General features: G+C 51.7%; 109 protein-coding genes (2 of these 109 cut by a window edge). 78 read left to right on the top strand and 31 right to left on the bottom strand.

The window, feature by feature from the left end:
• Together uca and atzF are read right to left on the bottom strand one after the other, a co-directional pair.
• On the bottom strand, nucleotides 1-705 hold the beginning of the coding sequence (uca, locus tag ACSV5M_RS08650) for an urea carboxylase (RefSeq protein WP_439175754.1). Its footprint begins 2913 nt before the window's first position; the window shows 705 of its 3618 coding nt (coding positions 1-705); it begins with the start codon at nucleotides 703-705; its stop codon lies off the left edge, out of view.
• A 35-nt stretch (nucleotides 706-740) separates the two neighbouring features.
• Complete coding sequence (gene atzF / locus ACSV5M_RS08645; RefSeq protein ID WP_439175556.1) at nucleotides 741-2534, bottom strand: allophanate hydrolase; 1794 nt, start codon at nucleotides 2532-2534, stop codon at nucleotides 741-743.
• 355 nt (nucleotides 2535-2889) lie between these two features.
• On the opposite strand from atzF, the gene ACSV5M_RS08640 reads away from it, so the two are divergent.
• The 4 genes from ACSV5M_RS08640 (at nucleotide 2890) to ACSV5M_RS08625 (ending at nucleotide 9424) form a co-directional block, all read left to right on the top strand.
• Nucleotides 2890-4254 (top strand): Fic family protein, encoded by a 1365-nt coding sequence (locus ACSV5M_RS08640; RefSeq protein ID WP_439175553.1) that lies wholly within the window; start codon nucleotides 2890-2892, stop codon nucleotides 4252-4254.
• 9 nt (nucleotides 4255-4263) lie between these two features.
• On the top strand, nucleotides 4264-5628 hold the full coding sequence (locus ACSV5M_RS08635) for a deoxyguanosinetriphosphate triphosphohydrolase (protein ID WP_439175550.1): 1365 nt from the start codon (nucleotides 4264-4266) through the stop codon (nucleotides 5626-5628).
• A 273-nt stretch (nucleotides 5629-5901) separates the two neighbouring features.
• A complete protein-coding gene (locus ACSV5M_RS08630; RefSeq protein WP_439175548.1) occupies nucleotides 5902-7524 on the top strand; it encodes an autotransporter outer membrane beta-barrel domain-containing protein in 1623 nt (540 codons plus the stop codon).
• Entirely contained in the window at nucleotides 7514-9424 is a 1911-nt protein-coding gene (locus ACSV5M_RS08625; protein ID WP_439175546.1) for a Calx-beta domain-containing protein, read from the top strand. The genes ACSV5M_RS08630 and ACSV5M_RS08625 overlap by 11 nt, the downstream gene beginning before the upstream one ends.
• A gap of 67 nt (nucleotides 9425-9491) precedes the next feature.
• Here the strand turns inward: ACSV5M_RS08625 and ACSV5M_RS08620 are convergent, their stop codons facing one another.
• Nucleotides 9492-10283, bottom strand: a complete 792-nt coding sequence (locus ACSV5M_RS08620; protein WP_439175545.1) for a hypothetical protein — start codon at nucleotides 10281-10283, stop codon at nucleotides 9492-9494.
• 250 nt (nucleotides 10284-10533) lie between these two features.
• Here ACSV5M_RS08620 and ACSV5M_RS08615 point away from each other — a divergent pair, with 250 nt between their 5' ends.
• Nucleotides 10534-11241, top strand: coding sequence for a hypothetical protein (locus ACSV5M_RS08615; RefSeq protein WP_439175543.1), 708 nt, complete (start codon nucleotides 10534-10536; stop codon nucleotides 11239-11241).
• 18 nt (nucleotides 11242-11259) lie between these two features.
• Nucleotides 11260-12186, top strand: a complete 927-nt coding sequence (locus ACSV5M_RS08610) for a hypothetical protein (protein ID WP_439175542.1) — start codon at nucleotides 11260-11262, stop codon at nucleotides 12184-12186.
• 93 nt (nucleotides 12187-12279) lie between these two features.
• Here ACSV5M_RS08610 and ACSV5M_RS08605 read toward each other — a convergent pair whose 3' ends face one another.
• Nucleotides 12280-13026 carry a DUF6748 domain-containing protein gene (locus tag ACSV5M_RS08605; RefSeq protein ID WP_439175541.1) on the bottom strand — a complete coding sequence of 249 codons (747 nt, stop codon included), beginning with the start codon at nucleotides 13024-13026 and terminating at the stop codon, nucleotides 12280-12282.
• Between the two features lie 451 nt (nucleotides 13027-13477).
• On the opposite strand from ACSV5M_RS08605, the gene ACSV5M_RS08600 reads away from it, so the two are divergent.
• The 9 genes from ACSV5M_RS08600 to ACSV5M_RS08560 all read left to right on the top strand — a co-directional run bounded on the left by ACSV5M_RS08600 (nucleotide 13478) and on the right by ACSV5M_RS08560 (nucleotide 20908).
• Complete coding sequence (locus ACSV5M_RS08600; protein ID WP_439175540.1) at nucleotides 13478-14695, top strand: efflux RND transporter periplasmic adaptor subunit; 1218 nt, start codon at nucleotides 13478-13480, stop codon at nucleotides 14693-14695.
• 60 nt (nucleotides 14696-14755) lie between these two features.
• Nucleotides 14756-15454, top strand: a complete 699-nt coding sequence (locus ACSV5M_RS08595; RefSeq protein WP_439175538.1) for an ABC transporter ATP-binding protein — start codon at nucleotides 14756-14758, stop codon at nucleotides 15452-15454.
• A 2-nt stretch (nucleotides 15455-15456) separates the two neighbouring features.
• Nucleotides 15457-16617: an ABC transporter permease gene (locus ACSV5M_RS08590; RefSeq protein ID WP_439175535.1), complete on the top strand. Its 1161-nt coding sequence runs from the start codon at nucleotides 15457-15459 to the stop codon at nucleotides 16615-16617.
• A 2-nt stretch (nucleotides 16618-16619) separates the two neighbouring features.
• The gene (locus tag ACSV5M_RS08585) at nucleotides 16620-17810 is read left to right on the top strand and encodes an ABC transporter permease (RefSeq protein WP_439175532.1); all 1191 of its coding nucleotides are present in this window, start codon (nucleotides 16620-16622) and stop codon (nucleotides 17808-17810) included.
• 387 nt (nucleotides 17811-18197) lie between these two features.
• A complete protein-coding gene (locus ACSV5M_RS08580; protein ID WP_439175530.1) occupies nucleotides 18198-18896 on the top strand; it encodes a hypothetical protein in 699 nt (232 codons plus the stop codon).
• 141 nt (nucleotides 18897-19037) lie between these two features.
• Nucleotides 19038-19355, top strand: coding sequence for a hypothetical protein (locus tag ACSV5M_RS08575; protein ID WP_439175527.1), 318 nt, complete (start codon nucleotides 19038-19040; stop codon nucleotides 19353-19355).
• A 107-nt stretch (nucleotides 19356-19462) separates the two neighbouring features.
• Nucleotides 19463-19789: a hypothetical protein gene (locus tag ACSV5M_RS08570; RefSeq protein ID WP_439175525.1), complete on the top strand. Its 327-nt coding sequence runs from the start codon at nucleotides 19463-19465 to the stop codon at nucleotides 19787-19789.
• A 69-nt stretch (nucleotides 19790-19858) separates the two neighbouring features.
• Complete coding sequence (locus tag ACSV5M_RS08565; protein ID WP_439175522.1) at nucleotides 19859-20350, top strand: hypothetical protein; 492 nt, start codon at nucleotides 19859-19861, stop codon at nucleotides 20348-20350.
• Nucleotides 20351-20443: 93 nt separating this feature from the next.
• Nucleotides 20444-20908 (top strand): hypothetical protein, encoded by a 465-nt coding sequence (locus ACSV5M_RS08560; RefSeq protein ID WP_439175520.1) that lies wholly within the window; start codon nucleotides 20444-20446, stop codon nucleotides 20906-20908.
• Between the two features lie 258 nt (nucleotides 20909-21166).
• Here ACSV5M_RS08560 and ACSV5M_RS08555 read toward each other — a convergent pair whose 3' ends face one another.
• On the bottom strand, nucleotides 21167-21496 hold the full coding sequence (locus ACSV5M_RS08555) for a hypothetical protein (RefSeq protein WP_439175517.1): 330 nt from the start codon (nucleotides 21494-21496) through the stop codon (nucleotides 21167-21169).
• 62 nt (nucleotides 21497-21558) lie between these two features.
• On the opposite strand from ACSV5M_RS08555, the gene ACSV5M_RS08550 reads away from it, so the two are divergent.
• From ACSV5M_RS08550 to ACSV5M_RS08460, 19 genes are all read left to right on the top strand, one after another.
• Nucleotides 21559-21996 (top strand): DUF6756 family protein, encoded by a 438-nt coding sequence (locus ACSV5M_RS08550; protein ID WP_439175515.1) that lies wholly within the window; start codon nucleotides 21559-21561, stop codon nucleotides 21994-21996.
• A gap of 109 nt (nucleotides 21997-22105) precedes the next feature.
• Nucleotides 22106-22399: a hypothetical protein gene (locus ACSV5M_RS08545; RefSeq protein ID WP_439175513.1), complete on the top strand. Its 294-nt coding sequence runs from the start codon at nucleotides 22106-22108 to the stop codon at nucleotides 22397-22399.
• Nucleotides 22400-22813: a hypothetical protein gene (locus ACSV5M_RS08540; protein WP_439175511.1), complete on the top strand. Its 414-nt coding sequence runs from the start codon at nucleotides 22400-22402 to the stop codon at nucleotides 22811-22813.
• Between the two features lie 293 nt (nucleotides 22814-23106).
• On the top strand, nucleotides 23107-23472 hold the full coding sequence (locus tag ACSV5M_RS08535; RefSeq protein WP_439175509.1) for a hypothetical protein: 366 nt from the start codon (nucleotides 23107-23109) through the stop codon (nucleotides 23470-23472).
• 166 nt (nucleotides 23473-23638) lie between these two features.
• Nucleotides 23639-24331, top strand: a complete 693-nt coding sequence (locus tag ACSV5M_RS08530) for a phytanoyl-CoA dioxygenase family protein (RefSeq protein WP_439175507.1) — start codon at nucleotides 23639-23641, stop codon at nucleotides 24329-24331.
• A gap of 265 nt (nucleotides 24332-24596) precedes the next feature.
• A complete protein-coding gene (locus ACSV5M_RS08525; RefSeq protein ID WP_439175505.1) occupies nucleotides 24597-25148 on the top strand; it encodes a chlorite dismutase family protein in 552 nt (183 codons plus the stop codon).
• A gap of 110 nt (nucleotides 25149-25258) precedes the next feature.
• Nucleotides 25259-25477 (top strand): hypothetical protein, encoded by a 219-nt coding sequence (locus ACSV5M_RS08520; protein WP_439175504.1) that lies wholly within the window; start codon nucleotides 25259-25261, stop codon nucleotides 25475-25477.
• Nucleotides 25477-25854 (top strand): hypothetical protein, encoded by a 378-nt coding sequence (locus ACSV5M_RS08515; protein WP_439175503.1) that lies wholly within the window; start codon nucleotides 25477-25479, stop codon nucleotides 25852-25854. Before ACSV5M_RS08520 ends, ACSV5M_RS08515 begins: the two co-directional genes overlap by 1 nt.
• Before the next feature lie 97 nt (nucleotides 25855-25951).
• Nucleotides 25952-26404: an SRPBCC family protein gene (locus ACSV5M_RS08510; RefSeq protein ID WP_439175502.1), complete on the top strand. Its 453-nt coding sequence runs from the start codon at nucleotides 25952-25954 to the stop codon at nucleotides 26402-26404.
• Between the two features lie 62 nt (nucleotides 26405-26466).
• Entirely contained in the window at nucleotides 26467-26862 is a 396-nt protein-coding gene (locus tag ACSV5M_RS08505) for a VOC family protein (protein WP_439175500.1), read from the top strand.
• A 46-nt stretch (nucleotides 26863-26908) separates the two neighbouring features.
• On the top strand, nucleotides 26909-27142 hold the full coding sequence (locus ACSV5M_RS08500; protein WP_439175499.1) for a hypothetical protein: 234 nt from the start codon (nucleotides 26909-26911) through the stop codon (nucleotides 27140-27142).
• Complete coding sequence (locus ACSV5M_RS08495; protein ID WP_439175497.1) at nucleotides 27139-27705, top strand: L,D-transpeptidase family protein; 567 nt, start codon at nucleotides 27139-27141, stop codon at nucleotides 27703-27705. Before ACSV5M_RS08500 ends, ACSV5M_RS08495 begins: the two co-directional genes overlap by 4 nt.
• A 126-nt stretch (nucleotides 27706-27831) precedes the next feature.
• On the top strand, nucleotides 27832-28197 hold the full coding sequence (locus tag ACSV5M_RS08490; protein WP_439175495.1) for an MmcQ/YjbR family DNA-binding protein: 366 nt from the start codon (nucleotides 27832-27834) through the stop codon (nucleotides 28195-28197).
• A 45-nt stretch (nucleotides 28198-28242) separates the two neighbouring features.
• Nucleotides 28243-29772, top strand: coding sequence for an amidohydrolase family protein (locus ACSV5M_RS08485; protein ID WP_439175753.1), 1530 nt, complete (start codon nucleotides 28243-28245; stop codon nucleotides 29770-29772).
• 42 nt (nucleotides 29773-29814) lie between these two features.
• Nucleotides 29815-30282: a Cys-tRNA(Pro) deacylase gene (gene ybaK / locus ACSV5M_RS08480; protein ID WP_439175494.1), complete on the top strand. Its 468-nt coding sequence runs from the start codon at nucleotides 29815-29817 to the stop codon at nucleotides 30280-30282.
• Between the two features lie 67 nt (nucleotides 30283-30349).
• Complete coding sequence (locus tag ACSV5M_RS08475; protein WP_439175493.1) at nucleotides 30350-30700, top strand: DUF2200 domain-containing protein; 351 nt, start codon at nucleotides 30350-30352, stop codon at nucleotides 30698-30700.
• A gap of 51 nt (nucleotides 30701-30751) precedes the next feature.
• Nucleotides 30752-31549, top strand: a complete 798-nt coding sequence (locus ACSV5M_RS08470; protein WP_439175492.1) for a DODA-type extradiol aromatic ring-opening family dioxygenase — start codon at nucleotides 30752-30754, stop codon at nucleotides 31547-31549.
• A gap of 58 nt (nucleotides 31550-31607) precedes the next feature.
• Nucleotides 31608-32216 carry a trimeric intracellular cation channel family protein gene (locus tag ACSV5M_RS08465; protein ID WP_439175490.1) on the top strand — a complete coding sequence of 203 codons (609 nt, stop codon included), beginning with the start codon at nucleotides 31608-31610 and terminating at the stop codon, nucleotides 32214-32216.
• 105 nt (nucleotides 32217-32321) lie between these two features.
• On the top strand, nucleotides 32322-32954 hold the full coding sequence (locus ACSV5M_RS08460; protein ID WP_439175489.1) for a glycine-rich domain-containing protein: 633 nt from the start codon (nucleotides 32322-32324) through the stop codon (nucleotides 32952-32954).
• A 67-nt stretch (nucleotides 32955-33021) separates the two neighbouring features.
• Here ACSV5M_RS08460 and ACSV5M_RS08455 read toward each other — a convergent pair whose 3' ends face one another.
• From ACSV5M_RS08455 to ACSV5M_RS08435, 5 genes are all read right to left on the bottom strand, one after another.
• On the bottom strand, nucleotides 33022-34137 hold the full coding sequence (locus tag ACSV5M_RS08455) for a hypothetical protein (RefSeq protein WP_439175487.1): 1116 nt from the start codon (nucleotides 34135-34137) through the stop codon (nucleotides 33022-33024).
• 116 nt (nucleotides 34138-34253) lie between these two features.
• Nucleotides 34254-35876: a glycosyl hydrolase family 18 protein gene (locus ACSV5M_RS08450; RefSeq protein WP_439175485.1), complete on the bottom strand. Its 1623-nt coding sequence runs from the start codon at nucleotides 35874-35876 to the stop codon at nucleotides 34254-34256.
• 406 nt (nucleotides 35877-36282) lie between these two features.
• A complete protein-coding gene (locus tag ACSV5M_RS08445) occupies nucleotides 36283-38136 on the bottom strand; it encodes a hypothetical protein (protein ID WP_439175483.1) in 1854 nt (617 codons plus the stop codon).
• A 307-nt stretch (nucleotides 38137-38443) separates the two neighbouring features.
• Complete coding sequence (locus tag ACSV5M_RS08440) at nucleotides 38444-38947, bottom strand: DUF1993 domain-containing protein (protein WP_439175481.1); 504 nt, start codon at nucleotides 38945-38947, stop codon at nucleotides 38444-38446.
• A gap of 242 nt (nucleotides 38948-39189) precedes the next feature.
• The gene (locus ACSV5M_RS08435; protein WP_439175480.1) at nucleotides 39190-39903 is read right to left on the bottom strand and encodes a tellurite resistance TerB family protein; all 714 of its coding nucleotides are present in this window, start codon (nucleotides 39901-39903) and stop codon (nucleotides 39190-39192) included.
• A gap of 267 nt (nucleotides 39904-40170) precedes the next feature.
• Here ACSV5M_RS08435 and ACSV5M_RS08430 point away from each other — a divergent pair, with 267 nt between their 5' ends.
• Complete coding sequence (locus ACSV5M_RS08430) at nucleotides 40171-41217, top strand: LacI family DNA-binding transcriptional regulator (RefSeq protein ID WP_439175478.1); 1047 nt, start codon at nucleotides 40171-40173, stop codon at nucleotides 41215-41217.
• A 253-nt stretch (nucleotides 41218-41470) separates the two neighbouring features.
• Here the strand turns inward: ACSV5M_RS08430 and ACSV5M_RS08425 are convergent, their stop codons facing one another.
• Nucleotides 41471-42973, bottom strand: a complete 1503-nt coding sequence (locus ACSV5M_RS08425; RefSeq protein ID WP_439175477.1) for an MFS transporter — start codon at nucleotides 42971-42973, stop codon at nucleotides 41471-41473.
• 81 nt (nucleotides 42974-43054) lie between these two features.
• Complete coding sequence (locus tag ACSV5M_RS08420; protein ID WP_439175475.1) at nucleotides 43055-45508, bottom strand: glucan 1,4-alpha-glucosidase; 2454 nt, start codon at nucleotides 45506-45508, stop codon at nucleotides 43055-43057.
• 616 nt (nucleotides 45509-46124) lie between these two features.
• Between ACSV5M_RS08420 and ACSV5M_RS08415 the strand changes: the two genes are divergently transcribed.
• The 10 genes from ACSV5M_RS08415 to ACSV5M_RS08370 all read left to right on the top strand — a co-directional run bounded on the left by ACSV5M_RS08415 (nucleotide 46125) and on the right by ACSV5M_RS08370 (nucleotide 67346).
• Nucleotides 46125-47798, top strand: coding sequence for an alpha-glucosidase family protein (locus ACSV5M_RS08415; RefSeq protein WP_439175473.1), 1674 nt, complete (start codon nucleotides 46125-46127; stop codon nucleotides 47796-47798).
• A 448-nt stretch (nucleotides 47799-48246) separates the two neighbouring features.
• Entirely contained in the window at nucleotides 48247-52740 is a 4494-nt protein-coding gene (locus ACSV5M_RS08410) for an alpha-1,6-glucosidase domain-containing protein (RefSeq protein ID WP_439175472.1), read from the top strand.
• A gap of 79 nt (nucleotides 52741-52819) precedes the next feature.
• Nucleotides 52820-55798, top strand: coding sequence for a TonB-dependent receptor (locus ACSV5M_RS08405; RefSeq protein WP_439175470.1), 2979 nt, complete (start codon nucleotides 52820-52822; stop codon nucleotides 55796-55798).
• Between the two features lie 350 nt (nucleotides 55799-56148).
• Nucleotides 56149-58944, top strand: coding sequence for a TonB-dependent receptor (locus ACSV5M_RS08400; RefSeq protein WP_439175468.1), 2796 nt, complete (start codon nucleotides 56149-56151; stop codon nucleotides 58942-58944).
• Nucleotides 58945-59019: 75 nt separating this feature from the next.
• The gene (locus ACSV5M_RS08395; protein WP_439175751.1) at nucleotides 59020-60510 is read left to right on the top strand and encodes a tryptophan halogenase family protein; all 1491 of its coding nucleotides are present in this window, start codon (nucleotides 59020-59022) and stop codon (nucleotides 60508-60510) included.
• Between the two features lie 12 nt (nucleotides 60511-60522).
• Nucleotides 60523-62367: a glycoside hydrolase family 13 protein gene (locus ACSV5M_RS08390; protein ID WP_439175467.1), complete on the top strand. Its 1845-nt coding sequence runs from the start codon at nucleotides 60523-60525 to the stop codon at nucleotides 62365-62367.
• 29 nt (nucleotides 62368-62396) lie between these two features.
• The gene (locus ACSV5M_RS08385) at nucleotides 62397-64466 is read left to right on the top strand and encodes a glycoside hydrolase family 97 protein (RefSeq protein WP_439175464.1); all 2070 of its coding nucleotides are present in this window, start codon (nucleotides 62397-62399) and stop codon (nucleotides 64464-64466) included.
• A gap of 3 nt (nucleotides 64467-64469) precedes the next feature.
• Entirely contained in the window at nucleotides 64470-66356 is a 1887-nt protein-coding gene (locus tag ACSV5M_RS08380) for an alpha-amylase family protein (protein WP_439175462.1), read from the top strand.
• Between the two features lie 286 nt (nucleotides 66357-66642).
• Nucleotides 66643-67029 carry a hypothetical protein gene (locus ACSV5M_RS08375; protein WP_439175461.1) on the top strand — a complete coding sequence of 129 codons (387 nt, stop codon included), beginning with the start codon at nucleotides 66643-66645 and terminating at the stop codon, nucleotides 67027-67029.
• Between the two features lie 107 nt (nucleotides 67030-67136).
• Nucleotides 67137-67346, top strand: a complete 210-nt coding sequence (locus ACSV5M_RS08370) for a DUF2061 domain-containing protein (RefSeq protein WP_439175459.1) — start codon at nucleotides 67137-67139, stop codon at nucleotides 67344-67346.
• Between the two features lie 105 nt (nucleotides 67347-67451).
• On the opposite strand, the gene ACSV5M_RS08365 is transcribed toward ACSV5M_RS08370, so the two are convergent.
• The 8 genes from ACSV5M_RS08365 to ACSV5M_RS08330 form a co-directional block, all read right to left on the bottom strand.
• Nucleotides 67452-68090 (bottom strand): peroxiredoxin, encoded by a 639-nt coding sequence (locus ACSV5M_RS08365; RefSeq protein WP_439175456.1) that lies wholly within the window; start codon nucleotides 68088-68090, stop codon nucleotides 67452-67454.
• Nucleotides 68091-68195: 105 nt separating this feature from the next.
• On the bottom strand, nucleotides 68196-68948 hold the full coding sequence (gene tatC, locus ACSV5M_RS08360; protein WP_439175454.1) for a twin-arginine translocase subunit TatC: 753 nt from the start codon (nucleotides 68946-68948) through the stop codon (nucleotides 68196-68198).
• A gap of 5 nt (nucleotides 68949-68953) precedes the next feature.
• Complete coding sequence (gene tatB, locus ACSV5M_RS08355; protein ID WP_439175452.1) at nucleotides 68954-69370, bottom strand: Sec-independent protein translocase protein TatB; 417 nt, start codon at nucleotides 69368-69370, stop codon at nucleotides 68954-68956.
• 72 nt (nucleotides 69371-69442) lie between these two features.
• Entirely contained in the window at nucleotides 69443-69679 is a 237-nt protein-coding gene (gene tatA / locus ACSV5M_RS08350) for a twin-arginine translocase TatA/TatE family subunit (RefSeq protein ID WP_439175450.1), read from the bottom strand.
• Nucleotides 69680-69706: 27 nt separating this feature from the next.
• Complete coding sequence (locus ACSV5M_RS08345; protein ID WP_439175448.1) at nucleotides 69707-70045, bottom strand: phosphoribosyl-ATP diphosphatase; 339 nt, start codon at nucleotides 70043-70045, stop codon at nucleotides 69707-69709.
• Nucleotides 70046-70063: 18 nt separating this feature from the next.
• Nucleotides 70064-70465 (bottom strand): phosphoribosyl-AMP cyclohydrolase, encoded by a 402-nt coding sequence (hisI, locus tag ACSV5M_RS08340; protein WP_439175445.1) that lies wholly within the window; start codon nucleotides 70463-70465, stop codon nucleotides 70064-70066.
• An 8-nt stretch (nucleotides 70466-70473) separates the two neighbouring features.
• Entirely contained in the window at nucleotides 70474-71271 is a 798-nt protein-coding gene (locus ACSV5M_RS08335; RefSeq protein WP_439175442.1) for an aldo/keto reductase, read from the bottom strand.
• Nucleotides 71258-72526: an NAD(P)/FAD-dependent oxidoreductase gene (locus ACSV5M_RS08330; protein ID WP_439175439.1), complete on the bottom strand. Its 1269-nt coding sequence runs from the start codon at nucleotides 72524-72526 to the stop codon at nucleotides 71258-71260. Before ACSV5M_RS08330 ends, ACSV5M_RS08335 begins: the two co-directional genes overlap by 14 nt.
• 169 nt (nucleotides 72527-72695) lie before the next feature.
• On the opposite strand from ACSV5M_RS08330, the gene ACSV5M_RS08325 reads away from it, so the two are divergent.
• Both ACSV5M_RS08325 and waaA read left to right on the top strand, forming a co-directional pair.
• A complete protein-coding gene (locus ACSV5M_RS08325) occupies nucleotides 72696-73787 on the top strand; it encodes a GDSL-type esterase/lipase family protein (RefSeq protein WP_439175437.1) in 1092 nt (363 codons plus the stop codon).
• A gap of 29 nt (nucleotides 73788-73816) precedes the next feature.
• Nucleotides 73817-75091, top strand: a complete 1275-nt coding sequence (gene waaA / locus ACSV5M_RS08320; RefSeq protein WP_439175434.1) for a lipid IV(A) 3-deoxy-D-manno-octulosonic acid transferase — start codon at nucleotides 73817-73819, stop codon at nucleotides 75089-75091.
• Between the two features lie 40 nt (nucleotides 75092-75131).
• Here the strand turns inward: waaA and ACSV5M_RS08315 are convergent, their stop codons facing one another.
• The 4 genes from ACSV5M_RS08315 to ACSV5M_RS08300 all read right to left on the bottom strand — a co-directional run bounded on the left by ACSV5M_RS08315 (nucleotide 75132) and on the right by ACSV5M_RS08300 (nucleotide 78332).
• Entirely contained in the window at nucleotides 75132-75557 is a 426-nt protein-coding gene (locus tag ACSV5M_RS08315) for an OsmC family protein (protein WP_439175432.1), read from the bottom strand.
• Nucleotides 75558-75601: 44 nt separating this feature from the next.
• The gene (locus ACSV5M_RS08310; RefSeq protein ID WP_439175430.1) at nucleotides 75602-75844 is read right to left on the bottom strand and encodes a hypothetical protein; all 243 of its coding nucleotides are present in this window, start codon (nucleotides 75842-75844) and stop codon (nucleotides 75602-75604) included.
• A 64-nt stretch (nucleotides 75845-75908) separates the two neighbouring features.
• Nucleotides 75909-76130 (bottom strand): hypothetical protein, encoded by a 222-nt coding sequence (locus tag ACSV5M_RS08305; RefSeq protein WP_439175428.1) that lies wholly within the window; start codon nucleotides 76128-76130, stop codon nucleotides 75909-75911.
• A 660-nt stretch (nucleotides 76131-76790) separates the two neighbouring features.
• Nucleotides 76791-78332, bottom strand: coding sequence for a DUF3300 domain-containing protein (locus tag ACSV5M_RS08300; RefSeq protein ID WP_439175426.1), 1542 nt, complete (start codon nucleotides 78330-78332; stop codon nucleotides 76791-76793).
• A 292-nt stretch (nucleotides 78333-78624) separates the two neighbouring features.
• Here ACSV5M_RS08300 and minC point away from each other — a divergent pair, with 292 nt between their 5' ends.
• The 7 genes from minC to ACSV5M_RS08265 all read left to right on the top strand — a co-directional run bounded on the left by minC (nucleotide 78625) and on the right by ACSV5M_RS08265 (nucleotide 83977).
• The gene (gene minC, locus ACSV5M_RS08295; RefSeq protein WP_439175423.1) at nucleotides 78625-79347 is read left to right on the top strand and encodes a septum site-determining protein MinC; all 723 of its coding nucleotides are present in this window, start codon (nucleotides 78625-78627) and stop codon (nucleotides 79345-79347) included.
• A 249-nt stretch (nucleotides 79348-79596) separates the two neighbouring features.
• Nucleotides 79597-80409, top strand: coding sequence for a septum site-determining protein MinD (gene minD, locus ACSV5M_RS08290; RefSeq protein WP_439175421.1), 813 nt, complete (start codon nucleotides 79597-79599; stop codon nucleotides 80407-80409).
• Entirely contained in the window at nucleotides 80409-80666 is a 258-nt protein-coding gene (gene minE, locus ACSV5M_RS08285) for a cell division topological specificity factor MinE (protein WP_439175420.1), read from the top strand. Before minD ends, minE begins: the two co-directional genes overlap by 1 nt.
• A 42-nt stretch (nucleotides 80667-80708) precedes the next feature.
• On the top strand, nucleotides 80709-81335 hold the full coding sequence (locus tag ACSV5M_RS08280) for a 3'-5' exonuclease (protein ID WP_439175418.1): 627 nt from the start codon (nucleotides 80709-80711) through the stop codon (nucleotides 81333-81335).
• Between the two features lie 27 nt (nucleotides 81336-81362).
• Entirely contained in the window at nucleotides 81363-81983 is a 621-nt protein-coding gene (locus ACSV5M_RS08275) for a YceI family protein (protein ID WP_439175416.1), read from the top strand.
• A gap of 22 nt (nucleotides 81984-82005) precedes the next feature.
• A complete protein-coding gene (locus ACSV5M_RS08270) occupies nucleotides 82006-83511 on the top strand; it encodes a helicase HerA-like domain-containing protein (protein ID WP_439175413.1) in 1506 nt (501 codons plus the stop codon).
• A gap of 70 nt (nucleotides 83512-83581) precedes the next feature.
• The gene (locus ACSV5M_RS08265) at nucleotides 83582-83977 is read left to right on the top strand and encodes an MAPEG family protein (protein ID WP_439175411.1); all 396 of its coding nucleotides are present in this window, start codon (nucleotides 83582-83584) and stop codon (nucleotides 83975-83977) included.
• On the opposite strand, the gene ACSV5M_RS08260 is transcribed toward ACSV5M_RS08265, so the two are convergent.
• Nucleotides 83974-85701, bottom strand: a complete 1728-nt coding sequence (locus ACSV5M_RS08260; protein WP_439175408.1) for a diguanylate cyclase — start codon at nucleotides 85699-85701, stop codon at nucleotides 83974-83976. The genes ACSV5M_RS08265 and ACSV5M_RS08260 overlap by 4 nt on opposite strands.
• A gap of 381 nt (nucleotides 85702-86082) precedes the next feature.
• On the opposite strand from ACSV5M_RS08260, the gene glyA reads away from it, so the two are divergent.
• Nucleotides 86083-87348: a serine hydroxymethyltransferase gene (gene glyA / locus ACSV5M_RS08255; RefSeq protein WP_439175405.1), complete on the top strand. Its 1266-nt coding sequence runs from the start codon at nucleotides 86083-86085 to the stop codon at nucleotides 87346-87348.
• A 4-nt stretch (nucleotides 87349-87352) separates the two neighbouring features.
• On the opposite strand, the gene ACSV5M_RS08250 is transcribed toward glyA, so the two are convergent.
• Entirely contained in the window at nucleotides 87353-87571 is a 219-nt protein-coding gene (locus ACSV5M_RS08250) for a hypothetical protein (RefSeq protein ID WP_439175403.1), read from the bottom strand.
• Between the two features lie 71 nt (nucleotides 87572-87642).
• On the opposite strand from ACSV5M_RS08250, the gene ACSV5M_RS08245 reads away from it, so the two are divergent.
• Nucleotides 87643-88449, top strand: a complete 807-nt coding sequence (locus tag ACSV5M_RS08245; RefSeq protein ID WP_439175401.1) for a hypothetical protein — start codon at nucleotides 87643-87645, stop codon at nucleotides 88447-88449.
• A gap of 84 nt (nucleotides 88450-88533) precedes the next feature.
• Here the strand turns inward: ACSV5M_RS08245 and ACSV5M_RS08240 are convergent, their stop codons facing one another.
• A complete protein-coding gene (locus ACSV5M_RS08240; protein ID WP_439175399.1) occupies nucleotides 88534-89598 on the bottom strand; it encodes a Wzz/FepE/Etk N-terminal domain-containing protein in 1065 nt (354 codons plus the stop codon).
• A gap of 221 nt (nucleotides 89599-89819) precedes the next feature.
• Between ACSV5M_RS08240 and ACSV5M_RS08235 the strand changes: the two genes are divergently transcribed.
• The 17 genes from ACSV5M_RS08235 to ACSV5M_RS08155 all read left to right on the top strand — a co-directional run bounded on the left by ACSV5M_RS08235 (nucleotide 89820) and on the right by ACSV5M_RS08155 (nucleotide 105966).
• A complete protein-coding gene (locus tag ACSV5M_RS08235; protein ID WP_439175397.1) occupies nucleotides 89820-90365 on the top strand; it encodes a DinB family protein in 546 nt (181 codons plus the stop codon).
• Nucleotides 90366-90404: 39 nt separating this feature from the next.
• Nucleotides 90405-91190 (top strand): substrate-binding periplasmic protein, encoded by a 786-nt coding sequence (locus ACSV5M_RS08230; RefSeq protein WP_439175394.1) that lies wholly within the window; start codon nucleotides 90405-90407, stop codon nucleotides 91188-91190.
• Nucleotides 91191-91255: 65 nt separating this feature from the next.
• Nucleotides 91256-91720: a transcriptional regulator NrdR gene (gene nrdR / locus ACSV5M_RS08225; RefSeq protein WP_439175391.1), complete on the top strand. Its 465-nt coding sequence runs from the start codon at nucleotides 91256-91258 to the stop codon at nucleotides 91718-91720.
• Nucleotides 91721-91728: 8 nt separating this feature from the next.
• Nucleotides 91729-92856 (top strand): bifunctional diaminohydroxyphosphoribosylaminopyrimidine deaminase/5-amino-6-(5-phosphoribosylamino)uracil reductase RibD, encoded by a 1128-nt coding sequence (gene ribD / locus ACSV5M_RS08220; protein ID WP_439175389.1) that lies wholly within the window; start codon nucleotides 91729-91731, stop codon nucleotides 92854-92856.
• A gap of 32 nt (nucleotides 92857-92888) precedes the next feature.
• On the top strand, nucleotides 92889-93545 hold the full coding sequence (locus tag ACSV5M_RS08215) for a riboflavin synthase (protein WP_439175387.1): 657 nt from the start codon (nucleotides 92889-92891) through the stop codon (nucleotides 93543-93545).
• 45 nt (nucleotides 93546-93590) lie between these two features.
• Complete coding sequence (gene ribBA / locus ACSV5M_RS08210; RefSeq protein ID WP_439175384.1) at nucleotides 93591-94712, top strand: bifunctional 3,4-dihydroxy-2-butanone-4-phosphate synthase/GTP cyclohydrolase II; 1122 nt, start codon at nucleotides 93591-93593, stop codon at nucleotides 94710-94712.
• Nucleotides 94713-94813: 101 nt separating this feature from the next.
• Nucleotides 94814-95281 (top strand): 6,7-dimethyl-8-ribityllumazine synthase, encoded by a 468-nt coding sequence (gene ribH / locus ACSV5M_RS08205; protein ID WP_439175382.1) that lies wholly within the window; start codon nucleotides 94814-94816, stop codon nucleotides 95279-95281.
• 108 nt (nucleotides 95282-95389) lie between these two features.
• A complete protein-coding gene (gene nusB, locus ACSV5M_RS08200) occupies nucleotides 95390-95872 on the top strand; it encodes a transcription antitermination factor NusB (RefSeq protein WP_439175379.1) in 483 nt (160 codons plus the stop codon).
• Between the two features lie 9 nt (nucleotides 95873-95881).
• On the top strand, nucleotides 95882-96853 hold the full coding sequence (gene thiL, locus ACSV5M_RS08195; protein ID WP_439175376.1) for a thiamine-phosphate kinase: 972 nt from the start codon (nucleotides 95882-95884) through the stop codon (nucleotides 96851-96853).
• A complete protein-coding gene (locus tag ACSV5M_RS08190) occupies nucleotides 96846-97322 on the top strand; it encodes a phosphatidylglycerophosphatase A family protein (RefSeq protein ID WP_439175374.1) in 477 nt (158 codons plus the stop codon). Before thiL ends, ACSV5M_RS08190 begins: the two co-directional genes overlap by 8 nt.
• A gap of 21 nt (nucleotides 97323-97343) precedes the next feature.
• The gene (locus ACSV5M_RS08185) at nucleotides 97344-98018 is read left to right on the top strand and encodes a retropepsin-like aspartic protease family protein (RefSeq protein ID WP_439175372.1); all 675 of its coding nucleotides are present in this window, start codon (nucleotides 97344-97346) and stop codon (nucleotides 98016-98018) included.
• 44 nt (nucleotides 98019-98062) lie between these two features.
• Complete coding sequence (gene ribA / locus ACSV5M_RS08180) at nucleotides 98063-98692, top strand: GTP cyclohydrolase II (RefSeq protein ID WP_439175369.1); 630 nt, start codon at nucleotides 98063-98065, stop codon at nucleotides 98690-98692.
• A gap of 15 nt (nucleotides 98693-98707) precedes the next feature.
• Nucleotides 98708-99511 carry a 4-hydroxy-tetrahydrodipicolinate reductase gene (dapB, locus tag ACSV5M_RS08175; RefSeq protein ID WP_439175366.1) on the top strand — a complete coding sequence of 268 codons (804 nt, stop codon included), beginning with the start codon at nucleotides 98708-98710 and terminating at the stop codon, nucleotides 99509-99511.
• Nucleotides 99512-99846: 335 nt separating this feature from the next.
• Entirely contained in the window at nucleotides 99847-100986 is a 1140-nt protein-coding gene (carA, locus tag ACSV5M_RS08170) for a glutamine-hydrolyzing carbamoyl-phosphate synthase small subunit (RefSeq protein WP_439175364.1), read from the top strand.
• Nucleotides 100987-101145: 159 nt separating this feature from the next.
• Nucleotides 101146-104367, top strand: coding sequence for a carbamoyl-phosphate synthase large subunit (carB, locus tag ACSV5M_RS08165; RefSeq protein ID WP_439175361.1), 3222 nt, complete (start codon nucleotides 101146-101148; stop codon nucleotides 104365-104367).
• Nucleotides 104364-104843: a transcription elongation factor GreA gene (greA, locus tag ACSV5M_RS08160; RefSeq protein ID WP_439175359.1), complete on the top strand. Its 480-nt coding sequence runs from the start codon at nucleotides 104364-104366 to the stop codon at nucleotides 104841-104843. The genes carB and greA overlap by 4 nt, the downstream gene beginning before the upstream one ends.
• 250 nt (nucleotides 104844-105093) lie before the next feature.
• Nucleotides 105094-105966, top strand: coding sequence for a sugar nucleotide-binding protein (locus ACSV5M_RS08155; RefSeq protein ID WP_439175356.1), 873 nt, complete (start codon nucleotides 105094-105096; stop codon nucleotides 105964-105966).
• A 185-nt stretch (nucleotides 105967-106151) separates the two neighbouring features.
• On the opposite strand, the gene fabB is transcribed toward ACSV5M_RS08155, so the two are convergent.
• From fabB to ACSV5M_RS08135, 4 genes are all read right to left on the bottom strand, one after another.
• Nucleotides 106152-107366 (bottom strand): beta-ketoacyl-ACP synthase I, encoded by a 1215-nt coding sequence (gene fabB / locus ACSV5M_RS08150; protein ID WP_439175354.1) that lies wholly within the window; start codon nucleotides 107364-107366, stop codon nucleotides 106152-106154.
• Nucleotides 107367-107555: 189 nt separating this feature from the next.
• Complete coding sequence (gene fabA / locus ACSV5M_RS08145; RefSeq protein WP_087468259.1) at nucleotides 107556-108080, bottom strand: 3-hydroxyacyl-[acyl-carrier-protein] dehydratase FabA; 525 nt, start codon at nucleotides 108078-108080, stop codon at nucleotides 107556-107558.
• A gap of 134 nt (nucleotides 108081-108214) precedes the next feature.
• Nucleotides 108215-109177 (bottom strand): polyprenyl synthetase family protein, encoded by a 963-nt coding sequence (locus tag ACSV5M_RS08140; RefSeq protein WP_439175351.1) that lies wholly within the window; start codon nucleotides 109175-109177, stop codon nucleotides 108215-108217.
• A 78-nt stretch (nucleotides 109178-109255) separates the two neighbouring features.
• Nucleotides 109256-110062 carry a 4'-phosphopantetheinyl transferase family protein gene (locus tag ACSV5M_RS08135; RefSeq protein ID WP_439175349.1) on the bottom strand — a complete coding sequence of 269 codons (807 nt, stop codon included), beginning with the start codon at nucleotides 110060-110062 and terminating at the stop codon, nucleotides 109256-109258.
• Nucleotides 110063-110354: 292 nt separating this feature from the next.
• On the opposite strand from ACSV5M_RS08135, the gene ACSV5M_RS08130 reads away from it, so the two are divergent.
• The 5 genes from ACSV5M_RS08130 to ACSV5M_RS08110 all read left to right on the top strand — a co-directional run.
• Nucleotides 110355-111059, top strand: coding sequence for a response regulator transcription factor (locus ACSV5M_RS08130; protein ID WP_439175347.1), 705 nt, complete (start codon nucleotides 110355-110357; stop codon nucleotides 111057-111059).
• A complete protein-coding gene (locus ACSV5M_RS08125) occupies nucleotides 111056-112420 on the top strand; it encodes a histidine kinase sensor domain-containing protein (protein WP_439175345.1) in 1365 nt (454 codons plus the stop codon). Before ACSV5M_RS08130 ends, ACSV5M_RS08125 begins: the two co-directional genes overlap by 4 nt.
• A 75-nt stretch (nucleotides 112421-112495) precedes the next feature.
• On the top strand, nucleotides 112496-112777 hold the full coding sequence (locus ACSV5M_RS08120; RefSeq protein WP_439175343.1) for a DUF2218 domain-containing protein: 282 nt from the start codon (nucleotides 112496-112498) through the stop codon (nucleotides 112775-112777).
• Between the two features lie 12 nt (nucleotides 112778-112789).
• A complete protein-coding gene (locus ACSV5M_RS08115; RefSeq protein WP_439175341.1) occupies nucleotides 112790-114148 on the top strand; it encodes an MATE family efflux transporter in 1359 nt (452 codons plus the stop codon).
• 147 nt (nucleotides 114149-114295) lie between these two features.
• Nucleotides 114296-115343, top strand: the 5' portion of a protein-coding gene (locus tag ACSV5M_RS08110) for an IucA/IucC family protein (RefSeq protein ID WP_439175339.1). Its footprint extends 755 nt past the window's final position; only the first 1048 of its 1803 coding nucleotides appear in the window; its start codon is at nucleotides 114296-114298; the stop codon falls past the right edge of the window.

Genomic DNA, 115343 nt, shown 5'->3' with positions numbered 1-115343 from the left:
CTGGTTGCGCCGTTGCAATGAGCAATCGCGTTCGCCTAATGCCAACACATTGCCTTTGCCATCACCAAAGATTTGCACTTCCACGTGACGAGCGTTATCGACAAAGCGTTCAAGGAACACACCGCTGTCGCTGAAGAAATTTTGCCCGAGGCGTTTCACCGTTTCATAGGCTTCGATTAATGCCGCTTCATCGTTACAGCGTGTTAAACCGATACCACCACCGCCAGCGGTGCTTTTCAACATAACGGGGTAACCCAATGTGGCGGCAGCGCTGACGGCTTCTTCAACTGAACCTAATAAACCGGTGCCGGGTGTTAATGGCACGCCGGCTTTCTCGGCGATTTCACGGGAAGTATGTTTTAAACCGAATTCGCGAATCTGTTGCGGTGTCGGCCCACAAAAGGCGATGCCGGCTGCTTCGCATTGTTCGCAGAATTTTGCGTTTTCCGATAAAAAGCCGTAGCCAGGAATGATCGCCTGCGCACCGGTTTCTTTCGCGGCGGCGAGGATGCGGTCTACCTGCAGGTAACTTTCGGCAGCGGTGTTACCGCCGAGACACACGGCCACATCGCAAGCAGACACATGCGCGCTGTTGCGATCCGCTTCGGAATATACCGCGACCGATTTTACGCCCATTTTTTTCAGCGTTTTGGCGATACGCACGGCAATCTCGCCGCGGTTTGCAATCAGGACTGTATGAAACATCATGGTTCTCCGATGCGTGTTTAGTTGTGTTTTTGTTAAGCCGTCAACGACTTGATATACGCCCGCCATCCACCCAACGGCGTAATGTCTTTTGCACCCTCGACCGCCGCGCCTTCGCAAATAAAACCTTTCACCTCGCGCCCGTCTTTTAAGGTCAAGGTGCCGATGCCCAAAGGCGCGGGAATCAAGGCAACAAAGCTGCCGAAGTGGTGCGTCGGTACGTCCCATAACTCCACAATAATTTCCGCTCCTTTATCGTGGGTGCGAATCAATCCGGGTTTGGGCGGTGTGGTGTTGGGTAAAGCGAAGAGGCGATAACAATCGGCGGTAAACGTGCTTTCCACAAAGCGCGCCTTGCGCTCAGTCAATTGCGTATTCAGTGGCATACCAGTGAGATGCGCGCCGACCACTGCAAGCCGTACATAACCAGTGGGAACCTGTGATCTGATGTCGGTTTGTGGTGCAACTCGGCGCGTAGCGCCTAATGTCCAGGGTGCGGCTTTTGCCCAGTATTTTCCAAATTCCGCGAGCGCGGCGTCTTGCCAGGCCGGTGCAATCAAGGTGATGCCGAAGGGCAAACCGTCGTTGCGCAATCCGGCGGGTAAGGCGAGTGCGGAACAATCCGCAAGGTTGACAAAATTGGTCCAGGTGCCCAATTGGCTGTTGACGATCACCGGGTCAGCGTCGACCTCGGCAATGGTCGGCAAGCGCGGTGCGGTGGGAACTAACAGCGCGTCCACAGAAGCCATTTGGGTTTGAATCGCGCGGGCTAAATCGGCGCGGCTGTATTCAGCGTTGTAAGCATCCGTTGCCGTGAAATTTACGGCTTGTTTGATAATCCCGCGCACCACGGGATTCATTTGCTCCGCATGCTCGACCATAAATTCCGCGATGGCCGCATGACGCTCCGCCACCCAAGGGCCGCCGTAAAGTAATTGCGCCAGGGTTTGCATGGGTGTGAAATCGATAGGAATTAATTCAGCGCCCAATTCGATAAGCTGCGCGAGGGTTTTATGCCAGGCGAATTCGGATTCGCTATCACCAAACCACACCAGTTCGGCGGGAATACCAAAGCGCGGTTTGCTCGCAAAAAACGTGGCCGGTGCGGGTGCCGTGCGTGAATAACCATCGGCGGGATCAAAGCCTTCCATCACGCGCGCGACGTGCTCGGCATCATCCACCGTCAATGAAAAAATCGATACGCAATCCAGACTGCGGCACGCGGGCACCACGCCCAGGGTGCTGAAACGACCTTTGGTAGGTTTCAGGCCGACAATATTGTTGAACCCGGCAGGCACGCGACCGGAACCTGCGGTATCCGTGCCGAGACTGAAGGGAAATAAACCGGAGGCTACCGCAACGGCAGAACCGGAACTGGACCCGCCGGACACGTAATCCGGGTTAAAACTATTGGGCACAGCACCATAAGGCGAGCGTGTGCCGACAAGTCCGGTAGCGAACTGATCGAGATTGGTCTTGGCCAATACAATCGCACCGGCAGCACGCAGTTTGGCGACGCTGGTGGCATCGGCACTGGCGATGTAAGTAAAGGTAGGGCAGGCGGCGGTGGTGGGAATACCGGCAACATCAATATTGTCTTTCACCACAAAAGGCACACCGTATAGCGGCAGCTTCAAGGCATCGGCGCCGGCAGCGTCAAGCTGATCCAGTTGTGCATCCAACTCGGCGGCGGAAAGAATATAAATCCAGGCGGGGTCATCGTCCCGTAATTGTTGGCGCAATGCATGCAGCGCAGTGCGCGGGTCTACTGTTTGTTCGCGGTAGGCGCTCAGCCACTCGCCGATGGTCCAACCCAATTGGTCACTCATTATTGTTCCTGCCACTCATGCACGGGGTGGATGCCCCATTGAAATACCGTCTTGTATGCAAGATGGTATTCAGCAGAAACTGTGCCAAGGAAATTTTGATGGGTGGAAATTGCGCCTTGATGTTGGAAAAGTATTGATAATTCAATACGTTAAATGACGCAGGGAATTGGAACGATGCTGGTTTTTAAGAGAATTTCCGCGTGATTTCTTGCGCTGCATTTGTGCACCAAGATAAGGTTTCTGGGCCAGCGTGGTGCAATGCTAGACCGATTTCATATCTCAATTTTGGGAAATATTGAGATATCTTGGGGAAAGGACTATAGTCAACTCAAATTTCGTTGATTTTGAGATAGTGATGATTAAAGCCCCGCCTCCAGCGTCTGAACTGCCGCAGGACCCGCTTCGTTCCGTGGCGGAAGCAGGCTTGGAGAATTCATTGATATACGCGAATTACGTTTCGCCAGTGGACGAGCGGGGAAGGTACTTACCGTTTGACGAATTTCGCCATCGGGTTCCTAAATCGCTGCAAATCAATCTCGCATGGGCACTGTTGAAGCGCGCACGTAACACATCAAGTGAGTCGCTATTCGGTGTTATCCCATCCCTGCCCAAGTTGGATTTGCTTCTTATCAGCAATATTCAAAAGACCATCTCGCTCGTTGACCAAACCACGACATCAGCCGCCCTCGAATGGACAATAAAAAAACTGGGCGAAGCTGAACATTTGAGTTACCTCTTCAATGACCTGATTGAAGACGAAGCCATCAGCAGCAGCCAACTCGAAGGCGCAGCAACCACCACCCTGGTTGCCAAAGATATGCTCAAGCGACAACGCGAGCCGCGCAGCATGGATGAAAAAATGATCCTGGGGAATTTCAGGATGATGCGTTTTGCCTGGGAGCACCGCACAGCCGATATCAGCCCGGACTTTATCCGCGAATTACATGCCATGGGCGTGGAGGGCATCAACGATGAGCATTACCTGCCGGGCGTGTTCCGCACCCATGATGAGGTTGTTGTAGAAGATCGCGATGGCAATATTGTCCATCAGCCGCCACCGGCCCAAGGTATCGAGCAGCGCTTCCAAAAATTTTGCGAGTGGGTCAACAGCAATCACGATGAAATCGAAAGCAACACCTATCTGCATCCTTTGATCAAAGCCATCGTCATCCATTTTGTGATTGGCTACGAACATCCCTTTCAGGATGGCAACGGTCGTGTTGCCCGTGCATTATTTTATTGGTTTATGTTTAGAAAAGAGTACGGCGCGTTTCGCTATATTTCTATCAGCAACCTGTTGAAAGACGCGGCGACACAATACGGCAAGTCGTATCTGTACACCGAAACCGATGAGATGGATATGACCTATTTCATCGATTACCAGTGTTCCATCATCATGCGTGCCGTAATTACCTTTAAAAACCATTGCCAAAAAGCCATCGCTGATATTGAATCCTTCAATCAATGGTTGTGGAACACCGGCACGCTGAAAAAATTGAACGATAAGCAGAAGGTGGTGTTTCAAGTAGCAAGAAGCAAGGTGCAGCGTGAATTTACCGCGACCAACGTCAAGGAGAATCTTGGCTGTTCCTACAACACTGCGTCTGCCGTATTAAACGGTCTGGTTGATCTGAATTTATTTGGTAAGAAAAAAGAGGGGCGCGAGTGGGTATTTTATCTGCTCGATCAAAACGATATTCAACACCACTGGAAACCCTAAGGACATCCCATGACCATGAACTGGCACCAACTCCTCTGCGCCGAGCGGCTTGGTCATCGACCGGTTAAGGATGAAGAGGGGCGTTCGCCGTTTCATTCGGATCACGACAAGATTATTTTTTCCGGTGCCTTTCGGCGGCTGGCGCGCAAGACGCAGGTGCATCCGCTGGCCACTAACGATCACATCCATAATCGTATGACCCACAGCCTTGAAGTCGCTTGCGTGGGCCGCACCTTGGGAATTCGTGTCGGTGCTGCATTAAAAGCGGCGGGTGATTTGCCGGTACACATTGTGCCAACGGATATCGGCGATATTGTGCAGGCGAGTTGCCTGGCGCACGACATCGGTAACCCACCGTTTGGTCACACCGGTGAAGAAGCGATTCGCAACTGGTTTCAAAAAGAAGGTGCGTCCTATCTGGAACAACTGACGCCGGCAGAGCAAACGGATATCCGCGTCTTTGAAGGCAATGCCCAAGGCTTGCGTGTATTGACCACCTCCGAGTATTACCAGTATCAGGAAGGCATGCGGCTCACCTACGCCACCCTCGCGTCTTCGATTAAGTATCCCTGGTGTTCCGAAGCGACGGTCAAGCGCCAGCGCCCCAAGCACAACAAGTACGGCATCTTCCAGTCCGAGTTGAATTACTTGCATGAGATTGCCGACAAAACCGGCTTGATCCAGAAAGGTGAGGATTGGTATTGCCGCCATCCGCTGGTGTATTTGATGGAGGCGGCGGACGATTTCTGTTACGGCATTATTGATCTGGAAGATGGCCTGGAGATGGGCATCATCAGTTGGGATGAGATCTACGGCATCCTGCGCAACGTGATTGATCCGGCGCAAATTGCCGAACTGGAAAAAACCCTGAACAAAGTCAGTGATGGCCGCAAGCCGGCAATCCTGCGCGGCAAGGCGATTGATGCGTTTATCAACGCCGGTACCCAGGCATTTTTCAATCACCAGAAAGATTTTCTGAACGGCACGGTTGAGAGTGATTTGATTTCGTTGTGCGATAAAAATGTGATGGAGGCCGTGCAGGCGGCCAAGGATCTCGCCAAGCGCAAGATCTTCAACCACTCCAAACGCGTAGAACTGGAGATCGGTGCTTACGCCACCATCGCGACGCTGCTGAGTACGATTTGCAGTGCGGTGGATGCCTTCCTCCGTGATCCCCAGCAGATGACCTATAAAGACAACCGCGTCATGTCGCTGATCGGCGACAACAACTTCCATCCCCAGGTGCTGCATAAGCACGGCAATTATCGCTATCTCGCCATCATGGCGGTGATCGACTACATCAGCGGCATGACCGATAACTACGCCACCAACCTGGCCAAGCAGTTCAATGGCATGGGCGAGTCACGCTACTGACAGGGCGCGGTCCAGGCTGGCCGCCGGCGAATTTTTGACTGATTCTTCATTTCTGGCACGGGCTTGGCTGCAGGTGTCAAACAACCCCTTTTACTTGGCTGCGTTTTATGTTTTGATTTCCCGTCTTGTGCGCCGGCCGGTATGAATCAATAGGCTGGCCAATCTCCCCGACGTCGCTGTGAAGCGCCTTAGTGTTACGGCGCAGGCTATCGGGCAACCCTCTCCAATAACATCAATGATCAGCGTCTAAAAGTCTGAAAGGAATGTAAGCTCATGAATTTCCCGGATAAATGTTCCCGCTCCCCGGCGCCGTCACGGCACTGGCTATCCCTGGGGTGCGGCGCTTTGTTGCTGACTGCTGCTACCAGTGTGCTCGCCGACCCTCCCACCGCCGTCAGCGACAGCCGCACCATCCCGGTCAACAGCAATATTACGCTCAACGTCCTCGCTAACGATTTTGATGCAGATGGCGACCCGATTGTGGTTGTCAGTGTTAGCGCATCCAGTAATGCGTCCATCACCCTGAACCCTGACGGCAGTATTTTTTATTCCCCCAATCGCGGCTTTCAGGGCACCGATACCTTTACCTACACCATCCAGGAAGAAACCGAAGAGGCACAGACCGCTGTCGGTACCGTGACCATTAATGTAGTGGAAGGCAGCTACGTTGAAGTCTCGGAAGGCGAGAATAATCGCAGCCTGGCGGTGGTGATGAACCAGGCCTGTGCGGCCTTGCGGGAAGATTCCGACAGTGAACTAGGTGCGGGCCGCCGCAACCTGTTGGAACGTTGTAATGCGTTGGAAGAAATGGCCACCAACAATCCGGATTCAGTCAACACCGCGCTGAACCAGATTGCGCCGGAAGAAACCGTCGCGCTGATGCGGGTGTTATCCGAAGCTAATCGTTCACAAACTGCTGCTGTGTCGCAACGTATCGGACAATTACAAGCGGGCAATAATGCATTCACATTTAACGGCATGGCTTCGCGTCATCACGGGCAAATCAGTGGTGGCGGGGCAGGTGATGGCGACCCTATCTGGTCGGCCATTGGTTTTTTTATCAGTGCGCAATATGAAGCCGCCGAGCGGGATGGCAGCGAATATGAATCGGGCTACGACTCTGACGGTAGTACCTTTACAGCGGGTGTGGATTACCGTGTGAGCGAAAACCTGGTGATGGGTGCGGCAGTCGGTTATACCCAAAACGAACTGGATTACAGCTTCCAGGGCGGCAGCCTCGACAGCGAAATTACCTCGTTTATTTTCTTCGGGGCCTATAACTGGGATCGCCTGTCACTGGAAACGCAATTGGGTTACGCCAGCACAGAATTTGATTCGGTGCGTCACGTCGCCTATGGCGAAGGGGAGGCTTCGGTGGATGACACCATGTATGGTTATACCGAAGGAGAACAGCTGTTGGTGAATGCGCAACTGCAATGGGAATGGAATCGTAACGCGTTAACGGTGTATCCCTTTGCGCGGTTTGATTATTTGAAAAACGATGTGGATGGTTATGGTGAAACCGGTGAGACGGGTTTGCCGATGATTATCGGTTCGCAATCCACGGATCAATTAACCCTGGGCGCGGGTGTGCAAACGACTTATGTGTTGAATCAAAATTGGGGCGTGCTGATTCCCATGGCGCAAGTGACACTGCTTAGCGAAGTCAGCTCCGGTTTTGATCCGGTGGCGGCACGTTTTGCTTACGACCCGGACCCGAACAATACCTTTACCCTGCGCAATGATGGAGAGGACCGTGCTTACTCGCAAATCGCTGTCGGTTCCTCGGCCATCTTCAAAGGTGGTGTCTCCGGCTTCTTCCAATATCAACAAATAGTGGGTTACAACAACCTTTCCGCGTATCAGGTACAGGCAGGTATTCGCTATGAATTCTAATTTATCGAACGTCTGGTCAATGACGATAAAAAAATCCTGGTTAGTGCTGCTTTTTGTTGGACTTTTTGCGCTGGCCGGTTGTGGCGGCGGTGGCTCTTCCGAAGCGTCATTGAATAACGACTTGCCGTCTCCGGTACCGGGTGGTGTTGGCGATGGCGGTGTAACACCGGGCCAAAACGGCCAGCCGCCAGCACAAACCGATGAGCTTGCGCTCTTGCCGAAAGTGACCGTCAGCGAGCGGCAATTTGCCGACCCGAATGTGTTGCTCACTCTGGACGGCACCGTCGAAGCCGCCGAAGGTGCAGAGATAGTACGCACACTTTGGATTCAGGTGAGTGGACCCACAGTGGAAATTCCGTCGCCTTTATCGCTGCGGAATTTAATCCTGATGCCGGATGTGAATACCGCCGTGCAACTGGAGTTCCGTCTGGTAGCGCTGGATAATCAAAACCGCATTAATTCCGCAACCACCTCCGTGCTGGTTAAACCGGTACCGACCTTTGTGAAAGTCATTGGTGGTGTGTTTAACGAAGCGGAGGGTTTAGCGACTTTCACCATACGTTTGAATGCAGCGAGCACGTTACCAGTGAGCGTTTCCTATATCACCCGGGACGGAACCGCCGACAGTGAAACCGACTATGTGTTTACCTCCGGCGTTTTGGTGTTCGAACCGGGCGAGGTAATGAAAGACGTTTCGGTTGAATTGATTGATGACACAATCATGGAAGACGATGAAAGTTTCAGCTTGCGCGTTACCGCCATCAATGGCGAAGAAACCCATGCAAATGTGGGCATTGCCATTATTCGCAACGGCGCCGAACCGCAGCAAACACAGCAACTGGCGTTTACTGATCCCGGCCCGGTGACAATTTATCTGGATGATGAGTACACCAATCCCATGAGTACGGAGATTCCATCACCGGGTACTGGCGATATTATGTATTCCTCGTCCAATACCGAAGTGGCTACCGTGGACGCGAATGGCGTGGTCGTGGGTGTCGGGCTTGGTGAAGCGCAAATCACCGCAACCAAATTAGCGGATGATGTGTATTTGTCGGCGAGTGCGAGTTACAACATCCAAGTGATATCGCGCGGTACTGCACCGGAGATCAGTATTTTACTTCCCGATGAGGTATCTATTGAACCCGACGAGGCGGTGTCCATTGAGTTGGGGGCAACGTTGGAATTATTCGGTGTCGCCATTGACCAGGAAGAGGGCGATCTACCGACGCAAGCACAACGCGATGAAAGCTCTGCGACTGGTCAGCCGATCACATCCTTGACCTGGGAGTCCGATCTGGATGGCTTTCTCGGTTATGGTGATGCCCTTGATATTAATACCTTAAGTATGGGGACCCACCTCATTACTTATTCTGTGACGGACAGTGATGATAATACCGGCACCGATAGCGTTCGCGTACTGGTGGGCAATATTGCACCTTCTGCTGGTATTGAGGCCTCGCCAACCTATTGTCCTAGCGAAGATGATCCTGCCAATTGCTACAGTCCGGATAACGTCAATGATTCAAACTTGAGTACGGCTCTGGGGGGACAAACCAGTTGGACGCATGAGCAAAACCAATTCCCCGCTGAGATCAATTTTTACTGGTCATTAGTAACCGTTAATACTGTCGATATTTATTCAACGGAGGGATTCCCGGTAGCTGATTACGATATTCTGGATTCAGGTCAGGTGTTGTTGGAGTCTATCAGAGGCAATACCGAGGTTTACCGTTCTCACCCAATTCCGGAAACAATAACTTCACAATTAACAATCCGGGTTTTAGCTGGCCCGACAAACCAGCCGGGTTATGGTCGTATCAATGAGGTGGTGGTATTCGGAGAATCCCAATCATTTTCCTCGGCGGCAGCCGTAACGCCACCGGCAGTGACGGAATAAAACCGCAAGCATAAAAAATCCCTGGCAGACACAGACCTGCCGGGGATTTTTTATTGTTGCATGCCATTTACTGCACGGGACGAATACTCACGAAGTTGCTATACAACCCATCCACATCGAAAGTGGCAATTTCAAACTCATAATCACCTTGTAAATAATCAAAGTAATAAGTGTCGGTATAACCGCTGTCGATCGTGACTGTCTCAAAATCCGTTGCAGATTTTAATTTATACCTCACCTCATAGCCGCCGATTTCGCGGATATCCAGATACTCGCCATTCTCCCGCTGCGTCGGTATCGACCAATAAATAACGGCTGGGCCATCAAGCGGTCCAACATGTTGGGCGGCGGAAGACGCTTGGCTGGATGCGGCTGAAGATAACGCGGCGGAGGAAGAACTTACCGCAGCCGGTGCCGAAGACGTTTGCACCGGCGAAGGCAGCGATTGCTGGCTGGATGATGACGAAGAGTGCATACCGGGTTTGGGGGTGGAATCGGGCGATTGGATGGATTGTGAACTGACGGCGTTGGATTGGGTGTTGTTGTTATTGTTGGTCGATCCCGACGCGCCGCCACCACAGGCCGCCGTCAATAACGGCGCGATAAAGGCCATCACCAAGGTTGTCTTGCGCAATTTGCGTTGCCAGGTCAGGCCGCTGTCCAACTGGGAGCGGTTGATAAAGCCCAGCTCAATTAAAATTTCACCTAACTCCTTGTGGCTACCATCATCTTCACCATGCTGTGCGTTAAACAAACGCTCCTGTTGCGTTTCAATCGCGCGCATGAGTTGATGTCGCGTAAGCGTACCCCGCTCAACCAGCAGATCACCGAGCCGGGTGGACTTATGGATATCGGACATAAGTAACCTCCTGTTAATATACGCTGTCGTTTTTATAATCGTATGAATCTAAAAGCGGCCCATCGACCGATGGCGTGATTCATCAAGGCGAATAATAAAGATAGTTGGTGACTTGCCGTATAGAAAGCGCAGGCCCCACTATTTTTTACAGACGCTGAAAATGATTCGATGTAATTTGGGATTCTGGCGACAATGCAATCAGCCTTTTTTCCTATCTGTGTGATAACGTTTAACAGGAGGTAGTTCAGCCATGGGCTCAGGATATTTTCACGCTAGGGTTATTCGTCTTGCAGGTGTGTTGGCCGGTCTTCTGGTCAGTGTGTGGGCCAATGCGAATGTTTGGTACACCTCACCCTCGGTATTACCCAAGCGCTATGCGCAGTTATCGCTTGGTAGCCAGCCCCTGGATGATGCCTGGTATGTGCATGATGAAACCGGCAATCAATATATAGCCGAGGTGGATGCCATTCATCACCTGGGTTTGATGTTGCAATTCCCGCGCAAGAACGGCGTGATTGAGTACGGTTTTGAAGGTGGCGCACACGTCGGTTACAACAGCGACCGCCGTTTGTTTATCCGCTTGGGCAGCGAGAGCTCAGTGCTGGACATTGACAGCAGTTTATGGACCGGCGATGTTTCTGTGGGCACGTTTTTGAGTATCAAGCCGCAGCCTTGGCTACGGTTTTTTTATGCCGCAGGGCCCAGCCTGTATTGGGGCAAAATCAGTGGCGATGACGACAATCAAAACGATGACGGTTTTGTCATAGACACACGCTCCAATAACGGCTACATCGGTTTGAATATTTATCAGCGCCTCGGCATGGAGTTTACCTTTAGCAATGGCCTCTCCCTTGGTGCCAGTGTGCGGCATATCAACGCTTCACTGGATTTCGGACCCAACGGGCGTGTTGATATTAATGAGCCGCATTATTCCGTAATATTAGGCAGTCAATTCTGATTTTTGCAGGACGTTAATTTGTTGCCCTCCATTCGTTTACTCGCGCGTGACCCTTCGTTATCCATTCCCTTGTTGGCATTGATCCTGGCCCTGCCATTCTTTTTTATTGGCGGGCCTGACTGGATGTCCGGTCCCTTATACCGCGCTGTGTGGGATCTGGGGCATATCGGATTCTTTGCTGTGCTGCTGATGCTGATCCAGCGGCGTCATCCTTTGGATCATTGGCGCTGGTGGTTGTGGGTTACACTGATCGTTTTTGCGGTAGGCGGTGTGATTGAATTCCTGCAGACCAAAGTGGGCCGCGACGGCAATTGGGGTGATGTGCTGGGCAATCTTACCGGCGCCTGGCTGGGCTTATTCTGGTTTCAAAAACCAAAGCCCTGGGTGTGGCTGGGTCGAGCCGCTGCATGTTTCCTGTTAATTTTTCCTTTGCTGACGGTAGGGCGATTAGCCTTGCTGCAATACCAGACCGCGCAAATCTTTCCGCTGTTGTGTGGCTTCGAACATCCACGCGATATCAGCCGGTGGGACGGCAACATTGAGCGAACCACAGAACACATTACGCAAGGACAATTCGCAGCCAAGGTGCAGCTCGGCACAACCGGTTTTGCCAAAGCCGCATTGCGGCAATTCTTTGGTAACTGGATCGGTTATCAAACCCTCGCGTTTGAACTCTACAATCCGGATAGTGAACCACTGAACATGACCCTGCGCGTTCACGACGCGCGGCATGAGTTAGGCAACTATGCGCACACGGATCGATTCAATACGCGCATTGTCCTCGAACCCGGCTGGAATCATTATCGGTTTGATTTGCAAACCATTGCTGCTGCGCCCCAAGGTCGCACGATGGAATTATCGTTGATTCGTGGAGTGGAAATTTTTGCGTCGGGGTTAACCCGGCCGAAGACAATTTTTCTCGATAACCTGCGGCTCGAAAAATAAATTAAAAAAGTGGCGGCAAGGACTGGTCCTTGTCGCCACAAAGAAGTCACAGGATAGGTGACTTGGAATAAATGACAGCCTCAATTACCAGATCTATTTTTTCTCCGGATAACTGAAAAATACTTTGGTGGCCGCAATGCCAGTGCCTGGCCCGGTCATACCTTCTGATTCATATTTCACGCCGGTAATTACCAAACCTTCGCTGGCTACCGCTTGCCAGGCGCGGCTGGTTTGCTCGCGATCCAACTCTGCTTTCTCAAGATTCAGCTCATCAAATACCGTGGCATAGGCTGTGTTGATTAATTCTGCTTTGTAATAAGGGCAGGGTGTGGTGATGCACACAATACCGGTGCTGGAAATACGCAAATAGGGGCCGTAGGCGTCGCGCTTGTTAGCGCTTACCCAGGCGCCGTTTGCATGTAAGGTTGCCAGGCGCGCTGAATCCTGCGGTGTGATGCTATGGCGGCTGAGCAGGCCGCGCAACAATACCTGTTCGTTATGGATACGTGCTTCCAGTTCGCGAACCTGTTCATCCGTCAAGCCCAGGCGGCGATAATCAATGTAAGCGACATAGATAGATTTTGGTGGCAGGAGTGAGTGTTCATACGCAGTGTCGTCGTCTTCCAGTTGCTGTGAAAACTGATTCACTGGTGTCAAAAACCAACCGCCGCACATCGGGAATGCACATTTGCGGTAGTCCGGTTTCACCACGTAAGTGGAACCTTCGTTAGGCGCCGGGCTGATGACATCCTGCGCAACGAGCCAGGGCGAAAAAGCCAGTAAACTGAACAGGCCTATTTTTAACGAACGTGTTATCGACCAACGGAATAAAAATTTCATATTTCTGTCCCTCGTTATTGAAATGATGGGGTAAACCACCGCAGTGGTTGTCAGGCCCTTATGATGCTAGTCAATGAAAGCTGATAGCGCCCTCTGCTTATTTATTTGCACGACACTAATCTGTAAAAAAATGTAGAAGTGTGATGAGCGGCGCATGACATTTGTCATTGGCGATTCGTGACATTCGCAACTGTCGCGCGAATGGCATCTGTTGCATTCTGTCCATGAAGCCTGCCGTTGCTTGGAGACAGACTTCAGCCAACCTTTATCTTTGGCGGTTGCAGGCAACCGCCCTTTTCATCACCAGCGCTCTGCTGACAAAGGCTGTCAGTTGGTTAAGCCTATACTTGTCGCCGCCCTGAGGTTGGCAGCGGAAGACTTGGTTTTATCAGGTAAGGGTGTTTTAATCGGCGACGAGCACTTCTGGTAAACACTCGTTAGGGACCTATTTGTGAACGATAAAAGTGATCTGTTGGCGCAGTTGCGCATTGACCACAATGATAAAGATGTTAACAGCCATCATGGGCGCTGGATTGTCGGAGCACTGATTGCGGTACTGCTGGTGATCGGCATGATCTGGTTCTTCTCCAGGCCCGATCCGGTAGAAGTGCGTGTGCAAATGGCGCGCATGGCGGTGATTGATCCCGCTTCTGCAAGCGTGCTGGATGCTACCGGTTATGTGAAAGCACGTCGCTATGCCACGGTGTCATCCAAGGTGACCGGCAAGGTGATGGAAGTGCTGGTAGAAGAAGGGATGAGTGTCGAAAAAGATCAGGTAGTCGCGCGGTTGGATGATTCCAATACCCGCAAGACGCTGGCGCTTTACCAGGCGGAATTGGTATCTGCAAAAACCCAGGTTGCTGAAACCCGCGCGCGGTTAACCGAAGCAAAACTAACCTGGGAACGCAATGCCGAATTGGCCGCCAAGCAGTTGGTCAGCACCGCTGAACTGGATCGTGCCAAAGCCAATTATGAATCCTTGCAAGCGCAATTGGCCAATCGCGAAGCCGGTGTGGTGTTGGCGCAGCGCCGCATCGCGATTGAACAACAATTTCTGGACGACCTGGAATTACGCGCACCCTTCGCCGGTGTGGTGATCAGCAAAGATTCACAACCCGGTGAAATGATTTCGCCGGTATCCGCTGGCGGCGGTTTTACCCGCACCGGCATTTGTACACTGGTGGATATGGCGTCGCTGGAGATCGAAGTGGATGTCAACGAAGCCTACATCCAGCGCGTGCGCCCGGAGCAACCCGTGCAGGCAACGCTGGAAGCCTATCCGGATTGGAAAATTCCCGCGCGGGTGATTGCGATCATCCCCACAGCGGATCGACAAAAAGCCACGGTAAGGGTGCGCATTGCGTTTCAGGAACTCGACCCACGCATCCTGCCGGACATGGGCGTAAAAGTCGCGTTTATGAGTGGTGAACCGGCCGGGCAGGGCGTCGCGCAGCAACAAGGTATTCGTGTGCCGGCGTCAGCGGTAAGAACCCAGGACGGCGAGCGCATTATGTTTGTGGTGAAAGACAACATCGCCCAACAGCGTGTTGTGCAACTGGGCGGTAACTTCGGCAGCGAGATGTATATCACCAGCGGCCTTAATCCCGGTGAGGATTACGTGGTGGAGATGCCGATTGATTTAGAAGACGGTGACCAGGTTATTTTTTAACGCAGCCGTTTTTAACAATAACGATTTAACACACATCTAAAACAGTGGAGGTCATGGGCTATGTCCGCACCCGAATCATCGGAAGTACTGGTCAAGTTGCATCAGGTAGGCAAGGCCTACAAAAAGGGCAAGGAATTGGTGAAGGTGTTAGCCAATTTGAATCTCGAAATAAAGCGCGGCGATTTCCTTGCGCTGATGGGGCCATCCGGTTCCGGTAAAACCACCTTGCTTAATTTGTTGGGCGGACTGGACAGCCCCACCGAAGGCGAATTGAGTATTGCCGGGCAACGCATCGATAAATTTTCCTCCAGCCAGTTAACCCGCTGGCGTGCGCGCCACGTTGGTTTTATCTTTCAGTTCTACAACTTGATGCCGGTGTTGACCGCCGAGCGCAATGTAGAACTGCCGTTGCTGTTAACCAACCTCTCCAAAAAAAAACGTATGCAGCATGTGGCGGCGGCGCTGGAGCTGGTCGGCTTGAGCGAGCGCGCCAAACATTACCCTAGTGAATTGTCCGGTGGCCAGGAGCAGCGCGTCGCCATCGCCCGCGCCATCGTGTCGGACCCGGATTTATTATTGTGTGACGAACCCACCGGTGACCTGGATCGCGCTACAGCGGATGAAATTCTGTCATTGCTGCAAGAGCTGAACGAAAAGCAACAGAAAACCATCATCATGGTGACCCACGACCCGCGCGCTGCGGACCACGCCAAACAGACCTTGCATCTCGATAAAGGCTCTTTGATCACAGGAGCATAACGATGAAATATCTCTACTTTATCTGGAAGAACCTGGGCCGCAAAAAAATGCGTACCCTGCTGACGATTCTGTCGATCACTATCGCCTTTTTGTTGTTCGGTTTGCTGCGCACCCTGGGCAGCGCATTTGAAATGGGTACTGAATTATCCGGCGAAGATCGCCTGGCTACGATTCACAAAATTTCGCTGATTCAACCCTTGCCCTTCAGCCATGTCACCAAAATTCAGGCTGTCGACGGTGTTGAAGCTGTGACGCATGCCAGTTGGTTTGGCGGTTACTATCAAGACCCTAAAAATCAATTCGCGCAGTTTGCGGTAGAAGGCGATAAATATTTTTCTATCTATAGCGACTTGATGACTGTCCCGCCGGAGCAGATGGATGCCTGGATGAAAAATCGTATCGGTGCGGTAGTAGGGCGCGCGACAGCGGATCGTTTTGGCTGGAAGGTGGGTGACCGGGTGCCGATTATCTCGACGATCTTCCCGCAAAAAAATGGCAGCTACACCTGGGAATTCGAGATCGAAGGCATCTACGATGTAAAAGACAAGCGCGCCGACAGCACCGCATTTCTGTTCCATTACGACTACTACGACGAAGCCAAAAGTTTTGACAGCGGCACAGTCGGCTGGATTGTGGTGAAGGTAGAAAACCCGGCCGAATCCGCGCGCATTGCTACGGAGATCGACAGCCTGTTCGCCAACTCCTTTGCGGAAACCAAAACCAGCAGCGAAAAAGATTTTGCCGCATCCTTTGCCAAACAATTTGGCGATATCGGTTTGATCACCAGTTATATCCTCGGTGCAGTGTTCTTCACCATGTTACTCGTCGCGGGCAACACCATGGCGCAATCGGTACGGGAGCGCATTCCCGAATTGGCAATTTTAAAAACCCTGGGCTTCTCCGACCTCGCGGTGCTGAACATGGTGCTCGCCGAATCGCTATTGATTTCCTGCATCGGCGGCGCATTGGGATTAGGCGCCGCCTGGCTGGTCACCAGTGGAATGGCCGACCAGGTCGCCGCGTTTATGCCGGGATTTGTGATGAGTGCATCCGTGGTGACCCTGGGCATTGTGGTGATGTTATTACTGGGATTGCTCACCGGCATATTGCCCGCCTTGCAAGGCATGCGCCTGAGCATTGTTAACGCATTAGGGAGACGCTGATCATGTTTAACGGTTTATCACAAATTGCCATCATCACCGCCATGAATCTGCGCAACCTGCCTCAACGTATCGGCACCTCATCGGTTGCCGTGTTTGGTGTGGCCTGTGTGGTTGGTGTATTGATTGGTGTAATGTCCATGGCCAGCGGCTTCCAACGCACCATGACCAACGCCGGTTCACCCACCACCGCCATTGTCATGCGCACCGGTGCTACATCGGAATTAAACAGTGGCATCAGTTACGAACAAAGCCAGCTGATCGCCAACGCGCCGGGCATACAGCGCGCCGACGGCCAGCCGATTGCATCGGCAGAACTCTATGTGATCGTGGATTTAATCAAACGCGCCACACAAAGTTCAGCCAACGTGCCTTTGCGCGGCGTCAACGCCAATGCATTCAAGGTGCGTGACAGCGTAAAAATTATTGAAGGCAGAAACTTTGAAGAGGGGCGCAACGAATTGATTGTCGGGCGCGGTGCTCACACACAATTTGCCAACCTTGATGTTGGCTCCACCATTAAGTTCGGCCCAACAGAATGGACCGTGGTCGGTATCTTCAGCGCGGGTGGCGGCTTATCGGAATCAGAACTCTGGTGCGACGTACGCATTCTGCAAAACGCCTACCGGCGCGGCAACAGCTTTCAAAGTGTGCGCGTAAAACTCACCGACTCCGATGCCCTGAGCGAATTAAAAACTGAACTCGCCTCCAACCCGCAACTGGACATGGACGCACAATTGGAAACAGAATACCTCGCCGCACAAGCCGAACCGGTAAGCATGTTTATCAAAGCCGTCGGCTACCCGGTCGCCATCCTCATGGCACTCGGCGCCATCTTCGGCGCGATCAACACCATGTACGCATCCGTCTCCACCCGCACCCGTGAAATCGCCACGCTACGCGCATTGGGATTCGGATCATTCCCTGTCGCCTTCTCCACATTGTTCGAGTCCCTTGTGCTATCACTTATCGGCGGCGCCATCGGCTCGCTGGTCGTGTTCCTGCTATTCAACGGCTACTCCGTATCCACTCTCAACTTTTCCAGCTTTAGCCAGGTTGTATTCGACTTCGCCGTCACCGCCGACTTACTGATTCAAGGCGTCTTCTTCGCCGCGATCATCGGCATCATCGGCGGATTCTTTCCAGCCATACGCGCCGCGAAACTACCGGTGGCCACTGCGTTGCGAGAGACGTGATGTAAAAGGAAGTGTGGAATACGAGAAAGCGCCGGGTGAAAGCTCGGCGCTTTTTTGCTTTTGGTAATCATGGTTATCGAGGTTTTTATACAGTGTATTGAAAGCCTGCCTGAAACCTTGCGCGTTTAGCTGCTATTGAGTGCGCGTTAATCTCCTTGCGTTTTTGGGAAAGCTGATTATAGTCAATGGTTTAACGGCTTCGTTGAGAGAGATAACGCGCAAGTGGTGCGAGATTAACGCGCATGCGCGTTTTTGTTCCGGGGAAAGTTTTGGAAAATCGACATTTTCCTTTCAGTATTAGTGGGTTATTGGGCTTTCTTGAAGAAGGGTGTTAGGTGGGAAACGCGCATGCGCGATATACAAATGTTAAGCTCCCAAGGAAGTAGTATGGAATTTGATATCGGAAAATGGTTGGGGCGTATCCTATATGAACCTGGATACTATTCTGATCTATGCCAGTACGTAAAGAGCGACGAACACCTAAACTCTCATCTTGAGTCGAGAACTATATTCAGCTTTGAGGATGGAGAGAAGAAGATTTCAGATCTCAATCCTGAATTCAAAAAGCATCTTGTAGACGGGCTCGCGTCATCGGTTGTTTCTGCGGTGGATACATTGTCCACACAGATGATTGTTGTGGCTGTTACGTTGACCGAAGGAATAATGAGCGAGTTTTTAGAAAGCCTATTTTGCAAAAAACCAGAAAGAATGCATGATTTCCTAGCTCATGGAAACGTGCGGGGTGTTATCCCAATGTCAATAATTTTGGAATCTGATTCGAAGCAAGAGATAATCGCGAAACTAGCCAAGATTTGCTCCGCCAAAGCGATGGAAGGTAAATTTGAAAAGTCTATTTCGAGAATCGAGAGCTTATCAAATAGTCATTTGGGTCACGAAATCAAAAATAAACTTATAGAGTTGGCCAGAAAAAGAAATCAAATCATACACGAAGCCAAAATGCTTGGTATTGAAGAAAGTGATGTTAAGCAAGCTTATGATCTCATGTACAGTTTTTTACGCTGGCTGGGAATTGCAGCCGTAAAAAACGGTGTTCCCGTGTATGATCCTGGTGGATTGGTTAAATGATTAGCTTAACAATGCTGTCCAGTCGACGCTTTGGCCTACGCTCCGTTTTGGGGTGGCTCCGCCACTTTGCCCCAAAACTCCACTACAGCCAAAGCGCGCCTGACAGCGGCGTTATACATACACTCCGGTTAGGAAAGTTCAATGCTAGAAGAACAGGATTTTGACGAACTAGAAGGTGCATCTATCGCCGAAAAGCGACGGGCAATCAATCTCGCTTGCCGGCGGTACTCTTGGTACAAGGATCGACAGTATCTGAAAAAGTGCGCCATAGTACTTTTATCAGCTATCGTTGTAGCGTCAGCGGCGCTCGTTGTTTTGCCTGGTTCGGTCTGGCTAATCCCGGTTGTTGCATTCACTACGGTGATAGTAAGCTACCTATTGCGCTCGGATGAAGCGGAAAGAATTCGACCTCTCCTGAAACAATCGCTAAATGATGTGCGCCGGCATGCTCACATGTAAGTATAACCAATTGCTCAAGTACACTACGGGCCTAGCGGCCCTTCGTGGGACGGCCTACACTTCGTTTCGGCCGCCCCTTAGCAAAACGTTATGCAATCGGAGAAATTATGAAAATATTTTTAGCCGCACTATTAATCATGCTCTCCTTTTCCAGCTATGCCGACAACAAGGACTATGAGTATTGTCTAATTTGGGGGGTTGCGGGCGGCGCAGAAGATCAATTTATACAAAACCTCGTAGATAAGGTTTTGGAGAAAAAGGGAATAAGTCAATTTGATAAAGTATGCTCAACGCTCAAGCAAACGGCTTATGCACATGGGCGGCAGTTTTCGCAAGGCAGCACAACGAATACCGAAGCGCAAGAAAGCTGGACTTTGTATCAAAAATTTAGAGACAAAGTAATGACCAATTTGGTTGAACTATTAAAACTTTAAGCATGCATAACAAACGTATCATGCCGCCACTTCGTGGCTGGGGCGTTATGCACATAAGGAGTAAGCTGCTTGCTCAGTAATATTATCGCAATTCTAGCTATAGTAATTGCGCTGTTATCAGCTGTTTATGCCCGCCAATCTCGTCAGGCGGCAGAGAGGTCTAATGAAATAGCCATTCGGCAGAACCTCAGACCTAGCAGGCTGCGGGCTTTCGAACTTATAAAGAGCCACGCGAAGTTCTGTATGAAATACCGAACAGCTCAGGTGGTCGGCATATACAAAGGAACTACCGCTCTACTTGACCAGTGTGATGACTTCAAATGGGAAATTGAACGACTCGGCCCTATGGAAATGCCAGACATAGAAGCATTAATCCCACAGTTTCGAAGCAAAGGCGTTGAGCTTCAGCGTGCTTTGGATCGCCTAAATGCTAAACGCCACGATCCAAATAGCAAGGAGTATGAGTTGGCAGAGGATAGCGTGAACGCAATAGTTGATTGGTTCTCAGTCGAAGAAAAAGCCTTGAATTCTAAATTTGAGAAATATTTAACAAGCGCATAACAAGGCACACCATTACGCCGCCGCAAGCGTCGGCGGGACGCTCGTAAACTCGCGCCCATGTGTGCAACGTTATAGCTCAAGGAAGCTCCGACAATGAGGTTTACCTTTATTTTAATTCTGTTATTGATCGGTGGTTGCGCATCTACGTCAAATTATGAAGATAGAAACATTGCGAACTATGTTGTCGGTCAATGGGAGTGGGAAGAAGGTCCCGACAATTGCGATGCACTTGTGAATATGGCTTTTAAGAAAAATGGTACTTACACTCGCACAAGCGAAAGTTGTGATCTAGCCGATGACGGTTTTGGAATGTTTTACTATGGTTGGTATGTTGCCAACCAGCATATCTGCTTCATCTATATTAAAGCCGAGTTCAAAGAAGAAAAACCTAACAAAAAACTTCTCAAAGCCATATATCGTGAAAAGAAAGAGCAAGGTTTTACCAAAGAATCATGCAACTGGAAAGTTGAAAAAATCAAGAAAAATGCAATTACCATCCTTCAGACGTATGGAGAGGAATCGTTGCGTTTTACAATGCTGAGAAAGCGGTGGCTATAAAAAAGCCGTGCACAGCGGGAAATTTTCCGTCGTTTTTTGTGGCGGTCGCTACCCTGTCAGAACAAAAAAACTCCAAAATTGCCGCGTGACGGCGGCGTTGAAGTTGTAGAAAAACTCCGAATAGTCTCTTGGGCAAGACATAGCTCAAGTCTCAATCTACTCTATGCTTATGCTAAGCAATCTTGTTTAAATGTCTGGCAAACGTTTTAATTCAAAAGGCTGGGAATGGCGATATTCTTAATATCGTTTTCTATAGCCTCATTGTGACTGGTCATGATTGGAGTATACGGAAATGTTAATTGCGTTAATCCCATTCACATTTTTTGTGCTATTCGTATTTGCATTACTGTTGTTGCTCGCTGGTATTGGGCGATACGCTGTATTTCTACTCCAGCTTAATCGCCGTCCGGGTGGACAGGTCGCTACCACCTTTGGGTTCATCACCACTGAAGGAGTGATTGCTAAGGCGACTGTATTGAATTTATTTTTGATATCTTTTCTAATTTCTATCTTGGTTTTTGTGGTGATGGTGGCTTCCAAATTTTTCGGAGCGTAAATCTCATGTGCAAGGTTAAGCATTGCTGCCATAACAAGTCACATCAATCAACCGCCTGTAGCGGCATTTGCTCCCCGCGTTAGCTGAAGGCACTATGGAAGCACAGTGGATAAAATCGGCGGTTATTGCACTAAATCTTTCTCAAGAGGGTATTCGGCAGCTGCCTGTAGATGAATCGGAAAAATTGAAGGCTTCAATCAAGGGGACTTTTCTGGACCTAGCAGATCCCCAGTGGTGGTCAGAGCATTTGATAGGCCAGCAGTGGGCTCAGCAGGTTGAGGATGCCTGGAAGTACCTGCCAGTCCTTTGTCCCGATGAAAAGGTTTGGTTTATTCCTCTGGACGGGCGTTGCTCAGCTATCTATGAGAGTGCTCCCAGTCTTATATCGAGCGTGCTGGGTGAATGCCCTGCGTTCGAGTATGCTCTGGTAGGTAAGAGTCTGGACTGGATACTTATTGAAAATCATCATAATTGTCTCATCGGATGTGGTCATGCCATTACTCGCAGACTTGTTGATGAATTCGGAAGCTAACATGCAGCGCATGTACAACTCCCGGTCCGTCGGACTTATTGTGCTGAGCACAGCAAAAAACAACTGCACTCCGGCCATAGTCGGGCGTTATGGATACTTGGTGAATTGAATGGGCCGAAAACTGACACCAGAACAAAAAGCGTTATATAAACGTATAGACGAAATCATCTTCTACGATTGGGACCCTATTGGGATATCAAATACCGATTGGCCTCGTGATGAATATGAAACATATGTCCCTCGCATCTTTGGTGCGGTCATTAGAAATGATGATCCTGAACCGATTGCGGCCCTGCTTGGAGTACTTGAATATGACATCATGGGGCTTTCGCCAGCCGAGAGCCGTAATTTAACTACTGCGAAAAAGATGCTATCGGTAAAAGCCGAACTTTTGGGTGAGTAAATGAATTTCATGAATTCGAAATGTCCAGAGTGGGAAATACCGGAAGACTTGGAAGAAATTATTGCGGAAGAAGAATCATGGGAAAGTGAAGCATGGTTGCCAATTCTTCTTACTGTTATGGGCGGGACAATCTACAGAGGAAGAGAAATACCTCTTGCATGGCAAATTGAGTTTGAGCCTGGTAGTGAGGAGTTCGAAATTCCAAACAAAAAAATATCTGAGCTGGGCTTTGAGCCTGACGGATATGGCTGGGCAAGCGCAATACAATCCGTCGCTAATACACTTCACCCGGAAATCGTTAGCGAGCTTCATTTCGGGGACACGGAAGAGTCAACCTGCGTAGTTTGGGTTGAATCTGAAAGCGTTTGTAAAATTCTTACGCAAATAGCATGGAATTTAATTAACGTTAAATAAGTTCGGCTGATTGAGGCGTTATGAAAGAGGACGAGAGGGTGAAGGTTGGTCACGGGTGGCTCCACAAGTGAATGTCATGGCAGGACGGGCTAACGGTCCTGGAGTTGGGCTGCGGTGAAGGCATCGACTCTGCAATTCTCCGTGAGTGTGCAGGACTATTGGTGTCAAGCGATATTAAGCAATACGTAAGTTGGTCTGGAGGCGGAGCCTACGTGGTCCTTGATCAATAAGCCGCTATTTCTGCGCCTCCAAAATCGTCACAGAACTCGGTGTTAGCAATCAAGGCAGAGATTATGCGAATTTCTGTGATCAAAGGTGTTGCCAGAAATATTGCCCATTTCGCATTGAGCGGAAGTGCCTACGGTGCACCTGAAAGAACATTGGGTGAGCGTCGATCTGGCTTAGAGGTGAAGGTCGCTATATTGGCCGGAGAGCCGCCCGAGCTTCCCGGTAAAGCCGTGTTCATGCAATCTGCATCGGAGAAACTGCTTTCCATACTCCACTCGGTTGGTCTCAGTCACGGGGATGTTCAATATGCATTTGCCGAGTTTTATTTCAAGGGGCAATGTAGAGGAGCTGATAAGTGTGTCGTTACTATCAAACTCAAAGATGGCCGTAGCGTCAGCGGGTCTCATCTGAATAATACATTTGGCCGTTAACAATTAGCAGAATAGCGACACTTATACAAAGGCATTTGCACCCGGTGTGACGCACACAGGCTGAGAACTTCGCGAAGTAAGCTTGCGTACTTGAATCAGATTTTTAAAAAATCTTAAAGGGTTATTTCAGAGAGCTTTATGCCATAGAGGATCAGTAGGTTCAGACGTGACAACAGAACAAGAAAAAGCGTTTCGTGAAAAAGGTTGTATTTATATTCCCGGCGCGCTGGAGAAAAACGTGGTTCAGCCGGTGAAGGATCATGTGCTCAAAGAACTAAAGGGACTGAATATCTGGTCGACGGGGAGAGTTCTGTCCCAAAAATTAAAAGGCGTCCCGGTGTTTCAGCAAACTGGAAAACTGGGCCAGTTGATAAGCTATCCCGGCTTAAATGAGAAGCTTGTTTCACAAGAGCTGTATTCTGATATGTGCATATTGGCTGGCGCATCATTACAAGCCCAGACTGGCCAACTGCTCATTTCGTTACCGCATCAAATTGCTTGGACGCTTGAGGGATTAAACTGGCATCGTGATATTTCCAAATCTCCGTTGAGGGGGATTCCGGGGGTTCAAGTTTTCGTTCTATTGGATACTGTGGCAGTCAATGGAGGGGCAACCTTAGCCTTGGTCGGCTCACACAAGTTGAAAAACCAATCTCAAACAAAGGAGGTTATATCAGTGCTCACGAGTCATAGTGCAAACCATAGTGTCAATATTGGTGGGATCGAGCTATCGATTATGGAGATGTTGGGTCGACCGGGAGATGTTTACCTGATGGATATGCGGGTTCTGCATACGCCTTCAATCAATGCAACCAGAAACGTTCGATTAATGGCAACAGCACGGTACTTTGCAGAATAATGGCGATATTCAAGATAAGTTAGACGGTCAAAAATAGATCTGGCAATCATCCTTCAAATAGTTGACTTTAGAACGCGAGCTTGGCGTGGCAGTCAGCAGTACTCTGTGTCAGAGCCTGTGGTGGTAAAAGATGGCAAGTATTTCGCAAGATAGATCAGGCCTTCGCGGCGCTGCTCACATTATGCGGCTTTGCGGGCTTCGCTAAGCGCACCTTTGCGCAAAATGCGTGCAATATAAGCATTAAACACTCAGGACATCTCATCACATGAACAACCATTATTCATTTATCGGCGGCTCCGAAGGGGCTTGGCAGGTCGTCAGTTGTGAAACTGTCATTGGTGCGCCTCTTGAAACGGTACAGAGGGTCAATGTCGTTAATATGCCCTCAATTAATTTGGCCGAACGTGGCACCTGGGTGCTTCAAGGTTTTACAAGCAATGTTCGGTACGCCGAACGGCATGAAATAAACCAGCTTCGCGCAAAACAGGAAAACTTGAATCGCCCAGCCTCATCATGCGCTGCGCTCATTCCAATTAAAAAGACCGACGACTGGTGGGCCATGCCCCAGGATGAACGACGCAAAATTTTTGAAGAGCAGTCACATCACACAGAAATTGGCTTGGCATATCTTCCCGAAATCGCACGACAACTACATCATTCACGTGATCTCGGTGAGCCGTTCGATTTCTTAACGTGGTTCGAATTCGCACCAGAGCATACGGACTTGTTCAATAAGCTATTGGTACAGTTGCGCTCGTCAAAGGAGTGGGAATATGTCGAGCGCGAGATAGATATCCGGCTTGTGAAAAATGTTTAACAAAAGATTCAACCCCCTTAGCTACGCTGGCTGAAGCCGTTATGTGCTTTAAACGCTGAAATCCATTTATGTTCGTATGTTAGCTTAAGCTATTCACAAAAGGAGAATTTATGAAATTTGATATGTCAATTACTGATAACTATGCATCCTTCATCGATAAGGATTCAGGTGTAGCTGTATTCGTAGACTCTTTCGACAATCAAGAATTTGAGGTACGAATTGGGACCATTAATGAATCAGAATCTGCAGGCAGTATTTTTGCACAAACAAGCGAAGAACTGAATGCCAAGCTGGCCGCTCTATTTTCAGCACACACAGGAGAGAAATAATGGGAATTTCAATAAATGAAATATCTGTTTTAGAGGCTGTGCTGAATGAAAAATTTTCAAAGGAGCGTCTTAGGTTCAAGATGTCAGTTCATTTTGTGAAAGACAGAATGAATGATCCTAGAAATACACCAGCTATAACTATTACGGAGCTTCAAGGCATATTTAATCGGCTTACAACAGTTTATTTAAGCCAGCTAATGCGCCTGGAACACAACGACTCATTTAATGTTCGCTGTACAAAATCAGACATTAATATCCCATGTGCAATATCAAAAACGAAAGATTCTACGGGAAAGGATAATCGAGACGTAATTGCAATTACTGTTATGCGTAAAGCCAATTTCGTTTCAAAAGATCCTATCGAATTCAAGGTGTAGATACGAGCAGTACGCATCAGGGCGAACCGCTTGTGCTGGGCGATGAGACAGTTCCGAGTGGTAAGGCTGAGAGCGCTTATATAGAAGGACTCAATTAATGAAAATTAGCAACCCAGTGGTAGAAGCTCAAATGCTTATTCGTCGGTCAGTAGTCGATTGCTTTGAGGCTTTTGTAAATCCGGAAATTACTACGAAGTTCTGGTTCACTAAAAGCAGTGGTCGTCTTGCGCTAGGCAAAAAAATACGCTGGGATTGGGAAATGTTCGGTGTTGGTGATTCGCTCACGGTCAAAGAATTTGAAGAAAATCGTCGGATACTGATTCAGTGGGAATCTGACCCAACAATAGTTGAATGGCGTTTTGAAGCCCATGGGCCTGAAGCTACGTTGGTAAAAATATCTAATTGGGGTTTCGTTGGAGATCGCGACGAAGTGTTATCCCAGGCAATCGATGCAAAAGGCGGTTATACAATGGTGCTCGCGGGGCTCAAAGCATGGCTTGAGTATGGAATTGAGCTCAATTTGGTTCTCGACCAGTTTCCAAAAGATTAACCGACTTAATTACTGCCGGCATAATAAATCCATTAGTTTGAATCAATTTAAGGAGACGCACGATGAAAAGCAACCCTGTTGTTCATTTCGAGATTTACGTGGAAGACATGACTCGCGCTAAAGCGTTTTATGAAGCAGTCTTTGAAACCAAACTTGAGCAGATGCCCAACCCGACTCCTGAGATGGAGATGGACATGTGGTTCTTTCCCATGGATAAAGATACCGGGATGAGCAGTTACGGTGCGGGTGGGATGCTGGTCAAAATGGACGGTTTTACGCCCTGCAGTGGTGGGACACTGGTTTACTTCGGTTGCGATGACTGTGCGGTCCAAGCTGCTCGTGCTGCGGAGCATGGAGGCAGTATTTTTCAGGAGAAAACCTCCATTGGCGAGCACGGTTTTTGCGCGGTGGTCCGTGACACGGAAGGTAATCTAATTGGATTGCATTCAATGAATTAACACCTGTTGATAATGTTGCTTACCTAATATAGAAAACGATGTTGATATGAAATTCTATCTTCTCGCACTCTTATACATCTTTGTTTTCTTTGGGTCGATATACGGCTTATTTGTAGGCGAGCTGAATATTGGATTCGGTGCTGACTCTGCGTTCAATTTATCCATTTCAGGGTGGGTCAAAAATCTTGTATGCGCACTGGGCTTGTTGGTAGTTGGCGCTGTGTCTGCCTGGCCAATAGTTAATGCAGTTTATAAGGCCATAACAGGGGCAGAAAAATGATAAGAATAAATTCATTGTATGGTTATTTCGTTAGATGCTTTCCCGTCTTCATTGAGGGCTGCGGTTACGCCTCACGTAATTTATGTGTAGTAGGTAAACTTGGGCTGTTGATCCTTTTGCATGTTAACGCTGTTTCCGCTGAGGTAGACCTCGTTAAGGTCGATAAATCGGAAAATAAAATGTATTTGATGAATGGGGAAAATATCCTTAAAGAATATCGCGTGGCATTGGGAGATAACCCAAAAGGTCATAAACAGAAGGAGGGGGATGAAAGAACACCGGAAGGTACTTATAGCCTTGATTACAAAAAAGAAGATTCCGCTTTTTATCGAGCGATGCATATAAGCTATCCAAATGAAAAGGATAAAGAGGAGGCCAAGGCGCGCGGTGAGTCACCAGGGGGATTTATAATGGTGCATGGCCAAAAAAATGGACTTGGCTGGTTTGCGCCAATTTTACAGAATTTTAATTGGACGAATGGCTGCATTGCCTTAACAAATGCAGAAATGGACGAGTTTATGCAGTTGGTAAACGTTGGGACGCCGATCCAGATTGAGTGGTAAAATTGACTATCATTGCCTTTATAGCTTGAGGAATTAATATTCATAAAGCGTTTCCGGTTTTACTGCGAAGGCGGAATGATCAACCGGAAATTCTGGTATTCAGGCGCTCGTTGAGCGGAGTCCGACATGACCTACGAAGAATACAATAGCTTCTGTAACGCCCTGCCAGCTACTTCTTACGTTAACCAGTGGGGTGGTGCGCACGTATGGAAAGTAGGGGGAAAAGTTTTCGCTATCGGCGCAACCACAGCACCGGATGGGTTGGCTGTGTCTTTTAAAGTGTCGGAAAATAATTTCAACGTGCTGAAAGATCAGCCAGGCTTCAGGCCAGCGCCTTATTTGGCCTCGCGCGGAATGAAGTGGATACAACAATACGACACGTCGGCAGAGCATGCAGAGGAGTTGAAATATTACATAAAAGAGTCTCACCGTATCGTTTCACTGGGCTTATCAAAAGTGAAGCAGAGAGAACTTGGCCTAAACCAACATTAACGTGTAACGGTTGCGTTGTTCAATAATAAATTGGAGTTGAAGGTGATGTTCAGAGTGTTAAGGAAGGCAGTAATAGTTATTTCAGTATTATTGTTATGTTTGGTTTCACTTTTCTTTGTGGGTGTTTTTTGGCCGCAGGAGAGCGTTGAGCCTGTTAAGACGGATTCACCGCTGGCACTGGTTAACGTGTCTGTCATTGATCTTTACGCGGGCGAAATACGTTCGAATCAGACGGTTCTTATCGACAACAAAACAATAAAATTTGTAGGTCCAGCTGATGCAATAGCGCTGCCGGATGAGGCCATAAAGGTCAATGCGCGCCACCAGTATGTTATGCCAGCCTTGTGGGACATGCACACCCATATCTACAAAGTTACACCGCTTTTGGATTTGCCGTTATATGTTGCCTATGGTGTGACCAATGTCAGGGATATGACGAGCTGCCCGAAGCAGGGTGATCCCTTTGCGGCATGTCCGGAGGATCTAAAGCACTGGAACCAGGCCGCTGCAAATGACCAACTCGTCGGGCCGCGCATCCAGGGGATTTCAAGCTGGCAACTGAATGGTCCCGGAATTCATGAGCGTATCAAAGATCTACCGGATTTTTTTGGTACGTCAAATGCGCAGCAAGCCAGGGAATTTGCGCGTTATTATGAGGGCAAGGTGGATGCCCTGAAAGTTTACGACTATATCCCGCGCGATGCCTATTTTGCTGTGGTAGATGAGGCAAAAAAGCTGGGGTTGGATGTTGTGGGGCACAGGCCACACGCGGTGAGTGCAATCGAAGCGGCGCAGTCACAAAAAAGTATTGAGCATGCCCGGTTTATTTTGCATGAATCATTTCCCGGTAGCCGGGAATTGCGAGAGTCGGCAGAAAAGGGTGAATGGAAAGAGGATCGGCGCCGGATGTTGGATGAGCATGATCCGTACATGGCTTCCGCTATATTCAAGGCTATGAAAGACGCTGGAACATGGTACGTGCCGACGCATCTCACCCGTAGGGTCGATGCTTATGGCGAAGAGCCTATCATTTTGGATGACCCTATCATTAAATATTTACATCCGTTAATGAAATGGCAATGGCTTGAGGATGTTAACAAGGTTATTGATGAGGACCCGTCCTCGGAAGCGCGCCAAACCTATCGGGATTTTTACCACAAGGGGCTTGAGTTGACGGGCAACGCGCATCGTGCAGGTGTAAAAGTCCTAGTGGGTACCGATTATATTGTGGCTGGCGTAACGGTCCATCACGAGATGGAGCAATTGACTCTCGCCGGGCTGACGCCTCTTGAAGCACTTCGTGCCGCGACGATATTGCCGGCCGAATATTTCGGGCTGCAGGATGAATATGGAAACGTTGCACAAGGCATGCGGGCAGACCTCATACTGTTGCGGAAAAACCCGCTGGAAGATATCAGGAATTCATTATCCATTGAGTCGGTTATATTTAACGGTAATCTTTACGACAGGATGCGTCTTGATAACATTGAGCGTTTAGTTGAAAGCAGGGCCAATAGTTGGAGTATCGCTTGCAAAATAGTGTGGGAATTTATAAAAAATCCTGTCGGATATTAACCCGGTGAAACATCTGTTTGTTAACGCGAGTAAGAGATTCATATGACACCCGGAATCAATATTGCAAGGCAACACAAAATTGTTCATCGTGTTCATGAGTATGCGCATGACGCATCAAGCGAGTCCTATGGATTAGAGGCAGCAGAAAAATTAGGCGTGCCAGGTGAGCAGGTGTTTAAAACGCTGGTGGTGGCGCTTGATAACAAGGCGTTGGCCGTTGGTGTGATTCCTGTGTCGTCCATGCTCAGTATGAAGCTGATCGCAAAAGCTGCCGGTGCAAAAAAAGCCGCTATGGCTGATCCGGCCGATGTGGAACGAGCAACGGGATATGTCTTGGGTGGCGTGAGTCCACTTGGCCAAAAGAAGCGGCTCAAAACCATTATTGATTCGTCTGCTGAGAAATTCGCCACTATTTACGTCAGTGCTGGTCGCCGAGGGCTGGAAATAGAATTGAGTCCGGTGGATCTTAAAAAATTAACTAATGGTTTGTTTGCCGAGATATGTCAATAACCCATTTCCCATAATCGTGGTGTGAGCATGGTGCCGAGCTCAGCCTCTAGCTAACGAAGGTGTGCTGATGTCCAAGCATAGAATTTTTGAAATGCCCTTTGCAAAAGTTTATCCGATGTATATTCAAAAGGCTGAACGAAAAGGCCGAACTAAGGAAGAAGTAGATAAAATTATTTGTTGGTTGACGGGTTATAGCGAGGCGGGATTACGAAAGCAAATCGACGCGGAAAAGAATATTGAAACCTTTTTCAGCGAAGCGCCAGCCATGAACCCTAATGCATCGCTTATTAAAGGGGTTGTGTGCGGCATTCGCGTTGAAGAAATCAATGATCCGCTGATGCAAAAGGTTCGTTATCTCGATAAATTGATTGATGAGCTTGCAAAGGGCAAGGCGATGGAGAAAATTCTCAGACAATGAGAGCCTTGTCCACTAATTAACTACCCATTTCTCATTTTCCAGGGTACGCCAATGAAATCACGTCCCAAAGCCTTATTTATTTCCCATGGCGGCGGTCCCTTGCCCTTGCTCGGCGACGCGGGACACCAACACATGGTGTCATGTTTACAAGACATCGCGGCAAGTATTCCTCGCCCCGCCGCCATACTTGTTATCAGCGCGCATTGGGAAGAAAGTGTGCCTACCATTACTGCCCACCCCAATCCTTCACTAATCTATGATTACTATGGCTTTCCTCCGGCGTCGTACGAAATCCAATATCCCTGCGCCGGCGAACCGGCGTTGGCTCGTGAGATTTATGCGTTGCTTGAGCAGCACGGTGTCAATGCAGCGCTGGATGAGGCGAGGGGGCTTGATCACGGTGTCTTTGTACCGTTAAAGATCATGTACCCGGAAGCAGATATTCCTTGCGTACAGTTGTCTCTGGTAAGTACCTTGGATGCTGCGTTTCACATCCGCATAGGGAATGCGCTGCGGAGTTTGGCGGATAAGAATGTGCTGATTATAGGTTCCGGGTTTTCGTTTCATAACATGAGAGCCTTTTTGGCACCCGCTGACGCTGAGTCGCACCGCCTGAATGAAGCGTTTGAGAATTGGCTGCATGATGTGTGCGGGAATCGCGATCTGTCGGAACAACAAAGGCATGAGTTATTAGCGCATTGGTCCGATGCGCCGGGCGCGCGCTATTGTCATCCCAGAGAGGAGCATCTTTTGCCGCTGCACGTCTGTTATGGAGTGGCCCGGTCACCCTGCACAAAAATTTATAACCTCGATATTCTGGGAAAAAGATCAAGCATGTGTGTGTGGTAAAGCCGTTAACAGTTGAATGTAGATTCGCACCAACACCATTGAATTATTGAGGTGCATCATGTTTTTGTATCTACTCGATCGTGCCGGTGTCGCCGTATTTTCAATCAGCGGCGTGTTGGCGGCTCGTGACCGGGATCTCGACCTCCTCGGTGTCATTGTGGTAGCCGCCATTACCGCCATTGGCGGCGGCACGCTCCGCGATCTTTTGTTGAATCGTCACCCGATATTTTGGGTAACCGATGCGTCTTATCTGACAGTTATCATTGTCTCTGCCGTCGTGACCATTATTTATGTACGCAGATGGCCGCCGCCGGGCGTTATTCTTCTGGTAGCGGACGCATTGGGATTAGCATTATTCGCCCTGTCGGGTGCACAATATGCCGAAGCGGCGCAATGCCCTCCGCTGATTGTCATCCTCATGGGGACCATAACCGGCGTCATGGGCGGCATCATCAGAGATGTCATCACCGCGCGTGTACCGTTAATTCTGCGGCGGGAAATCTATGCAACGGCTGCTATCGCAGGCGTGGTCGTTTACTTGCTGTTGCAAGCCATCGATGTTCCGCGTGCAATCGCGTTCGGAAGTGGCATGGTGACAGTGGTGGTATTGCGATTGGTTGCGATTCGCTGGAACCTGCACTTGCCGGTTTTTCGTCATCGGGAGTAGAGAGAAGGTTATCAGGGTTGATTAAAATGCGTGTCATATTGATGGACTATAATGCCTGCGCGTCGAGTGATGCATAAAACAATAATTACATGAATGGTATTGATTATGGGGAATTTTTTTGTTCTGCTTTTGGCGGTCATGGTACTCATGGCCGCTTATGCGTTTTATAGAAAATCCATTGCACGCAAGCGATCCCAATGGATTGACCAATTTCCGTTTCCTGCAACAATCACTACTAAACTATTACAAGCCTACCCGCATTTAACCGACCACCAAGCTGCTTTGGTCATCAAGGCGTTGCGAGAATATTTCCAATTGTGCAATGTGGCCGGTAAACGCGTTGTTTCCATGCCGTCCCAGGTTGTTGATCTAGCCTGGCATGAGTTCATTTTATTCACTCGGCAATATCAACAGTTCTGCAATAAATCCCTCGGCCGGTTTTTGCATCACACGCCAGCAGAAGCGATGAAGTCGCCAACCGTCGCCCAGCAAGGCATTAAAACAGCGTGGAAGATTGCTTGTGCGCGGGAACATATTCACCCCAAGTCACCCCATCGTTTGCCGTTGCTGTTTGCAATAGATGCGGAGTTGAATATCCCTGATGGGTTCAAATACGCGCTCGACTGTAAGGGTTCCGAGAAAGGTGATTACTGTGGCTCCCACATCGGGTGCAGTAGTTGTGCGGGCGGATGTGCGAGTGGTTCGGGTTGTAGTAGTGGGTGCGGTGGAGGAGATTAACATGCCCCGCCAATTTACATCGGCAGGGCATACGGATAGCTGATGATAGCTCATCTAGCTTCGCTGATTAATACTGGCGTTTTGAAATAATTGTTCCACTTTTAGAGTCAATTGTTTCTACAACGCCCGTCTGTTGTGTTGTTTCATGTAGCACCGCCATTTCCTCAAAACCATTGCGGTTGAGGTCGGGAATCAATTCCAGCGTTCTGGCGATTGATTGCGGTTCAGTGCTATTAATAACCCGAATAGTTGATTGGGTATGACTATCAATAATAAGAATGTGTGCAGATTTTCCCTCGCCGTCCGTGTACAACAAGGCGATGTCCGGGTAGCTATTTGAATTGGTATCTTTTATTCCAATCATACCGATAGGCTTGGCATTGAGGATATTCTGAAGCGAAATGACGGTACCCGGAGTGCCGCTCACTACATGTCGTGTAGCAATAGTGTAGGTACCATTATTGTTGTAAAGCACAGCTTCCATCTTGTCATTAATATTAGCGCTGCGGTGTAACAGGGTGTGGGCAATGTATTTCGCGGACGCAGGCGCTGATTCGGTTTCACAAGTACCGCTGCCCCTGACTGCGCTGGTTACATGGGCGCGAATCATGAATTCCCCTTGCATACTGCGGCTGTGGATATTTAATCCAAACCAGGATTGCCACGCGTTCAGGTCGGGTGCCTCATTGGTCAGGCTCACATGGCTTAGCGCTTGCTGCGTGTCGTCATTCAATTGCCATGAAATCATGTTGTCAGGTTGTTCATAAGGGGCGTTGAGTGGTACGGCTATATCAAAAGCATTATTGTAAGAATGAAATAGATAGGCATCATTGTTGTAATGATTATTAACCAACTCCAATAAAAATTGTGGCATGGTTGGATGGCTTCTGAATTTTATCCCGGCTGCAACAAGGCATACGCCAAAGCCTGGCGCGGTGTGTTCATAATCGCCAACATTGGGCAGGGGGTTAGTGTCAGGTGTTGCGGTGTCATAAATATAAGTGCCGGTAATCTGATCACCGGGTTTAATTTTTCCGCCCAGATAGTTTCCATAATCATCTACATGTGCAACGACAGCTGTGATATCGATAGAGACAACTTCGGCACTACTGTAGCTGGATAGCATGGCCAGCAGTAGAGCGCCGGCTGCATTGATTCGTGAATGTTTACCGATTGTTTTCATACATATGTCCTTTAAGAATGATGTAGTGCAACGGAAATGTTGCCCAAAGATTATTGCATAAAAAAGCCCCACCAACTCACGCTGGCGGGGCTTTCTTAAAAACAATAACCGACTAATTAATTACATTGATTCTGCAACACGCAAGCTTGAATGCTGTTGGAGAAGAAGTAATTTACCAGGTTGTCTTCGTTCACCGACCAGGCCATAACGCCGCGCAGATCCGGGTAGGTTTTTGCGGGGGTGTAGCCGCTCCCGCAATCGCCGGAGCGCAAACAACGCACAGCCGCTTTCACAACTGTCGGGTCGGTGTAGCCGCTGCCGGCAGCGCTGGGTGCACTGGAGGCGGGTAAACCGATGACGATCTTGTTGGCGGGCAGGCCTTGATAGTTCACGCCGGTGCTGGCGATAGGGAAGCCTTCGATCAGTGCTTCGGTCCAGGCGACCAGTGCGTCCTGCGTGGCAGAGTTATAGAAGCTGCCGTTCAGGCCGGGCATGCTGCCGGTGTTGTAGTTCTGCATTTGTACCCAGGTAATTTCGTTGCGCAGCGCATTCATCAATGGCAGGTAAACGCCCCAGTTGATGCTGCCTTGCCAGTTGGCCGGAAGCATCGCGCCGATGGTGTGTGCGGTCTCCGGGGCCATGGTCACCATGAAGTCCGGGCCGTAATGCGCTTTGATTCGCTTGATCGCACGTACCAGGTGGTCCGCTGAGTATTGCGGATTGGTTTCATTGATCAACGCGTTCGGTGCGGTGTGCAAACCTTTCTCGGTGTCGATATCGATACCATCCAGATTCCACTCATCAGCAATCGCAATAAATGAATTCACGAAATTATCTTCGTGAGCCATGCTGGTCAGTGCCAGCGGTGTGGTCGCGCCACCAATCGCCAGCAACACTTTTTTACCCTGGGCCTGAGCGGCGGCAACCTGAGCCGGCGTCGGGTTATTTTGGGTGAAGTCAGCGTTGGTCAGGGTGAGTGAGCCATCTGCATTGATACGCGGGAATGAAATATTCAACACGGTGTAGTTGGGAATTGTGCTGGGCGTCAGCAGCGGCCAATGCCAGTTCTCCCAATAACCGACCAACTCGCTGTCGCCGGTGGGCGCAACACTGCTGGAGCTGGAAGAGACACTGGAGCTTGAGGAGATCACCGAGCTAACGGAGCTGGATGATGAGCTGCTCGATACTGCGCTGGATGAGCTGCCACCACTGCAGGAGCCGCCCGCAGACCAGGCCGAAGTCCAGTAAGTGCCGGTACCCGGTGCATAGGCCCAGGCAGCTGTTGACGAACACCAGCCAGGAATATCACAGGTGTAATTCGCGCCGGCATTCGCCACAACCTGGCCCAGGGTATAGCTGGTGCCTGCGACATATTGCGGACAGGAACCACCGCCGGTACTGCTCGACGAGCTGGCGACGATAGAAGAGCTTGCGCTGCTGACGACAACACTGCTTGAAGAAGAACTGACAACCGAAGACACAGAGCTGGACGAACTGGTCACGCCATCACAAGCACCGTTGTCCGCCCAATGTTGCCACGGGCCTGAACTGGTGGTGGGGTTGTTGTTTTGCGTCCAATAATTTGCGGTATAACCGCGATTATTGTGTTTAACCTGATTGCCCTGCGTGTAGACGGTACTGCTGCTCCAGGTGGGGCGGCTACTGCAATCGACGGCAAATACGTTCGAAGAGAGAAAGGCTGTCACTAACAGCCCTCCCAGTGCGAGGGTGGTTTTCATGGTATTGACCTTTTGATTTGAATTTTACTTTGAAATTATTGTGTTACTGCCGTAAAGCCGGTTCAGCATATTTACCGTGTGGTTACAATGCAAGCAATCGACGGGACAAATATGATTTGAGTCACTAGATAAAAGCGGAAAAAATTTTCTTATGTCAGGACGGGAAATAATTTGGCGATGGCAGCGCTGTCATTGGTGGGAATGCTATAAGTAAAAGCGGTGAGAGCAAATAATTGCTTCCGGCTCGTTGTTGAAGTGCTTCGTAGTACGTTTGTCATTAGGGCATCTGTTTCGAAACCGCATGAATACATCCCTGTAGCTCCCTCAATTCATCCCTGAATTGAGGGTTTCGAAACAGATGCCCTAACGCCAAACTCAGACTGTGGAAGTCATTAATGCTGATTTATTAATGCACCGCATGCACCCGTGGCGGTGTTGTCAAACGCTCCAACACCAAATTACCCACAGCAATGTCCCCGTCAATCGCACAACTCATATTCGCCGCATTATCAAGATCAATAGCGCGACGGGCGAGGTCGTTAAATGTGCGTGGAATAGCAGGATTGCGTGGATCAGGAAGAGTGATACCGGTTAGGAAGCCTGATAGCAATGCAGGTTGGCCCACCGGCGTGTTGTAATCCAGATGCGCAAAGGGTGTACCGGTTTCAATTACATGGCAACCGCTGCAAGTATTTAACGCCAGCTCAAATAACGCATCATCGCGCACAGTTGCCGGTGGTGGTGTGTTGGGCGACGGTGTGGTGGGTACGGTTAACATTGAGTTGGGCACATTCCACAACACAGCTGCGGGTGCGGCGCCGGCGAGGAAATTAATGCTGTTATGGAACGGCGTAATTTCATGTTGTGCCGGTGGTGGTCCGATTAAAGATGGCCATTGTGTATTCACAAAATTAGCCAGCAACGACGAATTATTGTGTTGAATTTGCGGTTCCTGTTTTACCGTTGTCTGCTCCATCGCACCACCTATGCGCGGCAACACAAATTCACGCAACTCCCAACCCGGCGAGCCTGGCAATAATTCATTGGTGCGAATTTGCCCGATAGCACTTTGATTGGGTGCAGCGGGATTCGCGCCGGCGGCGGTGAAGACATCGGTCAGCTGGGCGAGATCGTCGTTGTAATTGGCGGATCCGGCAAGGTCTACCCATTTTTGTGCCCAGTCGCGCACGTCGGTGCAACCGGCAATCGGTACTTTGTATTCCAGAATCAGCGTTTTGGATTTGTTGTTACAGTTGCCGTCGTGCAGCGAGAAAACAAAACGGCCTTCGCCTGCTTCGCCGCCGCCATACACACCACGCTCGCCGCGCAGGTCGAGGCGCAACACAATACCCAATAAACGGAAGGGGCTTTCTTCTGGCAACAAAGGCGCACCCACGCCGCCGCTGCGAATTTCCCATTCACGAATAATTTGTTGATACACCAGTGGCCGTGCCAGCACATTCTGGTTATTGATAGTTTGCACAGAGTTCCAGTGATCGAAAAAACGTTTGATGTAATCAGACGTAGACGCAGTGCCGTTAGCAATATTTTCCATGAGTCGCCAGTAAGTCCACTCGCCGGTGGGGTTGCCGACCGGCGGCTGATTGGGCGAACGGCAAGCCCAGGTCCGTGTTGGATCGTTGACAACGTCCAGATCGGTAATCATCAACGAATGCGGAATACTGGCCGCGCGGTGGGCTCCGCCGCCCGTAGGTACACCGAGAGGTTGTCCGAATAACGGCAAGTCAATAGTGCGATCAACACGAAATAAATCGCGCGTAAGCGGGAGATGAAATCGTTGTTCTACTCGCCCCGTTTGATCTGTAAATAATAAATGCTCGCCGTCGGCTACTATTCTGCGCGTGCCGATATGCTGCCGCCCTCCGGCAGAAAACAAAGCGCGCGCTTCGCCCTTGTGAGCTTCTGCCAATTGCAGGTTGGCCTTGGCAAACGCTTCAAAATCAAATTCGGTTTTGATAGAAAAAATCCCGTCACCGGGTTTTTCATCGCCACGTTTTCCGTCGTCGGACAGCACAAGCACTTTATCACCGATAGTGATAGATACCTGGCCGCCTGGCTTTTCCTGCGGTAATTTGGCCTTGATCAATGCGGCTTTGTCGTCACTCGGTGTTATTGATAAGCCTGTTGGGGTAAGAGATGTTGTTGTGTCGGACTGTTGCGCAACCGAAAATGATGTAACAAATGCGAGAGCAAAAAATCCGCTTGAAATAACAGATGGGAAATGCGAAATCCTCTGCATGTTGGATCCTCCTGGGGCATAGTTGAAAATTGAATAACAATTTTTATCATTAGGCCGCAGAGAATAGGGTGAATATTCTCGGCTCTGCGGAGTATGTTCTATAGAAGAGGAGTAACGGCAGGTCAAACGCTGGATGGATAATTGACGCCTATATTCTCAGGCTGATTTGCTATGTTAAAAAATAAATTTAACTTATTTGGTTTCGGTATAAATGAATAAATTTGATTAGCAAAAGTTTTAAATTTGGCATAGGAGATTTTTATTGATAAAAGCGGACAGGCTTTATTAGAAATGGTAAAACTATCAGCTACACAAATGAAAACCCCGCCGGATAGCTGTGGTAACCATCAAAGTCGGCCTTACTCAAGGGAACACCCGCCTGGCGGGCAATGGCATAGCTCATGGACAAATGAAAGAAAAAATTCGGTAGTGCATAAAGGCTGACATATTCATCGCATGGCAAGTCCAGATCATTAAAACCAGCCTTGTCCTGAATCCTCAACGGCGCCTTTTCAAAATCGACATCCGTCAGTGCTTCCAAATATTGCACGGTTTTCTGAAGCTGCTCACGCAAACCCGCAAAAGTCGCTTCGCTGTCAAAGCTAAACCGCTCCCGACCAACCAACGGACAACACGTGCGCAGTGAAAAATTAATTGCTGTACGCACTTGGGAAATAAACGGCAACATGTCTTTCTGCAAGCTACCTTGCAGAAGTTTCGCCTGATCGGAACCATGAGCCTCGATCTTCACCAGCATCTTTTCCATTTGTTTTAGGTAATGGATAAAAATCGGAGCGGGATTTGAGCGCATTATTTTTCTCAAGTTTTCCTGTTGTTAAAAACTAACCAGAGGGATCTTCTGTGGCCCCATCTTTTTTGGCTGCAATGTTGTGTTCGCACAACGCGAGTTTGGCGTTAAGTTTTGGGGTTCGAAACCCTCAAGTCAGGGAAGACTTGAGGGTTTCGAACCCCAAAACTTAATGACAAACGGATTGCGGAGTCTTTACAGGACGCCACTGTCATTAGGTTTTTTATACTTCTAAACCAATATTTTTATTCACCCGTCACCTGATGATCCAAATGCGCCACCAGATCTTTCGGTAAATTCAAACGATGCGCCAACGCCTCCATATACATCCGCTCCGCCGGATGATCACCATCCGCCACCAAACGCGACACCAGATAAACCTCCGACGCCTGCTCAACACCCTGCACCTTCGCAACAATCGTCGCCAGGTCCACCGGCTGCCGCAACGCATCAAACACAAAACCTTTACTCTCCGCATCCAGCGATAACTTTTCCACATGCTCAAAGATCACCGTCTGCTCACGGGCATCGATATGACCGTCGGCCTTGGCAGCCGCAATCATGGCAGTGATCAGGGTCAAGGCAAAATTATTGTTCCCATTGGATTCCGGTGCAGGGATAAAACGCGGATCAACATTATTCAGATCAGCCGGCGTTGCAACCGGTGCAGTCGCCACTTGTTTACCCTGTTGCCAATTCTGATACGCCTTATAAGCCAGGGCCCCTGCTGCCGCCGCGCCGCCGTAACCGATCAGGCCGCCGGCCATCTTGCGCGCTTTCTTGTTGCCGACCAATAAACCCAGTATCCCCCCAGCCACGGCGCCGCCAGCAAAATTACCGCCAGGCATACCAAAACCCTGGCCGCCCGAAGACGCAGAAGGTCCGGGCGCTGTTCCTTGCCCTTGCGTATTGCTGCTACCCATGAATTGTTCGAGCAGTTTGCCCACGTTGTTAATCATATAATCAGCTCCAGGATGCGAATTTTTAGCTCCATTCAGACCACAAAGCAGGCCAGGAGTCACCTGTCATTGCATTAATTTACCGAACCGGAGTATAGGGATATCCGTCTAAATGTAAAATGATGGACGGCTTTGATTAGGCGCAAACCGCCGCCATTGTCTTTTCACAATAGGCTGGTGTAGTATCAGCCGGTTCATAATCTATAAGAAGCTGCTCCGCGTTTAGCTTTTGACTATAAGCTGACGTGAGATGGAGATATCAATCCCATGAAAGATGACAAACCGACTTCGTTTGATATTGCCTATCTCGCGGGAGTGTCCCAATCGACTGTCTCGCGCGCTCTGCGCAACAGCCCTCTGGTAAATGAAGAAACCCGCCTCAAGGTCCAGGCCATTGCCAAAGAACTGAATTACAAAGTCGATAAAAATGCGCGCAACCTGCGCTCGCAACAAACCCGCACTATTGCCTTGTTGCTGTGTGAAGATCACGGCACCGGCAACTCCTTGATCAATCCGTTTTTCCTTTCAATGCTCGGCAGTATTACCCGCGCATCGGCTGATCGCGGCTACGATTTGCTGATCTCATTCCAGCAGTACAGTGAGGACTGGCATGCGGATTATGAATACGCCAATCGTGCGGACGGGATTATCTTTTTGGGTTACGGTGACTATGTAACCTATGTGCAAAAGCTCACTTACTTAACACAAGTGGGCGCGCATTTTATTACCTGGGGGCCGGTACTCGAAGGGCAGCCGGGCTTTTCCATTGGTTGCGATAATTTCAACAGCGCCCACAAAGCAACGCAGCATTTAATTCACTTGGGCCATCAAAATATTGCATTTCTGGGTGATATTTCTGTACACAGCCCCGAGTTTAAAGCACGCTACGAAGGCTACGCCAAAGCCTTGCGAGATGCCGGGTTACCGGTAAACCCCCAACTGCAAATCAATGCAGAAACCTCTGAAGAAGAAGGTTACAAAGCCACACTTACATTACAGCAACGACGCATAGCGTTTGATGCGGTCTTCGGTGCGAGCGACCTGATTGCGATTGGTGCGATCAAGGCGCTGGAAGAAGCGGGTTTGATCATTCCTGATGATGTGGCGGTGATGGGTTTTGATGATATTCCGATGGCATCCTACACACATCCACCCTTGACCACGGTGCAACAAAATACACACTTGGCTGGTGAATTGCTGGTGGAAAATCTGCTGAAGTTGGTGGATGGTGAGCCGGTTGAGTCGTTGTTGTTACCGGCGGAGTTGATGGTGCGGGGTTCTTGTGGGGCTAAAAAGTCTTCCAGAAAATCTTAAATTAATACTTCTATTTGCGCGATGCGAGTTTGGCGTTAGGCCTTTTGTTTCGAAACCTTCAAGTCACGACTGCATGGATGCAGGAGGTAGAGCAACGCAGGAGCAGTTGCCGAGGGACGACTTGAAGGAGCTACAGGGATGATTCATTCGCCACATCCTTGCGGCTCACCCTACGGGCAGCTTCGCTGTGCAAATTGGCTCTCCTGCCAATTTGTCATGCGTTTTCGAAACAAAAGGCCTAATGACAAACGGACTACGAAGTCCCTTCATCCTTTACCCATAAGGTTGCTGCAGCGGCGAGAAACATCAGCACGCCTCCGCAGACCAGTGCGTAAATAGTTTTCCCTGAAAATAATTCCCGTACGATCAAACCCAAAATACTGGCCGCCAGTATTTGCGGTATAACGATGAAGAAATTAAAAATGCCCATGTACACGCCCATTTTTTTGGCGGGTAGTGAGCAGGATAGGATGGCGTAGGGCATGGATAGGATGGAGGCCCAGGCGAAGCCGACGCCGATCATGGAGGCCAATAGCCAGCGCGGATCATCGATAAATAAAAATGAGATCAGGCCGACGCCGCCAAAGCAGAGGTTGATGGCGTGGGCGATGCGGCGGTTGGTCAGGCTGGCCAGGATGGGGATGGCGAAGGCGGCGAGGGCGGCGAAGCCGTTGTAGGCGGCGAAGAGTACGCCCACCCAGTCGGCCCCGGCGTTGTAGGCGGCGGTGGTGGCGTCTTGAGAATCGTAGTGAAAACTGGTGACGGCGCTGGTGGCGTAAATCCATAGGGAAAAAAGTGCAAACCAGGAGAAAAATTGCACCACGGCCAGCTGCTTCATGGTGTCGGGCATGGCGAATAAATCCTGGATGATCTGATAAAACCCGTTTTCGGTTTTACCCCTTTTTTGTAGTTGGTTGGTGAGTATCAGTAACACACCGAACAGGGCGATACCAACTGCCAGGATATACAGCTGTTGATCAATCTGCGTCTGTGCGATAACCACAATCCCAATGATGCCGAGGACAAGTGAAACCAATCCCATCGATAAGTAACGCGGCTGTTTTGGTTGTGCGTCTGCGGTGGACGTTTCTTGCAAGCTTGCCTGGTAGCGACTGAACGCTTCCAGTTGTTCCGGTGAATATTCTTTGGTGCTGAATACGGTCCACAACACCGCGAGCAGTAACACCGCCCCTCCCCAATAAAACGAATACACCACTGCATCGGGGATCACGCCCGCCGTTGCGGTGTTGCTGACGCCGAACCAGTTGGTCATCATCCAGGGCAGGGCCGAAGCGACAACGGCGCCGACGCCGATAAAGAAACTTTGCATGGCAAAACCGGTGGTGCGTTGTTCTTCCGGCAACATATCACCGACAAACGCGCGGAAGGGTTCCATAGCGACGTTGATGGACGCATCCATAATCCACAGCATACCGGCGGCGATCCACAACACCGGTGAGTGCGGCATAAAAAATAAAGCGAAGCTGGCTGCCAGTGCGCCATATAAAAAATAGGGCCGCCGGCGTCCCAGGCGATTCCAGGTTTTATCGCTCATATAGCCAATGATCGGTTGTACCAATAAACCCGTGACAGGTGCGGCGATCCATAAGATGGGAATGTCGTCGATGGCGGCGCCAAGGGTTTGAAAGATGCGGCTGACGTTGGCGTTTTGCAGCGCAAAACCAAATTGGATACCGATAAATCCGAAACACATATTCCAGATTTGCCAGAAGCTGAGCTGAGGTTTTTTTGTCATTATCGTGTCACTGTTATTATTACTTTATGGCCGGTGTGTCGGATTACGCCTTTGGCTAATCCGACCTACGGGTTTTGTTCGTTATTCCTTGGGTTGTGCGTAGCGTTCTTCTACCAGCGGGTAGCGGTCCCACACTTTTTGATCGTGGAAGGAGCGCAGTAGCTTAATGTATTCCGCGTGCGTCCAGGCCAGTGGCGTGGCGGAGTTAGTGCCTTCGCCGAAGCCGTATTGGTATTCGCTGTTGTTGCCCACCCCATCCCAGACTTGCTCCGGTAACATTAACCCTTCGTTGGCAAATAATTCCATCGCTTTGACATAGGTGTTGCGTAAGGTGTCCATGCTTGCAGCATCAATGTCGCCTTCAGCCTGCGCTCGTGCGAGTTCGTAATGGCCGCGCTCGCCGGTAAAGAAAGGCCACACGCGACCACGCTGGTCATCGCTCATCTGATCATTCACCGCACCGTAAGCCAGGCCTGTGGTGGTGTCTTCACCATAACCATCGATGCCGTAACGGCGCCAGCCGGGGAAGGTGCCTTCTACACCGGGAAAGGTAAACTCATATTTTACGCGCAGTTTATCCGGCAAATTCATGTTATCGATTTCGGGCAATGTGTCGAGCACGTAAGGATCGTTCGCCGGACGCACACCGTAGCGCACCAGCTCCAGGAAACCACCATCGATAACTTCGGTTTCGTCGGGCATGGGTTGGCCGTTGGCGGTACCCAGGGCGGCGCGATCATTGGGGTCAGTGTTTTGGGTAATGCGTAAATAATAACGACCATCGCTGGGTGCATCTTGCAGTGAGCCGTTGGTGGTGAACATGGTGCTTTCAAGCATAGCCGAATATTTATCGGCGGCCGCAAGATAACGCGTCGCACTGCTTTCATCATCGGCCAGGCGTGCAAGGTCAGCAGCCGATACCAATCCGGCAATCACGGCTGCGGTGGTGGAGGGCGAATAACCGGCTTGTTCTTCCCAGCGTTCCTGTTGGGTGTAGGGCGGCATTAATTCAATGTCACTCCAGTCCAGTTTAACCTTGCCGCCGTTTGCCAGAAAGTCAGCTGCCGGTTTCAGCATGCGGTGATACCAGCGGGTGGCCTCATCGTCGCTGAGCACGCCTTCCTGCCACAGGCGCCAGCCGAGCATCACCGGCATAGCGGTTTGATCGAGCTGTATTGCAATCCACTCCAGCTGGCCGTCTACCTGGGTTTTTTGTAAAAACCAACCAGGTGTGCCGGTAAAACCAGGCGTGGTTTTGGTGACTTGCACCTTGTGCAGATATTCGAAAGCAACCCTTGGGGTTTCTTTATCGCCCAGAGCCAACATTGCCATTGCGACCTGATAAAAATCCCGCGGCCATACCGCTTTGTAGCCGGTCTTGGCTTGCTCTGCCGATTTGGTATCACCCCAGGGATTGGAGAGCGATGCAATCAAGGCGCCCGCATGGGTTTTATCTTCTTGCGCTTTCAATACCAATGCACTGGCATAGAGCAATTTGCCGTTGTCGGTTGTGGTGGATGCGAGTTGCGGTAACGCAGGCAAGGATTGAATGTAATCTTCCCAGCCGATAGCGTCGCCTTCGCCATTGTAATGTGCCAGTACCTGTTCATAACCGCGGGTCAATGTCTGTTGTGCGCTAGCCTGACTTTCGGCCGGATCTTTTCCAAACCCGAGGACGAATTGCCATTCAGCGTTGGTGTTACTCAGGGTGGGTAGTTGCAGCAAAAACGCAACGTTACCGGTTTGCTTGCCGGTATCCTGATAAGCGATAAAATCGGTTTTATTTTTTATGGCATCGAGTCCGTCCGACGCACCGACAAAACCGACGGTACTTTTGGTCACCACGGCGTCTGTCTTTAGCGCCAGTGTGGTGTTGCCATCCTGCGCGTACCAGGTGTTATCGTCAAACCAGGCGCGATCGGCGCTGCCGGTATTGGCGATATGCGGATCAAGATACAAGTAGGGTTTGATATTGTCGGCCAAGGCCCGGAAAAAAACTTTCATCACCAGGCTGTTGCGATCCGGATCGGTGAAGATATGTTTTTCAATTTCGTATTTGCCCTCTTTGTCTTTGTTTACAATTTTGTAAGCCAGCGACAGCGGGCGGCCCGCCTCATCAGTATGTAAATAATCAATATGGCTGACGGTATCTGTTTTCTCTTCATCAACAAAACCGTCACCGGAAATAAAAAACTGCATCTCGCGCAATTGCGCTTCATGAATCAAACCGAACATGGTTTCGGTGACGATGCCTTGCGCCAGAGAAAACCACACGGGAGAAACCGGACCCGTTGCCGCCTTGTCGGTGTAGTGACCGTCCTGATATTGCTCGTAAGACGTGCCGATACCGGTCTTACCGGAATACGCCCAGCGGGATTCTTGCCCCGGTGCTCCAGGCGCAACGCTGGTGTCGGCATCGTCAGACGGTGAGGGACTGCACGCGGCGAATGCGACCATGCTGCTCGCCAGTAAGAGTTTGATAGCCGGGCGAGAGACAGAAAAAAATCCTGTGCGCGGTTTTATTGAGTCGTTCATATAACTTACCTGCTATTTTTTGTGCTTATACGGATTCGCTGGATGAGCAGAGTATCCGGTTATTATCACGGGGCTGGGTGGGTGACGCTGAGATTCTGGATTGCGTTTCGTTATTGTTTCCGCAATGGAAATATTCAGCTTATACGTTAGGTGGAGAATCTTTGAAATACAAGGGTTTACATACGTATTCACGGGTATACGCGGCAGTGGCGGCGCTGCATACGTATGCAGAATTGGCCGCCAGGTCCAGGCATGCCCCGTCTTGTCTAAAAACAACGGCGGACTCGCTCAAAAAAATGGCGGAATATTCGCAAAGGCATATGACGGCGCTCTGCTGAATACGTATTCTATGGCTTTTATTGCCGTATTTTGTGGCGCAAACATATGCATACGTATGTAAGCTATTGCACACACGAACAGCGCTGACGTATTTTGAATTTAGTCAATTCTTTACCCTCCTGCCCGGATTGTTGAACTTTGGGGGCAGAAGACGTATCCAGGACTAAAACCCAAAAAAAGCAATTCATAATAAAGCGTCAGGACAACAATTTATGTGCCCCGCAATATTCCCAGAAAGCGTCAACAGAATTTTCGCCCGTTGCAATGAGGTGTCAGCATGACTCAGACACCTTGGTGGCGTGGCGCTGTTATTTATCAAATTTACCCGCGCAGTATGATGGACAGCAACGGTGATGGCATCGGTGATTTGCCCGGTATCATCCAGAAGTTGGATTACATTGCCAGCTTGGGCGTGGATGCCATCTGGATCTCGCCCTTTTTTAAATCACCCATGAAAGATTTCGGTTACGACATCAGCGATTATCGCGCAATCGATCCGATCTTTGGTTCTCTGGGTGATTTTGATCGCCTGATTACCCGTGCGCACAGCCTGGGTATCAAAGTGATTATTGACCAGGTACTGAGTCACACCTCGGATCAGCACCTCTGGTTCCAGGAGAGCCGTACCTCTAAAGATAATCCCAAAGCCGATTGGTATGTGTGGGCCGACCCCCTTGAGGACGGCACGCCGCCCAATAATTGGCTGTCTATTTTCGGTGGTTGTGCCTGGGAGTGGGAGCCGCGCCGGGGACAATACTATCTGCACAATTTTTTAAAGAGCCAGCCAGATCTGAATTTCCATTGTGCAGAAGTGCGTAAGGAAATTTTAGACGAGGTTGAGTTCTGGTTAAAACGTGGCGTAGATGGATTGCGCCTGGATGCCATTAATTTTTGTTTTCATGATCAGCAATTGCGCAACAATCCAGCCAAGCCGATCCATGAACGCAAAGGGCGTGGATTTAAGGAAGATAATCCTTATGCCTTCCAGTATCACATCTACGACAATACCCGCCCGGAAAATATTGCGTTCCTGCAATCGTTGCGCGCGTTGATGGATCGCTACCCCGGCTCGGTCACGCTGGGTGAGATATCCGCGGAAGATTCGCTCAAAACCATGGCCGAATACACCACCGGACAATCCCGCCTGCACATGGCTTACAGCTTTGAGTTACTGGTCGATAAAATGTCGGCATCTTATATTCGTCAAACAGTGGAAACGCTGGAGGCCGGGTTGAAAGAGGGCTGGCCTTGCTGGTCCATCGGCAATCACGATGTGGTGCGCGTGATGTCGCGTTGGGGCGGAAAAAATCCTGACGATAAACTGGCGCGAATGCTCAATGCCATGTTGTTGTCATTGCGCGGCAGCGTGTGCAGCTATCAGGGCGAAGAATTGGGTTTGACCGAAGCGGATATTCAGCAAGAGCAATTGCAAGATCCATACGGTATTGCCTTCTGGCCGATGTTTAAAGGTCGCGACGGTTGTCGCACGCCCATGCCATGGGAAGCAAACAGTCCGCACTGTGGATTTTCCAGCGCTGCCACCTGGCTGCCGATTCCCGATGAGCATCGCGGGCGCGCGATAGAGTTGCAAGAAAAAGCGCCCGACTCAGTGCTAAATCACTATCGGCAATTTATGCAGTGGCGTAAACAGCAGCCAGCTCTGCGTCTGGGCAACATCCGCTTTATGGATGCGCCGGACGATGTACTGATGTTTTTGCGTGAACACGAGGGTGAGCGTGTGTTGGCGGTATTTAATTTATCCCCGGTATCGAAGACGGTGGCATTGGCCAGCGTCAATGTGAAAACATTGCTTGACGGACACGGCTTTAACAGCGGTGCAGTGACAGAAGGCTCGCTGGTTATTGACGGCTTTGGTGCTTTCTTTGCGAATGTCAGTGTGGCGGTAGACGATAAATCAGCAGAGCAGTTGTTGATGGCCCAACCGCAATAATTTTTTTTCGTTATGTTTCCTTCCTGCGCAGTGTCGGATTACGCCTTCGGCTAATCCGACCTACGTTATTCTTTTTCCTTTTCCGTTTCAGCTTTTTGTTGCATACGTATGCGTTTCGTTGAATACGTATGCATTCTATTGTGGGGAAGTTGGCGCGGATTTACTATCTTTACAAAGAATTACCAGAAGTTCAGACAACACTTCTTTCCTGCAGCACGCGTGTTTCGCACGCGAATGGTATCGACAAGATAAATAAGATTTAACGAAGGCCATTGTACGTTTTTTCAAAAGCAAGACTGTGAGCGATTTAAAACTACCAGAAAATCTCCGTAGCTGCTGAGCATTGATCTTTCGTAGTAGCGCCACTTTCTTAATCAATTTTCAACACTGCAAGCACGATTCATCTACACCGTTTTAAAACAATAACGATTAGTGGGGTAAACAAACCATGTTTAATTTGCACAATAAATTGGGGCTCATCGCGCTGGTCTGCTCATTAGCAGGCCTGGCGGGATGCGGGGGTGGTAGTGGTACGGATAACGAACAGGTGAACTTACCTGCGTGCCGCGATCCATTGGTTATTCTCGATAACGGCACCTGTGGTGAGCCGCGTGATCCGTATGTTCCACCGCCATGTCCAGACGGGCAAATTCGCAACAGTCTGGGCGCTTGTATTGTTCCGGATTTCCCCACACCCAGCCGTCTTCCCGGTAAAGATGAAGTTGTTATCTACGTTAATATTGAAGGCACGGAAGACGAAAAGAATGCTGCGTTTGCAGGATACAATCTGCATCTCTGGCAAGACTGCGGAAATGGTTGGGCCGATGAAACGAAAGATGGAAATCAACAGACTTGGAAGATTCCTACCGAGTGGCCCAAAGGTCCGAATGTCACCAGCCGAAATGACGGTGAACCGGGCATCAAACACGACCCCTATTACGGTGCTTTCTTTGTTATCCCTGCCAGTGAAACCGGTGGCACTTGTGGTAACTACATCGTAAAAACCCCAGGCGGATCGGCACAAACCAACGACCTGCAAATGCAGATGAAACGCAATGGCGGCGACTATGATCGCATGGCATTCATTATCGTCAACGCCACCGACATGCGTAACAGCCGCATCAGCGATATTCCGATTTGTATCAATGATATTTGCACCCTCGAACAACCGCTGTTAACCATTACCGATGTGGAAGCCCACTGGATCGGTACGCACACGATTATCTGGAACCGTGAATTCGCACCGGATAAAAAGGTAGAACTATATCGTTCCACTGCCGGTGGTATGAGCGGTACAGAAGACGGCAGTGTTGCCGGTGGCACCTTGCTGGCTGAGTTAAGCCCGGGTCGCGAAATGACCGATGAAGAAAAAGCCCTGGTTCCGCATTTAGCAGCTTATTTTGCTTACGATTTGCCCGCCGATATGTCGCGCGACACCATCAAGTCCGCTATCAAAGATGAACTCTTGATTGTGGGACGTTACGACTCCATTGAGGAGGACGACCAGGGAGAAAGTATTACGGTAGAGCGTGCACGTGCCACCCGCATCCAACTGCCACATGTTCTGGATGCACTTTACACCGCCGGTGACAACGATGCTGATGAAGCAAGCTTGGGGGTCACCTATGGTGAAGGCGTTGGTGTGTCCTTGTGGGCGCCGACTGCGCAGAATGTAGAGTTGCGAATTTATTCCGGTGATCCATTGCGCATTGCGGATACACAAGCCATGAATTTTGATAATGCAACGGGTATCTGGCACTACCGGGGAACTGCAGCGGAGTTGGATCGCAAGTTCTACCGTTTTCGTGTAACCACCTACAACCCGGCTGCTAAAAAAGTGCACCGCCTGGAGGTGACTGATCCCTATTCAATTTCACTTTCCACCAACAGCCGTTACTCGCAATTTGTTAATTTTGCCGATGAAGATCTGAAGCCTGCCGGTTGGGATGGTCATGCAGTGCCCGAGGTGACCGCGCCCGAAGCCATGAGTATCTATGAAATTCATGTACGCGATTTCAGCGTTGATGACGAAAGTACTTCCGCTATGCACCGCGGCAAGTATATGGCGTTTACCGAGACTAACAGTGCACCGGTTATGCACTTGCAAGAATTGGCCAATGCCGGATTAACTCACGTGCATGTGTTGCCATCCAATGACTTTTCCAGCGTTAACGAAGACGGCTCAGCGCAAATTAATCTTGACAGTTTCGTTTACCAACTGTGTCAGCGCGTCCCTGATCCGAAAGCGGTCATTGCCTGTGATCGCTCCTTCAGCAACTCAGCCACCTTACGCAGTGTGCTCGAAAGTTTTGACCCACAAACAGACCTGGCCCGCTCGCTTGTTGCCGCTATGGCCAACTTCGACGGCTTCAACTGGGGTTATGATCCGCAGCATTTCAATGCGCCGGAAGGAAGTTACGCCACCAATCCAAATGGCTTTGCTCGTATCAAGGAAATGCGCGCAATGAATATGGCGCTGCATCAAATGGGCCTGCGCGTGGTATTGGATGTGGTTTACCCTCACACGATTTCATCGGGTGTAGAAGTCGCGAACTCAGTCTTTGATAAAGTGATTCCCGGTTATTACTATCGCACCAATCCCGCCACCGGACTTGCGGAGCAAGGCACGGGAGCCGGTCCGGATACCGCAACAGAACATCGCATGATGGCTAAGTTTGTAAAAGATTCTGTTGTGCAGTGGGCGCAGCAATATAAGTTTGATGGTTTCCGTTTTGACCAATCCGGCTTTATGCCCAAGTCTGTTCTGGTTGAAGCGTTTGACGCGGTTAAACAGGTTGATCCGGATAATTATTTCTACGCAGAAGCCTGGGCTCCGCATGGTGGTACCTCTGGCGACCGTATTGCAGAGCGTGCGATGCAGGAGGCGTTGGCCGGTACAGGTATTGGTACCTTTAATGATCGTATTCGCAATCCGTTGCAACAGTTCAACTTAATCAAAGGCGGAAACGTCGATGCGATTCGCGCGGGTATGGCCGGTAACCTGAAAGATTTTGAAATCAAAGCCAGAAACGGTGCGGTTATCAAAGCAGAAGCAGTGGGTGCTTACAATCTCGATCCACAAGAAGCTGTCAACTACGTTGAGAAACACGATAACGAAACCCTGTGGGATTGGATGCATCGCCCCGATACCATTCCGGCCGATACGCCACTGGAACATCGTGTGCGTATTCATAACCTGACACTGTCCATTCCATTGCTGAGCCAGGGTGTTCCGTTTATTCATATGGGCAGCGATTTGCTGCGTTCCAAATCCATGTCGCCTAACAGCTATAACGCGGGTGACTGGTTTAACCGGGTGGATTTTACCCGCACCACCAACAACTGGGCCGTGGGTTTGCCGCCGGAATTGCGCGATGGCATCACTGATGATCATGTGAAGGGTTTGTTTGCCAATCCGCAAACCAAAGCCGGCAGCCAGGATATTGAAATGGCAGCCCTGGTATTCCAGGAATTCCTGACTATCGCCAGCAGCAGTCCGCTGTTCAGTCTGCAAACGGCTGAAGAGGTGATTGACCGGGTCGGCTTCCACGATGGCGGTATGAATTATCAAGCCGGTTTGATTGTGATGAGCATCGATGACGGTGCGGGTACTGTTTATGGCACCGACGCAACCGCGCGAGCTGATCTTGATTCGTCGGTTGATGCACTGGTCGTCATCGTCAATGGTACTGCTGAAAGTAAAGCCGCCAAGGTCATCGGCGCTACCGGATTCACCCTGCACGATAGATTGCAAGGTTCTGTTGATGCGAATGTGCGCACCGCCACGTTTGCGGAAGCAACAGGAGATGAAGACGGCGGGACTTTCACTGTGCCGGCTTACACCACTGCCGTGTTTGTAAAAACCCAGGCGGGTGCTCAGGGAGCGGGTCTGGATGCACGCGGCACACTGGAATTGTCCGAGCAAGAGCCGCCCATCTACGCCAATGCCATTCATGTGCGCGGCAGTATTTACGATGCGGGCTGGAGTGCTGACAGTGGTAATGAAATGACTTATCACGGTAAAGGTATCTATTCAGTTGTATTGGATGTTTTACCAGGTAGCTACGCATTTAAAATTGCTGATGCAAACTGGAGTACACCCAATCTGGGCAGCGCCCAAGCATTAACCGTGGGCGGCTCTATCACATTGAACAACGCCTCTGACAGCAGCAATATCAATATTGAAATCGCTGAAGCGGGTACTTACCGATTTGAATTAGACGCATCAGTCAATCCCGACAGTCCGGTACTGAGCGTCTTCCCTGACGCATTCGCGGGTGTGGCGGCGCATGTGCGCGGCGAAATTTCTACCGCCGGTTGGGATGCGAGTATCGATAATATGTTGACCTACGAAGGCAAAGGGATTTATGCGTTGATTGTCGATGTGACGGCATCCGAACAGATTCGCAAATTTAAAGTGGCCAGTGAGGACTGGTCGACTGTGAACCTTGGCGGAGATGTTGTTGTTTCATTGGGTGATGCTACACCGCTGGTCATTGGCTCCAATGATGATGTGGAGATTCAGCTGACTGCGTCAGGCCGCTATCGTTTTGAAGTGAATATGCAAAATCCGACAGCGCCCGTATTGCGTGTTTATATCGACGATCTGTTCAGTGCAACGCCCGCGTATTTGCCTGGCGAGATTTCCTCGGTCGGCTGGAATTTTGCAGAAGACAATCGCCTGACTTATCGCGGTGCGGGTTTATATCAACTCACCTTCACTATGACTGCAGGTAACTACCAATTTAAGGTGGCGGGATCGGATTGGAATAATCCCAACCTTGGTGGTCCGGTGATAGAACTCGGAGACGCTTTCGCGTTAACGCCAGGCAGCAACGACAATATCCGGCTCGCGGTGCCTGCCGATGGTGACTATTTATTTACCGTAGATACGACCGTCGCGGACGCCATAACTATCCAGGTGGACTCCCTTAATCCCTGAATCTTGTCGATCATCCCCCTCCTGCGCGGAGGGGGCTCAGAACAACAAATAGCAAAGATAACGAACTGAGATCACGCACATGAAAACATTTTCTCTAAAGCCCCTGGCAATTGCAATGTCCGGGTTGACGCTGGCTTCCCTGGGCCAGCTTTCCTTCGCGCAAAACGATGAAAAACCGGTAGACCCCATTGAAGAATTGGTGGTAGTCGGTTACGCCAAATCGATTCAGAACAGCCTTGATACCAAACGTAATGCCGACACCGTTGTGCAAGCAATTTCTGCCGCCGACCTGGCTGGTTTACCGGATGTTTCTATCGCTGATGCGTTGGCGCGTGTGCCGGGTATTACCGTTACCCGGTCGGGCGGACAGGCCAGTACCATCCAGGTGCGCGGTATGGGTGAAGGTTTTGTGTTTTCTACCTTAAATGGTCGGGAACAGGTATCACCTAACGGTACGCGCGCGATGGAATTCAGCCAGTTTCCCTCAGAGCTGATTCAATCGGTGGAAGTTTATATGTCCCCCAAGGCGTCCTTGATCGAAGGGGGGGTCGCGGGCTCCGTTGAATTAAAAACAGTGAATCCACTGGACATGACCGAAGACCAGCGCTTTGTTATCGGCGTACGCGGCAGCTATAACGATCAGGCTGGTGATATCTACGGCGCGGAAGCGTATGGGCAACGCTACACCTTATCGTTTCAGAAAAAATTGTTGGACGACACCTTGGGTGTTGCCCTGGGTTATGCGCGCCTCGTGCAACCGCGCGCAGCGAGTCGATTCGAGCATTACAATTACGAAGCCACACCGCTATCGCTGATCAACGATGCTGGCGTTAATATTCATGTCGTGGATGAAAATTTTAACCAATTGCCTACGGATGATCGGCCGTTCAATGTCGCTATCAGCGATGGCTTTGAATTATTTCAAACCGGTGGCGAAGAGGTGCGCGATGGTTTTGTGGGGGCATTGCAGTTTGAGCCCAATGATCACTGGAGTATCCAGTCCGATATCTTTTATTCCAAGTTCACTTCAGATAGTTATTCGCGCGGTTTCCGTGTGCAGCCATTGCGCAACTCTGCCATCACCAATGTGGTGTTGTGGAACAACAGCGCCGTAGTGGGTGGCGAATTCGGTGTAAGCGACCAGAGTCCCACCTCGTTTGATTTGCAGGTAAACAGTAATGATGTCACCCAGGAAAATGAACTGATCGCGGGTGGCTTTAATGTGGAATGGCGCCAGGACGCGTTAAAGCTGTCCCTGGATTTGTCTCATTCTGAAGCATCCGGTGTGCAAGCGGATGGCGTTGTGCGTGCACATTTGTATCGCCCGATAGAAGATCCTGTGCCGGGTCTTGATCCTTACGAGCGTGACCCTGACCAATCCATGGTTTATTTGCTGGACGGCATTGATTTGCCCAGTGTGAATTTCAGCCGTAATTATGCTGAGTATGATTCCAGTGGCGTCAGTAATTTGCGCATGACCAACTACGAACGCTACCCGCGTATCAACGATGATGTCATCAGTGCAGTACGCATGGATATGGAATATGAATTTGATATGCCGCTGATCCGTTCGGTGGAAGCGGGTGTTCGTTACTCCGAGCGTAACCATCAGGATCGACGTCAGGTATTTGTTTACGGTGACGGCGCGGCTGGCACAATCGACACAGATTATTCCTTACCGATTACCACGGAAAATTCTGACATTGTGAAATGGAAAGGTGATTTTGACCGATTTCCTTCCTTCCTCGCCATTGATGGTGATGCCATCATCCGCGAAGCTCACGCAAACGGGTTGGTCTTGACCGGTGTGCCGGATTTCTCCGATGTCGAAGCTGTTCCCCGTTCACTTGAGCCGGCTGCCCGTTGGGGAGAAGGCCGGGATTGGTCAATGAAACAACGCTCTGATATTGATGAAAATATTACTGCACTGTATCTCCAGGCTAATATTGAAACCAGCCTGTTCGGTAAAGACCTGACCGGTAATATTGGCTTGCGCCATGTGCGTACCGACCAATCCAGTGTGGCGCTAATTAACGTCAATGGTAGTGTGGAAGACGGTGCAGTGGAAATTTGCGATGAAGTGGGTGAATGCAGGAGTGAATTTGCTTATCAACGATTGGGCGTCGAATACAGTGATAACTTGCCTTCGCTGAACCTGAACTACCAGTTGGCAGAAAACGATCAACTGCGTTTAGCTGTGGCGCGCGTACTGTCGCGGCCGCCCATTGCGCGCCTTGCTGCGCCGGATTCAGAAGGCACAGTGACTGTGCAGGCCGGTGATATTCCCACATTTAATTACGGGTCCAACACCTCGCCCTTTTTGCGTCCCTTTATTGCTGACCAGGTTGATATCTCATACGAACATTATTTGCCTGAATACAATGGGGCATTTGTTATCGCCGGTTATCATCGCGAAATCAAATCGTTTATTCAGGATATTACCTATCAGGACTTTGATTTCAGAGCGGCGGGTTTTGATGTGCCGGATACCTGGATCATCACCGACCAAGGTGGCGTGGATGTTGAAGTCCCGGTAGAGAATGGAGATTACTCGACATCCATCAATAATCTGGATGGTGGTTTTATTCGCGGACTCGAAATCTCTTATACACAAACCTTCAACTTCCTGCCTGATGTATGGTCCGGGTTGGGGGTCAGTACCAGCTACTCCTTGACCGATAGCGAAATTAATGTGAGCAACCCTTTGGAGGGAATCGAAACAGCGGGCAGCTTGCCCTTCCCGGGATTAGTGGAGAAGTCGGCAAACTTTACCGTATTTTACAGTTATGAAAACTTTGAAACCCGGTTATCGACAACCTATCAGGACTCCTTTGTCGGTGAGACCCGTAACGTGAACCTTCAACCCATTGTATATGCCCCCGAGACATTGCTGGATTATCAGGCGTCGTACAAATTTGACAGCGGCGTGGATCTGATTTTCTCGGTCAGCAATCTCACCAACGAGCCCAACAGGAGCTATATGTTTGATGAAGAGCTGACCAGGACCTTGCAGTGGTTTGGCAGAACGTTTTATCTGGGGGCAAATTACTCTTTCTAGTTATCTTGAAGTGTTGTGCCGCACAGACAACTGTGCGGCTTTTTTTGTGATCGAATCGATTGAAGACTATTACGTCAGCTAATAACTATTCTGCTTTTCCATTTCCTCTTTTATTAATTAATATCCTGTCAACGGGACCTAATGCAGCTAAGCTCAATGAAACTGCATACGTATGCGATCCGTTGAATACGTATGCACGCTATTGTGGGCATGAGTGCCACGACTTACTATCCTCCAGAGGACAGAAACTCTGTTTACTGCATCGGGCACAGGTTAATACACAGGCATAACAATCGCTGACGACACTGTGCTTATAAAAAATAATAGTCATACCTCCACGGAGAGTCATCATGAAAAAGCGCACTTTCAATCACGCATTGGCGTTAATGTCTACCATGGCATTAGTGTCAGGCTCCCTTAATGTTTACGCCCAGGCTGAAGATGCCGCTCCTATCGAAGAAGTGGTTGTGACCGGTTTCCGGGCCAGTTTGCAAAACTCTATTTCTGCCAAGCAAAACGCATCGTCAATTGTTGATGCGGTGTATGCAGAAGACATTGGTAAATTACCGGATACCAGTATTGCCGAATCTCTGGCTCGTCTCCCCGGCCTTGGCGGTGAGCGTCGCGACGGACGCACCAGCGGTATTTCAGTGCGTGGTTTTAACGAAAACTACGTAGCGACGACGATGAATGGTCGTGAAATCCTGGGCATTGGCGACAACCGTGGCGTTGAATATGACTTATACCCGTCGGAAATTATTTCCGGTGCTGTGGTTTACAAAACCCCTGATGCCAGCCTGGTTAATCAGGGTTTAGGCGGTACGGTTGATTTGCAAACCCTGCGCCCGCTTGAAAAAGATCGCATTATCGGCATCACTGGCAGTTATGAAATGAATGAGTTGGCATCATCCAACCCGGACTATGATGATACCGGCCATCGTTTGGCGTTTACCTATTCTGACAAGTTTGCCGACGATACCATCGGCGTTGCACTGTCAATCGCGACCATGGAATCTCCCAGCCAGGAAGAACAATTTCGTGCGTGGGGCTATGCCGATCTGGACAATGAGGGGCCTGGTGAAGTTGTTGCATTAGGTGGGCACGATTCCTATGTTCGTTCGTCCATGATGGAGCGTGATACGTTTTCCGGGGTGATTCAATTCGCGCCGAATGACCAATGGACATTTACATTGGATGCTTTGTACATCGACTTTACTGATTCCAAAGTGTTTCGTGGAATGGAAGAAGGCACCGTGTGGGGCGGCGGCGTAACAAACGTTCACTCAACGGTTGAGGACAACCTGGTTACCAGCGGTGAATGGAATGGTTTCCACAGTGTTATTCGTAACGATGGCGAAGTAAAAGACGGTGAACTGACAACATTCGGATTCAATGTTGAGTTCCAGATGTCGGATAATTGGAAACTGACGTTGGACGCAGCTACCGGCGAGTCCTCAAAAGATCTGCTCAACGTTGAAAGCTATTCCGGTGTTGGGCGCGCGGGTACGGCCTCTCAGGGTGACCCGGCTGCACGTTCCTATGTACTGACCGCCAACGGTGTGCAGTACGGTCCCCATTCCACAATCTCCATGCCCGATTACGCTGATCCAGCCAACATCCGTTTGGCCGGCCCGCAAGCCTGGGGCGGCGCTATTGCGCAAGTGGTTGGTCAGAATAACGCGCAAGACGGTTTTGTTAATAACCCGTTGTTTGAAGAAGAACTGGATACATTGCGCTTACAGGCGGAAGGTGAAGTTGATTTTTCCATCATCAACAGCGTGGAATTTGGTGTTAATTACTCTGACCGCAGCAAATCAAAAATTAACTATGGTTCCTTCCTGATTGCGCCGGGATATTTTGCTGCTGATGGCGTGACCGTAGCCGGTGGTGATATTGCTGTGCCAGCGGATTACATTGTGGGCTCCGCTGATCTTAGCTTCCTGGGATTAGGCAGTGTGTTGGCCTATGACGGTATTGGTTTGTATAACGACGGTATCTATCGCGAGGTCGTTGCAGACCAATACGAGCCATCCCGTTTGGGTGATACCTACGAGGTTACCGAAAAAGTCACCACCGGTTATGCCATGGCGAATTTCGAGTCCGGCATTATCTCCGGTAATCTGGGTGTGCAGGTTGTTCACACAGATCAAAGTGCAACGGGTTATGATGCCTATACCGGTGAAGAAGGCACTGTGGTGGCAACACCCGTTACAGGTGGCGATAAGTACACCAAAGTGCTGCCTAGCCTGAACATGAACTTCCAGGTCACCGACGATCAAATTGTGCGCTTTGCTGCTTCGAAAACAGCATCAAGAGCGCGTATGGATTCAATGAAGCCTGGCGACACCATTAATTTCAGTTTCGACGCGGCGCGTCGCGCTAGTTCAGATCCTGATTTCAGTGCCTGGGATGCTTCATCCGGCGATGCAGCGCTGAAACCTATTGAAGCGGTTCAGGCAGACTTGGCCTACGAATATTATTACGCTAACGATGGCATGGTATCCGTTGCGGTTTTCCACAAAGACATCCAAAACTGGCACGTCAGCAATCGCACACTGACAGACTTTTCTGATTACGTGATTCCGGGTTACCACGACGCGGATATTCCTGAGCTGGTATCAACTACCGGTTATACCACTGCCATCGCTGAAGCGGGCGACGGTTATGTAACGGGTGCGGAATTCCAGGTGAGCTTGCCGTTCCATTTGTTCAGCGATGTGCTGGATGGCCTGGGTATGACAACAAGCTATACCTTGCTGGACGGTGAAATCGAAGTGGATGGCGCCAAGCAGGAAATTCCCGGTTTGTCTGACGAAATGTATCAGCTGACGGTTTACTACGAGAAAAACGGGTTTGAGTTCCGCGTGAGTGGGCGCAAGCGTGACGAGTTCCTGACTGAAGAACGCGGTGTCAGTCTGTCGTTGGTGCCCATCACGGATCGCGGTGCTGAATTGTGGGACGCTCAAATTGGTTACAACTTTAGTGAAAGCGGTATCCGTGGATTGGAAGGGCTGACGATCACCCTGCAAGCGCAAAACTTCACCGACGAAGATACGGTGACCGCCGATGCAGACGATCCGCGTCAGGTCAGTAAGTACCAACACTTCGGTGCTAACTATTTGTTAGGCTTCAACTACAAATTCTGATAGCGCTTATTGCAAGTCGGTAAAAATTGGCCCTGTCAGTGACAGCTGACGGGGCTTTTTTTCAGGTTGGCCATGATGAAGCATCCCCTAAAAAAAGTTGTCATTGTTGGCGGCGGCACGGCGGGTTGGATCGCGGCGGCGCTGTTAAGCAAGTTAATGGGTAGTGCATTAAGCATCGAGCTGATTGAATCTGATGCGATTGGCACTATCGGTGTCGGTGAGGCAACAATTCCACCCATTCGCCATTTAAACGACGCCTTGGGCATTAATGAAGCTGATTTCCTTCGCGCGACTCGGGCGACCATCAAACTTGCCATCCGGTTTGATGGCTGGCACACGCCGGGTCAGCATTATTTCCATGCGTTTGGTGCAGTGGGGCAGGACTTTGCGTTTTGTCCGTTCCAACATTTTTGGCTGCGCGCCCGTCAGGCCAATATTGCCCCGGACTTGTGGGACTACAATCTCAATTACCACTGCATTGCGGCCAATAAATTCGCACCGCTTTCCACCCAAGATCCGAACCTGGAGTTACCTTACGCCTTTCATTTTGATGCAAACCTTTACGCACAGTATTTGCGGCACTACGCCGAGCAGCGCGGCGTGATACGTACCGAAGGGCTGATTGAGCAGGTGCAGCGCGATGCTGACTCGGGTGATGTCACGCAGCTCGTGCTGAAGAGTGGTTTGGTTGTTGCCGGCGATATATTTCTGGATTGTTCCGGGTTGCGTGGTTTGTTGATCAAGGAAGCCCTGGACACGCCATTTGAAAACTGGAGCCATTGGCTCCCCTGTGATCGCGCGGTGGCGGTACCGTCCGAGCCACTGGAAAAACCACTGCCGTTTACGCGGGCAATTGCACATGAGTTCGGATGGCAATGGCGTATTCCGCTCCAGCATCGCAACGGTAACGGTCTGGTATACAGCAGTGAATACTGCTCGGATGACGAGGCCGCCCATCGCTTGTTAACCCGGCTTGACACCACCGCCACCGACGAGCCGCGCTTGATTCGCTTTAGCACCGGGCGACGTGTTGAAAGCTGGCGTCACAATGTGGTGGCTATCGGTTTATCCAGCGGCTTTCTTGAGCCCCTGGAATCCACCAGCATCCACCTTATCCAGTCTGCCGTGGTGCGGCTGTTAAAACTGTTTCCGCATCAACAGATTGAGCCGGCGGCTATTGCCGAATACAACCGTCAATCGGCGTTGGAGTTCGAGCAGATCCGCGACTTTATTATCTTGCACTATCACGCAAACCAACGGGCAGGTGAGCCCTTCTGGGATGCGTTACGACACTCTGATATTCCTCACAGCCTCGCGCAAAAAATCGCTTTGTTTCGCCAAACCGGCACACTCGTCAAAACCCAGGATGAATTATTTGTTGAATCCTCCTGGTTGCAAGTGTTGATCGGGCAGGGCTTGTTACCGGAAGACTATCACCCGATGGCGAATCAGGTCACAGACACGCAATTGCGCGCGCTATTAAACAATATGAAAAGCATCAAACAGTCACCACTGCAACAGATGCCAGGCTACGGTGAATTTCTCGCGCAGATTAACAATAAATAATATGGAGTCGATATGAAAATCATTCTGATGTGTTGGGTGTTGTTGTTAACGATCCCTGTATCTGCCCAACAATACGCTATCCAACACCTTGAGCCCGCTAACTGGTGGGTGGGCATGCGTTACCACGAGATCGAGATCCTGGTGCATGGCGAGGATATCAGTGAGCTGACGCCAGCAATTAGCTATCCCGGTGTGACCCTGATTAACACAAAGAAGGTGGACAATCCGAATTATCTTTTTGTGACTGTGAATATTGAGCCTTCAGCAAAACCTGGGCAATTTTCGATAGATTTTGGCAGAGAAGGGAAGACTTACGTCAGTGCCAATTATGAATTACAGGCGCGGGAAAAACACTCTGCGCAACGGCGCGGCTTTGACAGTTCAGATGTGATCTATCTCATTACACCGGATCGTTTTGCCAACGCCAATCCGCACAACGATAGCGTCGCACAGATGACGGAAAAGGCGGATCGCAAGAACCCGGGTGGGCGACACGGCGGCGATATTGCGGGCATGACACGTCACCTCGATTACATTGCCGACATGGGATTTACGCAAATCTGGCCCAACCCCTTATTGGAAAATAACCAGCCGGCTTATTCGTACCACGGCTACGCTGCTACCAACAATTACCTGATTGATCCGCGCTTCGGCAGCAACGAGGATTTCAAACACTTTGTGGCACAAGCGCGTAATAAAGGTATCGGTGTAATTCAGGATATTATCCTCAATCACATCGGTTCCGAGCACTGGTGGATGAAGGATATGCCCAGTCGCGATTGGCTGAACAATCCGGACACCTATGTTGAAACCAATCATCGCCGCACCACCATCCAGGATCCTTATGCCGCGCCGGATGATAAAGCCAGGTTTGAGGATGGTTGGTTCTCGCGGGCTATGCCGGACCTGAACCAACGCAATCCGTTGGTGGCGCGTTACCTGATTCAGAACACCTTATGGTGGATCGAATACGCGGGCTTGTCCGGTATTCGTGAAGACACTTACGGTTATGCGGATGAAAAATTTCTGAGCGAGTGGGCGAGAACCGTGATGGAAGAATATCCCCGCTTGAATATTGTGGGCGAGGAATGGAGCGGTAATCCCAATATTGTCGCGCACTGGCAAAAGGGCAAGGAAAACCCCAGCGGTCATGTGCCCTATGCCCCGAGCATGATGGACTTTCCCATTCACGATGCGCTACGAATCGCGTTGCTGGAGAAAGAGGGTTGGGACACCGGCCTGATTCGCTTGTACGAAACCCTGGCCAATGATTTTATCTACCCCGATCCCTACAATCTGGTGATCTTTCCGGAAAATCATGACACCTCGCGCATCTACAGTTTTTTGCATGAGGATGTGGATCTCTTCAGGATGGCCATGGTGTATATGGCCACCATGCGCGGCATTCCGCAGCTTTATTACGGCTCAGAAATTTTAATGACCAGCCCGCGCGAACGCGACGACGGTGCGGTGCGTGCGGACATGCCCGGCGGATGGAGCGGCGACAAGCAAAATGCTTTCACCGGCAAAGGCTTAAATAAAGCGCAACGCGATACCCAGGCATTTATCAAACGTTTACTGAACTGGCGAAAAGGTGCAACGGTGGTGCATACCGGCAAGCTGCAACACTTTGCACCGATGGATGGTGTGTACGTCTATTTTCGTTACAACGAGGAAGACACCTTGATGGTCATCCTCAATAAAAATGACGCAGAAGTCACACTCGATCTGACGCGCTTCAAAGATTTTATTGCAGACAACGCATCAGGCAAAGACGTGCTGACCGGTAAAACAATGAACCTGGCGTCCGCCCTGACGCTGGAAAAAAAATCATCGACCATTATTGAGCTTCGTTAATTCCTATTTAACAGCGTGTGGAGAATTACATGACCATGAATTTAACTCTTGTACGGCGCAGCATCCTGCTATGTTCAGCGCTGCTGAGCCTGAACCTTTCAGCCGAAACGCTTAAGGTCGCGTCACCCGACGGCAATATTGTCTTCCAGGTTAATGATGACAACGGATTGCCTGGTTACCATATTGCATTTCGCGGTAAAGAGGTGATCAGCCCCTCTGCATTGGGTTTGGAGTTCAAGGAGGTCGAAGGCTTCGTACGCGACCTGAAGATAACCGACCATAAAAAAACGCAGCAGGATACCACTTGGGAGCAACCCTGGGGCGAACGGCGTCTGGTGCGCGATCAACACAATGAATTGGCCGTAACCTTTGCACGCGCTGACAAAAAATCGTCCAACCATTTCACCCTGCGCGTGCGGGTATTTAACGACGGTGTCGGGTTCCGCTACGAAGTACCGCAACAAAAAAAGCTGGCGGATAATCGGCAGGGAAAAATTGACATCATTGATGAAAAAACCACCTTTAGTTTACCCGCGCCGGAACAAACCAAAACCTGGTGGATTCCATCGCGCGGCTGGAATCGCTACGAATATTTGTATAACACCACCATGCTTGATGTGGTGGACCGGGTGCACACGCCGGTTACCTTTAAATCCCCCACGGGCGTGCACGTGAGTATTCACGAAGCGGCGCTGGTTGACTACGCCTCCATGACTCTGGACCAACAACGCAACGGCGTATTGAAAGCTGATTTAACCCCTTGGTCCGACGGTATTCGTGTAAAAACGCAATTGCCATTCAAGACGCCCTGGCGGACGATTCAAATTGCAGCGAATGCTACGGGCTTGTTGAATTCCGATCTCATCCTGAATTTGAATGAGCCGAATAAATTGGGTGATGTCTCCTGGGTTGAGCCAGGCAAATATGTCGGTATCTGGTGGGGCATGCACGTGGGAACCGCGACCTGGGGTTCCGGTGAAAAACACGGTGCAACCACGGCAGAAACCAAACGCCATATGGATTTCGCGGCACAACATGGCTTTTCCGGTGTGCTGGTTGAAGGTTGGAACATCGGTTGGGATGGCGACTGGTATGCAAACGGCGATATCTTCAGTTTTACCGAACCCTATCCCGATTTTAATTTGCCGGAGATTGCCGCTTATGGAAAATCCAAAGGCGTGCGCTTGATCGGCCATCACGAAACCTCCGGTGCGGTAACGAATTATAAAAATCAAATGGCTGATGCATTCGATCTTTATCAACAACATAACGTGGCCCAGGTGAAAACCGGTTACGTGGCCGACGGTGGAAAAATCAAGCGCATCGACGAACAAGGTATCGTGCGTAACGAGTGGCACGATGGACAATTTATGGTGGGAGAGTACCTGCGCTCCGTGACCGAAGCGGCAAAACGCAAGATCAGTATCAACACCCACGAACCGATCAAGGACACGGGTTTGCGCCGCACCTATCCTAACTGGATTGCGCGGGAAGGCGCACGCGGGCAGGAATATAACGCATGGGGTTCGCCACCCAACTCCGCTGAGCACACCGCTATCCTGCCGTTCACGCGTATGTTGTCCGGTCCTATGGATTACACGCCGGGTATTTTTGATCTTGCACCTTATGGGCTCGACGCCGAGAACCGCGTGCGCTCCACACTCGCCAAAGAATTATCACTCTATGTGGTGCTATATAGCCCGATTCAAATGGTGGCAGACCTGCTGGAAAATTACGAAAAACATGCGGATGCATTTCAATTTATTCGCGATGTCCCCACTGATTGGGAAGAGAGTCGCGCGCTGGCCGGCGAAGTAGGCGATTATGTGGTGTTTGCCCGTAAGGAGCGCGGTGGGGAAGACTGGTACCTCGGTGCCTTGACGGATGAAGACGCCCGCAAGCTCAGTGTTTCGCTGGATTTCCTTTCACCCGGTAAAAACTACGAAGCGCAGATTTATCGCGATGGGCCAGACGCCGACTGGAAAACCAATCCTTATGCGATGGTGATCGAAAAGAAAAATATGAAACATGGCGATACGCTGCAACTCAGCCTCGCTACCAGCGGCGGTGCCGCGATTCGTTTTAAAGCCCTGGACTGATCCATGAAGCGAAAACATATATTACTGATTGGCGCTGCCCTTGCAGGACTGGGTGCTTGCACCACGCACACACCGTCAACGGAAACGCTGGTTGAACCGGCGGGCAAGCCGGTGGTGTACCAGGTATTTACCCGGCTGTTCGGCAATACCAACACCACCAATAAGCCCTGGGGCACCATTGAAGAAAACGGTGTGGGAAAATTTAACGACTTTACGGATACCGCTCTGGCTGAAATCAAAGCCATGGGCGTGACGCACATCTGGTACACCGGTGTGCCGCACCACGCGGTAATTCGCGATTATTCTGCTTACGGTATCAGCCATGATGACCCGGACGTGGTGAAAGGGCGCGCCGGCTCACCCTACGCGGTAAAGGATTATTACAGCGTGAATCCCGATCTGGCGGTTGATCCTGAACAGCGCCTGGAAGAATTTCAGGCACTGATCGAGCGCACGCATCAGCAAGGGATGAAGGTCATCATTGATATCGTGCCGAATCATGTAGCGCGTCGTTATGAATCCTTGCACAAGCCGGCAGGTGTGCAGGATTTCGGTGTTAACGACGATACTTCGGTTGCCTATCAGCGCGACAATAATTTTTATTATGTGCCCGATAAACATTTCCGTGTGCCCGAGCCATTGGAAAATTATCGTCCGCTGGGTGGTGGTGCACACCCGCTCGCCGATGGAAAATTTTCAGAGGTGCCCGCCAAGTGGACCGGCAATGGTTCGCGTAAAGCCCAACCGCATTTCCACGACTGGTATGAAACCGTAAAGATTAATTACGGCGTGCGCCCCGACGGCAGCTACGATTTTCCGACACTGCCAGCCGGGTACGCCGAAAAAAATTATCGGGCACACGCAGCCTTCTGGGCCGACAAAGATTTACCCGATTCGTGGGAAAAGTTTCGCGCTATCACCCACTATTGGTTGGACATGGGCGTTGACGGTTTTCGGTTTGATATGGCCGAGATGGTGCCGGTGGAATTCTGGAGCTATCTGAACTCCTCGATCAAAGTGAAAAGCCCGGATGCGTTTTTATTAGCCGAGGTCTACAACCCCAGGGAATATCGCAACTATCTGCATCTGGGCAAGATGGATTATCTCTACGATAAAGTGGAGTTCTACGATACGCTCAAAACCATCATGCAGGGCACGGGTTCCACCGACAGCCTGGTGAAGATCCAGGCGGACCTGGCAGATATCGAAGCGCATATGCTCCACTTCCTGGAAAATCACGATGAGCAACGTATTGCCAGCCCTGACTTCGCCGGCAGCGCGGAGAAAGGCAAACCGGCGATGGTGGTGTCGGCCCTGATCAGCCGCTCACCCACGATGATTTACTTCGGCCAGGAAGTGGGCGAAGACGGCATGCTGGACTCCGGTTTCGGTGACCCCACACGCACCAGCATCTTTGATTACGCCGGCGTACCCGCCCACCAGCGCTGGATGAACGGCGGCAAGTTTGACGGTGGTGGTTTAAGCGAGCGGGAACAGGCATTGCGGGACTTCTATGTGCGGCTGATGAATCTCTCTGCCCAGCACCCGGCGATGCGCGGACCCTACCGGGAACTCCACCGCCATAATCGCCGTGCAACAGCGGGCTACACAGATGATGTGTTCGCGTTTGCGCGTTGGGCAGCTACACCGGACAAAGCCCATAAGTTGTTGGTTATCAGCAATTTCTCAGCCACCGAAACCCGCTCGTTCAATCTGGAGATCCCAGCGGACCTCGTGGAGAGTTGGACATTGGCGCCGGGTGATTATGCCTTGCAGGATCAATTGGTCGGGCAAACAAGGCTCACCCTGGCAGTTCGGCAAAACCATGCCCGGGTCCCCATCAGGCTGGCACCGCTGGAATCCCTCGTCTTATCTCTGGACGCTCCCTAGACGGGTTTAGTTAATTGCTCCCGCTTCGTCCGCTATGGCGGGCGAAGCGGTTCTGGCACCCTGCCGATGTATTGTCCAATAAACCCGCCAACTGCGGTGAAATTGTGCAAAAAATGCGTAAACCTCGCGCAAGCTTGCAGATCATTGCACTTTCTGCTTGACTCAATGGAAGTGGAACATTAGAAAGGCATCTTTACCGTCTTAGTTCAGTTTGCTAATTGTTCATTGGGTTCCTCCACGCAGCATCCTTCCGTCCGAACCCGGCAGTGTCATTCAGAGTGAAATCATGCAGCCCAAAGAAATCGTCACCCAGTTTATCCATGGAATAAAGTCCCAACACTTCGATCAGGCCAAGCAATTGTTGCATGTTGAGGGCTTTGAATACGTGGGGCCCAACATGTACTTTACCGACCCGGAGGATATGCTCGCCTATCTCTTCGGGATGGCTGGCATTCAGAAAGATATCGTGGTGCGTGAGATCGCGGCAGAAGGTAATTCAGTATTTGGCGTGCTGGATTACAAGACCTACTTTGAGCCCATTGGCGATGTGCGTATCGCTATCTGGTGTACGGTCGATGGTGACAAGATCCGTAAGGTGGAAGGCTTCTATAACGCCGCTGTGGTCGAGAATATGCTCAACGTCGAGGGTCAGACCTTTCCACCCATGCCATGATTCCTTTTATAGGTATTGGCTATTTAATCCATAACATCAATTGTCTTTAGCTTTGCAGGTGCCGGGCGTATTCTGGATTCAACACGTAATCCAAAGGAGCAGGCACCATGGCCAAGACAATGACTTTCGCAACCGTTCACTTCACCGTCGCTTTCTCTGTTGCCTACGCCCTGACCGGGGATGTCCTGGTGGGTAGCGCGGTGGCAATGGTTGAACCTGCCATCAATACCGTCGCCTTCTACTTCCACGAATTGGGCTGGAAGAAATTTGAAGCGCATAAACAGGTTTTACAACAATTTTTTGCTGAAACAGTTTAGGGTCCGGGTCTGCTAACAGGCTCGGCCAAACACAGAATCCACAGGATGGGTAACCGGGGGAAAACCGGAGTGGCTAACCACCACTCCGGTTTTTTATTGGACGGGTTATTGTCTTGGATCGGGTGTCATGCGCAGGTAAGGCTTGATGACCTTGTACCCTTTTGGAAAGCGCTGTTTGATTTCTTCCGGGTCTTGCAGGGCCGGAACAATCACCACATCCTCACCCGGTTTCCAGTTGCCTGGTGTGGCGACTTTGTGGTGTTCGGTCAATTGCAATGAGTCAATCACTCGCAAAATCTCATCAAAGTTACGTCCGGTGCTGGCCGGGTAGGTAATGATCAAACGAATTTTCTTGGCGGGGTCAATGATAAACAATGAGCGCACGGTCAGGGTGGCATTCGCGTTGGGGTGAATCATGTCGTACAGATCGGATACCTTGCGATCAGCGTCGGCAATGATAGGAAAATTAACGCGGGTATTTTGGGTTTCGTTGATATCGTTTACCCAGGCGTGGTGTGAATCGACCGGGTCCACACTCAGCGCGATGGCTTTTACGTTGCGCTTTTCGAATTCGTCTTTCAGTTTTGCCGTCAGGCCAAGTTCGGTGGTGCACACCGGCGTAAAATCAGATGGATGTGAAAAAAGTACACCCCAGCTATCGCCCAGCCACTCATGAAATTTGATGACGCCAGCGGTGGATTCCTGTTCAAAATCCGGTGCGGTATCGCCTAGTCGTAATGTCATAGCCATTCTCCTTTCCAGAACATGTGGGCACTTATCTTAAGTAGAAACCTAACCGCCGAGAAAGAATATTTTGCTCTTTGGTTAGAACGGAAATGGGTAAGCGACTCAATCCTGCTTTGCTTCTTCGATCTCGCGGGCTTCTTTATTTTTATACAATATGCGACCTACAAACACACCGACCTCAAACAGCATCCACATAGGCAGGGCGAGCAGGATCTGCGAGAACACATCCGGTGGGGTCAGTAGCATCCCAATAATAAAACAGCCCACCACGATATAAGGCCGTTTGGCTGCCAGGCTGTCCGGGGTCAGCACACCGGCATGGATCATCAGGATCACAGCAATAGGAATTTCAAATGCAAAGCCGAAGGCAAAAAACAGCTGCAGAACGAAATCCAGATATTTTGCGATATCGGTCATGGTGGCCACGCCTTCCAGGCCGATGCCGGTAACAAAGCCGAACAGCAGGGGAAACACCACAAAATACGCAAAGGTCATGCCCGCGTAAAACAGCAAGACGCTGGAAATTAACAAGGGCGCGGCAAGGCTTTTTTCATGTTTGTACAAACCCGGTGCGATAAAGGCCCAGATCTGATAAAGAATGTACGGAATAGATAACAAAACAGCGGCAAAGAAAGTCAATTTGAGTGGTGTCAGAAAAGGCGAGACCACATCGGTGGCAATCATGCTGGTGTTTTCCGGCAACAGGTTTTGCAAGGGCGCCGAAATGATGTAGTAAATATCGTTGGCAAAATAAAACAGGCAACAAAAAACGACCAGCACGAAAATTACGGTATGCAATAACCGCGTGCGTAACTCAATCAGGTGTTGTACCAGCGGAAGCTCTTTGTCACTCATAGCTATCAATGGCCGCTTTTTTCGGGGACAGTGGAAGATGATGGCGCGTCTGCAGGTTTACTTGCATCTGCGGGTTGTTCATCCATATGGGCGTGATCAGGCAATTCAACATGTTCCTGGTAGGTGCGTTCCTGAGTGGTGCGCGGTTTCGGATCGGCTTGTTCACCATCCCTGACCGCGTTCTCAATCTCGCGGCGGGTTTTTTCCAGGCTTTGCATAATCTCTTCGTTATGCAGCTGGCGGCGAATATCGTCAGCGCCTATCTGGCGCTCCAGCTCACTGCGGGTTTCGCGCAGGCTGCGTTTCAGACGACCAATCCACAGGCTGACGGCGCGTACCGTCTCCGGCAAGCGCTCCGGTCCTATGACCACCAGGCCTACAATGGCACACAAGATTAATTCAAAAAAACTGATATCAAACACACAATTACCTGTCGCGGTTGATCGGGTCAGGGGCACGCCGGTGAACCCGCATGCCCCACCCTGGTTTGCACATTACTTCTGCTCAGTTTTTTCTTTCTGCGCGCTGGTGATGTTGTCCTGGGCAGTTTTGTCTTCAACATTTCTGGTGTCGTTTTTGGCTTCGTCTTCATCGCTGATGGATTTTTTGAAGCCTTTGATGGCACTGCCCAGGTCGCTGCCGAGGGAGCGCAGGCGCTTGGTGCCGAACAACATGATCACGATTGCCAGAATGATCAACAATTGCCAAATACTGATACCGCTGATACCCATAATGTTTCCTCTGTCATTCAGTGGGAGTTATTGCTTGCGCGACGCTTTTTCGGTGTGGCCGGATACATCAAAACGTCGCGCCAGTTCGTTCAGAACCGAGTCGGCGTTTTCACCCAGGTGAGATAACATCACCAGAGTGTGGAACCACAGATCGGCTGTTTCGTAAATCAAATCGCTGGTGTTACCACTGGCTTGTGCATCTTTGGCAGCCAACAGCGTTTCGGTGCATTCCTCACCGACTTTTTCCAATATTTTATTCAATCCTTTTTTATGCAGGCTGGCCACATAAGAGCTGTCTGCATCGGCATTGTTCTTGCGCGCTTCCAGGATCTGCGTCAGTTGTTCCAGTATGTTGTGAGCGTTCATAGATTGTGTCGAGCGTTATTATTGATAGATATCTTTAGGATCTTTGAGTACCGCATCAACCACCTGCCACTCGCCGTCTTTCAGGACGCGATAAAAACAGGACTCCCGTCCTGTATGACAGGCAATCCCGCCCACTTGCTCAACTTGCAGGACGATCACATCGGCATCGCAATCCAGGCGAATTTCACTCAGGTGCTGCACGTGGCCGGAGGTCTCGCCCTTATGCCATAAGCGGTTGCGCGAACGCGACCAATAGACCGCCTGGTTCAATTCTGCGCTGCGTTGCAAGGCTTCGCGGTTCATCCAGGCCATCATCAGAATACGGCCGCTACGCGCGTCCTGGGCGATAGCGGGCACCAGGCCGTCGCTGTCCCATTTAACGCTATCGAGCCAGTTGTTCATACTGTCGGTTGTTGCCATAAATCGATTCAATCCTGGTGCAGGGCAAGCAGTGCCTTGCTCACGTTATCACGTAAATGTTGCGGGTTGATGGTGCCGATGATCGCACTGCTGACACCGGGGTGGGAAAACACGAAATCCATACTCGCCTGCACCGGGTCTTCCGCGCTATCGCCGACGCACAGGTGGCCGCTGGCCAGGGCTTTCTTGAGCAGCACGCCTTTATTCAGCCGCAAGCACTCATCAATGACGGCCTCTTCGGCGCGGTGATCGAGGTTGTAGGTCACCATCACCAGGTCGGCATGCCGGGCGGTTAACAAGCCACCTTCCAGAGTTTTGGTCGACATGCCGAAGGCGCGCAACCAGCCGGCTCGCTTGAGCTCAGCCAACACATCAAACACTTCATAGCGCTCAATGATCGCGCTGTCATTGCCGTCAGAGTGTACCAGCACCATGTCGATATAGTCACGGCGCAAACGTCGCAAACTGCGTTCGATACTCAAACGCACCTGGGTGGGAGTGAAATCAAAATGAGATTCCCCATCGACAAAGGTTTCCCCCACCTTGGTGCTAACGACCCAGTCATGGGACGTGTTACTGAGTAATTTGCCCAGGCGTTCCTCGCTGGTGCCATAAGCAGGAGCGGTATCCAGCAGGTTGATGCCCAGATCCTGCGCGAGCCCCAGTAGCTGTACGACCTGATCATCGTCGGGGATCTCAAAGCCGGTGGGGTAATTAACCTTTTGATTGCGGCCCACTTTGACAGTACCCAGCCCCAGGGGGCTGATAGCAAGGTCAGTCTGGCCCAGGCGTTTAGGTGTCAGCATCGGTTATCTCGTCATCGTTGAGGCTGTCATCAGGTGGGGGCGGGAAGGCAATATCCCAAGGCGTTTTAGCCACAATCGGGCGGGGCAGGTGATGAGCTAATACAGATACATCGTCGGTTTTGCCAGGTGCAATCCCGTCCTGCTGCAGCAACCCGAGTATTTCATTGGCCAGATTGGGCGCCAGTGTCAACTTGGTTGGCCAGCCGAGGATCAGGTTGGGAACGCCTGCAACGGGGGAGGCAAAGGCATTGTCCGGCCGTGCAAAATTGCGCTGTAAGGGCTCGGCCCGCTCCACCGGCAGGGTGGCCCATTCGGCCTCGCTGAAGTCGAGCCAGGGCATCAGGTTTGCCAGTTCCTGTCGGGCGCTGTCAATCAACGTTGCGGCATCCTGCTGCGCGCCCCGTTCCGCCAGGCTACCGCCCAGATACCACACCGGAGCGCCATAGCTGGTCGTGTGGCTGGAGATGGTAAGGCGTGGAGTGGTATCGGCGCCCAGGCAATGGCCATAAAAGCGGTGCGGGTAAGCGTGCTTGACCATCACCTGTTGTAGCGGGCGCAACTGCATCGCTGGCTGGTGCAACCCGAGTTGCTGCAACAACGCGGCGTTCCCCTTGCCCGCCGTCAGGATAAAGCGTTGCGCTGTCACTTCGATGGTTTGCCCGTCCTGTTCGATGACCAGGCGCACGTCACCGTCGGTGGCGCTCAACCGCGAATGGGCAGTTGCCAGTTGGAAGATGCGGCCGGGCAGGTTATGGGCAAGATTGGCTATCAGGCTGGGGACGTCGAGCACCAGGTCTTCCAGCCGGTACAAGCTGCCGCTGAAATGGTGCGTACGCAGGAGCGGCGGGCGTTTGTCATCCGCAACCGGTTCAACCCGGCCACGGGTCAGTTTGCTCGCCAGGAAAGTAGTAACGCGCGAAGCCATGGTTTCGCTGGACCACATGAAAAAATGGTCGCTGAGGATGCGGGTGGTGCGCAGGTCTACGTCGCCCTCGCCACACAGGCAGGCGCGCCAGTGGCGCGGCATCTCGGCAATGGCTTCTGACGCGCCGGTCAGGGCCCCGCTGAGGGTATATTTCATGCCGCCGTGGATCATGCCCTGGGAGGCGATGGTTTGATCGCTGCCCAAAGACCCGGCTTCAAACAGAGCCAGCGAGTAACCGGTATTCGCCAGGCGATTGGCCAGCCACAAACCCGCCACGCCACCGCCGATGATGGCGATATCGAAATGAACACGGATGGGCGCTGCAGACATAATGACTCGCAAATATCAATGGGCGAAACCTGGGGTAAAAAGTGCGGGCAGTATAAAGCTTTTTGTCGCTCCTGCGGTGTAACTTGCAGGGGCGGGAATTTATGGCACACTGCCGCCAAGTGAACCGGTCTGGTTTGTCAGGCCGGGGTTATACATCGATGGAGGCGCGATGAAGTCCAAATTGCTGACCGGGTCATTGTTTGCAGCCCTGCTGATCGGCCTGGGGTATTTTCTGTCCCTGCCGCAAGACCCGCTGGTCAAGGCGAACCACGAGCATTTTCAGTACACCGGCCGCATTGATTTCTCGACCCCGGAAATGCCCATATTTTCCTGGCCGGGTACCATGATTCAGGCGGGCTTTACCGGACGTTCCATTGCGCTGGTTATGGATGACCACTACGGTATGAATTACTTCAATGTCTTTATTGATCAGGATTGGGATAACCCGATTGTGATCAAGGGAGTAAAAGGCAAAAGAACCTACCCCATCGCCGATAACCTCAGCGAAGGAGAGCACCTGCTGACCATCACCAAACGAACGGAAGGCGAGGAGGGTGCCACCACATTTTATGGCGTGCTGCTCGCCGAGGGTGGTGAGTTAACACCACCACCGCCTCGTCCGGAGCGGCGGATTGAATTTTTTGGTGATTCGATTACCAGTGGCATGGGTAACGAAGCACCGGAAGACGGACCGGATGACAACAAAGCCGAGAAAAATAACTTCCTCGCCTATGGCGCTATTACCGCACGCAATCTGGATGCGGAGTATGTCAGCACATCGCAGAGCGGCGTCGGCCTGATGGCCAGCTTTGTCGGCTTTACCATGCAGGATTTTTACGACCAGCTAAGCGCCATCGACAACAATAATTCCAAATGGGATTTCAACCGCTGGACGCCCCATGTAGTGGTGATCAATTTATTCCAGAACGACAGCGCCCTGGTAGAAGAGCGGCTTGATCCGGTGCCCACTGACGAGCAACGCATTGCGGTGTATTACGATTTTGTCCGCCGGATTCGCGGCCATTATCCCGAAGCCTATATCATTTGTACCCTCGGTACGATGGATGCCAGCAAACCGGGTTCACCCTGGCCGGGTTATATACACTCGGCGGTTGAGCAGTGGAAGGCGGAGACCGATGACCAAGGTATCGATGTCATGATCTTCGAATTCAAGGATTTTTATAAACATCCACGGGTGCATCATCACCGTGAAAACGCCGAGGTATTGACGGCATTTATCAAAGAAAAAATGGGTTGGTAGTTTCAGCCGTTGCGAATGGATGTTTTTTTATGCGTTGGATTTACACCCTGATTTTTTACCTCGCTATTCCGGTGATTCTGTTGCGGTTATTGTGGCGTGCCTGGCGAGCACCGGCTTACGCCCGCCGTTGGCGTGAACGTTTTGGGTTTATCCCCGAACTGGAAACAGAAAAAAAAGTTATCTGGTTTCACACGGTGTCGGTAGGGGAATTTCTGGCGGCCTTGCCATTGATTCGCATCCTGCAGCAACAGCCGCACGTGCAACTGGTGATTACCACCACCACGCCCACCGGTTCTGAGCGTGTGCGTGCCGCTTTGGGTGATAGCGTTTATCACGTATATGCTCCCTATGACTTGCCGGATTGCGTGTCACGGTTTCTGGGGCGAGTACAGCCACAGCTCTTGTTAATTATGGAAACCGAACTTTGGCCTAACACCATCGCAGCATGTGCCGCGCGTGAAATTCCGGTATTGCTTATCAATGGTCGTCTCTCAGCGCGCTCGGCACGTGGTTACGCGCGTTTCGGTGCAATGACAACGCAGATGTTGCAGCAATTGAGCTGCGCCGTGATACAACACGCAGATGATGCCGCGCGCTTTCAGGCGCTTGGTTTACCGGCTGCGGCAACCAAGGTCACCGGCAACGTGAAATTTGATCTGACGCTGGGCGACGATGTGCAGGCACAGGCACGTATCCTAAAGCATCAATGGACCCAGGGCGGGCAGCGTCTGGTGTGGATTGCAGCGAGTACACACCAGGGGGAAGACGAACAGATTCTGAATGCGTTTGCTCAGGTGCGCGCCTCCGGTACGGAGGCCGCCAACACATTATTGCTGGTGTTGGTGCCGCGCCATCCCGAACGTTTTGATCGTGTGGGAAATTTGTGTATCGCGCGCGGTTACCGGATTGCGCGGCGCAGCCAAAAAGTGATTGCTGCTGATACGGATATTTTACTGGGCGATACCATGGGCGAATTGCTGTTGCTGCTGGGCGCCAGCGACCTCGCTTTTGTTGGCGGCAGCCTGGTGCCCACGGGTGGCCACAATTTTATGGAGCCTGCCGCCTGGCAGTTGCCTTTACTGAGCGGCACGCATGTCTTTAATTTTGCGGAAGCCTCGCGCTTGCTGGAAGAAGCGGGCGCGTTGCGTTTGGTAGAAAACGCTGAAGCCCTGGCGCAGGAAGTGCAGTTGTTGATTAGTGATGAGCAGGAACGAAAAAAACGCGGCCAAGCCGCACTGTCGGTAGCCAATGCCAATCGCGGTGCGATGGCAAAGACGCTGGCGATTATCGAACAGTATTTATAGAAGCCATCCGCTGACTTTTGCGTCGGCATCTATACATCCACTAGGACTCAAGCTTGGCGTCGAGGGTAATTTCGGCGTTTAGCACTTTAGAGACCGGGCAGCCGGTTTTGGCCTGGTTGACGATAGTGTCAAAGGTGCTGCGATCAATGCCGGGAATATTTGCCGTTAAATCGAGATGGACTTTGGTGATCGCAAAACCACCGTCCACTTTATCGAGAGTAACAGCAGCATGGGTTTTGATACTTTCGACGGTCATGCCGGCTTCGGTTAACTGGGCGGACAAGGCCATGGTGAAACAGCCGGCATGGGCGGCGGCGATTAATTCTTCCGGGTTGGTGCCGGGACCTTCTTCAAAACGCGTATTAAAGCCGTATTGCGCTTGCGATAGCACACCGCTTTGGGTTGAGATTTTTCCTTTTCCTTCTTTCAGATTGCCGGTCCACATGGCTGACGCTGTTCGTTTCATCGTCGCTCTCCTGTTTTGCAGATAAGTGAAAACCTGGCTCAGGTTTAGGGCCAGGGGGCGGGATTGTCATTGATATACTGGGCGCCGCCTTCTGAAGGTTCCGGTTCACGCATTTGTGGCGTACCAGCAATAGCGGTAGCCAAAAAATGCTTGCGCACCTCGGTAAAATCCTTTTGGGTCAAGGGCGGGTCTTGTACCGGTGAATTATCAATGGACCATTGAATGAGTTCATCCAGCTTGTGATTAAGCTCCCGGGCGAAACCCGGTTTGACGGTAGTCTCTGACATAATCTTGCCCGGTGTTAATGTGTACCGGGCCACCACAGCGGTAACCCGGTCATAACGTGGAAATTCAATGTCTATCTTTTTTGGCAGGCACTGGCGAATGGCTAACCCACTCGCGCAGTTCTTCAATCAACTGATGAATGCCCGAAATCTCGCTTATAAAGATGTCCCGCCCCATCAGCGCACGGTATTTTGCTTCGGCAATCTGTTGTGCAACTTCGATATTGTCGCTGGCGTTTTTTAAGCCGTAGCGGGCGGAGTATTCCTGGTGTTGAGGAGAGTGGATCATAGCGGTGACCTCAAAATGACTTGTCGTTTAATCGCTGAAAAATTCCCGTTATTTCTGACCCCTGCCAATAAGGCTTTGGCATTATCGACAGTGTGGTTGTAGCGCTGGATTTGTAAACTTTACATGTTGCAATGCAAGGCTTTCATCCAGAGATTCGTACCAACCTTCCCACCATTGCACGTAATGAGTGGTTTTTTTGTCGTCTGTATTACTACTGTTGCCGCCCAGTAGTTTCGCGAGATTGCCATCCAGTGTTGGCGCGTTAACTCCATTTCTGTGCGCTATTTTTCCGCATTCTTTTGCTGTGATCATTATCTACCCTTACTGCATTTTCATCATGATTTTTTTGTGAAATTGTGTTGCGTAAATATTGATAGCAAAGCGTGTGCCGACTTTTTACAAGCGAGTGAAATTCCAGCGCATAACTTTTGTTTTCAAAAAATGTTTGATTAAAACGGATTGTTATCAAATGAAGGGAAAAATAATTTCGGTGTGGTGGCGCACAAAGAAAGGAATAAAAAGTTATGACAATATCTGTTGCTACTAACTATTCATAAATAAATAGAACGGATAAATATAACGGATATATCAAGAACACAGAATTAACCATCTGATTGTGAAGATAAAAAAGCCGAGCCTTTACGGCTCGGCTTTTGGCGATCAGCGTTCAATTCGACGACTTTCACGCACGCCGGAGTTGCCGCCACCGGCGCGTGTCTGGTTGCCACCGCCAATGCCGCGATGAACCTGCGGTTGCGGCCGGCTTTGCTCAATGCGACGTTGGACTTGAGGTTCTACTTGCCTTGGGCTTCTTTGGGGCTGCTGCACATTTTCCGTGCGACGAATAATCTCCTGCCTGGGTTGCCGGAAATCCGGTTGCTGCGCGCCTGATGGGCGCTGTTGATTTCCTTGCCAGGTGTTCTGGCGTGGAGCACTTTGCTGGGTCCGCTGAATCACATCACGCCGCTGTTCAACCTCCCCAGCGCTGCGTTGTACGGTATTGTTATTGCGATATACCGCTGTAGGCCGCTCTGGCTGGTTGTTGCGAAAATCGTTACGTTCACCGGTTTTAGTGGTGTTGGGGCCGGTGCGCTGGGGATATTTCCGTTCCCCATTGGCTGAATCCCGTGACCCTTGGGCAGGGCCATTAGCGAGTCGGTCACGGACGCGTTCCGCATCGCTTTGGCCGCGCCAATGGGTTATAGGGCGCGGGGTGTCGTGATTGCGGTTGTTGGTCAACTCGGGGCGGTGTTGTGGCCGCGCGCTGTTAGGACGTGCGTGACCTTCGGCAGTATGACGGCGGCTGTAATTCCGTTCTTCCTGTAAGGCACGGTAGCTCTGGCGGTTGCTGTTGTAGTGATGCCGGATGTTGTCATTGCGGTAAACCACACCGCGGCGATGGACCGGATTGTGATGCCAATGTCTCGCGCCATGGTAATGGGCAATGTGGCGGCTGCTGTAAAAGCGTGGATGATGGTGGTGATGGTAGTCAATCACGACCACGCGGCGGTGGTGCCAATGAAAGGAACTGAAGAAAAAGCTGGGCGCTACATACACGCGCGGACCCCAGTAGAATCCACCGACAAACACGTGGTGACGGGGATGATGCCAGTACACCGGGGGGTAATCTGACCACCACCAGTTGCCGTAGACCACACGGGTGTCGTAGTAGGGCACGTACACCACCCGCTCCACCGCCGGCTCAATCACAATGACTTTTTCTTCACGCTGCACAGTAACATGTTCCATTTTATCCAGGCTGCCCGCGGCGTAAGCCTTTTGGCGCAGGTCCTGGATGACATTCATCACCTCGGCTTCGTCGGCCAGGAAGGCATCACCGACGCGCTGGGTCCAGTCAAGGTCGTCGCTCATGCGCTGTAACACCTGGGGGAAAGCCACCAAGGCCTTGACGCTGGGGTCCCAATTTTCATTTTCCACCGCGGCCACGGCAGATTCGGCGCTGAGCTTGCTGTTGGCAGTGGCCCAGCGTGCGGCCTGGACAACTTCCAGCGGGTAGGTAGCGGCAATCAATACGTGGGACAGCACTGTATCGGGATACAGCGCGATGGGGGCAAGCATCTGGTCAAGCTCGGCGCGACTGAAGTCCGGCGGCGCGGTGCTGACGGTTTGCGTCTGCGCCTGACTTGCCAGCGCCAAACAGCTCAAAATCAGGGTCAATGCCAATCTGGCGAGGGCGTTCATACTGGCCTCTCTTGTGATGGATGATCACAACGTGGATGGAACAAGCCGGTGGCTCGGGTATCCTGTTGCCTGATACAGCATAGCCTGACGTGGCTTGCGGGCATACAAGTACAGGATCTTTTATATCCTCGGGTGCCTTAACCCAAGCTGAATACCACCACTGGCCCGGTATGGTGTTATGACCCACAAAGGGCCGACAAGTTATCTGTATTGACTAATAAGCCAAGCCCTCGATAATGGCCACCTGATGCGTTACCCGTCGCCGACTGGCGTCCGTTACAGTGAGAAACGAATGATAGATGTGAGTTTTCAATTAAAAGGCAGTGCCCTGTCGGTCGTGGTGCTGGCCCTTATCGACTACGATCCCGCCGCTCTTCGCCAACAATTGCAGGAAAAAATTGATCAGGCTCCCCAGTTCTTTGTGAACTCGCCGGTGTTGATAAACCTGGATAAGCTGGAAAATCCCGCTGTCCTGAATGATTGCGCCGGTTTGCTGCACATCTGCCGTGAGCTGGGCTTGCAGCCTATAGGTTTTACCGCCGTGCCGGAGGCATTGTTGGAGTCGGTGCGGGCCACGGGCCTGGCAGTGTTGCCACGCCAGGGTGAGCGCGCATTGAAGATGCCGGAGACTGAGCCGCGTGCGCCGCAGGTGGAGACGGTGGTTGAGGAGCGCTGGGTGCAGCGGGTGAGTAAGGTGATTACCCGGCCGGTGCGCTCGGGGCAGCAGATTTATGCTGAAGGGGCGGATCTGATTGTGCTGGCGCAGGTCAGTGAGGGGGCTGAGGTATTGGCTGATGGCCATATTCATATTTATGGTTCGCTGCGTGGCCGTGCGTTAGCCGGTGTGCGCGGTGATGAGAGTGCGCGGATTTTTTGCCAGAGTATGGAGGCGGAGTTGGTGTCTGTTGCGGGGAATTTTTTGTTGCGTGATTCGTTTGCGGATGAGGTGATGAAGAGGCCGGTGCAGATTTATCTGGACGGGGAGAATGTGCGGATTGAGAAGTTGTTGGCGTGATGGGCTTTGAGCTGATAAGAATTTTTTAATGGCTTAGGTAGCTATAGCAAGAGCGTTCAGGCGCGGTGAGGCATTCTGAAAACGCGTGAATACATCCCAGTAGCTCCTTCACGTCGTCCTTGACGTGAAGGTTTCAGAATGCCTCACCGCGCCTGAACTGATTGCCGACTGCAGTTTTGGATTATTGAATTTATTGAGCGCTGGACCACCAGCGACTTTTGATTAAACAAGAATATAGAGGAGCCAACTTTGGCCAAGATTATCGTAGTGACTTCAGGTAAGGGTGGTGTGGGTAAAACCACTACCAGTGCAGCAATCAGTACCGGCTTGGCTCAGCGCGGTCATAAAACGGCGGTGATTGATTTTGATGTGGGCTTGCGTAACCTGGATTTGATTATGGGTTGTGAGCGGCGTGTGGTGTATGACTTTGTGAATGTTATCAAGGGTGAGGCGACCTTGAATCAGGCGTTGATCAAGGATAAGCGGACAGAGGGTTTGTTTATTCTGCCCGCGTCGCAAACCCGCGATAAGGATGCCTTGACACCGGAAGGTGTTGAGACGGTGTTGAATGATTTGGCTAAGGATTTTGATTTTATCGTCTGCGATTCGCCTGCCGGGATTGAGAAGGGTGCGCAGATGGCGTTGTATTACGCGGATATTGCGATTGTGGTGACGAATCCTGAGGTGTCGTCGGTGCGCGATTCGGATCGTATCCTTGGGATTTTGCAGAGTAAGTCCCGCCGTGCGGAACGTGGCGAGGAGCCGATCAAGGAGCATCTGTTGTTGACTCGGTATAACCCGGAGCGTGTGGAGAAGGGTGAGATGTTGAGTGTGGCGGATGTGGAGGAGATTCTGGCGATTCCGTTGCTGGGGGTGATTCCCGAGTCGGAGGCGGTGCTTAAGGCGTCTAACCAGGGGCAGCCAGTGATTCTGGATGATGAAAGTCAGGCGGGACAGGCGTACAGTGACTCGGTGGATCGTTTGTTGGGTAAAGAAATTCCCCACCGTTTTCTGGAAGTGCAGAAGAAAAACTTTCTCAAGCGTTTGCTGGGAGGTAAATAGTGAGTATCTTCGATTATCTGCGCAAGAAGCGTGCGCCCTCGTCGGCGGCTACGGCGAAAGAGCGCCTGCAAATCATCGTCGCTCACGAGCGCAACCGTCGCAACCATCCCCAGCCGGATTTTTTGCCGCAGATGCAGCAGGAAATTATTGAGGTGGTGCGCAAGTACATCAACATTTCGTCGGACCAGGTCGTCGTTAATCTGGACAACACCGATGATTGTTCGGTACTCGAACTCAACATTACCCTCCCGGACTAATCGTAGGTCGGATTAGCCAAAGGCGTAATCCGACAATTAATTATGCACAACGCCAATACTGTCATCGTTCTCGACTTCGAAACCACCGGCCTCTCGCCGGAGATGGGCGACCGCGCCATTGAAATCGGCGCGGTGTTGATTGAGGATGGTGTTATCACGGATCGGTTCCAGCGTTTAATGAATCCCGGCAAGCGTGTAAACAGCTTTATCGAAAATTACACCGGCATAACCAATGACATGTTGCAGGACGCTCCGCCGGTTGCAGAGGTTATGCAGGAGTTCGCCGAGTTTATGGGCGGGTACAACCTGGTCGCACACAACGCCTCGTTTGATCAACGTTTTTTGCGCGCCGAACTGAAGCGGTTGCGGCGTAACTGCGATAATCCTTTTTCCTGTTCCATGCTGGCCTCCCGGCGTATTTATCAAACCGCACCCAACCACACGCTCAGTGGTTTGGTCGAATATAAAAACATTCCGACCGACGGCATCTTTCACCGGGCGCTTGCCGATGCGGAGATGACCGCTAAACTTTGGCTGGCGTTACTGGATGACATCGCGAGCATCTATAAAGTGTCCGCCTGTTCCTTTACGGTGATGCAGCAATTGACCACGATTCCCAAACGTTCAGTGCCAAATTTTTTTCAAAAGCTCTCCCTCAAACCCCATTAAATGTTCTCTTTATAAAAGGGATGTTGTATGAACCATTTGCGCAGCTTCTCTTTTCTTCTCGCAACGCTTTTTTTGCTTCATGGGTGCGGTTATCTGTTGCAACCCGATGTGCAACAGGGAATGGCGAACCTGGAAAAAGGTGAATACGAGCTTGATCCCCGCCATACAACGGTGCTGTTCAAAGTTGATCATTTGGGATTATCCAAATTTGTCGGGCGTTTTAATCGTGTTGATGCCAGTCTTGATTTTGATCCCGCTGACCCTGCCGCTGCTAGATTAACCGCCGTTATCTATACCGCCAGTATTGATGTGAATGATGCGGACTTTTCGGCGACCTTGGCCGGGCGCAGCTGGTTTAACAGTGAGCGCTTTCCGGAAGCGCGTTTTGTAACGCGCGCGGTGGAACTGGTTGACGGCAATCGCGCACGCTTTATCGGTGATCTCACCATGTTGGGGGTGACGGCACCCATCGCACTGGATGTACATTTTAATGGGGGTGCGGACAATATGCTGACCGGGCGTTACACCCTGGGGTTTTCAGCAGCGGCGCGTTTTAAACGTTCGCAGTTTGGCATGGATCAATATATTCCTGCCGTAGGTGATGATGTAGATGTTGAGGTGCATGCAGAATTTTTGCGGCACGAATAAAGATTTTTTTGCGGAGAAAAATATGTCAAACCGCTTCTTGCTCGGTGGCACCCCGACACAACCGGTGGAGTTGCATTTATCTATGGGTAATCGTCATGGCCTGATTGCCGGCGCGACCGGTACGGGAAAAACGGTCACCTTACAGATTCTGGCGGAGGGTTTTGCCAAAGCCGGCGTACCGGTCTTTATGGCGGATGTAAAAGGCGATTTGTCCGGTCTGGCACACAGCGGCAAGCCACATCCCAAAGTGGATGAACGCCTCCGGAAGATCGGTGTCCAGACTTATCAGCAGCGCGCTTATCCTTGCGTGTTCTGGGATATCTATGGCAAACACGGCCACCCGGTACGTGCGACGATTTCTGATTTCGGGCCGCTATTGCTGTCGAATTTTTTGGAATTAAACGAAACCCAGGCAGCAGTGTTATATGCGGCGTTTAAGATCGCGGATGATCAGGGATTGTTGATGCTGGACCTGAAAGACCTGCAAGCAATGCTCAGCTGGATGAAAGATGAACGCGCCAGCCTGGAAGACGAATACGGCGGTATCAGCAGCGCCAGTATTGCGGCCATCCAACGTCGCCTGATGATGTTAGAGCAACAGGGTGCCGAAGATTTCTTTGGCGAGCCGGCACTGGATTTACAGCATTTGTTGCAAATCACTCTGGATGGTCGCGGTGCGATTAATATCCTTGATGCAACTAGCCTGATTCATCAGCCGCGGTTGTATGCGATTTTTTTGCTGTGGCTGATTGCCGAATTGTTTGAGAATTTACCGGAGGTGGGTGACATGGATCACCCCAAGCTGGTGTTCTTTTTTGACGAAGCGCACTTGCTATTCAACAATGCACCGAAGCTGCTGCTGGAAAAAATCGAACAGGTGGTGCGCTTGATTCGCTCGAAAGGTGTAGGTATTTATTTTATTTCCCAAAGTCCGGCAGATATTCCCGACGCAGTATTGGGCCAGTTGGGAAATCGCGTGCAGCACGCCTTGCGCGCGTTTACGCCCAAGGATCAGGCGGCGGTTAAGGTTGCTGCACAAACCTTTCGACCTAATCCCGCATTTAAAACTGAAGCGGTGATCAGTGAGTTGGGTATTGGGGAGGCATTGGTGTCGGTGCTTGATCATAATGGAACGCCGACGCAGGTCGAGCGCGCTTTGATTGTTCCGCCGGAATCGCGCATTGGCCCATTGACAGTGGAGGAGCGTTCCGCCGTTATGGCGCGCTCACCTTACCAGAATATCTACAACAAATTGATCGATCGCGAATCTGCCTACGAAGTGCTTAAGGCGCGCGCTCTGCAAAAAACTCAACAGGAGAATGCAGCGCAAAAAGAGGAAGCGTGGACCGTGCGAGTACCGAATAACCCCGCACCGCGCTCACGCAAAACGACCAGCACGTCGCGTTCATCCAATCGCCAGAGCGTTGCAGAAACCCTGGCCAAAAGCGTCGCCCGTTCCGTCGGCAGTTCACTGGGCCGCCAAATTGTCCGCGGCTTGCTAGGTTCACTCCTGGGTGGCCGACGTTAACAGTAGGTCGCATTAGGTGCGAAGCACCGTAATCCGACATCACAACTAAAAAACCAACGGAGGCCCACCCATGAAAACCGCACTCATCGTCCTGCTATTGCTGAGCCTGTTCCCCTACGCCTTCGCCTGGATTTCCGGCTATTACCGCCGCCAACAGCTTGGCACCATCGACAATAAAAATCCGCGCCAGCAATACACCCAACTTAGCGGCCCCGGTGCACGCGCAGTCGCTGCACAACAAAATGCCTGGGAAGCGTTGGGCTTTTACAGTGCTGCTTTATTAGCGGTGAGTTTGGCAGATGTAGAGATTGAACATCTCTCCCTGGCCGCGATACTTGTCCTGCTCTTTCGGGGTCTGCACGGTATTTTTTATCTGGCCAATCTTGATCTGCTTCGTTCTTTATCTTTTGTGGGTGGGATGCTGCCCAGTGTGTATTTGTTTTATGGGGCGATTACCAATAGTTAATTGAGGCTTGCTATGCAATCAGCGGGCGTTGACTTGTCTGGCAGCGCAGAAAAGGTCATTACACAATTGCGCCCATTATCCTTAGCTGCATAAAGGGCTTCGTCGGCGGCATTGAGTAATTCGTGCATTGACTGGAATACCTGGTTCTCCTGACATGCCAAGCCAATGCTGACGGTAATCTGATGCCGTCCAATCAGTTTGCTGCAGATATGTTGCCGCAACCGTTCGGCAATAATCCTTGCATCTTTTTCATCCGTGCGCGGCAAAATTACCGCAAATTCCTCGCCGCCAAATCGAAACGGCATCATCGGTTTGCGAATCAGGTTGCGCAGCTGTGCAGCAACGTTTTTTAATACGCGGTCGCCTTGGCTGTGGCCGTAAAGGTCGTTGAACTGTTTGAAGTGATCTATATCGATCATCAACAGAGAAAAAGGTTGGCCGTTACGTTGGGTGCGCTGGAATTCCTGGCGCATGACATCGTCAAACATGCGTCGGTTGGGGATCTCGGTTAGCGCATCGGTGTGGCTTTGTTTTTTAAGTTCGTTGACGCGGCTGCTCAAGGCTAATGACAGGAGTACCATCTCAATTAATGAACCGATCTGGAAGATATTTTCGGTGAAGAACGTGCGCGGAAAATAGCCGAAGACTTTCACCATATACACCATGATGCCGAAGATAAACGTAGACCAGGCGAGCATAAAATACCGCGCCGGCGGATAACCGGAACAGAGCCGCGCGATGCCCATGATAAAGATAAGCGGCATGACAAACAGCGTGAGTGTTGCCTGGGTTGCGACCACCAGCGCATAAGGAAGAAACAGGGAGCTGAAGGTCACCACACCGAGCACCGCAATCATGCTCAGCGCGGCAAGGTCCAACTTGCGTGAGAACTGTTTGATGGTCAGGATGTGGCGCGAAAACTGCGCGGCAAAAAGCAGTGAGAGTCCCAACAGAATGAGCAGGCAAAAATTGGCCAGGTCGGGACTTTCCGGCATGATCATCTGGTAAAAGAAACCGTCATTGGCACTCATATACAAGCCGAAACACAGGATGTATAGCAGGTAGTAGAGGAAGGCTTTATCACGCACGACAACAAAGATAAAAAAGTTGTACACCACCAGTACCAGAAAACCCCCGTAGTACACGCCATATGCAAATTGTTCGCTGCTGATATTTTGAATCAACTCAATGGGCGAGGAGGCTGACAGGGCAATATCCATAGCGCCTTCGCTCTCGTAGCGCAGATACAAGGTAGATTCGCTATCAGGCGGGAGTGTCAGGGGAAATAAAAAATCATGGTAGGCAATCGGTCGTTGGGAAAAGGGCAGGCGGTCGCCGGTTTTATGGTGATGCCATTCTCCTGTGGTGTGCTCCCACAGATCCAGGTAATCAATCAGCGGATACGCCTGCCGCAGGATGATCTTGTTTTCCCGTGAACTCTCGTTAATCAGCCGAAGCTTCACCCACCAGGCCGAGCGGGTAAAGCTGAGGTTGGCGCCGTTTTTCCCTGGAGGGCCAAAGGTGCCGGCGTAGTGGCCGTTGCGGATGTTATCAATCGTCAATCGCTTTGACGGGTCTTCCAGAAGCAGCAATTGATGTGTCAGCGATTGTTCCCGAAACGTATCGGTAATATGCAATATGCCCGCATCGTTCGGATTGGCAGCTATCAGTGTGGCGTTCAACAGAAGCCAGCCCACCAAGCCCAGGCGCAGGATCCTAAGCATTGTCCTGGGCAAAGCCCTGCCTGCACTGCAGGTGGTGCCATGCGAGTGAATCAGATATTTTTGATAAATGTGATGGTCGATCACGGCAACATATCCTTATTAACGTGTAATTCCCCGGGCGATTATTCTTGTAAACAAGGTGATTTTCGACGGTGGAAAAGCGGCGGTCATTCTTGCACCTCGCCCTTGGCTGGTCAATTAATCATCAGATATAAGCGGGCCACTGGTAAGTCCGCCAATGCCTTGATAATCCTCGTGGAGCCGCTGTTAACCTGAATAAATTTCCGGTTGGCCATGATTTTTTTGCGTGGAAGAGGTCTGTTTGAATGGTGTACAATCCGCGCCTATTTTTCATCCGCTTCCCTGCTCAGGACTTACTCCATGTTTGATAAAAGCCAGACTATCGCCTCCTTTGACCCTGAAATCTGGGCCTCCATCCAAAATGAAGGTCGTCGTCAGGAAGAACATATCGAGCTGATCGCTTCGGAAAACTACACCAGCCCTATGGTGATGGCGGCCCAAGGGACCAAGTTGACCAACAAATATGCGGAAGGCTATCCGGGCAAACGCTACTACGGCGGTTGTGAATATGTTGATCAGAGCGAAGCACTGGCCATTGAGCGGGCCAAACAATTGTTCGGGGCAGACTACGCCAACGTCCAGCCCCACTCGGGTTCCCAAGCTAACTCGGCGGTTTACGCTGCGCTTTGCGCACCCGGTGATACCGTACTCGGTATGAGCCTGGCCCATGGCGGCCATTTGACTCACGGTGCCAAAGTGAGCTTCTCCGGCAAGATGTACAACGCCGTGCAATACGGTCTGAATCCGGAAACCGGCCTGGTCGATTACGATGAAGTAGAACGTCTGGCCCTGGAGCACAAGCCAAAGATGATCGTGGCGGGCTTCTCGGCCTACTCCCAGGTTATGAATTGGCAACGTTTCCGCGATATCGCTGATAAAGTCGGCGCTTATTTGCTGGTTGATATGGCCCACGTGGCCGGTTTGGTGGCCGCCGGTGTTTACCCCAGCCCGGTGCAGATTGCTGACGTAACGACGTCTACTACCCACAAGACCCTGCGCGGCCCACGCGGCGGCATCATCCTGGCAAAAGCCAACGAAGAGATTGAAAAGAAACTTAACTCAGCGGTATTCCCCGGTGGCCAGGGCGGCCCGCTGATGCACGTTATCGCGGCCAAGGCCATAAGCTTTAAGGAGGCCATGAGCCCCGAGTACAAAACGTACCAGCAGCAAGTTGTGAAGAACGCCAAGGCGATGGCATCAACCTTCATTGAGCGTGGTATCAAGATCGTATCGGGCGGAACCGAGAACCACCTGATGCTGGTGGATCTGATTGGCAAGGAATACACCGGCAAAGACGCCGACGAAGCGTTGGGTAATGCCAACATCACCGTCAATAAAAACTCTGTGCCGAATGATCCGCGTTCACCCTTTGTAACCTCAGGTTTGCGTGTCGGTACGCCGGCAATTACTACGCGTGGCTTCAAAGAAGCCGAGTGCGTACAACTGACTCACTGGATCTGCGATATCCTGGATGCACTCGAAGCAGGTAATGCAGCACCGGTGATTGAGTCTGTTAAAGCAAAAGTGTTGGATGTGTGCAAGAAGTTTCCAGTGTACGCCGAGTAAAATCCTATTGGTATTCATTTAATACCGTTGCTAAAAGGGAGCTGAGTTCAGCTCCCTTTTTTATTGCGCGTTTTTTTTGATCACCCTTACTCATGACTGTACGAATCTGGTTAGCCGACTTCATTTTCCTTCCGGCTGTTGGCGGAATAATCTGCCTTAGCGCATTTTCCATACACATCAAAAAATAAATAAATGAATTTTTAGCAAAAACTGGTTGCTGCAAAATTTATCTGCTAGCTTCATAGCTCAGCGCAATGCTGGGTAATCTTATCTTTTAAAAAGGAGCTTGTTTGTATGAAGTTGATCTTCTCATCTGTATGTACCTTTCTGTTGGTTTTGCTCGCTGCAAGTACCAACGCCAAAACACTCAAGTATGAATTGCAGGATATGTTTTCCCATAATGGGGAAATCAATTATCCCGGTCTGGATTTTCATAATGCACAATCAGCCACTCTTACAGTTGAGAAGCTGGAGGGTAATCCAACTCCCGAGCTGGTATCCCTTGATCTGGTATTTCCTGAGGCGGCTACCCTCAAGGTTCGCGGCTTTGTCCGGCAGGGACCCGATACTTATCGGGCGCTGGTTCCGGGTGCGTGGATTTTCAGGGAAGTGTTAGTGCAGCTGCAAATTCCGGAATTGTCCGTGGGTGCCCCCGTTCAAATCATGGTTAAAGTGGTAGAGGGAACATCCTACCTCAACCCGATTGTAAACAGCATAGGGCCGGATTTATTGATTGCGCACGGCATGCTGAAAGATATAACACCGTCTAAAGTTGTAGATACGGGTTTTGCCATGGTTGAAGGAAAGCGGGTGAACCTTTCGCTGAAAGATCGGTTGGGTTTCAGTGAGACCAGTCCTCAATTTGGTTTTACGATTGACGCACTATGGCTGGGAAATGGGCAGAAAATATTGTATCTACATGCCCCCATTCCTTTCGAAGAATTTGATTTTGTAGAGCCAATAGCCTTACTGGTTGAAGCGATGAATGGTCCGAATGGGATAGAGAATATGGTTAGCGTAAAATATATTCTGGCGGGTGAAGAGCAGGTTAGCCCACCATTTCCTCTGGCTGAATTACTGAACCAGGCATACGGTCAATAATCCATTAAAAAGAACAAAAGATCCCCGTGATCTTTTGTTCTTTTTAAGCGCCTGTCCGCGCCCGATACGCTTTAATTCCCTGCATCACCAAGACGAGCACCACCCCCACCATTCCCGACATGACAATTGTTGCAACAGGATGAGCATTTTCCTGGGCTTTACCGGATCGAGCGATGACACGGCCGGGCTGGCTAATTCAAATGCCTGAATGCCTGCTTTTACCGCATGTAATTTATTGAGGTCGTTCTCCATAATATCGCGCCAATACTCCATGGTGCGGAGTTCGGGAACGAAGGCGCTTAAGGGATTATCCTGGCGTGCCTGTAAAGCATTAATCTCCTCTGTCAGCACTCGCGTGCCGAGCAAATATTGCCGGTCATCCACGACCTTGAGTTCCACCCCGGCGAGCTGCGCGTAAGGTGTTTCAATAATCTTTAATGATTGTGCAACACGACGCGCTTCTTGCAACTGGATTAATTCGTCGCGTAATTTTTGTTGTTCGCGGCTTTGCAATGCGCTGTAGTCGAATGCCAACTGTTGCAGGCTGGATCCATAACCCTTTTCCAGTTGAATCACAAATTGTTCAACAACGCGCGCGTTAAGGAAGTCGACATACGCACTGAGTAATGTGACGCCTTGCGCGGGTTCGGTTGTTTCCAGTGAAATTTGGCTCAGAGTTGACTCGGGTTTTTTGGGGTTAGGAGGCGTCAGGGTTAAAGCGTTAAAAAAGCGACGGAACTGCCGGTCGTTATCGCTAACGCCGGTTCGCGGATCGGTAGACAAAGGTTGCTTTGACCAGGATTCCCAAAACAGACGCTGCGTATGCAACGCACCAGCCTGGGTTATCAATGCGGTGTAAAAGGCAGTCTGTTGCAAGGGCGCGACTTGATAGCGTTTTCCTTCATCATCCAGCACCGTGGGCTGGAGCGCTTGAATATCATAAACGGAGGTGCTGTCCAGCAGCGCCTCAACCTGATAAACCGGTGCCTGGTATTTCAACCAGATAATCACGGGTATCAGGCCTATTGCCAGGGTGGCCGTAATCAGCCATTTTCCTCGCCAAAGCGTTGCACAAAGTTCCAACAAATCGATTTCATCATCGGCGTAATCGGGTTGTCGGGTAGGGAGTGTATGTTGATAGGTGTTCATAAGCACTAGCTCATAATCCGGTAGCTGGCTTGTGGCATCATTGCTGGATATCAGTGATGGTTGCGGCAGGCAATGTCATTGTTCGTCGCACGGTGAATCTACAGCCATCTTGCGGCTATACTGAGTTTTGCACTTTACCTGTGGGCATGCGGCAAGGTTGTAAGAAATTGTAGATACTGGTCGTGCGGGTATTAAGAGAAATTACAGTGTAAGAGGCGGCTATGTTGGTAAAAGAATCCCTGGTACTGATGTCTCGTTACAACACCTGGATGAATCAACGGCTTTATGAAACTGTTCAGGTGTTGACGCCGGATGAATTTATGCAAGACAGAAAAGCGTTTTTCGGTTCGATATGTGGAACCTTGAATCACCTTGTTGTAGCCGACACGATTTGGCTAAAACGCTTCGCCAGCCACTCAGAAGATTTCACCGCACTTGATGCCGTTCGTCACGTCAGTACGCCATCGGCGTTGAACCAGATTTTATTTGCCGAACTAAATGCACTCAGGGATTATCGCCAGTCTCTGGACAGCATCATAGAGCAGTGGGTGGATTCTTTGGTAGAGACAGATCTGGATTCCGTGTTGCATTACACCAACATGAAAGGTGTAACCACGAAAAAAATCCTGGGCCAGGTACTGCTTCATTTTTTTAATCACCAGACGCACCATCGCGGACAGGTGACCACTCTGTTGACACAGTGCGGCCTGGACATGGGGGCGACAGATTTGCTGCTGTTGATTCCTGATCAGGCATTGGTGGAATAGCGCGGGGCTATTTATGCGGAATTTTGATCGAGGCGATTCATGATGATGGGAAGCGATGTCCATTGTGCAATTCGTCGATATCTGTTGATCGTCTGTTTGCTGTCCGCCGGTGCGACGGCTGACACGGTGACCTTTTTAATTGCGGCAGGCACGGTAGAACCCTATCAGGTTGTGAGTGATGATCCCCAGCGTAGACCTCACTCGGGCATTCTGATTGATGTGTTGCAGCAGGCGTTGAGTGAGACAGACATCCAACTGGCGTTTGTGGAGCGTCCCTACAAGCGTATCCGCATGGATATTCTCGCCAACCGCCATCAAAACTGGATCAGCTACGGCTCGCCATCCTGGTTGGACGAGCGATTGAGGGCGGTCGGTGAATACACGCAGCAACCTATTCTGCAAACCCATTATGTGATGGCCACCATGAGGCGGGCAGAGCTGCCATCACTCGATGATATCCACGGAAAAAGGGTCATCACCATCCTGGGTTACAACTATTTTTCCGGCTTCGACACCTGGGTGAAGACCCATGACATCACCCTGGTCAGCGCACCTTCACATCGTCACGCGCTGGCGATGTTGAAGCAGGGTAGGGGCGATTTTTATCTGGCAGAGGATGTGCGGGTGCGCTGGGAATTGAGTCGGGCGGATATGCACATGTCCGACCTCCAGCTGCTCGATTTTTCCAGCGTGATTCCGCCCTCCTCGTTGTATTTGTTGCTTGACGCGCGCATGCCGGGTCGGGTCAAGGCGCAGATCAATACCCGTTTACTCCAGCTCCATCGGGAGGGCGGTATGGAAGACATTCTGGATCGGTACCGCTAGCGGGCTGGTTTTGCCCGATTTTGTGCTAGTATGGCCGCATTTTTCAATCAGCCGGATTGCCATACATGCACTGTCCCTTTTGTAGCGCTGAGGATACCAAGGTCATTGATTCCCGCCTGGTGGCCGAGGGTGATCAGGTGCGCCGTCGCCGCGAGTGCCTGTCCTGCCACGAACGATTCACCACCTACGAAATCGCCGAACTGGTGATGCCGCGCATCATCAAGCAGGATGGCACCCGCCAGCCGTTCGATGAAGACAAGCTGCGCGCCGGTTTACTGCGGGCGCTGGAAAAGCGGCCGGTCAGCACCGAGGCGATTGAGTCCGCCATCAACAGCATCAAGCACTTCCTGCAAGCCACCGGTGAGCGCGAAGTGAAATCCCTGACTGTCGGTGAAAAGGTCATGGAGCAACTGCAAAAACTCGACGAAGTGGCTTATGTCCGCTTTGCCTCGGTCTATCGTCGCTTTAAAGACCTGAATGAATTCCGTCAGGAAATCGACCGCCTCGAACAACAGCCGGACAACAAGTAATCTGTGTTATGCCACTGACCCAAACCGACCATCTGTACATGGCGCAGGCGCTGCGTCTCGCCGAGCGGGGGCTGTATACCACTATGCCCAACCCGCGTGTGGGCTGTGTGCTGGTGAAAGACGGGCAGGTGATCGCCGAGGGGTGGCACTACCGCGCCGGTGAAGCCCACGCGGAAGTACATGCCTTGCAGCAAGCTGGCGAACAGGCGCGCGGCGCCACCGCTTATGTGACGCTGGAACCTTGTAATCACAGCGGCAGGACTGGCCCCTGTTCAGAAGCGCTATTGGCCGCTGGTGTGGCGCGGGTGGTTTTCGCGATGGAAGACCCCAATCCGCAGGTGGCTGGCAGTGGATTGGAGCGCTTGCGCGCAGCGGGCGTGATTATCGATGGCCCGGTACTGGAAGACGATGCCCGCGCCCTCAACCCCGGTTTCCTTAAGCGCATGGAGCGCAAGCTGCCCTACGTGCGCTGCAAACTGGCCATGAGCCTGGATGGTCGCACCGCCATGGCGAGCGGTCAGAGCAAATGGGTAACCGGGCGCAAGTCTCGCGAGGATGTGCAACGCCTGCGCGCCCGCAGTTGTGCCATCGTCAGCGGTATTGATACCGTGATCAGCGACAACGCTGCCTTGACAGTGCGTGTCGATGAGCTGCAATTGGCTAATGCAGAAGATGCTGCTGCGCATCAGCCGCTGCGGGTAATTCTGGATTCGCGCTTGCGTCTCGGGCGGGATGCCGAGTTGCTGCGACATCCGTCCCCTATCTTATTGATTCACAATGGCGCCGACGACAATGCCGCGCGCCTGCATGGTTGGCCACCGCAGGTGGAGTTACTGGCTTTGCCGGACGCCCAGGGCCGTATTGATTTACCGGCGGTATTGCGCGAACTGGCTCAGCGCCAGTGCAATGAAGTACTGGTCGAGGCGGGCGCGACTTTGGCGGGCAGCTTCCTGCGGCGCGGCCTGCTGGATGAATTGATTATTTATATGGCGCCGAAGTTACTAGGCAGCAACGCGCGCCCGCTGTTTGATCTACCTTTACATACCATGTCTGCCGCACTGCCGATAAAGGTGCGCGACATGCGCGCCGTGGGTGACGACTGGCGCATTACAGCCGTGCCGGACATGGAGCATTAAGATGGCGCCCTTGATTGACACACGAGGTGGGTATGTTTACAGGCATCATTGAAGCCGTTGGGCAGGTTGTGGCCGTACAGCCCAAAAATGGCGACCTGCGTCTGCGAATCAAGACGGGCGGGTTGAGCCTTGCCGATGTACAACTGGGTGATTCCATCGCCACCAACGGCGTATGCCTGACGGTGGTCGACCTGCCCGGCGACGGTTATTGGGCGGACGTCTCGCGCGAAACCCTGGATAACACCACCATCCCGCAGTGGCGCGTCGGGCAAAACGTTAACCTGGAGAAAGCCCTCACGCCGCAAACCCGCTTGGGCGGTCACATCGTCAGCGGTCACGTGGACGGCGTGGGTGAAGTGGTCAGCCGCTACCCGGATGCGCGCTCAGAACGTTTTCGTCTGCGCGCACCCAAAGGCCTGGCGAAATACATTGCCCATAAAGGTTCGATCACCGTGGACGGTACCAGCCTGACCGTTAATGCTGTAGATGGCGCCGAATTTGAATTGAATATCGTGCCGCACACCCTGGCTCACACCATCATGGGTGAATATCAACCGAGCTCACTGGTGAACCTTGAGGTGGATGTGCTGGCGCGCTACCTGGAGCGCCTGATGCTCGGTGACAAAGCGGCCGAATCCGGCGGTTCCGGTATCACTATGGAATTTCTTGCTCAACACGGCTTTATGTAAAGCCTTTTACTCCTGTGCGATTAACTCGCTGTTAGAGATGGTGCTATGCAACTGAATACGATTGATGAACTGATTGATGATCTGCGTCAGGGCAAGATGATTGTGCTGATGGACGATGAGGATCGCGAGAATGAAGGCGACCTGATCATGGCTGCCGAGCAGGTGCGCCCGGAAGACATCAACTTTATGGCCACCCACGCCCGCGGGCTTATCTGTCTGACGTTGACGCCGGAGCGTTGCAAGCAACTCGACCTGCCCTTGATGGTGTCGGATAACAAATCCCGCCACACCACCAACTTCACGGTGTCGATTGAAGCGGCAGAAGGGGTGACCACCGGTATCTCTGCCGCCGACCGGGCGCGCACGATTCGCGCTGCGGTAAATCCTGAAGCCAAACCCCAGGATCTGGTTCAGCCCGGCCATATCTTCCCGTTGATGGCCCAGCCCGGTGGCGTCATGAGTCGCGCCGGTCATACTGAAGCGGGTTGCGACCTCGCGCGTCTGGCGGGCTTTTCCCCGGCGTCCGTGCTGGTGGAGATCATGAATGCGGATGGCACCATGGCGCGCCGTCCGGATCTGGAGGCTTTCGCCAAACAACACAACCTGAAGATCGGCACCATCGCCGATCTGATTCATTACCGTGCGATGAAAGAACGCACCGTGGAATGCATCAACACCCGCCATGTGGAAACCCTGTACGGTGAATTCCAGTTGCACACCTACCGCGACCTGGCGCGCGGCGATTTGCATTTCGCCATGGTGAAAGGTGAGATCAGTGCAGCCGAGCCTACCCTCGTGCGCGTGCACGTCATGGACATTGCGCGCGATGTGTTATCGATGAAGCGTTTCAGCCCCGAGGGCTGCAAACTCTGGACCTACCACGAAGCCCTGCAACGCGTGAACAAAGAAGGCAAGGGCGTGGTGTTATTGATTTGTCACGACGAGAGCACTGAAGAGGTGGAAGAAAGCATCGACTGGATGCTCTCCGGCCGCCAGCAACGTCGCGCCAATGAAATTTTATATAAACAGGTCGGCACCGGCTCACAAATTCTGCGCGACCTGGGCGTAGGCAAAATGCGCGTCATGTCATTACCCATGCGTTTCTCTGCACTGTCCGGTTTTGATCTCGAAGTCGTGGAATACGTAAGCCCGGAAGACTGCGAGTAAATCAACCGTAGGTCGGATTAGCCGCAGGCGTAATCCGACAAAAAAAGATCAACAATTACCAACGGCCAGCGCACAATGCTGGCAATGTAAAAGAGGCAAGTATGAGCATAAAAGTTATCGAAGGTGATTTCGCGGCGAGCAAAGGCAAGTATGCATTGATCGTCAGTCGCTGGAACAGTTTTGTGGTGGAAAGTCTGAAAGAAGGTGCGCTGGATACTTTGCGTCGCCATGGTATTAAAGACGAAAACATCACCATTTACTACGCGCCTGGCGCCTTTGAATTTCCCGTGGTTGCACAAAAAATTGCCGCCAAAAAAGAATTCGATGCGATCATCGCCCTCGGCGCTGTGATTCGCGGTGGCACGCCGCATTTTGATTATGTTGCCGGTGAATGCACCAAAGGTCTTGCGCAGGTTTCGCTGAATGCCGGCGTGCCCATTACCTTCGGTGTATTGACGGTGGATTCCATTGAGCAGGCTATTGAACGCTCTGGTACCAAGGCGGGCAACAAAGGTGTCGAAGCTGCCGCGACAGCCCTGGAGATGGTGTCGCTGTTGGGCAGAATTTAATAGGATCATAACCGCGCGCCAGCCTCTTTGAGCTTGCTGTGCCGCGCGATTCTTGATTGACTATCTCAAAATTATTTTTTTGCTGTTTTGTTTTTCAGGTAAGTATTGATGAGTAATTCTCCCGGCGCTTCTGCCCACAAAGGTTCTACCGCTGCCACCCGTCGCATGGCGCGTCACTATGCCATGCAAGGGCTTTATCAATGGCAAATGGCCGGCGCCAGTATCAATGTCATTGAGGCAGAGTTCCGCACTGACAACGATATGAAAAATGTCGACGTGGAATATTTCCACGAAATCCTTCACGGCGTGCCGCAACATTTAAGCGATGTTGAAGCACTTTTTTCTCCGCATCTGGTTGATCGCGCCCTGAATGAACTTGATCCGGTAACGCAAGCGCTGTTGCGTATGGCCACCTATGAGTTCAAATTTCGCATGGATGTGCCTTATAAAGTCGTTATCAACGAAGCGGTTTCTCTGGCAAAGAAATTTGGTGCAGAAGACAGCCATAAATTTATCAACGGCGTGCTGGATAAAACCGCCGCTGTCGTCCGCGCGATAGAAGTGAATGCGGATCGCGGCGGCCGGCGCTGACGGCGAGCTATGAACGAGTTTGAGCTGATCCGCCAGTTTTTCCTGCGCGAGCAAGCGGAAAACCCCCAAGCTGGCGTGGTGCTGGGGATCGGTGATGACTGCGCGTTACTGCAACCGCTGCCGGACAAACAACTGGCGGTATCGGTGGACACCCTGGTTGCCGATGTGCATTTTCCGGCCGATGCCGATCCGGAGCAGATTGCCGAGCGAGCCCTGCGGGTAAACCTGAGCGATCTTGCCGCCATGGGGGCAGACCCGCAGTGGTTCACCCTCGCACTGACACTGCCGAACGTCGATGAAAACTGGTTGCGCAGTTTCAGCCGTGGGTTGTTTCGCGTCGCGCGGGAATTTAATTGCGCCCTGGTGGGCGGGGACACCACCGCCGGGCCTTTGAGCATCACCGTGCAGGTCATGGGCGCGGTGACACCGCATCTGGCTATGCGCCGTGATGGCGCCAGCCCTGGCGATTATGTGATGGTCACCCATTGTCTGGGTGACGGCGCTGCCGGACTCGCCGTGATTCAAAATCGATTGCATCTGGCGGCGGAGCACGAGACCTATTTGCGCGACCGTTTTTATCGCCCGCAACCGCGCCTGTACGAGGCCGGATTATTGCGCGGCCTGGCAAGCGCCGCGCTGGACATCTCCGACGGTCTGGTTGCTGACCTCGGGCACATCTGTGCCGCCAGTGACCTGGCCGCCGTGATCGACGTGGAAAATCTGCCGCTGTCACCGGCCTTGCAGGCCATGAATGATCTTGATCAGGCGCGCCACTGGGCCTTGGCCGGTGGCGATGATTACGAATTATGTTTTACGGTTGCGCCGGAAAAGCTGCCGGAAGTGGCCATGCTCATTGCCCAAGGCAAACTCGTCGCGACGGTCATTGGCGAGATGTTTCCCGGACGCGGTGTCAGCTGTGAGTTACGAGGCGAGCCCTTTAAATTGACCCGACAAGGCTATCAACATTTTTCCCATGAATAATCCGACCCTGAAGATGGTGTTTACCAACCCCAACCACTTTTTTGCCTTCGGTTTCGGCAGTGGCCTGGCGCCGCGCGCACCGGGTACCGTTGGCACCCTGGTGGCAATTCCGGTGTTTTGGGTACTCCAGGATTTGTCCTGGCCCCTGTATGCCAGTTGGTTATTGGTGACCTTTGCGCTGGGCGTGGTGTGGTGCGGGCGCAGCTCCCGGGCGCTCGGTGTGCACGACCACGGCGGCATTGTCTGGGACGAGATGGTGGGTTACTGGCTGACCATGTTTTTTGCCCCGGCCGGGTGGCAGTGGATGCTGGCCGGATTTATCCTGTTTCGTTTCTTCGACATACTTAAACCCTGGCCAATCGGCGCCGTTGATCGGCGGGTGCACGGCGGCTTCGGTATCATGATCGACGACATATTGGCAGCGGTTTACGCCTGGGTCAGTCTGCAAGCGCTGGCCTGGCTTTTCTAACTGAGGAAGGGATGTTTTCAGATGCACAGTTATCTTCAAAAGTTGGCTCAACGCAGGGTGGGTTTTCAGGCGGGTCTGGTCGTGATTTTGTTGCTGGTGGCTCAGGCGGCAACGGCCATGGATATTCAGGTACGCATGCTGGCACGCGGCAGTGCCTTGCTGGAGATCGACGGTAAACAGCGCATGCTGCGCGACGGCAACAAAAGCCCGGAAGGGGTATTGCTGGTATCCAGTGATGGCAAGAAAGCGGTGATTGAAGTCGACGGCAAGCGCCAGGCATTAACCCTGACCAAGCGCATCGCCACGAACTTCACCAAAGCGCAAAAATCTGCCGTCCGTATTGCCAGCACCCACGGCGGCCACTATGTGACCCCGGGGCGAATCAACGGCATGCCGGTGGAGTTTATGGTGGACACGGGCGCGACCATGATCGCGATGAATTATGTGGTCGCCGAACGCCTGGGTATTGATTATCGCGCCGGGCGCCCCATCAAGGTGAACACCGCCAATGGTGTTGCTCAGGCTTATGAAGTGATCCTCAGTTCTGTGTCCATCGGTGACCTGGAAGTGCAGCAGATCAGGGCTGCCGTGAGCAGCACCGAGTTTCCCCAGGTTATCCTCCTGGGTAACAGCTATCTGGGTAAGGTCGACATGCAGGTCGATAACGGCGTCTTGCTTTTGCAGTCCCGCCATTGAGTATTTTCCGCTGCACCCGTTGCAGTTTTCATTGAGGTTCACGCGTGACCATTCGCTTTATTGAATCATCCAAACTACCCACTCCCTGGGGCATGTTTGTGATGCACGGCTTCGCCGACGACTCCACAGATAAAGAACATCTGGTGTTGACCATGGGCGATATTCGCGGGGATGAACCCGTGCTGGCCCGGGTGCATTCCGAATGCCTGACCGGTGATGCGCTGTTCAGCCTGCGCTGTGACTGCGGCCCACAATTGCAATCCGCATTGCACAAGATCGCCATCGCCGGGCGCGGCGCGGTGTTCTATCTGCGTCAGGAAGGTCGCGGTATCGGTTTGCTCAATAAAATCAAAGCCTACAAGTTGCAGGATTGCGGTGCGGATACCGTAGAGGCCAACGAGCGCTTGGGTTTTGGCGCAGACATGCGCGACTACAGCATCCTGAAACCCATGCTCGATCATCTGCACATCAACTCACTGCGCTTATTGACCAACAATCCCCGCAAGGTAAAAGCGCTGCAAGACATGGGCATCAACGTGGTCGAACGCCTGCCGCATCAAACCGGTCGCAATCCCCACAACGCCAAATACCTGGAAACCAAACAAGGCAAGCTCGGGCATTTATTCGACGTCGATATGGACGATGCGCCCGATGAAAACCCCCACCAAAATTAATTACTGGATTCTGTTATGACGATTCGCATTGCAATTGCCGGCGCCTCCGGCCGTATGGGTAAAGCCCTGATCGAAGCGGTTTGCGCCAGCAACGCCCAATTGGCTGCCGCCCTTGTTCGCCCGGAAAGCTCATTGCTTGGTGCCGATGCCGGAGAGCTGGCCGGTGTGGGGGAAAAAGGCATTTCGTTGGTGGGTGACCTCAACCAGGTGATCGACCAGTTTGATGTATTGATTGACTTCAGCACACCCGCCGCAACCCTCGCCAATGCCATACTATGTGCAGCCAAAGGCAAAGGCATGGTGATCGGCACCACCGGTTTCAGCGCCGATGAAAAAGCCGAGCTGTTGGCCTATCAAAACAACATCGCCTTATGCCTGGCCGCCAACTTCAGCACGGGCGTGAACCTGTGTTTCAAATTGCTGGATATCGCAGCGCGCGTGCTGGGTAACGACGTGGATGTGGAAGTGTACGAAGCTCACCATCGCCACAAAGTCGACTCTCCTTCGGGCACCGCGCTGCGCATGGGCGAAGTGCTGGCCGATGCCTTGGGCCGCGACCTGGATAAGGTTGCCGTCTACGGCCGCGAAGGCCAGATCGGCCCGCGTGAACGCGACACCATCGGCTTCGCCACCGTACGTGGCGGCGACGTCGTAGGCGACCACACGGTCATGTTTATGGCCGACGGCGAACGCGTGGAGATTACCCACAAAGCTTCCAGCCGCTTGTCTTTCGCCCGCGGCGCCGTCCGCGCCGCCCAATGGCTCGTGCAACAAAAGCCCGGCCTCTACGACATGCAGGACGTCCTCAACCTCCGCTAACGTTTATTCACAAGCCAAATACCCAAATTGGGGCAATATCTATTGGACACATCCAACTCGCTCCCGTAGAATTCGCGGTCAGATTGTATTTGGCCCTAGCCGCGCCCATGGTCGCACGGAAAAAAGTAATAAAAGCGAGATGAAGCCGCGCGTTTCATCTCGCTTTTTTACAACCACGATCGGGCTTTTCACTCACTCTTGCCCTGTTTATACATGCTGATTTCGCACCTGTTGCCGTGCGATTGCTTCTCTCGGCCTGTAAAAAGCCGGTGTGTGAAAAGTGTGCGCTGCCAACCATACCTGAGGAGGTTGACTTGATTACCGGGGAATCCCACTTGGCTCCAAAAAAGCCCGCGCTACTGGTTCTTGAAGACGGCAGCGTATTCCGTGGCACCGCAATTGGTGCTGAAGGTCTGTCGGTCGGCGAGGTGGTATTCAATACCTCCATCACCGGTTACCAGGAGATCCTGACCGATCCCTCTTACGCACAACAAATCGTCACCCTGACTTATCCCCACATCGGCAATACCGGTACCAATACCGAAGATGCCGAATGCAACACCATCTGGGCCACCGGCCTGGTGATTCGTGACCTGCCACTGCTGGCCAGCAACTTCCGCAACGAGCAGAGCCTTTCCGAGTACCTCATCGCCAAAAATGTGATTGGTATTGCCGACATCGATACCCGCCGCCTGACGCGCATCCTGCGCGATAAGGGCGCGCAAAATGGCTGCATTATGGCCGGTGACGATGTGGATGAAGCCAAAGCACTGGCTGCCGCCAAAGGTTTCCCAGGCTTAAAAGGGATGGACCTGGCGAAGGTGGTCAGTGTGAAGGAAAGCTATGCTTGGGAAGAAGGTACCTGGGCGTTGGGCCAGGGCCATTCCAAACCGACGGAACCAAAAAAATACAAGGTTGTTGCCTACGATTACGGCGTCAAGCGCAACATCCTGCGGATGCTGGTGGATCGCGGTTGCGACCTGACCGTGGTGCCCGCCCAAACCCCGGCCAAAGATGTCCTGGCCATGAATCCGGACGGCGTCTTCCTGGCCAACGGCCCTGGTGACCCGGAACCTTGTACTTACGCCATCGAAGCGATCAGGACCATCCTGGAGACTGACATTCCGGTGTTCGGGATTTGCCTTGGACACCAGCTGTTAGCCCTGGCATCCGGCGCCAAGACCATCAAGATGAAGTTCGGCCACCACGGCGGCAACCACCCGGTACAGGATCTGGAGAGCGGTCGCGTCATGATCACCGCCCAGAACCACGGCTTCGCGGTTGAAGAAGGCAGCTTGCCGGCAAATCTCAAGGCAACCCACAAGTCGCTGTTTGACGGTTCGTTGCAAGGTATTCATCGCACCGATAAGCCGGCCTTCAGCTTCCAGGGTCACCCCGAAGCCAGCCCCGGTCCCCATGATGCCGATGGCCTGTTCGATCACTTCATCGAATTGATGCAAGCGCGCAAACGCTGAGTCCTCGTGGCTTGCGCCGTTCTGACGGCGTTGCCTCGTAGGTCGGATTAGCCGCAGGCGTAATCCGACACCACACCTGAATTTGTTATTGCAGCGTCGGATTACGCCTTTGGCTAATCCGACCTACGGTCCCCGGACCGACATTAAACTGGAGCAGACATGCCAAAACGTACAGACATCAACAGTGTGCTGATTCTGGGTGCCGGCCCGATTGTGATCGGTCAGGCCTGCGAGTTTGACTACTCGGGCGCCCAAGCCTGTAAAGCCTTACGCGAAGAGGGTTACCGCGTCATCCTGGTGAATTCCAACCCGGCGACGATCATGACCGACCCGGCCATGGCCGATGCGACCTACATCGAACCTATCGAATGGCAAACCGTTGCCAAGATCATCGAAAAAGAACGCCCCGATGTCATCCTGCCCACCATGGGTGGCCAGACTGCACTTAACTGTGCACTGGCCCTGGCAAAACACGGCGTGCTGGAAAAATACAATGTTGAATTGATCGGCGCGAAAGAAGAAGCGATCAACATGGCGGAAGACCGCCATCTGTTCGATCAGGCGATGAAACGTATCGGACTGGAATGTGCCCGCGCGAAAATCGTGCACACGATGGAAGAAGCCAAGGAAGTACCCAAAGAATTTGGTTTCCCCTGCATCATTCGCCCCTCCTTCACCATGGGCGGTTCCGGTGGCGGTATCGCTTACAACTGGGAAGAATTTGAAGAGATCTGTACCCGCGGTCTCGATCTGTCACCCACCAATGAATTGTTGATCGACGAATCCCTGCTCGGCTGGAAAGAGTACGAGATGGAAGTGGTGCGGGACAAAAACGACAACTGCATCATCGTCTGCTCCATCGAAAACTTTGACCCCATGGGTGTGCACACCGGTGACTCCATCACTGTCGCCCCGGCCCAGACACTGACCGACAAGGAATACCAGATCATGCGTAATGCATCGATCGCGGTGTTGCGTGAGATCGGTGTAGAGACCGGCGGTTCCAACGTGCAGTTCGCAGTTAACCCAGTGGATGGCCGCATGGTTGTTATCGAAATGAACCCGCGTGTATCCCGTTCGTCAGCGCTGGCCTCCAAGGCTACGGGTTTCCCTATCGCCAAGGTTGCGGCCAAATTAGCGGTCGGTTACACCCTGGATGAATTGCAAAACGAAATTACTGGCGGTGCCACACCGGCGTCGTTCGAGCCTTCCATTGATTACGTGGTTACCAAGGTGCCGCGTTTCACCTTCGAAAAATTCGGCGATGCGGACGCGCGCCTGACGACCCAGATGAAATCCGTGGGCGAGGTCATGGCCATCGGCCGCACATTCCAGGAGTCGTTGCAAAAAGCCTTGCGTGGTTTGGAAGTCGGCTCAGCCGGTTTCGAGTCCAAGGTGGATTTTGCCAGCGAAGAAGGTGCGGCGCGCGTGCGTCGCGAATTGGCGACTCCGGGTGCCGAGCGTATCTGGTATGTGGGCGATGCTTTCCGTATGGGCATGTCCGTTGATGAAGTATTTAAAACCTCCGCTATCGGCCCCTGGTTCCTGGTGCAGATCAAGGAACTGATGGATATCGAGCAATCCCTGCGCGGCAAGTCGCTCAAGGATCTGGATGCCGACAGCTTGTTCCGCCTCAAGCGCAAGGGTTTCTCCGACAAACGTCTCGCCTTGCTGCTGGGCAGCACCGAAAAAGCCGTGCGTCATTATCGCCAGCAACTCGACATTCGTCCGGTTTACAAGCGCGTGGATACCTGTGCAGCGGAATTTGCGACATCCACCGCGTATATGTACTCCACCTATGAAGAAGAGTGCGAAGCCAACCCCAGCGACAAGAAAAAGATCCTGGTGATCGGCGGCGGACCCAACCGTATCGGTCAGGGTATCGAGTTTGACTACTGCTGCGTACACGCCGCCCTGGCGATGCGTGAAGACGGTTACGAGACCATCATGGTCAACTGTAACCCGGAAACTGTATCGACCGACTATGACACCTCCGACCGCTTGTTCTTTGAACCCGTCACGCTTGAAGACGTGCTGGAAATCGTCCACAAAGAAAAGCCCGCTGGTGTGATCGTCCAGTTCGGTGGCCAGACGCCGCTGAAACTGGCCCGCGCGTTGGAAGCGGAAGGTGTACCCATCATCGGCACCAGCCCGGATGCCATCGACAAGGCCGAAGACCGTGAGCGTTTCCAGCAGATGATCGAGAAGCTTGGTCTGCGCCAGCCGCCGAACGCCATTGTGCGCTCGCTGGAAGAAGCGCTGCTCGCGGCCGATAAAGTCGGTTATCCCCTGGTGGTTCGTCCGTCCTATGTACTGGGCGGCCGTGCGATGGAGATTGTTTACAAAGAAGACGAGCTGCGCACCTACATGCGCACCGCCGTGCAGGTTTCTGAAGATGCGCCGGTCTTGCTTGACCACTTCCTCAATGCAGCGATTGAGGTGGATATCGATTCCGTATCGGACAGCAAGCAAGTGGTGATCGGCGGCATCATGCAGCACATTGAGCAGTGCGGCGTACACTCCGGTGACTCGGCCTGTTCTCTGCCGCCATACTCCCTGCCTGCCGAGGTGCAGGACGAGATGCGCGAGATCGTTAAGAAGATGGCCATTGAACTGGGCGTTATCGGCCTTATGAATACTCAGTTGGCTTATCAGGATGGCAAGATCTATGTGATCGAAGTCAATCCGCGTGCATCCCGGACTGTGCCGTTTGTATCCAAGTGCATCGGCGTGTCCCTGGCGAAGATTGCCGCGCGCTGCCAGGCGGGCGTTTCCTTGGCCGATCAAGGGTTTACCAAAGAAATCATCCCCGATTACTTCAGCGTGAAGGAAGCGGTATTCCCTTTCAATAAATTCCCGGCGGTTGACCCGATCCTCGGCCCGGAGATGAAATCCACTGGCGAGGTGATGGGAGTCGGTGATACCTTCGGCGAAGCCTATGGCAAGTCGCAGTTGGGCGCGAACAACCGCATTGCGGCTGGTGGAACCGTATTTGTCAGCGTGCGCGATATGGACAAGACCGGAATTGTGCAAGTCGGTAAAGACCTGACGCAGCTCGGCTTCAAGATTGTCGCTACGCGTGGCACGGCTGCGGTTCTGCAACAGGCAGGGCTGGATGTTCAGATTGTTAACAAGGTCCAGGAAGGGCGTCCGCATATTGTTGATATGATCAAGAACGATGAGATCGATATGATCATCAACACCGTAGAAGGGCGTCAGGCTACGCGGGATTCTTCATCGATTCGCCGCAATGCCGAAAATCATCGCGTGTACTACACCACCACCCTCGCCGCCGGTGAGGCGGTGTGTATGGCACTGAAGGGCGATTCACAGATACAAGTCCGTCGTTTACAGGATTTGCACAAGAGGATAGGTGCATGAGTACAAAATTTCCGATGACTATCCAGGGCGCTGAAAAATTGCGCCTTGAATTGGAAGACCTGAAAAAGGTCCAGCGTCCCCGTATCGTGCAGGCCATTGCCGAAGCGCGGGAGCATGGCGACCTGAAAGAAAACGCGGAGTACTCTGCGGCGCGCGAACAGCAAAGTTTTTGCGAAGGCCGTATCCAGGAAATCGAGTCCAAGCTGAGTAACGCGCAGATCATCGACGTAAAGACCATACCGCATACCGGTAAGGTTATCTTCGGCACCACGGTCACCATCACCAACCTGGAGAATGACCAGTCGATGACCTACCAGATTGTCGGTGACGATGAAGCGGATGTAAAAGCCAATAAAATTTCGGTGAATTCACCGATTGCCCGTGCACTCGTTGGCAAGGAAGAAGGCGATGTGGTGGTGGTCCGCGCGCCGGGCGGTGATGCGGAATATGAAATAGAAACAGTAGAGCACCTCTGATTCATTATTAAAGGGTGTTTCGACAAGGCCGATTGGAAATCCAATCGGCCTTTTCATTTTTGCACTACCGCACAGATCTGTTACACATCGCCAGTACATCGACGGCCAATGAAGCTGCTAATATGGATGACATTCTGCTGACAAGTTATTGTTTTGTATAAAAAGCCTGACGGCTTTGCGCACATGTTTACTGTCGGCCTTGAGTGATGATAAAAACGGGTTGTTTCCTATCCCCATTGGATGAGGTGTTATGTCGTTAAAGCTATTGCTAACCGATGCCAGCAATGCCATTGGCAGTGCTATTGAGCACGAGCTTGAGCGCGAGGCGTTTAATTTGTTCGTGCCTAAACCCGGTGAGCTGGATTGGCACAAGCCTGCATCGGTCACGCAATATGTGCGCCTGCTGCGCCCGGATGTGGTGATCAATTGCGCCGGTTGGGAAGACATTCCCAGCGCCTCCCAACAAGCCCAGCTGACATTGGTTGCCCAACAGATCGCAGCGGCCTGCGCGCCCAATAATATTCCGCTGATTCACCTCTCCAGCTACAAAGTCTTTGGTGGCGATAACAAAAGTATCCATAGTGAAAAAGATGTACCGGAACCCAACAGCGATGCCGGGCGCGCGTTTTTAACGGCCGAGCAAAGTATTGAGCAACAACTGACCAAATGGATTGCCTTGCGGTTGAGCTGGGTGGTCGGCAGCTATGGTGAAAACCACCTGAGCCGTTTGTTGCGCGAGTTGGTGGATAAACAACACATCACCGTAAGCAGCCGTTTGCGCGGCGCACCAACGGCGCTGTCCGATGCGGCGCGGGTGGCGGTGGCCATGGCAAAGCAAATCAGTTGCGGTGCGGAAAACTGGGGTGTGATGCATTACTGCACCAGCGATGCCTGCAGCGAAGCTGAGTTTGCCGATCAGGTGTTGCAGGTGCTCAAGCAACAACAGATTTTGTCGGAAAGTGTTGAGCTGGATATCGTCGACCAACTGCCGGAAAATGAACCGGTCAGCGCCGTGTTGAGTGCACGACGGGTGCGGGATTATTTTGGTATCCAGGCGCGCACCTGGCGACCGAGTTTGCTGCCCATGGTCAAACAGTGGCTGCACTCTCACGTTGATACGTGAAGCGGGCTGGTTGAAGTAGGTCGGATTAGCGCAGCGTAATCCGACAAAAATTCATTAAATTGCAAATACCTGTCGGATTACGGCGCTTGCGCGCCTAATGCGACCTACAGGACAAATACAAAACGAACGGACACAAAAAAGCCCCGCTTAACGGGGCTTTTTCATTGGCTAACCAGACGAATATTTTATTCGTAACGCTGAAACACCAGACACGCGTTGGTGCCGCCGAAGCCGAAGCTATTGGACATCACCCGCTCTAGGCGTACGTTATCCTGGCGTTGCAGCACGATCGGCATACCATCAGCTTCCGCATCCAGTTGCTCGATATTGGCTGAGGCGCAGATAAAGTTGTTCTGCATCATCAACAGCGAATAAATCGCTTCCTGCACACCCGTCGCACCCAAAGAGTGGCCGGTCAGTGATTTGGTTGAACTGATGGGCGGGATGGCATCGCCGAAGGCGGCTTTAATGGCTTTCAATTCCGCCAGGTCGCCAACAGGCGTGCTGGTGCCATGGGAATTGATGTAGTCGATCTTGCCTTCAGTGGTGGCCAGCGCCTGCTTCATACAGCGAACAGCACCTTCACCGGAGGGCGCGACCATGTCGTAACCGTCCGAATTTGCACCGTAACCCACCAGCTCAGCATAAATCTTCGCGCCGCGCGCTTTGGCATGTTCCAGTTCTTCCAGTACCAGGCAGCCGCCGCCGCCGGCAATCACAAACCCGTCCCGCTCGGCATCGTAAGCGCGGGAGGCTTTTTCAGGGGTTTCGTTGTATTTGGTAGACAAGGCACCCATGGCATCGAACAGGCAGGTCAGGGTCCAGTGTTCCTCTTCGCCGCCGCCGGCAAAGATGAGGTCCTGTTTACCTAATTGGATTTGCTCCATGGCGTTGCCAATACAATGGGCACTGGTGGCGCAGGCAGAAGAAATGGAATAGTTAACTCCCTTGATCTTGAAGGGGGTAGCCAGACAGGCGGACGTGGTGCTGCCCATGGTCTGGGTGACCCGATAAGGGCCAACGCGCTTGAGGCCTTTTTCGCGCAGGATATCCGCCGCTTCAACCAGGTTCATGGACGAGGCGCCGCCGGAACCCATGATGATACCGGTGCGCTCGTTGGATACCTGATCTTCACTCAAGCCGGCGTCAGTAATGGCCTGCTGCATGGAGATATAGGCGAATGCCGCTGCATCACCCATAAAACGTAGAATCTTGCGATCAATCAGTTCGGCGAGATTGATATCGACGGAACCAGCCACGTGGCTGCGAAAACCCATCTCCTTGTAGGTCTCCTGAAATTTGATGCCGGAGCGACCGGCGCGCAGGGCGTCCAGCACGGCAGTTTGGTCATTACCCAGACAGGACACAATGCCCATACCGGTAACTACAACGCGTCTCATAGGCTACCTCTTATGTATTTACAGAGCCTTCTCTTTTTGTACAAGACTAACGCTTGTCTCTCGATCAACCCGGTTGAGTGGGCGCAATTATGACATACAACCATCATTCGAATGCATCCCGGGTCATTTATGCAAGGCGGGCACTTTGACCGTTGTATCGCGGAAAGTGCCCGTGGGGTATTGCGCTAACTAGAAGTTATCGGTGTTCTGGAACAGACCGACGCGCAGATCGTAAGCGAAGTAGATATCTTTTCCATCTACCGATACGCGACCATCGGCAATGCCCATGATCAGCTTGCGCTCGATAACCCGCTTGAGATTGATGTGATAGCTGAGTTTTTTAGCGGTGGGCAGAATCTGGCCGGTGAATTTCACTTCACCGCAGCCCAGTGCGCGACCGCGACCCGGATTGCCGCGCCAGGCGAGGAAGAAACCGACCAGTTGCCACATGGCGTCAAGGCCGAGGCAGCCGGGCATAACCGGATCGCCAGGGAAATGGCAATCGAAGAACCATAAATCAGGGGAGATATCCAGTTCGGCAACAATCTCGCCCTTGCCGTATTCACCACCGGTTTGGCTGATGTGCACGATACGGTCCAGCATCAACATATTCGGAATAGGCAATTGTGCGTTGCCCGGGCCAAACAGGCGACCGTTGCCGCACTCGATCAGGTCTTCACGGCTGTATGAGCTTTTAGGTTCAAAAGGGATCATGTAATGGACTCGGTTGTGTTATTCAGTGGCGCCCAGACAAGAGGTATAGCCGCCGCGAAGGGCGCATTCTACCCTGTGTGCGGCACTTGTCCAGTTGAACGGGGCAGGTATGCGGGTGGGGTGCTAATAGTTATCTAATAGTTGCGCCCCAGCGCAAACTCTGCAACCTGCGCCATGGCGTGGGTGTAGTGGTTGTCCGGCAGCAGGCGAAGTTGTGCTAGGGCCTGGTTTACCTGATGTTTAGCGCAGTCGAGGGTATAGGTCATGGCACCGGTTTGCTGGACGATAGCAAGAATGTCCGCCAGCTTTGACGCATCACCCTGGCGAATGGCGTCGGCGATAAGGGCGGATTGTTCGGCAGAACCGGCCCCCATGGCATAAATCAGCGGCAGAGTCGGTTTGCCCTCGGCCAGATCATCACCCACATTCTTGCCCAGGGTGGCTGCATCGCCAGTGTAATCCAGCGCATCATCAACCAGCTGGAACGCCATACCCACATGATGACCGTAGGCTTTAAGTGCCGCACGTACTGTCGTTGAGGCGCCGCTCTGAACCGCCGCTACTTCACAGGCCGCCGCAAAGAGGACAGCGGTTTTCTTATCAATGACCGTCAGGTAATCCGCTTCGCTGACGTCGGGCTTTTTGGCGTTGACCAACTGCTGGACTTCGCCCTCGGAGATCACATTGGTCGCATCGGACAGGATCGCCATCACATCCATGCTGCCGATAGCAACCATCATTTGAAACGCGCGGGAATAGAGGAAGTCACCCACCAGCACACTGGGCGCGTTACCCCAGTTGGCATTGGCGGTAGGACGGCCGCGTCGCAGTTGCGACATGTCCACGACATCATCGTGTAATAAGGTGGCGGTATGAATAAATTCAATGATAGCCGCGAGGTCGAGATGCTGTTTGCCGTCATAACCCAGCGCTCGGGCAGTTAGCAGCACCAGCAGAGGGCGCAGGCGCTTGCCACCGGCTTCCACCAGGTAATGGCCAATATTTTCTACCAGGTCAACGTCGGAATGGAGTTGGTCGATAATAAGTTGATTGACCGCTGCAAAATCCTCTTTGACAGCATCATGAAATGGCAACATAGGCTGATCTTCTTATACGAATGGAACGGTGGGCTTCCCCGCTAACGCCGAGCATCCTAGGCAGGGGGTGCGGGCCTGTCAAGCGGGTAGCCCGCCTGCCGCCGGCTCGCTCAGCCGGTTGCTCAGGATGTCAGTCGGCAGCTCACTCTGTTGGTCTGTCGCCAATGGCCAGCTTTGGTAGAACTGCAGCTGCGGCGGTGTACTGGATGCCGGCGAATGGCAGGCGAGGGATAAGCTGTATTCATCGCCCAGCTGGTAATTGAAAAAATGCCACTCGCTCGGTTCCACGGCCAGTTCGGGCGCAAATTGCGCGCGCACCTGACCGCGATCCAGGTGAAAGGCTGCCTTGTCCAGACCGGTGGAGATACCGGTGCCGCGCGCTTTCAGGTAAGCCTCTTTTAACGTCCACAACCGAAAAAAATAATCATGCTGTTGCGCCTCCGGCAGGGCATTCAGTGCATCGACTTCACTGCTGTGAAAATAATGTTCAGCAATACCCAACCAATCCCGTTTGCGCGATAACTGTTCGATATCAATACCCACCGCGTTGTCTCGCGTTACCGCCAATACCGCCCGGTCGCCCGCATGACTCAGGTTGAAGGAGAGCGGAATCGGGCTGTCGACCAGATACGGCTTGCCATTTTGCTGTTGAGCAAAGCGCCACGCGTGCGGCGCCACATCGGCATAGCGGGAGAGGCAGGTGCGCACCAGGGCGCGGGTGGCCAGGTAATGCTGCTGCAATTTGGGAAAGGCAAAGCGCCCCAGGCGCGTGGCTTCTTCCTCGCTCAATAACGGATGGTAGCGTTCCAGCAGGGCTGGTTGAGCGATGACGCGGGCCAGATCCAGAATCCAGATATGGACGGCCTGTGAATCGATAGTAAGCATGAATAAGGTCCTGGGCGTTTTGGTGCTATCCGTCCGTTGGGGGTGGTGAATTCTCCCATGTTCCCCTGCGGCTGGCATCCCTCCTGAAGCGGTAATTGCCTTTATTGCGACGTTATTGTTATTGCGCGGGTTATCGAAAGATAGCTGAAACCTTTGTGTTTTAATCTAAATAATAATAATTACCATTTGCGTTAATTCGACGGCTATGTACAATTTCGCCATCGGTGCGCACCCCGGTCGTGGATTAATTAAGACCGGACGTACGAACAGGACCTCTTACGGATAGAAGCTCATGTTGACCGCAATGAATCGCCAGGCGCATATCCTGATTGTTGAGGATGATCCTGCGCTTAATACCCAGGTGGCCGAGTTGCTTCGGCAGCATGGCCACAGCACGGAACAATGCTTCGATGGGCCGGGTGGTTTGATGGCGGCCATCAGTCGTCGTTTTGACCTGATCTTGCTGGATGTGCTCTTGCCGCGGATGGATGGTTTTGCGGTGCTGAATACATTGCGTAAAACCCGCCAGACCCCGGTGATGATGCTTACCGCCTGCGGGGCAGAAGAAGAGCGCATCACCGGTTTCAGCAAAGGGGCCGATGACTTTGTGCCCAAGCCGTTTAACTTTACCGAACTTTTATTGCGTATCGATGCACTCTTGCGCCGCTCCATGGGACTCACGGATTCACGCGCGAACATTGCTGAACTCTGTGTGGGGCCGCTGCGCCTTGATCGCCAGGCTCAGAGTGTCTTCGTCAATGACACCCCGGTGGTAATCACGCCGATCCAGTTCAAGTTATTGTGGATGTTGGTCAGTCACCAGAACGAAACCCTCACCAAACCTTATTTATATCAGCTGGTGCTGGAGCGGGAATTCAGTTGTTATGACCGCAGCCTCGACATGCATCTGAGCCGCGTGCGCCGCAAATTAACCGAAGCCGGTCTCGCGCCGGATCGCCTGCAAACCGTTCACGGTAAAGGCTATGCGTTTGTATGAACAAGCGTTTGCTATGGACGCTGTGTATCACCATTGCGGCGGGCACGGTGACGCTGTATGGCGTTATCAATAACCTGACTCGCAATACCGAATCGCAGATGAGTTTTATTGATCCACAGCATCAACAAACCTTGCTGGATTACGGCGCTAAAGCAGAACGTTTACACCGCGCGGGCGATGCCAACGCATTGCACCACTGGTTGCAGCAATTGCAGGCGCGCGAACAAACCTGGGCGGCGGTCATCTCGGCTGATATCCAGCCGCTGGCAGGCAGTGTATTGGCACCCGTGTTTACTCAACGGTTTCGCTTGGGGCGCGATGTGCGTTGGAAAATTCATCTGTACTTTAAAGAAAACCCGGTGATGGATATTCCGTTCGCTGATGGGAAAACCTTTTTTGTCATCACCCTGCCGCAACGCATGCGCCCGGGAGAATATTGGCATTACGCACAGCTGTTGCTGCAAATTGCCTTGCCACTGGTGGTGTTAATCAGTGTGAGCCTGGTGTTGTATCGCCACCTGATGCAACCCCTGCGGCAGTTGGAAAGCGCCACGCGTCAATTCAGTGAAGGCAAGTTTGATGTGCGGGTGCGCAATTGCCTCGGTTCGCGCAATGATGAACTGGCGGCATTGGCGGACACCTTTGATCGCATGGCGGATCGCACCGGCAGGTTAATCCTGACCCAGCGCCAATTGATTGCGGATCTGTCCCATGAATTGCGCACGCCATTAACGCGAGTTGATATCGCCTTGCAGTGCGCAGAACGCGAACTGGTCAAGCCGGAACAAACCTTTCAGCGCATCGCGCGGGAATCGCGGATTATGCGTGAGCTGGTGGAAGACACCTTGACCCTCGCATGGCTGGAAAATGAAAAACCGGTGCTGGTAAAAGAACACCTGGATCTGGTGGATTTGCTGGACAGTATTATTGACGATGCGCAATTTGAATTTCCCGCCCACCGCATCACCGCGCAATTGCCATCGGAAGCCCCACTGGCCAGTTGCTCCCGCTCTTTAAGCCAGGCGATAGAAAATATTATTCGCAACGCAGCTCGCCACACGCCAGCAGGTGGCAGGGTTCATATCAACCTGCAAGTGCAGGGGGATAACTGGTATTTGCTGATTGATGACCAGGGGCCAGGCGTGCCGGAAGAGCATCTGGATAATATCTTCAAACCCTTTTTCCGGCTGACGCAGAAGGACGAGGAACATCAGGGATTCGGAATCGGCCTGGCCTTGGCGCGGCGCCAGATAGAAGCGGCAAAGGGCCACATCCAGGCGCGGAATTTACCTCTGGGTGGATTGCAGATGGTGATCCTGTTGCCTGTGCCTAAGCCGCTACCACGCGCTGCAGGTCTGTAACACTTGTAACAACACTTCACAGTCCGTTCGGTTGAAAAATAGAATCGGCGGCTGTGATATTACGGGGACATCAATATGTTTGAACGTCAGGCACAGGTAACGACCGCGAAGGCGCAACATTACCTTTATCAATTGTGTAAGCACTTCAGCCACAAAATTGCAGCCCAATGGGACGAGCAATTCGGCAAGCTCGACTTCGGTATCGGTCAATGCCGATTGCATGCCGAAGAAGCCACCTTGCTGGTGTATTGCGAAGCGCAGGATGCCGATAACTTGCATGAAGTCATGGATGTGATTAAACGTCATTTTGATCGCTTTGCTCACAAGGAAGCGTGTGAATTAGTCTGGTCGCCCTAAAAGGATTCTGTTTTGACACAAGCATCTTCTGATCGCATTCTTAGTGGTGCCATTGTTCCGACATTTTTTTATTTTGTCATTCCCTCCATCGCTGCCTTGCTGGCACTCACCACGGCCAATCTGGTAGACGGTTTATTTATTGGCAACTTTGTGGGTGCCGACGCCTTGGCGGCGATCAATTTTTTAATCCCCTATCTTGCATTGGTCTTTGGCCTGGCGTTGATGCTCGCCATCGGTGGTTCGGTGCGTGCTGGCAAAGCGCTGGGCGAAAAAAATCCGCAGGCGGCATCGGCCATCTTCAGTAAATGTGTAATGACAGTGGGGGTGTTTGCGTTGGTGATGGCCAGCGTCAACCTGTTGTTCAGTCGCTGGATTTTTACCGCACTGGGTGCGCCTGAATCGCTTCACCCGTTGATGCGCGACTACTTTCATATCATCGCCTGTTTCCTGCCGGCGCAGTTGTTGTCGGTGGTGCTGTACTATTTTATCCGGGCGGATGGTAAACCGGTTATGGCCACCGTCGCACTGACCAGTGGTGCGTTAGGTAACATGCTGTTGGATGCGTTATTTATCGGTTATTTCCAGTGGGGTATTGCCGGTGCCGCCTGGGCAACGGGCATGTCGCAGCTTGTGCAGTTGGGGATTCTGTTTCGTTATTTCTGGCTGCCTGCGCGTCGTTTGCAGTTTCGTTTTCGCCAGACGCAGTGGGTTGACGTAGCGCACGCGGCGTTCAACGGTATTTCGGAATTTGTAAACGAAATATCCGGCGGCCTGGTGATCCTGGTGGTGAACTGGTTGCTGGTAACACGGATTGGTGTGGAAGGTGTCTCTGCCTTTACGGTGATCAATTATTGTTTGTTTGCCAGCCTGATGATTTTCTATGGCATTGCCGATGCCATGCAATTATTGGTAGCGCAAAATTTCGGCGCGCGTCAGGTGCAGCGTATGCGTCAATTTATGCTGACCTCAACGGTAGCCATACTGGTGTTCGGGGTTCTGTTAATCAGTGTGTTATTAGGTTGGCGAGCGCATTGGGTCGGCTGGTTTGTCAGCGCGCAGGATACGGCAGTCATAACCCTGGCGGCGGATTTCATTCTGGTGGTCTGGCCGATCTTTTTGGTCAATGGTTTGAACGTGCTGTTATCGTCTTATCTCACCGCTATTCATCAACCGGCAGCCTCTGCCGCTATCGCCCTGTTGCGCAGTTTAATTCTGCCTGTCAGCGTGTTGATGGTGTTGTTCTGGTGGCTGCCTGCTTATCCCTTGTTGATGGCCCTGCCTCTGGCGGAGTGGTTGACCTTCGTTGTTGCGCTTGCACTGTTTCTGCGTTTTAAACCGGCGGTTTTATTTGCATCAGAGCAGCCGCGTTAGCGTTTGCTTTTATCCTGGCGCATTGATCTTCGTAAACGTAACAGTTGTAAAACTGATTGAAGCTGAGATCCATTCTCATTAACTTCGTGGCTCTTCCTCGACAAGATCGCGGACCCGCAACGGACATCAATGCAGCAATGGTGAGCTATGAGTCAATCGTGCAGCGAGATTGCAGAACATGCATCCTTCCAGGCCTTTATCAATGGCTATTTACGTGAGGTGGATGAGGGCGTCTGGCTTCACGCGCGGCAATGGGTTGCGCGGCATCCTGATCTGAATCCTGTTCCTGCTGAATACATCATTGAACTGGCATTGCCGCACCAGAAAGTACAGCTCGCCCTGGCGGTAGACTATGTTTCATTAGTGGGGCGTCACCGTATCAGCACCGTATGGATACGGCAAATAACTGAAGCCTGGCAACCGATAGATTTTTTTCCCGTCTTAATGTTGCTAATCAATGAGATTTATTCCAACGCGGGACGCGCTTCACCGGCGTTAAAGGAAAAACATCTTGAACTGATCTTGCGCGTAACATCCAGCCTGCAATTAATGTCGCGTTTTCTGCAAGCGCGGCACGCGGACCCGCGTTTACTGGGCGATCGATTTATAGACTCTGAACAATCACTGCTGTATGGACACTGGCTGCACCCGACGCCGAAAAGTCGCCAGGGAATGGCGGAATGGTTGCAAGGTTGCTACGCGCCGGAATTGGGTGGCCGGTTTCAGTTGCATTATTTTGCGGTGCAACGCCGTTACGTCAAACAGGACTCTATTGCCGAGCACAGTGCAGAAATGATTCTGCGCACTGCGTTGGGCCGCGATACGCTGACACTGCCCGACGATTATGTGGTGGTGCCGGCGCACCCATTGCAGGCGCAGTGGATGTTGCATCAGGATTATATTCAGCAGGCATTGGCCACAGGGATGATTCGCGACCTGGGCAAGCAAGGTGTGCACTTTACGGCCACGTCTTCCGTGCGCACGGTGTATTCTGAACAGTGCCCGTGGATGCTCAAGTTTTCCATTCCGGTAAAGATCACGAACTCGCTACGCCTCAATCACTACCCGGAATTACTGGCAGGTAAGGTGATGGCCAGCTTGTTGCGCCGCTGTGACTTTGTAAAAAAAAATCCGCTTTTTCAACTGATTGATGACCCGGCTTATTTGGCCGTGCAACTGCCGGGGCAAATAGAAG

Origin of the sequence: Cellvibrio sp. ARAG 10.3 (genome assembly GCF_051846955.1) — a bacterium.
GTDB lineage: Bacteria > Pseudomonadota > Gammaproteobacteria > Pseudomonadales > Cellvibrionaceae > Cellvibrio.
The sequence above is the reverse complement of the archived record's forward strand: the minus strand, read 5'-3'. Positions and strand labels throughout refer to the sequence as shown.

Excerpts from the sequence above, each read along its gene's own strand:
- ACSV5M_RS08365 (WP_439175456.1), bottom strand. The coding sequence starts at position 68,090 with ATGACATTACGACTAGGCGATACCGCACCGGATTTTGAACAGGAATCC.
- tatC (WP_439175454.1), bottom strand. The coding sequence starts at position 68,948 with ATGAGTGACAAAGAGCTTCCGCTGGTACAACACCTGATTGAGTTACGC.
- ACSV5M_RS08580 (WP_439175530.1), top strand. The coding sequence starts at position 18,198 with ATGGAATTTGATATCGGAAAATGGTTGGGGCGTATCCTATATGAACCT.
- ACSV5M_RS08510 (WP_439175502.1), top strand. The coding sequence starts at position 25,952 with ATGAAAATTAGCAACCCAGTGGTAGAAGCTCAAATGCTTATTCGTCGG.
- ACSV5M_RS08390 (WP_439175467.1), top strand. The coding sequence starts at position 60,523 with ATGAAAATCATTCTGATGTGTTGGGTGTTGTTGTTAACGATCCCTGTA.
- fabB (WP_439175354.1), bottom strand. The coding sequence starts at position 107,366 with ATGAGACGCGTTGTAGTTACCGGTATGGGCATTGTGTCCTGTCTGGGT.
- ACSV5M_RS08485 (WP_439175753.1), top strand. The coding sequence starts at position 28,243 with ATGTTCAGAGTGTTAAGGAAGGCAGTAATAGTTATTTCAGTATTATTG.
- ACSV5M_RS08470 (WP_439175492.1), top strand. The coding sequence starts at position 30,752 with ATGAAATCACGTCCCAAAGCCTTATTTATTTCCCATGGCGGCGGTCCC.
- ACSV5M_RS08325 (WP_439175437.1), top strand. The coding sequence starts at position 72,696 with ATGAAGTCCAAATTGCTGACCGGGTCATTGTTTGCAGCCCTGCTGATC.
- ACSV5M_RS08135 (WP_439175349.1), bottom strand. The coding sequence starts at position 110,062 with ATGCTTACTATCGATTCACAGGCCGTCCATATCTGGATTCTGGATCTG.
- ACSV5M_RS08380 (WP_439175462.1), top strand. The coding sequence starts at position 64,470 with ATGAAGCGAAAACATATATTACTGATTGGCGCTGCCCTTGCAGGACTG.
- ACSV5M_RS08140 (WP_439175351.1), bottom strand. The coding sequence starts at position 109,177 with ATGTTGCCATTTCATGATGCTGTCAAAGAGGATTTTGCAGCGGTCAAT.
- ACSV5M_RS08495 (WP_439175497.1), top strand. The coding sequence starts at position 27,139 with ATGATAAGAATAAATTCATTGTATGGTTATTTCGTTAGATGCTTTCCC.
- ACSV5M_RS08310 (WP_439175430.1), bottom strand. The coding sequence starts at position 75,844 with ATGTCAGAGACTACCGTCAAACCGGGTTTCGCCCGGGAGCTTAATCAC.
- ACSV5M_RS08410 (WP_439175472.1), top strand. The coding sequence starts at position 48,247 with ATGTTTAATTTGCACAATAAATTGGGGCTCATCGCGCTGGTCTGCTCA.
- tatA (WP_439175450.1), bottom strand. The coding sequence starts at position 69,679 with ATGGGTATCAGCGGTATCAGTATTTGGCAATTGTTGATCATTCTGGCA.
- ACSV5M_RS08215 (WP_439175387.1), top strand. The coding sequence starts at position 92,889 with ATGTTTACAGGCATCATTGAAGCCGTTGGGCAGGTTGTGGCCGTACAG.
- ACSV5M_RS08590 (WP_439175535.1), top strand. The coding sequence starts at position 15,457 with ATGAAATATCTCTACTTTATCTGGAAGAACCTGGGCCGCAAAAAAATG.
- ACSV5M_RS08420 (WP_439175475.1), bottom strand. The coding sequence starts at position 45,508 with ATGAACGACTCAATAAAACCGCGCACAGGATTTTTTTCTGTCTCTCGC.
- ACSV5M_RS08305 (WP_439175428.1), bottom strand. The coding sequence starts at position 76,130 with ATGATCCACTCTCCTCAACACCAGGAATACTCCGCCCGCTACGGCTTA.
- thiL (WP_439175376.1), top strand. The coding sequence starts at position 95,882 with ATGAACGAGTTTGAGCTGATCCGCCAGTTTTTCCTGCGCGAGCAAGCG.
- ACSV5M_RS08370 (WP_439175459.1), top strand. The coding sequence starts at position 67,137 with ATGGCCAAGACAATGACTTTCGCAACCGTTCACTTCACCGTCGCTTTC.
- ACSV5M_RS08625 (WP_439175546.1), top strand. The coding sequence starts at position 7,514 with ATGAATTCTAATTTATCGAACGTCTGGTCAATGACGATAAAAAAATCC.
- ACSV5M_RS08635 (WP_439175550.1), top strand. The coding sequence starts at position 4,264 with ATGACCATGAACTGGCACCAACTCCTCTGCGCCGAGCGGCTTGGTCAT.
- ribD (WP_439175389.1), top strand. The coding sequence starts at position 91,729 with ATGCCACTGACCCAAACCGACCATCTGTACATGGCGCAGGCGCTGCGT.
- ACSV5M_RS08260 (WP_439175408.1), bottom strand. The coding sequence starts at position 85,701 with ATGCTTAGGATCCTGCGCCTGGGCTTGGTGGGCTGGCTTCTGTTGAAC.
- ribH (WP_439175382.1), top strand. The coding sequence starts at position 94,814 with ATGAGCATAAAAGTTATCGAAGGTGATTTCGCGGCGAGCAAAGGCAAG.
- ACSV5M_RS08130 (WP_439175347.1), top strand. The coding sequence starts at position 110,355 with ATGTTGACCGCAATGAATCGCCAGGCGCATATCCTGATTGTTGAGGAT.
- greA (WP_439175359.1), top strand. The coding sequence starts at position 104,364 with ATGAGTACAAAATTTCCGATGACTATCCAGGGCGCTGAAAAATTGCGC.
- ACSV5M_RS08440 (WP_439175481.1), bottom strand. The coding sequence starts at position 38,947 with ATGCGCTCAAATCCCGCTCCGATTTTTATCCATTACCTAAAACAAATG.
- carB (WP_439175361.1), top strand. The coding sequence starts at position 101,146 with ATGCCAAAACGTACAGACATCAACAGTGTGCTGATTCTGGGTGCCGGC.
- ACSV5M_RS08230 (WP_439175394.1), top strand. The coding sequence starts at position 90,405 with ATGATGATGGGAAGCGATGTCCATTGTGCAATTCGTCGATATCTGTTG.
- ACSV5M_RS08615 (WP_439175543.1), top strand. The coding sequence starts at position 10,534 with ATGGGCTCAGGATATTTTCACGCTAGGGTTATTCGTCTTGCAGGTGTG.
- ACSV5M_RS08570 (WP_439175525.1), top strand. The coding sequence starts at position 19,463 with ATGAAAATATTTTTAGCCGCACTATTAATCATGCTCTCCTTTTCCAGC.
- ACSV5M_RS08280 (WP_439175418.1), top strand. The coding sequence starts at position 80,709 with ATGCACAACGCCAATACTGTCATCGTTCTCGACTTCGAAACCACCGGC.
- dapB (WP_439175366.1), top strand. The coding sequence starts at position 98,708 with ATGACGATTCGCATTGCAATTGCCGGCGCCTCCGGCCGTATGGGTAAA.
- ACSV5M_RS08575 (WP_439175527.1), top strand. The coding sequence starts at position 19,038 with ATGCTAGAAGAACAGGATTTTGACGAACTAGAAGGTGCATCTATCGCC.
- ACSV5M_RS08240 (WP_439175399.1), bottom strand. The coding sequence starts at position 89,598 with ATGAACACCTATCAACATACACTCCCTACCCGACAACCCGATTACGCC.
- ACSV5M_RS08395 (WP_439175751.1), top strand. The coding sequence starts at position 59,020 with ATGAAGCATCCCCTAAAAAAAGTTGTCATTGTTGGCGGCGGCACGGCG.
- ACSV5M_RS08545 (WP_439175513.1), top strand. The coding sequence starts at position 22,106 with ATGGGCCGAAAACTGACACCAGAACAAAAAGCGTTATATAAACGTATA.
- ACSV5M_RS08605 (WP_439175541.1), bottom strand. The coding sequence starts at position 13,026 with ATGAAATTTTTATTCCGTTGGTCGATAACACGTTCGTTAAAAATAGGC.
- glyA (WP_439175405.1), top strand. The coding sequence starts at position 86,083 with ATGTTTGATAAAAGCCAGACTATCGCCTCCTTTGACCCTGAAATCTGG.
- ACSV5M_RS08445 (WP_439175483.1), bottom strand. The coding sequence starts at position 38,136 with ATGCAGAGGATTTCGCATTTCCCATCTGTTATTTCAAGCGGATTTTTT.
- fabA (WP_087468259.1), bottom strand. The coding sequence starts at position 108,080 with ATGATCCCTTTTGAACCTAAAAGCTCATACAGCCGTGAAGACCTGATC.
- ACSV5M_RS08265 (WP_439175411.1), top strand. The coding sequence starts at position 83,582 with ATGAAAACCGCACTCATCGTCCTGCTATTGCTGAGCCTGTTCCCCTAC.
- ACSV5M_RS08155 (WP_439175356.1), top strand. The coding sequence starts at position 105,094 with ATGTCGTTAAAGCTATTGCTAACCGATGCCAGCAATGCCATTGGCAGT.
- ACSV5M_RS08465 (WP_439175490.1), top strand. The coding sequence starts at position 31,608 with ATGTTTTTGTATCTACTCGATCGTGCCGGTGTCGCCGTATTTTCAATC.
- ACSV5M_RS08120 (WP_439175343.1), top strand. The coding sequence starts at position 112,496 with ATGTTTGAACGTCAGGCACAGGTAACGACCGCGAAGGCGCAACATTAC.
- ACSV5M_RS08520 (WP_439175504.1), top strand. The coding sequence starts at position 25,259 with ATGAAATTTGATATGTCAATTACTGATAACTATGCATCCTTCATCGAT.
- ACSV5M_RS08400 (WP_439175468.1), top strand. The coding sequence starts at position 56,149 with ATGAAAAAGCGCACTTTCAATCACGCATTGGCGTTAATGTCTACCATG.
- ACSV5M_RS08640 (WP_439175553.1), top strand. The coding sequence starts at position 2,890 with ATGATTAAAGCCCCGCCTCCAGCGTCTGAACTGCCGCAGGACCCGCTT.
- ACSV5M_RS08430 (WP_439175478.1), top strand. The coding sequence starts at position 40,171 with ATGAAAGATGACAAACCGACTTCGTTTGATATTGCCTATCTCGCGGGA.
- ACSV5M_RS08385 (WP_439175464.1), top strand. The coding sequence starts at position 62,397 with ATGACCATGAATTTAACTCTTGTACGGCGCAGCATCCTGCTATGTTCA.
- ACSV5M_RS08525 (WP_439175505.1), top strand. The coding sequence starts at position 24,597 with ATGAACAACCATTATTCATTTATCGGCGGCTCCGAAGGGGCTTGGCAG.
- ACSV5M_RS08620 (WP_439175545.1), bottom strand. The coding sequence starts at position 10,283 with ATGTCCGATATCCATAAGTCCACCCGGCTCGGTGATCTGCTGGTTGAG.
- ribBA (WP_439175384.1), top strand. The coding sequence starts at position 93,591 with ATGCAACTGAATACGATTGATGAACTGATTGATGATCTGCGTCAGGGC.
- ACSV5M_RS08185 (WP_439175372.1), top strand. The coding sequence starts at position 97,344 with ATGCACAGTTATCTTCAAAAGTTGGCTCAACGCAGGGTGGGTTTTCAG.
- ACSV5M_RS08585 (WP_439175532.1), top strand. The coding sequence starts at position 16,620 with ATGTTTAACGGTTTATCACAAATTGCCATCATCACCGCCATGAATCTG.
- ACSV5M_RS08315 (WP_439175432.1), bottom strand. The coding sequence starts at position 75,557 with ATGAAACGAACAGCGTCAGCCATGTGGACCGGCAATCTGAAAGAAGGA.
- minC (WP_439175423.1), top strand. The coding sequence starts at position 78,625 with ATGATAGATGTGAGTTTTCAATTAAAAGGCAGTGCCCTGTCGGTCGTG.
- ACSV5M_RS08630 (WP_439175548.1), top strand. The coding sequence starts at position 5,902 with ATGAATTTCCCGGATAAATGTTCCCGCTCCCCGGCGCCGTCACGGCAC.
- ACSV5M_RS08275 (WP_439175416.1), top strand. The coding sequence starts at position 81,363 with ATGAACCATTTGCGCAGCTTCTCTTTTCTTCTCGCAACGCTTTTTTTG.
- ACSV5M_RS08270 (WP_439175413.1), top strand. The coding sequence starts at position 82,006 with ATGTCAAACCGCTTCTTGCTCGGTGGCACCCCGACACAACCGGTGGAG.
- ACSV5M_RS08500 (WP_439175499.1), top strand. The coding sequence starts at position 26,909 with ATGAAATTCTATCTTCTCGCACTCTTATACATCTTTGTTTTCTTTGGG.
- ACSV5M_RS08555 (WP_439175517.1), bottom strand. The coding sequence starts at position 21,496 with ATGGCAGCAATGCTTAACCTTGCACATGAGATTTACGCTCCGAAAAAT.
- ACSV5M_RS08450 (WP_439175485.1), bottom strand. The coding sequence starts at position 35,876 with ATGAAAACCACCCTCGCACTGGGAGGGCTGTTAGTGACAGCCTTTCTC.
- ACSV5M_RS08540 (WP_439175511.1), top strand. The coding sequence starts at position 22,400 with ATGAATTTCATGAATTCGAAATGTCCAGAGTGGGAAATACCGGAAGAC.
- ACSV5M_RS08245 (WP_439175401.1), top strand. The coding sequence starts at position 87,643 with ATGAAGTTGATCTTCTCATCTGTATGTACCTTTCTGTTGGTTTTGCTC.
- ACSV5M_RS08490 (WP_439175495.1), top strand. The coding sequence starts at position 27,832 with ATGACCTACGAAGAATACAATAGCTTCTGTAACGCCCTGCCAGCTACT.
- ACSV5M_RS08330 (WP_439175439.1), bottom strand. The coding sequence starts at position 72,526 with ATGTCTGCAGCGCCCATCCGTGTTCATTTCGATATCGCCATCATCGGC.
- ACSV5M_RS08300 (WP_439175426.1), bottom strand. The coding sequence starts at position 78,332 with ATGAACGCCCTCGCCAGATTGGCATTGACCCTGATTTTGAGCTGTTTG.
- ACSV5M_RS08375 (WP_439175461.1), top strand. The coding sequence starts at position 66,643 with ATGCAGCCCAAAGAAATCGTCACCCAGTTTATCCATGGAATAAAGTCC.
- nrdR (WP_439175391.1), top strand. The coding sequence starts at position 91,256 with ATGCACTGTCCCTTTTGTAGCGCTGAGGATACCAAGGTCATTGATTCC.
- ACSV5M_RS08125 (WP_439175345.1), top strand. The coding sequence starts at position 111,056 with ATGAACAAGCGTTTGCTATGGACGCTGTGTATCACCATTGCGGCGGGC.
- ACSV5M_RS08425 (WP_439175477.1), bottom strand. The coding sequence starts at position 42,973 with ATGACAAAAAAACCTCAGCTCAGCTTCTGGCAAATCTGGAATATGTGT.
- atzF (WP_439175556.1), bottom strand. The coding sequence starts at position 2,534 with ATGAGTGACCAATTGGGTTGGACCATCGGCGAGTGGCTGAGCGCCTAC.
- ACSV5M_RS08460 (WP_439175489.1), top strand. The coding sequence starts at position 32,322 with ATGGGGAATTTTTTTGTTCTGCTTTTGGCGGTCATGGTACTCATGGCC.
- ACSV5M_RS08535 (WP_439175509.1), top strand. The coding sequence starts at position 23,107 with ATGCGAATTTCTGTGATCAAAGGTGTTGCCAGAAATATTGCCCATTTC.
- ACSV5M_RS08505 (WP_439175500.1), top strand. The coding sequence starts at position 26,467 with ATGAAAAGCAACCCTGTTGTTCATTTCGAGATTTACGTGGAAGACATG.
- ACSV5M_RS08435 (WP_439175480.1), bottom strand. The coding sequence starts at position 39,903 with ATGATTAACAACGTGGGCAAACTGCTCGAACAATTCATGGGTAGCAGC.
- ACSV5M_RS08405 (WP_439175470.1), top strand. The coding sequence starts at position 52,820 with ATGAAAACATTTTCTCTAAAGCCCCTGGCAATTGCAATGTCCGGGTTG.
- ACSV5M_RS08190 (WP_439175374.1), top strand. The coding sequence starts at position 96,846 with ATGAATAATCCGACCCTGAAGATGGTGTTTACCAACCCCAACCACTTT.
- ACSV5M_RS08345 (WP_439175448.1), bottom strand. The coding sequence starts at position 70,045 with ATGAACGCTCACAACATACTGGAACAACTGACGCAGATCCTGGAAGCG.
- ACSV5M_RS08550 (WP_439175515.1), top strand. The coding sequence starts at position 21,559 with ATGGAAGCACAGTGGATAAAATCGGCGGTTATTGCACTAAATCTTTCT.
- ACSV5M_RS08455 (WP_439175487.1), bottom strand. The coding sequence starts at position 34,137 with ATGAAAACAATCGGTAAACATTCACGAATCAATGCAGCCGGCGCTCTA.
- ACSV5M_RS08560 (WP_439175520.1), top strand. The coding sequence starts at position 20,444 with ATGAGGTTTACCTTTATTTTAATTCTGTTATTGATCGGTGGTTGCGCA.
- hisI (WP_439175445.1), bottom strand. The coding sequence starts at position 70,465 with ATGGCAACAACCGACAGTATGAACAACTGGCTCGATAGCGTTAAATGG.
- ACSV5M_RS08335 (WP_439175442.1), bottom strand. The coding sequence starts at position 71,271 with ATGCTGACACCTAAACGCCTGGGCCAGACTGACCTTGCTATCAGCCCC.
- ACSV5M_RS08515 (WP_439175503.1), top strand. The coding sequence starts at position 25,477 with ATGGGAATTTCAATAAATGAAATATCTGTTTTAGAGGCTGTGCTGAAT.
- ACSV5M_RS08415 (WP_439175473.1), top strand. The coding sequence starts at position 46,125 with ATGACTCAGACACCTTGGTGGCGTGGCGCTGTTATTTATCAAATTTAC.
- nusB (WP_439175379.1), top strand. The coding sequence starts at position 95,390 with ATGAGTAATTCTCCCGGCGCTTCTGCCCACAAAGGTTCTACCGCTGCC.
- ACSV5M_RS08235 (WP_439175397.1), top strand. The coding sequence starts at position 89,820 with ATGTTGGTAAAAGAATCCCTGGTACTGATGTCTCGTTACAACACCTGG.
- waaA (WP_439175434.1), top strand. The coding sequence starts at position 73,817 with ATGCGTTGGATTTACACCCTGATTTTTTACCTCGCTATTCCGGTGATT.
- ACSV5M_RS08475 (WP_439175493.1), top strand. The coding sequence starts at position 30,350 with ATGTCCAAGCATAGAATTTTTGAAATGCCCTTTGCAAAAGTTTATCCG.
- ybaK (WP_439175494.1), top strand. The coding sequence starts at position 29,815 with ATGACACCCGGAATCAATATTGCAAGGCAACACAAAATTGTTCATCGT.
- ACSV5M_RS08595 (WP_439175538.1), top strand. The coding sequence starts at position 14,756 with ATGTCCGCACCCGAATCATCGGAAGTACTGGTCAAGTTGCATCAGGTA.